At 67.9% G+C, this 114906-nt stretch carries 103 protein-coding genes and 4 tRNA genes (2 of these 107 running past the window's edge); 47 read left to right on the top strand and 60 right to left on the bottom strand.

All coding sequences use genetic code 11. From position 1 onward, the window contains the following. From obgE to MOM01_RS04380, 8 genes are all read right to left on the bottom strand, one after another. On the bottom strand, window positions 1-491 hold the beginning of the coding sequence (gene obgE, locus MOM01_RS04415; protein WP_241384191.1) for a GTPase ObgE. 967 nt of this gene lie to the left of the window's left edge; 491 of the gene's 1458 nt are visible here — the first part of the coding sequence; its start codon is at window positions 489-491; its stop codon lies beyond the left edge, outside the window. Window positions 492-635: 144 nt separating this feature from the next. Next, entirely contained in the window at window positions 636-899 is a 264-nt protein-coding gene (gene rpmA, locus MOM01_RS04410; RefSeq protein ID WP_016934951.1) for a 50S ribosomal protein L27, read from the bottom strand. Between the two features lie 36 nt (window positions 900-935). After that, complete coding sequence (rplU, locus tag MOM01_RS04405; protein ID WP_006551183.1) at window positions 936-1247, bottom strand: 50S ribosomal protein L21; 312 nt, start codon at window positions 1245-1247, stop codon at window positions 936-938. A 236-nt stretch (window positions 1248-1483) separates the two neighbouring features. Then, window positions 1484-4714 (bottom strand): translation initiation factor IF-2 N-terminal domain-containing protein, encoded by a 3231-nt coding sequence (locus tag MOM01_RS04400; RefSeq protein ID WP_241384190.1) that lies wholly within the window; start codon window positions 4712-4714, stop codon window positions 1484-1486. A 473-nt stretch (window positions 4715-5187) separates the two neighbouring features. After that, window positions 5188-5607, bottom strand: a complete 420-nt coding sequence (gene ndk / locus MOM01_RS04395; protein ID WP_006551181.1) for a nucleoside-diphosphate kinase — start codon at window positions 5605-5607, stop codon at window positions 5188-5190. 17 nt (window positions 5608-5624) lie between these two features. Beyond that, window positions 5625-6029: a DUF4233 domain-containing protein gene (locus MOM01_RS04390; RefSeq protein ID WP_241384189.1), complete on the bottom strand. Its 405-nt coding sequence runs from the start codon at window positions 6027-6029 to the stop codon at window positions 5625-5627. Continuing rightward, window positions 6026-7447, bottom strand: coding sequence for a bifunctional tetrahydrofolate synthase/dihydrofolate synthase (folC, locus tag MOM01_RS04385; RefSeq protein WP_241384188.1), 1422 nt, complete (start codon window positions 7445-7447; stop codon window positions 6026-6028). Before folC ends, MOM01_RS04390 begins: the two co-directional genes overlap by 4 nt. Next, window positions 7444-10107, bottom strand: coding sequence for a valine--tRNA ligase (locus MOM01_RS04380; protein ID WP_241384620.1), 2664 nt, complete (start codon window positions 10105-10107; stop codon window positions 7444-7446). The genes folC and MOM01_RS04380 overlap by 4 nt, the downstream gene beginning before the upstream one ends. A 135-nt stretch (window positions 10108-10242) precedes the next feature. Here MOM01_RS04380 and MOM01_RS04375 point away from each other — a divergent pair, with 135 nt between their 5' ends. Beyond that, window positions 10243-10593, top strand: a complete 351-nt coding sequence (locus MOM01_RS04375; protein ID WP_241384187.1) for a YtxH domain-containing protein — start codon at window positions 10243-10245, stop codon at window positions 10591-10593. 13 nt (window positions 10594-10606) lie between these two features. Here MOM01_RS04375 and MOM01_RS04370 read toward each other — a convergent pair whose 3' ends face one another. Further along, entirely contained in the window at window positions 10607-12598 is a 1992-nt protein-coding gene (locus tag MOM01_RS04370) for a S9 family peptidase (protein ID WP_241384186.1), read from the bottom strand. 124 nt (window positions 12599-12722) lie between these two features. Here MOM01_RS04370 and thiD point away from each other — a divergent pair, with 124 nt between their 5' ends. Continuing rightward, a complete protein-coding gene (gene thiD / locus MOM01_RS04365; RefSeq protein ID WP_241384185.1) occupies window positions 12723-13514 on the top strand; it encodes a bifunctional hydroxymethylpyrimidine kinase/phosphomethylpyrimidine kinase in 792 nt (263 codons plus the stop codon). Between the two features lie 39 nt (window positions 13515-13553). On the opposite strand, the gene MOM01_RS04360 is transcribed toward thiD, so the two are convergent. Further along, on the bottom strand, window positions 13554-14909 hold the full coding sequence (locus tag MOM01_RS04360; protein WP_241384184.1) for a bifunctional lysylphosphatidylglycerol flippase/synthetase MprF: 1356 nt from the start codon (window positions 14907-14909) through the stop codon (window positions 13554-13556). A gap of 327 nt (window positions 14910-15236) precedes the next feature. Between MOM01_RS04360 and MOM01_RS04355 the strand changes: the two genes are divergently transcribed. From MOM01_RS04355 to MOM01_RS04340, 4 genes are read left to right on the top strand one after another with little or no spacing between them, the layout of a single operon-like run. Continuing rightward, window positions 15237-15542, top strand: coding sequence for an SAV_915 family protein (locus MOM01_RS04355; RefSeq protein WP_241384183.1), 306 nt, complete (start codon window positions 15237-15239; stop codon window positions 15540-15542). After that, a complete protein-coding gene (locus tag MOM01_RS04350) occupies window positions 15539-15829 on the top strand; it encodes a hypothetical protein (protein WP_241384182.1) in 291 nt (96 codons plus the stop codon). Before MOM01_RS04355 ends, MOM01_RS04350 begins: the two co-directional genes overlap by 4 nt. A 4-nt stretch (window positions 15830-15833) precedes the next feature. Next, entirely contained in the window at window positions 15834-16583 is a 750-nt protein-coding gene (locus MOM01_RS04345) for a hypothetical protein (RefSeq protein ID WP_241384181.1), read from the top strand. After that, complete coding sequence (locus MOM01_RS04340; protein WP_241384180.1) at window positions 16573-17595, top strand: hypothetical protein; 1023 nt, start codon at window positions 16573-16575, stop codon at window positions 17593-17595. Before MOM01_RS04345 ends, MOM01_RS04340 begins: the two co-directional genes overlap by 11 nt. Before the next feature lie 37 nt (window positions 17596-17632). Here MOM01_RS04340 and MOM01_RS04335 read toward each other — a convergent pair whose 3' ends face one another. The 4 genes from MOM01_RS04335 to MOM01_RS04320 form a co-directional block, all read right to left on the bottom strand. Then, on the bottom strand, window positions 17633-18058 hold the full coding sequence (locus MOM01_RS04335) for a hypothetical protein (protein WP_241384179.1): 426 nt from the start codon (window positions 18056-18058) through the stop codon (window positions 17633-17635). 374 nt (window positions 18059-18432) lie between these two features. Beyond that, window positions 18433-19245, bottom strand: a complete 813-nt coding sequence (locus MOM01_RS04330) for a class I SAM-dependent methyltransferase (protein WP_241384178.1) — start codon at window positions 19243-19245, stop codon at window positions 18433-18435. 30 nt (window positions 19246-19275) lie between these two features. After that, window positions 19276-19881 (bottom strand): GNAT family N-acetyltransferase, encoded by a 606-nt coding sequence (locus tag MOM01_RS04325; RefSeq protein WP_241384177.1) that lies wholly within the window; start codon window positions 19879-19881, stop codon window positions 19276-19278. Between the two features lie 9 nt (window positions 19882-19890). Further along, window positions 19891-21108 (bottom strand): winged helix DNA-binding domain-containing protein, encoded by a 1218-nt coding sequence (locus tag MOM01_RS04320; protein WP_241384176.1) that lies wholly within the window; start codon window positions 21106-21108, stop codon window positions 19891-19893. Window positions 21109-21260: 152 nt separating this feature from the next. On the opposite strand from MOM01_RS04320, the gene MOM01_RS04315 reads away from it, so the two are divergent. Beyond that, the gene (locus tag MOM01_RS04315; RefSeq protein ID WP_241384175.1) at window positions 21261-22451 is read left to right on the top strand and encodes an NAD(P)/FAD-dependent oxidoreductase; all 1191 of its coding nucleotides are present in this window, start codon (window positions 21261-21263) and stop codon (window positions 22449-22451) included. A gap of 10 nt (window positions 22452-22461) precedes the next feature. Here MOM01_RS04315 and MOM01_RS04310 read toward each other — a convergent pair whose 3' ends face one another. From MOM01_RS04310 to MOM01_RS04285, 6 genes are all read right to left on the bottom strand, one after another. Beyond that, window positions 22462-23025, bottom strand: coding sequence for a dihydrofolate reductase family protein (locus tag MOM01_RS04310; protein WP_241384174.1), 564 nt, complete (start codon window positions 23023-23025; stop codon window positions 22462-22464). Between the two features lie 223 nt (window positions 23026-23248). Further along, complete coding sequence (locus tag MOM01_RS04305; protein ID WP_241384173.1) at window positions 23249-24274, bottom strand: heme-dependent oxidative N-demethylase family protein; 1026 nt, start codon at window positions 24272-24274, stop codon at window positions 23249-23251. Continuing rightward, window positions 24271-25266, bottom strand: a complete 996-nt coding sequence (locus tag MOM01_RS04300; protein WP_241384172.1) for a PDR/VanB family oxidoreductase — start codon at window positions 25264-25266, stop codon at window positions 24271-24273. The genes MOM01_RS04305 and MOM01_RS04300 overlap by 4 nt, the downstream gene beginning before the upstream one ends. Then, entirely contained in the window at window positions 25263-25778 is a 516-nt protein-coding gene (locus MOM01_RS04295) for a dimethylamine monooxygenase subunit DmmA family protein (RefSeq protein ID WP_241384171.1), read from the bottom strand. Before MOM01_RS04295 ends, MOM01_RS04300 begins: the two co-directional genes overlap by 4 nt. Window positions 25779-25786: 8 nt before the next feature. Continuing rightward, a complete protein-coding gene (locus tag MOM01_RS04290) occupies window positions 25787-25960 on the bottom strand; it encodes a hypothetical protein (RefSeq protein WP_241384170.1) in 174 nt (57 codons plus the stop codon). Between the two features lie 224 nt (window positions 25961-26184). Further along, window positions 26185-26802, bottom strand: a complete 618-nt coding sequence (locus tag MOM01_RS04285) for a TetR/AcrR family transcriptional regulator (protein WP_241384169.1) — start codon at window positions 26800-26802, stop codon at window positions 26185-26187. A 179-nt stretch (window positions 26803-26981) separates the two neighbouring features. Between MOM01_RS04285 and MOM01_RS04280 the strand changes: the two genes are divergently transcribed. The 13 genes from MOM01_RS04280 to MOM01_RS04220 all read left to right on the top strand — a co-directional run bounded on the left by MOM01_RS04280 (window position 26982) and on the right by MOM01_RS04220 (window position 42297). Continuing rightward, on the top strand, window positions 26982-29396 hold the full coding sequence (locus tag MOM01_RS04280) for an alpha/beta fold hydrolase (RefSeq protein ID WP_241384168.1): 2415 nt from the start codon (window positions 26982-26984) through the stop codon (window positions 29394-29396). 49 nt (window positions 29397-29445) lie between these two features. After that, window positions 29446-30207 (top strand): SDR family NAD(P)-dependent oxidoreductase, encoded by a 762-nt coding sequence (locus MOM01_RS04275; protein WP_241384167.1) that lies wholly within the window; start codon window positions 29446-29448, stop codon window positions 30205-30207. Beyond that, window positions 30200-31591 (top strand): amidase, encoded by a 1392-nt coding sequence (locus MOM01_RS04270; protein WP_241384166.1) that lies wholly within the window; start codon window positions 30200-30202, stop codon window positions 31589-31591. The genes MOM01_RS04275 and MOM01_RS04270 overlap by 8 nt, the downstream gene beginning before the upstream one ends. Further along, a complete protein-coding gene (locus MOM01_RS04265; RefSeq protein WP_241384165.1) occupies window positions 31588-32328 on the top strand; it encodes an enoyl-CoA hydratase/isomerase family protein in 741 nt (246 codons plus the stop codon). Before MOM01_RS04270 ends, MOM01_RS04265 begins: the two co-directional genes overlap by 4 nt. Before the next feature lie 31 nt (window positions 32329-32359). Beyond that, entirely contained in the window at window positions 32360-33538 is a 1179-nt protein-coding gene (locus MOM01_RS04260) for an acyl-CoA dehydrogenase family protein (protein WP_241384164.1), read from the top strand. Further along, the gene (locus tag MOM01_RS04255) at window positions 33535-34329 is read left to right on the top strand and encodes a MaoC/PaaZ C-terminal domain-containing protein (protein WP_241384163.1); all 795 of its coding nucleotides are present in this window, start codon (window positions 33535-33537) and stop codon (window positions 34327-34329) included. Before MOM01_RS04260 ends, MOM01_RS04255 begins: the two co-directional genes overlap by 4 nt. 74 nt (window positions 34330-34403) lie before the next feature. Next, a complete protein-coding gene (locus MOM01_RS04250; RefSeq protein WP_241384162.1) occupies window positions 34404-35762 on the top strand; it encodes an MFS transporter in 1359 nt (452 codons plus the stop codon). 31 nt (window positions 35763-35793) lie between these two features. Beyond that, window positions 35794-36942: an acyl-CoA dehydrogenase family protein gene (locus MOM01_RS04245; RefSeq protein ID WP_241384161.1), complete on the top strand. Its 1149-nt coding sequence runs from the start codon at window positions 35794-35796 to the stop codon at window positions 36940-36942. 193 nt (window positions 36943-37135) lie between these two features. After that, window positions 37136-38515 carry a type III glutamate--ammonia ligase gene (gene glnT, locus MOM01_RS04240; protein WP_241384160.1) on the top strand — a complete coding sequence of 460 codons (1380 nt, stop codon included), beginning with the start codon at window positions 37136-37138 and terminating at the stop codon, window positions 38513-38515. Between the two features lie 24 nt (window positions 38516-38539). Then, entirely contained in the window at window positions 38540-39427 is an 888-nt protein-coding gene (locus MOM01_RS04235; protein WP_241384159.1) for a glutamine amidotransferase, read from the top strand. A 35-nt stretch (window positions 39428-39462) separates the two neighbouring features. Further along, window positions 39463-40176, top strand: a complete 714-nt coding sequence (locus tag MOM01_RS04230) for a protein glxC (RefSeq protein WP_241384158.1) — start codon at window positions 39463-39465, stop codon at window positions 40174-40176. A gap of 43 nt (window positions 40177-40219) precedes the next feature. After that, the gene (locus MOM01_RS04225) at window positions 40220-41545 is read left to right on the top strand and encodes an FMN-binding glutamate synthase family protein (RefSeq protein ID WP_241384157.1); all 1326 of its coding nucleotides are present in this window, start codon (window positions 40220-40222) and stop codon (window positions 41543-41545) included. Between the two features lie 104 nt (window positions 41546-41649). Further along, window positions 41650-42297, top strand: a complete 648-nt coding sequence (locus MOM01_RS04220) for a helix-turn-helix domain-containing protein (RefSeq protein WP_241384156.1) — start codon at window positions 41650-41652, stop codon at window positions 42295-42297. Between the two features lie 65 nt (window positions 42298-42362). On the opposite strand, the gene MOM01_RS04215 is transcribed toward MOM01_RS04220, so the two are convergent. Beyond that, window positions 42363-43703, bottom strand: coding sequence for an ammonium transporter (locus MOM01_RS04215; RefSeq protein WP_241384155.1), 1341 nt, complete (start codon window positions 43701-43703; stop codon window positions 42363-42365). Between the two features lie 250 nt (window positions 43704-43953). Between MOM01_RS04215 and fdhD the strand changes: the two genes are divergently transcribed. Next, window positions 43954-44784 carry a formate dehydrogenase accessory sulfurtransferase FdhD gene (gene fdhD / locus MOM01_RS04210; RefSeq protein WP_241384154.1) on the top strand — a complete coding sequence of 277 codons (831 nt, stop codon included), beginning with the start codon at window positions 43954-43956 and terminating at the stop codon, window positions 44782-44784. 12 nt (window positions 44785-44796) lie between these two features. Here the strand turns inward: fdhD and MOM01_RS04205 are convergent, their stop codons facing one another. From MOM01_RS04205 to MOM01_RS04175, 7 genes are all read right to left on the bottom strand, one after another. Continuing rightward, window positions 44797-45975: an alpha/beta hydrolase family protein gene (locus MOM01_RS04205; RefSeq protein WP_241384153.1), complete on the bottom strand. Its 1179-nt coding sequence runs from the start codon at window positions 45973-45975 to the stop codon at window positions 44797-44799. An 18-nt stretch (window positions 45976-45993) separates the two neighbouring features. Beyond that, entirely contained in the window at window positions 45994-46782 is a 789-nt protein-coding gene (locus MOM01_RS04200) for an SDR family NAD(P)-dependent oxidoreductase (protein WP_241384152.1), read from the bottom strand. 43 nt (window positions 46783-46825) lie between these two features. After that, window positions 46826-47482 carry a PaaI family thioesterase gene (locus tag MOM01_RS04195; protein WP_241384151.1) on the bottom strand — a complete coding sequence of 219 codons (657 nt, stop codon included), beginning with the start codon at window positions 47480-47482 and terminating at the stop codon, window positions 46826-46828. Beyond that, window positions 47479-48348 carry a MaoC/PaaZ C-terminal domain-containing protein gene (locus MOM01_RS04190; protein ID WP_241384150.1) on the bottom strand — a complete coding sequence of 290 codons (870 nt, stop codon included), beginning with the start codon at window positions 48346-48348 and terminating at the stop codon, window positions 47479-47481. The genes MOM01_RS04195 and MOM01_RS04190 overlap by 4 nt, the downstream gene beginning before the upstream one ends. A gap of 6 nt (window positions 48349-48354) precedes the next feature. Continuing rightward, window positions 48355-50544, bottom strand: coding sequence for an acyl-CoA dehydrogenase (locus tag MOM01_RS04185; RefSeq protein ID WP_241384149.1), 2190 nt, complete (start codon window positions 50542-50544; stop codon window positions 48355-48357). 31 nt (window positions 50545-50575) lie between these two features. Next, window positions 50576-51739, bottom strand: a complete 1164-nt coding sequence (locus MOM01_RS04180; protein WP_241384148.1) for a steroid 3-ketoacyl-CoA thiolase — start codon at window positions 51737-51739, stop codon at window positions 50576-50578. 135 nt (window positions 51740-51874) lie between these two features. Beyond that, the gene (locus MOM01_RS04175; protein WP_241384147.1) at window positions 51875-52492 is read right to left on the bottom strand and encodes a TetR family transcriptional regulator; all 618 of its coding nucleotides are present in this window, start codon (window positions 52490-52492) and stop codon (window positions 51875-51877) included. Between the two features lie 204 nt (window positions 52493-52696). Between MOM01_RS04175 and MOM01_RS04170 the strand changes: the two genes are divergently transcribed. After that, on the top strand, window positions 52697-53617 hold the full coding sequence (locus MOM01_RS04170) for a 3-oxoacyl-ACP reductase (RefSeq protein ID WP_241384146.1): 921 nt from the start codon (window positions 52697-52699) through the stop codon (window positions 53615-53617). A 35-nt stretch (window positions 53618-53652) separates the two neighbouring features. Beyond that, on the top strand, window positions 53653-54396 hold the full coding sequence (locus MOM01_RS04165; RefSeq protein WP_241384145.1) for an SDR family NAD(P)-dependent oxidoreductase: 744 nt from the start codon (window positions 53653-53655) through the stop codon (window positions 54394-54396). Between the two features lie 85 nt (window positions 54397-54481). Here the strand turns inward: MOM01_RS04165 and MOM01_RS04160 are convergent, their stop codons facing one another. The 9 genes from MOM01_RS04160 to MOM01_RS04120 all read right to left on the bottom strand — a co-directional run bounded on the left by MOM01_RS04160 (window position 54482) and on the right by MOM01_RS04120 (window position 62717). After that, complete coding sequence (locus MOM01_RS04160) at window positions 54482-55582, bottom strand: DUF7064 domain-containing protein (RefSeq protein ID WP_241384144.1); 1101 nt, start codon at window positions 55580-55582, stop codon at window positions 54482-54484. 4 nt (window positions 55583-55586) lie between these two features. After that, entirely contained in the window at window positions 55587-55769 is a 183-nt protein-coding gene (locus MOM01_RS04155) for a hypothetical protein (RefSeq protein ID WP_241384143.1), read from the bottom strand. After that, window positions 55757-56386, bottom strand: coding sequence for a phosphotransferase family protein (locus MOM01_RS04150; protein ID WP_241384142.1), 630 nt, complete (start codon window positions 56384-56386; stop codon window positions 55757-55759). The genes MOM01_RS04155 and MOM01_RS04150 overlap by 13 nt, the downstream gene beginning before the upstream one ends. A 57-nt stretch (window positions 56387-56443) precedes the next feature. Next, the gene (locus tag MOM01_RS04145) at window positions 56444-58036 is read right to left on the bottom strand and encodes an acyl-CoA synthetase (RefSeq protein WP_241384141.1); all 1593 of its coding nucleotides are present in this window, start codon (window positions 58034-58036) and stop codon (window positions 56444-56446) included. A gap of 174 nt (window positions 58037-58210) precedes the next feature. After that, window positions 58211-59488, bottom strand: a complete 1278-nt coding sequence (gene clpX, locus MOM01_RS04140) for an ATP-dependent Clp protease ATP-binding subunit ClpX (protein WP_241384140.1) — start codon at window positions 59486-59488, stop codon at window positions 58211-58213. A gap of 231 nt (window positions 59489-59719) precedes the next feature. Then, window positions 59720-60382: an ATP-dependent Clp protease proteolytic subunit gene (locus MOM01_RS04135; RefSeq protein WP_241384139.1), complete on the bottom strand. Its 663-nt coding sequence runs from the start codon at window positions 60380-60382 to the stop codon at window positions 59720-59722. A gap of 45 nt (window positions 60383-60427) precedes the next feature. Then, a complete protein-coding gene (locus MOM01_RS04130; RefSeq protein ID WP_308196961.1) occupies window positions 60428-61054 on the bottom strand; it encodes an ATP-dependent Clp protease proteolytic subunit in 627 nt (208 codons plus the stop codon). 143 nt (window positions 61055-61197) lie between these two features. Beyond that, window positions 61198-62568: a trigger factor gene (tig, locus tag MOM01_RS04125; RefSeq protein ID WP_241384137.1), complete on the bottom strand. Its 1371-nt coding sequence runs from the start codon at window positions 62566-62568 to the stop codon at window positions 61198-61200. A gap of 72 nt (window positions 62569-62640) precedes the next feature. Beyond that, window positions 62641-62717 (bottom strand) — tRNA-Pro (locus MOM01_RS04120). Window positions 62718-62858: 141 nt separating this feature from the next. On the opposite strand from MOM01_RS04120, the gene MOM01_RS04115 reads away from it, so the two are divergent. The 6 genes from MOM01_RS04115 to MOM01_RS04090 all read left to right on the top strand — a co-directional run bounded on the left by MOM01_RS04115 (window position 62859) and on the right by MOM01_RS04090 (window position 68696). Then, a tRNA-Gly gene (locus MOM01_RS04115) sits at window positions 62859-62932 on the top strand. Window positions 62933-63568: 636 nt separating this feature from the next. After that, complete coding sequence (locus MOM01_RS04110) at window positions 63569-64810, top strand: carboxylate-amine ligase (RefSeq protein WP_241384136.1); 1242 nt, start codon at window positions 63569-63571, stop codon at window positions 64808-64810. Between the two features lie 88 nt (window positions 64811-64898). Continuing rightward, window positions 64899-66047, top strand: a complete 1149-nt coding sequence (locus tag MOM01_RS04105; protein WP_241384135.1) for a zinc-dependent alcohol dehydrogenase — start codon at window positions 64899-64901, stop codon at window positions 66045-66047. 12 nt (window positions 66048-66059) lie between these two features. Continuing rightward, window positions 66060-66635, top strand: coding sequence for a hypothetical protein (locus tag MOM01_RS04100; protein WP_241384134.1), 576 nt, complete (start codon window positions 66060-66062; stop codon window positions 66633-66635). A 122-nt stretch (window positions 66636-66757) separates the two neighbouring features. Further along, window positions 66758-67876 carry a wax ester/triacylglycerol synthase domain-containing protein gene (locus tag MOM01_RS04095; RefSeq protein WP_241384619.1) on the top strand — a complete coding sequence of 373 codons (1119 nt, stop codon included), beginning with the start codon at window positions 66758-66760 and terminating at the stop codon, window positions 67874-67876. Between the two features lie 55 nt (window positions 67877-67931). After that, on the top strand, window positions 67932-68696 hold the full coding sequence (locus MOM01_RS04090) for a DUF1542 domain-containing protein (RefSeq protein WP_241384133.1): 765 nt from the start codon (window positions 67932-67934) through the stop codon (window positions 68694-68696). 28 nt (window positions 68697-68724) lie between these two features. Here the strand turns inward: MOM01_RS04090 and MOM01_RS04085 are convergent, their stop codons facing one another. From MOM01_RS04085 to MOM01_RS04070, 4 genes are read right to left on the bottom strand one after another with little or no spacing between them, the layout of a single operon-like run. Further along, the gene (locus MOM01_RS04085) at window positions 68725-69522 is read right to left on the bottom strand and encodes an Fpg/Nei family DNA glycosylase (protein WP_241384132.1); all 798 of its coding nucleotides are present in this window, start codon (window positions 69520-69522) and stop codon (window positions 68725-68727) included. Between the two features lie 3 nt (window positions 69523-69525). After that, window positions 69526-70005: a ribose-5-phosphate isomerase gene (locus tag MOM01_RS04080; RefSeq protein WP_241384131.1), complete on the bottom strand. Its 480-nt coding sequence runs from the start codon at window positions 70003-70005 to the stop codon at window positions 69526-69528. Continuing rightward, on the bottom strand, window positions 69956-70627 hold the full coding sequence (locus MOM01_RS04075; RefSeq protein WP_241384130.1) for a GNAT family N-acetyltransferase: 672 nt from the start codon (window positions 70625-70627) through the stop codon (window positions 69956-69958). Before MOM01_RS04075 ends, MOM01_RS04080 begins: the two co-directional genes overlap by 50 nt. 35 nt (window positions 70628-70662) lie before the next feature. After that, window positions 70663-71295 carry a mycothiol-dependent nitroreductase Rv2466c family protein gene (locus tag MOM01_RS04070; RefSeq protein ID WP_374112254.1) on the bottom strand — a complete coding sequence of 211 codons (633 nt, stop codon included), beginning with the start codon at window positions 71293-71295 and terminating at the stop codon, window positions 70663-70665. A gap of 159 nt (window positions 71296-71454) precedes the next feature. Between MOM01_RS04070 and MOM01_RS04065 the strand changes: the two genes are divergently transcribed. Both MOM01_RS04065 and pepN read left to right on the top strand, forming a co-directional pair. Continuing rightward, window positions 71455-72696, top strand: a complete 1242-nt coding sequence (locus tag MOM01_RS04065) for an NAD(P)/FAD-dependent oxidoreductase (RefSeq protein ID WP_241384129.1) — start codon at window positions 71455-71457, stop codon at window positions 72694-72696. Between the two features lie 65 nt (window positions 72697-72761). After that, entirely contained in the window at window positions 72762-75344 is a 2583-nt protein-coding gene (gene pepN, locus MOM01_RS04060) for an aminopeptidase N (protein ID WP_241384128.1), read from the top strand. Window positions 75345-75426: 82 nt separating this feature from the next. On the opposite strand, the gene MOM01_RS04055 is transcribed toward pepN, so the two are convergent. The 3 genes from MOM01_RS04055 to MOM01_RS04045 form a co-directional block, all read right to left on the bottom strand. Next, window positions 75427-75900, bottom strand: a complete 474-nt coding sequence (locus MOM01_RS04055) for a DUF5130 family protein (protein ID WP_241384127.1) — start codon at window positions 75898-75900, stop codon at window positions 75427-75429. Next, the gene (gene ctaJ, locus MOM01_RS04050; RefSeq protein WP_241384126.1) at window positions 75887-76159 is read right to left on the bottom strand and encodes an aa3-type cytochrome oxidase subunit CtaJ; all 273 of its coding nucleotides are present in this window, start codon (window positions 76157-76159) and stop codon (window positions 75887-75889) included. The genes MOM01_RS04055 and ctaJ overlap by 14 nt, the downstream gene beginning before the upstream one ends. A 112-nt stretch (window positions 76160-76271) precedes the next feature. Then, the gene (locus MOM01_RS04045) at window positions 76272-76901 is read right to left on the bottom strand and encodes an HNH endonuclease (RefSeq protein ID WP_241384125.1); all 630 of its coding nucleotides are present in this window, start codon (window positions 76899-76901) and stop codon (window positions 76272-76274) included. A gap of 185 nt (window positions 76902-77086) precedes the next feature. On the opposite strand from MOM01_RS04045, the gene MOM01_RS04040 reads away from it, so the two are divergent. Next, the gene (locus MOM01_RS04040; protein ID WP_241384124.1) at window positions 77087-77479 is read left to right on the top strand and encodes a globin; all 393 of its coding nucleotides are present in this window, start codon (window positions 77087-77089) and stop codon (window positions 77477-77479) included. Between the two features lie 16 nt (window positions 77480-77495). Here the strand turns inward: MOM01_RS04040 and MOM01_RS04035 are convergent, their stop codons facing one another. After that, window positions 77496-77915 carry a cupin domain-containing protein gene (locus MOM01_RS04035; RefSeq protein WP_241384123.1) on the bottom strand — a complete coding sequence of 140 codons (420 nt, stop codon included), beginning with the start codon at window positions 77913-77915 and terminating at the stop codon, window positions 77496-77498. Between the two features lie 110 nt (window positions 77916-78025). On the opposite strand from MOM01_RS04035, the gene MOM01_RS04030 reads away from it, so the two are divergent. Next, a complete protein-coding gene (locus MOM01_RS04030) occupies window positions 78026-79639 on the top strand; it encodes a glycoside hydrolase family 13 protein (RefSeq protein WP_241384122.1) in 1614 nt (537 codons plus the stop codon). A gap of 3 nt (window positions 79640-79642) precedes the next feature. Here the strand turns inward: MOM01_RS04030 and MOM01_RS04025 are convergent, their stop codons facing one another. The 6 genes from MOM01_RS04025 to MOM01_RS04000 form a co-directional block, all read right to left on the bottom strand. Beyond that, complete coding sequence (locus MOM01_RS04025) at window positions 79643-80341, bottom strand: hypothetical protein (RefSeq protein ID WP_374112268.1); 699 nt, start codon at window positions 80339-80341, stop codon at window positions 79643-79645. A 34-nt stretch (window positions 80342-80375) separates the two neighbouring features. Next, window positions 80376-80810, bottom strand: coding sequence for an acyl-CoA thioesterase (locus tag MOM01_RS04020; RefSeq protein WP_241384121.1), 435 nt, complete (start codon window positions 80808-80810; stop codon window positions 80376-80378). A 3-nt stretch (window positions 80811-80813) separates the two neighbouring features. Beyond that, entirely contained in the window at window positions 80814-85619 is a 4806-nt protein-coding gene (locus tag MOM01_RS04015; protein WP_241384120.1) for an NAD-glutamate dehydrogenase, read from the bottom strand. A 101-nt stretch (window positions 85620-85720) separates the two neighbouring features. After that, complete coding sequence (locus MOM01_RS04010; RefSeq protein ID WP_241384119.1) at window positions 85721-86140, bottom strand: acyl-CoA thioesterase; 420 nt, start codon at window positions 86138-86140, stop codon at window positions 85721-85723. Beyond that, complete coding sequence (ettA, locus tag MOM01_RS04005; RefSeq protein ID WP_241384118.1) at window positions 86133-87806, bottom strand: energy-dependent translational throttle protein EttA; 1674 nt, start codon at window positions 87804-87806, stop codon at window positions 86133-86135. The genes MOM01_RS04010 and ettA overlap by 8 nt, the downstream gene beginning before the upstream one ends. A gap of 83 nt (window positions 87807-87889) precedes the next feature. Further along, window positions 87890-89023, bottom strand: a complete 1134-nt coding sequence (locus tag MOM01_RS04000; protein WP_241384117.1) for a lipase family protein — start codon at window positions 89021-89023, stop codon at window positions 87890-87892. 96 nt (window positions 89024-89119) lie between these two features. Between MOM01_RS04000 and MOM01_RS03995 the strand changes: the two genes are divergently transcribed. Then, window positions 89120-89980 carry a tryptophan-rich sensory protein gene (locus MOM01_RS03995; RefSeq protein WP_241384116.1) on the top strand — a complete coding sequence of 287 codons (861 nt, stop codon included), beginning with the start codon at window positions 89120-89122 and terminating at the stop codon, window positions 89978-89980. Between the two features lie 60 nt (window positions 89981-90040). On the opposite strand, the gene MOM01_RS03990 is transcribed toward MOM01_RS03995, so the two are convergent. Next, window positions 90041-92074 carry a cytochrome c oxidase assembly protein gene (locus MOM01_RS03990; RefSeq protein ID WP_241384115.1) on the bottom strand — a complete coding sequence of 678 codons (2034 nt, stop codon included), beginning with the start codon at window positions 92072-92074 and terminating at the stop codon, window positions 90041-90043. A 131-nt stretch (window positions 92075-92205) separates the two neighbouring features. On the opposite strand from MOM01_RS03990, the gene MOM01_RS03985 reads away from it, so the two are divergent. From MOM01_RS03985 to gdhA, 3 genes are all read left to right on the top strand, one after another. Then, window positions 92206-92862 (top strand): DedA family protein, encoded by a 657-nt coding sequence (locus tag MOM01_RS03985; RefSeq protein ID WP_241384114.1) that lies wholly within the window; start codon window positions 92206-92208, stop codon window positions 92860-92862. Window positions 92863-92924: 62 nt separating this feature from the next. Beyond that, window positions 92925-92998 (top strand) — tRNA-Arg (locus MOM01_RS03980). Between the two features lie 204 nt (window positions 92999-93202). After that, on the top strand, window positions 93203-94546 hold the full coding sequence (gdhA, locus tag MOM01_RS03975) for an NADP-specific glutamate dehydrogenase (RefSeq protein WP_241384113.1): 1344 nt from the start codon (window positions 93203-93205) through the stop codon (window positions 94544-94546). Window positions 94547-94637: 91 nt separating this feature from the next. Here the strand turns inward: gdhA and MOM01_RS03970 are convergent, their stop codons facing one another. The 3 genes from MOM01_RS03970 to MOM01_RS03960 all read right to left on the bottom strand — a co-directional run bounded on the left by MOM01_RS03970 (window position 94638) and on the right by MOM01_RS03960 (window position 97811). After that, window positions 94638-96380: a selenocysteine-specific translation elongation factor gene (locus tag MOM01_RS03970; protein WP_241384112.1), complete on the bottom strand. Its 1743-nt coding sequence runs from the start codon at window positions 96378-96380 to the stop codon at window positions 94638-94640. After that, on the bottom strand, window positions 96380-97684 hold the full coding sequence (gene selA, locus MOM01_RS03965) for an L-seryl-tRNA(Sec) selenium transferase (protein WP_241384111.1): 1305 nt from the start codon (window positions 97682-97684) through the stop codon (window positions 96380-96382). The genes MOM01_RS03970 and selA overlap by 1 nt, the downstream gene beginning before the upstream one ends. A gap of 32 nt (window positions 97685-97716) precedes the next feature. Further along, a tRNA-Sec gene (locus MOM01_RS03960) sits at window positions 97717-97811 on the bottom strand. Between the two features lie 57 nt (window positions 97812-97868). Here MOM01_RS03960 and selD point away from each other — a divergent pair. The 5 genes from selD to MOM01_RS03935 all read left to right on the top strand — a co-directional run bounded on the left by selD (window position 97869) and on the right by MOM01_RS03935 (window position 105612). Continuing rightward, window positions 97869-98891, top strand: a complete 1023-nt coding sequence (selD, locus tag MOM01_RS03955; protein ID WP_241384110.1) for a selenide, water dikinase SelD — start codon at window positions 97869-97871, stop codon at window positions 98889-98891. A 112-nt stretch (window positions 98892-99003) separates the two neighbouring features. Then, window positions 99004-102339, top strand: coding sequence for a formate dehydrogenase (gene fdh, locus MOM01_RS03950; protein WP_277609215.1), 3336 nt, complete (start codon window positions 99004-99006; stop codon window positions 102337-102339). Continuing rightward, window positions 102336-103250 carry a 4Fe-4S dicluster domain-containing protein gene (locus MOM01_RS03945; RefSeq protein WP_241384109.1) on the top strand — a complete coding sequence of 305 codons (915 nt, stop codon included), beginning with the start codon at window positions 102336-102338 and terminating at the stop codon, window positions 103248-103250. Before fdh ends, MOM01_RS03945 begins: the two co-directional genes overlap by 4 nt. Next, a complete protein-coding gene (gene nrfD / locus MOM01_RS03940) occupies window positions 103247-104275 on the top strand; it encodes an NrfD/PsrC family molybdoenzyme membrane anchor subunit (RefSeq protein WP_241384108.1) in 1029 nt (342 codons plus the stop codon). Before MOM01_RS03945 ends, nrfD begins: the two co-directional genes overlap by 4 nt. A 32-nt stretch (window positions 104276-104307) precedes the next feature. Further along, window positions 104308-105612 carry an L-lactate MFS transporter gene (locus tag MOM01_RS03935; RefSeq protein ID WP_241384107.1) on the top strand — a complete coding sequence of 435 codons (1305 nt, stop codon included), beginning with the start codon at window positions 104308-104310 and terminating at the stop codon, window positions 105610-105612. A 9-nt stretch (window positions 105613-105621) separates the two neighbouring features. On the opposite strand, the gene MOM01_RS03930 is transcribed toward MOM01_RS03935, so the two are convergent. Genes MOM01_RS03930 through MOM01_RS03920 form a run of 3 tightly spaced genes read right to left on the bottom strand, consistent with a single transcriptional unit; the run spans window position 105622 to window position 108273 of the window. Then, entirely contained in the window at window positions 105622-105867 is a 246-nt protein-coding gene (locus MOM01_RS03930; RefSeq protein ID WP_241384106.1) for a hypothetical protein, read from the bottom strand. Beyond that, entirely contained in the window at window positions 105845-107110 is a 1266-nt protein-coding gene (locus MOM01_RS03925) for a fatty acid desaturase family protein (protein ID WP_241384105.1), read from the bottom strand. The genes MOM01_RS03930 and MOM01_RS03925 overlap by 23 nt, the downstream gene beginning before the upstream one ends. A 44-nt stretch (window positions 107111-107154) precedes the next feature. Further along, window positions 107155-108273 (bottom strand): ferredoxin reductase, encoded by a 1119-nt coding sequence (locus tag MOM01_RS03920; RefSeq protein ID WP_241384104.1) that lies wholly within the window; start codon window positions 108271-108273, stop codon window positions 107155-107157. A gap of 154 nt (window positions 108274-108427) precedes the next feature. Between MOM01_RS03920 and MOM01_RS03915 the strand changes: the two genes are divergently transcribed. The 4 genes from MOM01_RS03915 to MOM01_RS03900 all read left to right on the top strand — a co-directional run bounded on the left by MOM01_RS03915 (window position 108428) and on the right by MOM01_RS03900 (window position 111859). Next, window positions 108428-109084: a TetR family transcriptional regulator gene (locus MOM01_RS03915; RefSeq protein ID WP_241384103.1), complete on the top strand. Its 657-nt coding sequence runs from the start codon at window positions 108428-108430 to the stop codon at window positions 109082-109084. Window positions 109085-109154: 70 nt separating this feature from the next. After that, on the top strand, window positions 109155-109988 hold the full coding sequence (locus MOM01_RS03910; RefSeq protein ID WP_241384102.1) for an alpha/beta fold hydrolase: 834 nt from the start codon (window positions 109155-109157) through the stop codon (window positions 109986-109988). A gap of 87 nt (window positions 109989-110075) precedes the next feature. Next, window positions 110076-110897 carry an acyl-CoA thioesterase gene (locus MOM01_RS03905; RefSeq protein ID WP_241384101.1) on the top strand — a complete coding sequence of 274 codons (822 nt, stop codon included), beginning with the start codon at window positions 110076-110078 and terminating at the stop codon, window positions 110895-110897. Window positions 110898-111028: 131 nt separating this feature from the next. Then, window positions 111029-111859: an SGNH/GDSL hydrolase family protein gene (locus tag MOM01_RS03900; RefSeq protein WP_374112267.1), complete on the top strand. Its 831-nt coding sequence runs from the start codon at window positions 111029-111031 to the stop codon at window positions 111857-111859. 6 nt (window positions 111860-111865) lie between these two features. Here the strand turns inward: MOM01_RS03900 and MOM01_RS03895 are convergent, their stop codons facing one another. Then, window positions 111866-113239 carry an MFS transporter gene (locus MOM01_RS03895; RefSeq protein WP_374112266.1) on the bottom strand — a complete coding sequence of 458 codons (1374 nt, stop codon included), beginning with the start codon at window positions 113237-113239 and terminating at the stop codon, window positions 111866-111868. 69 nt (window positions 113240-113308) lie between these two features. Here MOM01_RS03895 and cmrA point away from each other — a divergent pair, with 69 nt between their 5' ends. Continuing rightward, window positions 113309-114115: a mycolate reductase gene (gene cmrA, locus MOM01_RS03890; protein WP_241384098.1), complete on the top strand. Its 807-nt coding sequence runs from the start codon at window positions 113309-113311 to the stop codon at window positions 114113-114115. Between the two features lie 55 nt (window positions 114116-114170). Here cmrA and MOM01_RS03885 read toward each other — a convergent pair whose 3' ends face one another. Beyond that, window positions 114171-114906 carry the final stretch of a helicase HerA-like domain-containing protein gene (locus MOM01_RS03885; protein WP_241384097.1) on the bottom strand. The gene runs 797 nt beyond the window's last position, so the window shows 736 of its 1533 coding nt (coding positions 798-1533); its start codon lies off the right edge, out of view — the gene reads right to left on this strand; it ends in the stop codon at window positions 114171-114173.

The following is a 114906-nucleotide window of genomic DNA, read 5'->3' as shown; positions in this document are numbered from 1 at the left end:
AGACCGACGTCGGCGACGGACTTCAGCTCCAGGACGAGATCGAGTTCCTCACCCTCCTCGCCGAGCAACGCGAAACCGGGCGCCTTGCGGGCCTTCGAGGCCAGGGCCGCGTTACCGAGGCCGCCTCGGCCACCGTGTGCGGCGACGAAACGTGTTCCGGTGCCCACGAGGTCGGCGAGGATACGGCCGTCGCGGTCGAGGACGACGGTGCCGTCGGGAACCTTCAGCACGAGGTCGCTGCCGTTGGCACCGTTGCGGTGGCCACCTGCGCCCTGAGTGCCGTTGGATGCCTTCGCGTGCTGGTGGAAGTGGAAGTCGAGCAGGGTGTGGACATTGCGGTCGACTTCGAGGACGACGTCGCCCCCGTTGCCCCCGTTACCACCGTCGGGGCCGCCGAGCGGCTTGAACTTCTCACGGTGGACGGAGGCGCAGCCGTTACCGCCCTTGCCGGCGCTGACGTGCAGCACCACCCGGTCGATGAAGCGGGACATGGGTGGACCTTCTCTCCGTCCGAAAACAAAACTGGTGATCAACGCAACAAGGGCGGGTCAGGGTGTGTGCGACCCTGGCCCGCCCCTATTGGGAGTATGTCGCGGGAGATGCCCCCCGCGGCGACGTCCGTACCGGACGGCAGATCAGGCGTCTGCCGTAGCCGGAACGATGTTGACGGTCTTGCGACCGCGCTTGGTACCGAACTCGACGGCACCGGCAGCGAGGGCGAACAGCGTGTCGTCGCCGCCGCGTCCCACGTTCACGCCGGGGTGGAAGTGGGTGCCGCGCTGGCGCACGATGATCTCACCGGCGTTGACGGCCTGGCCACCGAAGCGCTTGACGCCGAGTCGCTGTGCGTTCGAATCGCGACCGTTACGGGAGCTGGACGCACCCTTCTTGTGTGCCATGACGAACCCTCCTGGGGTTGAAGCTCGAAGCTCGGTTTACTTGATGCCGGTGACCTTGACGACCGTCAGCTTCTGACGGTGGCCCTGGCGCTTGTGGTACCCGGTCTTGTTCTTGAACTTGTGGATGCGGATCTTCGGGCCCTTGGTGTGCTCGACGATCTCGCCGGTGACCGAGACCTTGGCCAGCTTGTCGGCGTCGGTGGTCAGTTCGGATCCGTCGACGACGAGGACCGGGGCAAGCGAGACAGCAGCGCCGGGCTCACCCTCGATCTTCTCGACCTTGACGAGGTCGCCTTCAGCGACCTTGTACTGCTTACCGCCGGTCTTGACGATCGCGTACGTTGCCATCGGACGGCTACCCCTTGCTTCTTCGAACGTGCTCGCGCCACAGTGCTGCGGACGCGACTGGTCTGGTGTGGTTGCTGACTCGGGTCCCGCCGGCATCCTGCTTCCGGACGCGGCTGGGCAGTATCGCCGAGTAGCGACTGAACAAGATTACGGGAAGTTGACCTGCAGGGTCAAACCGGGCGGGGTGGGCGTACCCCGCTGCCGGACCGGTCGAGGCCGGTCCGGCAGCGAGAAACTCACGCCTCGTCATCCACCGGAGGTCCTGCGGGACGCCCCGCGGCCCGCCGCGAGCGCGGGCGCCGCACGATCTCCACGGGCGTCTCGAGCGGTGCGCTCGGCCGGGACTCCTCATCGGCGGCCACGGTCGAGGCCGGAACGACGAACACCGTGCCGGCGGGCCCGCCGTCACCGGTGGGCGCTGCGGCGGCCCGAGCGACCCTGCGAGCCCGACGGCGACGCGGAGCAGGCTCCGCAGCCTCGGCGGCAGGCTCGACCGACTCCGCCCGGTGGGAGGACTCCGCGACGGCCGCTTCGGCTGCCGCGACCTCCGCTTCGATCTCGGCCGGTTCGTCGGCCTCGGTCGTCACGGTCGTGGTGTCCTCACCGCGGGCGGGATCCTTCGTCGCTGCAGCGACCTTCTCCGGTTCGACGGCGTGGAGAGGCTCGGCGACCTTGACCGGATCGGCCTCCGGTGCAGGTGCCGACTCCGCTTCCGCAGTGTCCTCCGTTGCCGGCATGTCCTCGGTCGCCGAACTGTGGGCGGCCATCGCGAGCGCCACAGGATGCGCAGCACGCTTGGCGGCCTCGTCGGGCGAGACCGTGGGCGCGGCCGTGGTGGTCTCGGCCGCAGGTTCCTGCGCGCTCTTGTCCCGTCCCCGCTTGCGCCGCGAGCTCCCACCCGAGGAACGGCCGGATTCGTCCGAGGACTTCGACTCGATCGGCTCGGAGTGCACGATCAGACCGCGGCCGTTGCAGTGCTCACAGGTGGTCGAGAACGCCTCGACCAGGCCCGTCCCGAGACGCTTGCGCGTCATCTGCACGAGACCGAGGGAGGTGACCTCCGACACCTGATGGCGGGTGCGGTCCCGGCCGAGGGCCTCGGTCAGGCGCCGCAGCACGAGGTCGCGGTTCGACTCGAGCACCATGTCGATGAAGTCGACGACGATCATGCCGCCGATGTCGCGCAGACGCATCTGCCGCACGATCTCCTCGGCCGCCTCGAGGTTGTTGCGGGTGACCGTCTCCTCGAGATTGCCACCGGAACCGGTGAACTTACCGGTGTTGACGTCGATGACGGTCATCGCCTCGGTGCGGTCGATGACGAGGGTGCCACCGGAGGGCAACCACACCTTGCGGTCGAGCGCCTTCGCGAGCTGTTCGTCGATGCGGTGCGCACCGAAGACGTCCACCGAGTTCTCCGATCGGTAACGCTCGACACGCGGGAGCAGGTCGGGCGCCACCGTGCGGATGTAGCCCTCGACGGTGTTCCACGCCGACTCACCCTCGATGACCAGCTTGGAGAAGTCCTCGTTGAACAGGTCGCGCACGACCTTCACGAGGAGATCCGGCTCCTCGTACAGGGTCTTCGGCTGTCCGGAAGCATCGGCCTGGAGCTTCTCGGACTGCTCGCGGATCGCCTCCCACTGCGTCTGCAACCGCGTGACGTCGCGCGCGAGTTCCTCCTCGCTCACTCCCTCGGCGGCGGTGCGGATGATCACACCCGCCTCGGGCGGGACGATCTCGCGGAGGATGTCCTTCAGGCGCTTGCGCTCGGTATCGGGCAGCTTGCGGCTGATGCCGGTGGACGAGCCACCCGGCACGTACACCAGGAAACGACCGGCGAGGCTGATCTGAGTGGTCAGGCGCGCGCCCTTGTGACCGACCGGGTCCTTGCTCACCTGCACGACCACCTGGTCGCCGGGCTTGAGGGCCTGTTCGATCTTGCGCGAGTTACCGCCGAGGCCTGCGGCCTCCCAGTTCACTTCACCGGCGTAGAGCACGCCGTTGCGTCCCCGTCCGATGTCGATGAACGCGGCCTCCATCGAGGGGAGCACGTTCTGGACACGGCCGAGATAGATGTTGCCGACCATCGACGCAGAACCGGAGGTCGTGACGAAATGCTCGACGAGGATTCCGTCCTCGAGCACCGCGACCTGCGTCATCCCTGCGTGGGCACCGCCGGTGCGCTCCCGCACGACCATCACCCGGTCGACCGCTTCGCGACGCGCGAGGAACTCCGACTCGGTGAGGATCGGCGGGCGGCGACGCCCGGCCTCCCGCCCGTCGCGGCGGCGCTGACGCTTCGCCTCGAGTCGCGTCGAACCGCTGATTCCCTGGACCTCGTCCTTGACGCGGGTCTTCGGGCGCGGTTCCCGCTCGTGGACGACGGTGGGCACGGAGTCGTCGTCGGTGGTCGCGCTGTCGGTCTCGGCCGAGCCGCGACGGCGACGGCGGCGCCGACGGCGGCGCGACGTCCCGCCGCTCTGATCGTCGTCCCCGTCGTGGTCGTCGCTGCCCTGCTCGTCGCCGGCCGCGGTGGACTCGGCCGTGACGTCCTCGTCCGTCTCGGCGACGGCCGTGGAGGAGGTATCCGCCTCGTCGGTGGCCGTATCGGAGTCCTCGCCGGTCGCGGTGGACTCGTCGTGCTGATCGCTGTCGGTGCCGTCCCCACGTCCCCGGCCACGGCCGCGGCGACCGCGCCGACGACGGCGCGGATGGTCGTCGTGCTCGTGGTCGTCGTCCGTCTGCGACGTCCGGTCCTCGGAGGCGGGCTCGTCACTCTCGGTGGTGGGCTCCGCGACCTCGGCGGGCTGCTCCTCGGCGACTGCCGGTTGCTCGGTGTCCTTGGCGCCACGACGGGAGCGCCGGCGGCGCGGACGGGTCTCGTCCTCGTCGGCCTGCGAGGGCACCTCGGGCTGCAGGAACAGCGGTGCGGCCACGACCGGCTCGGCCGGGGTGGACGGCTCGGGCATCTCGAACAGCGGGGTGTTCTGCTCGGGTGAGGTGAACAGGCCGGTCGGTCCGCCGACGGAAGGAAGCTCGACCGCCTGCGCGGCAGTTTCGCCGGTCGCCTTCTCGGCGGGTTCGTCCGCGGCCTTCTCGACCGGTTCGTCCACAGCATCTTCGGACGGCGGCTCGGGAGCCTCTTCGGTCGTCGACTCGGGAGCCGGTTCAGGGCTCGCTGCCTCGGGGATCGGCTCCGGGGCCGGTTCGGATGCCGGCTCGGGCGTGCCCGTGTCACTCAGTGCCGCGTGCAGGTCTTCCGCGACGTCGCGTGGGAGTGTCGAGTGCGCGCTGCGCACTTCGGTACCGCGCTCGGCCGCTTTCGCGATCACCTGCTTGCTGGTGAGCCCCAGCAACTTCGCGAGGGCATGCACCCGGATCTTGGCAGGCAGACCGAGTAGGTTCCGTCCCTCCGCATCCGGCGTTTCGATCGAGTTGTTCTCCGGCGGCTCTTGATCGGCCACGTAAGTCTCCTAAGACCCCCGGGCGCGTCCATCACCGATTACGGCGATGTGAGGCGGCCACGCGGGGGCGCAGCTTGTGTGCTCGCGCCGGGTGGGCACGAGTACCTCGGGTCTCGCATCACGCGGTCGTCCGGTGCCCGTTTTCACTGGACGGCCGAGCAATGCCTGGCTTGATCGCGGATCGAGCGCCGGAACATCCAGCGTGCCGCCGAGCGAGGTGTCTCCTTCGTCCTCGGCCACAGCGATGTCGGGCATCGATCCGTGATGTCGTTCGGCCGCCCCGCGCACGGTGTGTGCGGAGCAACCGCTGCCAGTATCCCACACAGGCGTGCGCGGATATGCCAACGGCGCCCCGGAGGGCGCCGTCGGAGGATGTCGGAAGCGGCGAATCGCGACGCCCGGGCGTTTTCCCGGGCGACACGCCGCGGGACCGAGAGGTCACCGCTCGTCGCTGTCGGTTGCTGTGCGAGTGCCTACTTCGCTGCGAGGGCGGGGAACCACAGGGCGATCTCGCGCTCGGCGGATTCCACCGAGTCCGAGCCGTGGACGAGATTCTCGCCCGGATCGAGGCCGAGATCGCCGCGGATCGAACCGGGGACCGCCTTCTCGACGGGATCGGTTCCACCCGCGAGCTGCCGGAAGGCAGCGATCGCACGGGGACCCTCGAGAACCGCGGCCACGAGCGGGCCGCCGGTGATGAACTCGATCAGCGAGGGGTAGAAGGGTTTGCCTTCGTGCTCCGCGTAGTGCGCTCCGGCGACCTCCTCGGTTGCCGTGCGGAGCTCGAGAGCCACGATGTCCAGCCCCTTGCGCTCGATACGCGAGAGGATCTCTCCGACATGACGGCGTGCGACGCCGTCGGGCTTGATCAGTACCAGGGTCCGCTCAGTCACGCGACAAGACTAGAGGTTCAGTCCCGCTGCCCGGGGAGCAGACCCCTCGATTCCCGATCCTTGATGTCCTTGCGCAGGTAGAGGATGTACGCCCACACCACGGCGAAGAGCACACCCACCGCACCGAAGGCGAGGTCGACGACGAAGCCCAGTACCGCCAGTACCTGCAGCGTCACGTTGAACCGGATCGCCCACGGGCGCTTCTGCAGGCCCGCTCCGGCGATCATCACGACCGCGAGGCCGACGACGTACGCGGTCGACCACGCGCTCAGTCCCCCGCCCACGGTGGCGATGACGGGCAGGACCAGCAGGACCACGATCGCCTCGAGCACCAGCGTGCCCGCCATGACACCGCGCAGACCCTTCCACGGGTCCGTCGTCGGCGGCCGGAACTGTTGCTGCTCCGGATTGTCGTTGCTCACGCGGGATCCTTTCCGAACAAACTACGGGCGGCGCCTGCCGTCACCACCGAGCCGGTGACCACGACACCGGCACCCGAGACTGCTTCGCCGGGCTCGCCGACCTCCTCGGCGATCGCGATGGCGGTCTCGATCGCATCGGGAAGTGTCGACGCGGTGACCACTCGCTCGTCACCGAAGCGGGCGACGGCGATGTTCGCGAGGTCGTCGACGTCCATCGCACGCGGAGATCCGTTGTGCGTGACGACGATCTCGTCGAAGACGGGTTCGAGTGCCTCGATCAGTCCCGCCGCATCCTTGTCGGCCATGACGCTCACGACCCCCACGAGCTTACGGAAGTCGAATTCCTGCGCGAGCGCGGCCGCGAGCGCCTTGGCTCCGTGCGGATTGTGGGCGGCGTCGAGGAAGACCGTGGGGGCACTGCGCACCCGTTCGAGACGCCCGGGACTCTGTACCGCACCGAACGCCTCACGCACGGCTTCGACGTCGAGTTGCTTGCCCGGCCCCGCCCCGAAGAACGCTTCGACGGCCGCGAGCGCCACCGACGCGTTGTGGGCCTGATGTTCACCGTGGAGCGGCAGGAAGATGTCGGTGTAGAGACCGCCGAGTCCCTGCAGGTCGATCTGCTGCCCACCGACGGCGACGGCGCGGCGGACCACCGCGAATTCGGAACCCTGCCGCGCGACCGCAGCGTCGGCCTCGACGGCCTGCCGGAGCAGCACCTCCATCGCCTCGGGTTCCTGCTGCGCGATGATCGCGACGGTGTCGCGTGGGACGAGTCCGTCGTCGGGTGCCTTCTTGATGATCCCGGCCTTCTCCCCCGCGATCTCCGTCAGCGTCTCACCCAGATAGCCGGTGTGATCGATGCCGATCGGCGTGATCACCGCCACCTGCCCGGTGACGACGTTCGTGGCGTCCCAGCGCCCGCCGAGACCGACCTCGACGACGGCCACGTCGACCGGAGCGTCGGCGAACGCCGCGAACGCCATCGCCGTGGTGACCTCGAACTTGCTCATCTTCGGGCCACCGGCCGTCTCGGACTGCTCGTCGATCATCCGGACGTACGGCTCGATGTCCCGATAGGTGTCGACATAGGTGCGAGGCGAGATCGGGGCGCCGTCGATGCTGATCCGTTCGGTGGCCAGCTGCAGATGCGGGCTCGTCGTGCGGCCGACCCGGTGGTGCATGCGGGTGAGCAGCGCATCGATCATCCGCGCGGTCGACGTCTTGCCGTTGGTGCCGGCGACGTGGATCGACGGGTAGCTGTTCTGCGGCGACCCGAGGATGTCCATGAGCGCAGCGATCCGCGCCAGGGACGGTTCGATCTTCGTCTCCGGCCACCGCGTGTCGAGTTCGGCCTCGACCAGCGTCAGTTCCGCGAGGTCGACCGGGGACGGTGACCCCGGGCTGTCCGTGCTCACTCCGCGCCCAGCTCCTTCAGCCGCGCGCCGATCCGCGCGATCTCTTCTTCGGCGATCTGCTTGCGCCCGCGGATCTTCTCGACCACCTGATCGGGCGCCTTCGCGAGGAAGGCCTCGTTCGACAGCTTGTCGGAGGTGCCGGCGAGCTCCTTCTCCGCAGCCGCGAGATCCTTGCGCAGGCGTGCGATCTCGGCACCGAGGTCGATGCTGCCGGAGGTGTCGAGTTCGACGGTGACCGTAGCGCGGCTCAGCCGGACCTCGATCGAGGCGGTGGCGGCGAAGGAGTCCTCCGGCTCGGTGAGCCGCGCGAGCGAACGCACAGCAGGCACCTGAGCGGTGAGATCGGCCTCGTCGATCCCGACCAGCCGCGCCGCGACCTTCTGCGACGGCTTGAGTCCCTGGTCGCTGCGGAAACGGCGGATCTCGGTGACGAGCTTCTGCAGATCCGCGATGCGTCGCGCCGCTGCCTCGTCGGCGGCCACTCCCGTCGGTTCGGGCCACGACGCGATCACCACGGATTCACCGCCGGTGAGCACCTTCCAGAGCGTCTCCGTCACGAACGGGATCACCGGGTGCAGCAGACGCAGCAGGGCGTCGAGGACCGTGCCGAGAACGATCTTGGTGCCGTCGGCGTGAACACTGCCGTCCGTGAGCTGGACCTTGGCGAGTTCGAGATACCAGTCGCAGACCTCGTCCCACGCGAAATGGTAGAGCGCCTCGCACGCCTTGGAGAACTCGTAGCGGTCGAAGGCGGCATCGACTTCTCCGCGGACCTGCTCGAGCCGGTCGAGGATCCACCGGTCGGCGTCGGTGAGCTGCTCGCGGGCGGGCAGCTCACCCACCACGGCACCGTTCATGAGGGCGAACTTGGTCGCGTTGAACAGCTTGTTCGCGAAGTTGCGCGAGGACTGCGCGTGGTCCTCGCCGACGGCGAGGTCGCTGCCCGGGTTCGCGCCGCGCGCCAACGTGAAGCGCAGGGCGTCCGCACCGAAGCGCTCGACCCAGTCGAGCGGGTCGATGCCGTTACCGCGCGACTTGGACATCTTCTTGCCGAACTGGTCTCGGACCAGGCCGTGCAGGAACAGATCCTTGAACGGAACCTGCGCCCCGTGCACGGCGTCGTCGCCGGAGACGTAGGTACCGAACATCATCATGCGGGCGACCCAGAAGAACAGGATGTCGTAGCCGGTGACGAGAACACTGGTGGGATAGAACTTGTCGAGTTCGGCGGTCTTGTCGGGCCAGCCCATCGTCGAGAACGGCCACAGGCCGGACGAGAACCAGGTGTCGAGCACGTCCGGGTCCTGCTCCCAGCCCTCGGGTGCCGTCTCGTCGGGGCCGAAGCACGCGACCTCACCGTCGGGGCCGTACCAGATCGGGATGCGGTGACCCCACCACAGCTGACGCGAGATGCACCAGTCGTGCATGTTGTCGACCCACTCGAACCAACGCGGCTCCTGGCTCGCGGGATGGATGACGGTGTGGCCGTTGCGGACTGCGTCGCCGGCCGCCTTCGCGAGCTTGTCGACCTTGACCCACCACTGCATCGACAGACGCGGCTCGATGGTCTCACCGGACCGCTCGGAGTGACCGACACTGTGCACATAGGGCCGCTTCTCGGCGACGACCCGGCCCTGCGCGGCGAGTTCCTCACGCACGGCGACACGCGCTTCGAAACGGTCCATGCCGTCGAACCGCGTGCCGGTGTCGGCGATACGACCGGACTTGTCCATGATCGTGGGCATCGGCAGGTCGTGCCGCAGCCCCATCTCGAAGTCGTTGGGGTCGTGCGCGGGGGTGATCTTCACTGCGCCGGTGCCGAATTCGGGATCGACGTAGTCGTCGGCGATGATCGGGATCTGCCGCCCGGTGATGGGATGCTCGAGGGTCGTACCGATGAGGTCCTTGTACCGCTCGTCCTCGGGATGAACCGCGACGGCGGTATCGCCGAGCATCGTCTCGACACGGGTGGTGGCGACGACGACGTGCGGCTCGTCGTCGTTCAGGGAGCCGTAGCGCAGCGAGACGAGCTCACCCTCGACCTCCTCGAACTTGACCTCGATGTCGGAGATGGCGGTCTGCAGTACCGGTGACCAGTTGACCAGGCGCTCGGCGCGGTAGATCAGTCCCTCGTCGTAGAGGCGCTTGAACATGGTCTGCACGGCGCGCGAGAGACCGTCGTCCATGGTGAACCGGTCGCGGGACCAGTCGACGCCGTCGCCGATGCGACGCATCTGCCCCTGGATCGTGCCCCCCGACTCGGCCTTCCACTGCCAGACCTTCTCCACGAACGCCTCACGGCCGAGGTCTTCCTTCGTGGTGCCGTCGGCGGCGAGCTGCTTCTCGAGGACGGTCTGAGTCGCGATACCCGCGTGATCCATACCGGGAAGCCACAGCACCTCGTAGCCCTGCATGCGCTTCCGCCGGGCCAGTGCATCCATGAGGGTGTGATCGAGCGCATGACCCATGTGCAGGCTGCCGGTGACGTTCGGCGGGGGCAGGACGATCGAGTACCCGGGCTTGTCACCGGCCGGGTCGGCCTCGAAATAGCCGGCGTCCACCCACTGCTGATAGAGCCCCGCTTCGACGGCACTGGGGTCCCAGCTCTTGGGGAGGGCGTCGGCGGGATTCTGCGAGTTCTCTGGCGCACTGGTCACCAGCCAATCCTAAGCGTCGAACACAAACCGCCAGGACAGGGGCCGGTGCATCCCCCCGGTGTGGCCCGGGCGCGGAGCGGGTACGGCAGAGACGGGCGCGCCGACCGCGGACGCCGATGACAGAACGGAGGAGCTGCCATGATGCGAGCACTGATCTTCGCTGCCGGTGCAGCCGCAGGATTCGTGGCCGGGACCAGAGCCGGTCGCGAGACGTACGACAAGATGCGAGGACGCTCGAACGAGCTGTGGCACAACCCGGCCGTGCAGGAGAAGGTCTCCGGAGCGGCGGCCGTCGTGAAGGAGAAGGCACCACAGGTCCAGGAGACGGTGGGTGCCCTCGCGGACAAGGCCGCCCACCGCGGTCAGAGCGGATCGGGTCAGCACGCGGCCGACAAGCCTGCCTCGCCGGTGGCCGAGACGAAGCCCGCGACCGACGAACCCACTCGCCCGCCCGCCGCGCCGGGTGAGACGCCGCGCAGCCCCGAGTAGAGAGTCGTGGCGGTCAGCCCAGCTCGTCCGGCAGGTCGAGCGGGCGGCCGAGCACGTGCTCGGACAGGAACGCGTCGACGGTGCGGTACCAGATCTTCGCGTGCTGCGGCCGGAGCACCCAGTGGTTCTCGGACGGAAAGTACAGGAACCGATGGGCCGTGGTGCCGTCGTCCTCTGCCGGGAGGCCCGATTCGTCGAGCAGCTCGTACCACAGGCGCAGCGCCTCCCCGATGGGCACGCGATAGTCCTTGTCGCCGTGGATGACGAGCATGGGCGTGACGATATGGGCGACGAACAGGTGCGGGGAGTTCTCCACCGCCATCTCCGGCGTCATCTCCCGCTGCCAGTACCAGGCGACATCCGTGGTCGGCACGAACTGGTCCAGTGCCCACAGACCTGCGTGGCTGACGATCGCGCGGAACCGGTCGGTGTGGCCTGCGATCCAGTTGGCCAGATACCCGCCGAACGATCCACCCATCGCGGCGGTGCGGTCCTCGTCGATGTCGTCCCGCGCGACGGCCACGTCGGTGATCGCCATCAGATCGGTGTAGGGCTCGCGGCCCCACCGGCCCCAGCCGCGCCGGATGAACTCGTCGCCGTAGCCCGTGGACAGCGCAGGGTCCGGCAGCAGCACCGCGTAACCGCGTGCCACGAGAAGCCACGGGTTCCATCGCCACGACCAGGTGTTCCAGCTGCTCAGCGGGCCCCCGTGCACCCACAGCACCAGGGGCGCCGGGTCGGCGGCGGAAGCGGTGTGCGGCAGCGCGAACCATGCTCGCACCGTCGTGCCGTCGTCGGTCTCGGTGTTCAGTTCCACCAGACGGCCCGGCAACTCCGGTAGCCGAGCAGGTGCGGGCAGAGGCGTGACGGCGCCGGCCTCGGGTCCTGCCAGCTCGATGCGTACCGGATGCGGGGGCGCCTCGTACGAGGCGCGCAGGGCGTAGAGCCGGTGGCCGTCGGGTGCGACGTGCACGTGGGTGTACGCGGCGTCGTCCGCGGTGAGCCGCTCGGGCCGCGGGTCCCCCAGCCGGTGCACGAACACCGGGGCGCGACCCTGGTCGTCGGCGGTGAGAACGAGCCCCGAACCGTCGGGCAGCCAGGCGAGCGACGTGGGACGCCTGTCCCACTCGGAGGCCTCGGCACTCGTGGTCCCCGATGCGATGTCGAGGACACGGACGGTCACCTTCGGCGGGTTCTCGGCGTCGCCGACAGATTCGTGCAGGTAGGCGAGCGTGGTTCCGTCGGGTGAGATCGCCGGCTGTGCCGCGTCACCGGTCACGTCGTCGACGAGCGGTGTACGCAGGCCGGTGCCGAGGTCGATCCGCACGAGACTCACGCGCCGCGACGCGCGCGGACCGGGGACCACCCAGGTCACGGCGGCGAACGAGCCGTCCGCGGCGATGTCGATCTTGGCGTCGCGCAGCGAGCCCCGAATGCCCGGAGTGAGATCGGTGAACCGGCCGTCCTCCGCCGGGACGAGCAGATGGGGCTGGTCGGGCCCGAGATCATGATCCCAGTAGCGCACGGGATAACCCGTGTGGAGAACTGCGGTGACCGCGCCCTCCTCGCGGACCTTACGGATCCGTTCGTCGTCCGAGTCGCTGTGGCCGAGAACGGACGCGGTGAGCAGGATCCGGTCCGCAGCGGACGCCGCATGTACGGACGCGAATCCCCCTCTGCGGGAGGCGAGCCGCTCGGCTTCCCCGCCCGCTGCAGGCAGGCGCCACAGCGACATCGGCGCATCGTTCTGACCCCGAGCGGCGGTGAACAGCAGGTCGCCGTCCGAGGTGAAGGTCGGATTCGACTCCCCTGCGCTGCCGTGCGTCAGGCGGCGTGCCGGCACGCCGCCGGTGGTATCCACCTCCCACAGGGCATCGGTGTACGAGGCGGCCTTCTCGTCGAGCGTCGACTGCACGATCACCAGCCGGCTTCCGTCGGGAGACATCGTGAGTGAGGTGACCCGCGGAAGCGCCAGGTAATCGTCGAGCTCGTCGAAAGCTGTCATTCCTCGGACGATAGCCGGGTGAGCGGCGGGCGGTCCGAAGGTCGCGGTAGGACCGACTGTAACCTGGTCGTCCGGCGGGTACATCCCGCGCAGCATCGTCTCCCAGCCCGAACGGAGCACTCACATGGTCGACCTCGCATACGTCATCGCCGGCTCGGAAGCGACCGGTGGCGCCGGTCTGCAGGTCGACCTCAAGACGTTCCAGCAGCTCGGTGTGTACGGCGTGGCCACCACCACGTGCATCGTCTCGTTCGACCCGAAGAACAACTGGGGGCACCGCTTCTTCCCCGTCCCCGCCGAGGTCATCGCGGAGCAGATCGAGGCGGCTACCGCCGCCCACGACCTCGACGTCGTGAAGATCGGAATGCTGGGCACACCTGCGACGATCGATGTCGTCGCCGAAGGCCTGAGCAAGCAGACTTGGCGGCACGTCGTGCTCGACCCGGTGCTGATCTGCAAGGGCCAGGAGGCAGGCGCGGCGCTCGACACCGACAACGCGCTGCGGGCGCAGATCCTCCCCCACGCCACCGTCGTCACCCCGAATCTGTTCGAGGCGCGCACCCTGTCCGGAATGGACGACATCACGTCGGTCGACGATCTGATCGAGGCCGCGCGTCGCATCCACGACCTCGGCCCCCGCTACGTCGTGGCGAAGGGCGGCGTCGAACTCGAGGGTTCCGACGCAGTGGATGTGCTGTTCGACGGGTCGGAGGTCACCTTGCTGACCGCACCGAAGGTCGGTAACGAGCGGGTCTCCGGCGCCGGCTGCACCCTCGCTGCTGCGATCACCGCGGAACTCGCGAAGGGCGCGTCGGTGGCCGATGCCGCCGCACGCGCGAAGGACTTCGTCACCTCCGGCATCAAGGGAAGGGTGTCGGCGAACACTCCGTTCGACACGGTCTGGCAGGGCGCCTGATCCGCCTGTCCCACGGCTCGTGTGCGATCGCGAGCCCGATCACGGCCGGGTGCTACGACCGGCGCCGTATTCACGATGGGGGACGAACTCGAAGGTGAGCATCGCCCATGCCGCAGGCACGAGGTACCGGAGCTTGAACAGGACGAAACGCCGGTCCGCTCCGGCATGGAACTTGTCGAGATAGCGGTACAGCGATTCGAGTGCGATGACCGAATTGCCGAGGCGGAGCGCCATGCGCACCGCGGACTGCCATCGGGCCGTGCCGTTCGGGCCGAGCAGGTCGGGGAACGGGGCGAATGCCAGCGAGACCGAGGTGCCTCCGGTCTCGCGGACGTGGTCGATGACGTCGACCGCCATCCGCTCGTCGGTGCCGTTCGGTGCCCGCGGGCTGCGCCACGGTACGTCGAGGCTCCATTCCTCGCCGTGACGGGCGGTGGCGTACCGCTGGAATCCGACCGGCTGCATGTCGCGGTCACGTGCGATGACCAGCATCATGCCCGGATACGTGCCGTCGAGGAGATGATCGAGGATCATCGAGAAGCCCCGTCGCTGATGCCCGGAGCGTGTGTGGGCCACGATGTCGAGCAATTGGTTCCGCACCTCGGATGACAGATCTCGCTCCGCGACGATCTCGGTGGTCACCCCCGCATTCCGGCTGCGGTGCACCGCCTGGCGCAGGTTCCGGAATCGCCGGCCGACGAGTGAGAAGTGCCCGACGTCCACCACGACGTCGCAACCGATGCACACCGATCTCATGGGTGTGCGACCCGGGCCCCCCGACCGCCACAACCGGGCGGTGTTCTCACTGGCTGCGAGGACCGCCACCCGCCATCCCCGATCGGACGCGAAGCGCGCGAAGTCCGACAGCAGGCCGCCGAATGCCGGTGGGTGGCCGACCGGGTCTCCCGACACCACCGCGATACCGGCGCGGGTGCGATACCCGATCGCAGCGGTGCGACCGGCATTGTAGAAATACGATTTGGACGAGTTCAGGGCGAACGGCGCCAAGGGGTCGCCGCGGCTCTCCTGGACGAGCGAGGCGATCCAGGCCGCCTCCTCGGGTTCCGGCCGACTCCCCACGGGAAGCACCAGCACGGGCCCCGACACGGCGATCGCGACGAATGCGACATGACTGTGCCCCCATGCATAGGCGAGACCTGCCACCAGGAGGCACAACAGGGCTGCTGCGGCATGGACACGGGTCACCGGCCGGCGCAACCACACGCCGCGGGCGACGAACGCTATCGCCACGGCGAGGGCGACGATGAGAACCGTGCTCCTGCCCGACCTGTACGCCGCGACCTCGAACACGATCATCGCCAGGAGATACAGGCGGAGTCCGGCGCGCCGCACGCCGGGTGCCGCCGAGGATGCGGCGGATTGCAGGGTCGTCATGGGCATCTCGATTCTCCGCGACATCGGGCACCCTCCGACCGTATGCCCGTCGAGCCCTCCGCTCCGTTGTTTCGGGTGAAGAGCGAGCACCCAAAGGAACGAAAAGGCTTATCCGGGCGCTCGATTTGTCCGTGGCTCCGGTCGTGACGGGGATCGTGGATTCGTCCGATCCCGGGCCGGATCCGGAATCGGAACGGGCTACCACCGAGAAGCGTCGTGCATGAGTGACGGCAACAGGACGAGGGCGGCGGTGACCTGATCTTGATAGGGTGTCGGCGTCGTCGACCGGGGGGTCGGCGGTTGCCGACACGATCAGGGGGGATCGTCGTGAACGACGCTGCGTCCATGTTGCCGCCGTATGTATATCTTCCGTGTGCAGAATCAGTTTCGGACCCGGTCGATGCGGTCCCCGATCTGCGGTTCCTGAGCGACGGCCGCATCGCACTCCTCGCGTACACGGCGCTCGATCGGTTGGTCTCGTGTTGTGGCGCTGCCCAGCCCTGGCTGGTCGTCCCCGCGCATCTGCTGTCCCGGTTCCGTGAGGTGTACTCGTGGGACGTGCTGGTCCTCGATATCGAGATCCCCGAGCACGAGCGGCGCGGGACCGGCATCGACAGGGCGGCGACACGATGACCATTCGTGTCGTGCCCGAGGAACTCGACCGGGCAGCCGCTCGATACGAGTCGACCGCGCTCACTACCGCCGCTGCGGCAGAACACTTTCCGTCGGCAGTGCACGCCGGTTCGGCCACTCCGGCACTCGTCGGGATGCTCGCGCAGGCCGCCACCGGGGTGGCCGGGCTCGTGCAGATGCTCGGCCTCACCGGGGGAATGCTCGCCGCGTGCGCCGACGCCTACCGCGAGGCCGACACCCGGACGGCGGCCGAAGTGGTGACCACGTGGTCCGAGAACGTCGAGTGACGCGATGTCGATCGATACCTTCGTCGCGGGTGATCCCGCAGCCATCCTTCGGGTCGGAGACCGACTCCGACGCACCGTCGCCGTAGCGCTCGAGGCAGCCGCGGACGACGCCGCCGCAGCACGCCGCAGCGCAGACGACGGGTGGGACGGTGAGGCGTCGGATCGTTATCTCCGCGAAGCCTCACGTCTCGTGGTTCGCATCGACACCGTGCACGGCGAGATACTCGAGGTCGCGGTCGTCTTCGATCGCATCTCGGCCGCACTCTCCTCCGTGCTGGACGACATGGCGGCCATCCGGCGACGCGCTTCGGCCGCGGGTCTCATGGTGGTCTGCGATGTGATCGGTGATCCGCCTCCCGGGTCCGATCCGAGCGTCATCCGTGCGTACGACGAGTGCGCTGCCGCAGCGGAGGATGTGCATGCGCGGTGGGCACGGGAGGTCGCGGCGGTGACCCATCGCTGGACGAGCAAGGCGTGGGCAGCGACGTTCACCATCACGACCGGGCTCGCTGCTTCGATCGTGGCGGGATCTCTTGCGGGAGCGGCGGTTCCGTTCATCGGACCCGTGGGCGGCGCACTGATAGGTACGACGGTCGGCATCATGACCTCCGGAGGCGTCGACCACCTCTACGAAAATTCTTCCACGACGGCTTGGTCCACAGTGAACGCAAGCATCGGCGAAGCAGAGGACGCGCTCCACGCACTGAAGGACCTCGGCGGAGCGGTCCTGGGGGGCCTTGTCGATGCCGAATGACGACGTGCCGGCAGACGCCGATCCCCCGGCCGGGCCCCGGAAATACGGAGGCCCCATCGTCTACTTCCAGATGCTGGGAACCCTCGTCCTGCCGGCCGTGGCGGCGGCCATGGTGGCCGCCGCCGCATTCGGGGGAGTTCCGGTCCGCGATCCGTTCTCGTTCGAGATCGCACACCCGTACCCACTCTCCGTCCCGCTCGGCGCGCTGTGTTTCGCAGTTCTCATAGCGATGCTGCCGGTTTTTCTTTTTCCGATGTACAGCCCCAGAACCGTTCCCGGCGATATCGCCTGCGGCAGGGACGACGGTGTTCCAGCGCTCGTGCTACGGCAGTCCCGCCTCATCTACAACCTGGCGGCGTATGTCGCGCTCCCCGTGATCACGGCGACGATCGTGTTCTTCCTGATGTACTCCGATTCGCTGTCCCCCGCCGAACACGCCGTCGCACTGTGGATCTTCATGCTCGTCCCGACGTGTGGATGGCAAACGGGCCTCGTCGTCCTGATGCTGCTGAGGCGCGTCGGGCCCGGTCGGATCGCTCTCCGCCACGACGGAATTCATATCCACGGCTACGGTGGAGACACCTGGATCCCGTGGGACAGCTTGTCTTCCGCCGACCACTCTGCCGACAACAGATCCCTCATCTTCTGGCTGCACGCCACCAACCGCGCCGTCGTCTCCTCCCGTGTCCCACGACCCTGGGTGAAGGTCGACCGAAATGCGGTGGACCACGTCCGCCAGGCACGACGCCACGTCGACGATCCGGCCGCGCCTGCCGGGGACCCGGGCTGGCTTTGCGTGTATGTGAACCGAGGGCCCTTCCGGATCGCGCCCGAGATCATCGACGCCGCGGTCGCGCGCTATGCCGACAACCCCCATGCGTGCAGAGAACTGCGCGATCCCGAGGCGATCGCCGCCACGGTCGCCGAACTGCGCGCCCGCGCCACCACGACATGGTGGCGATGTCCGACTCGCCCTGTTCGGGTGCCCTTCCTCGAGTCGGAACCGTTCTGACACCGACGCGCCCGACGTGCCGAGACCCCGGCCTGTCTCACCTTCGCCGGCCGGTCACGAGCCGGACCACCGCGACGAGCAGGGCGATGACCGTCCCGATCATGCCCACCACCAGCACCGCGCGGGCGATCGGATCCCACGGCACCGAACTGTCGTCGGGGAAGGTGAACGGGAAGACCTGCCATATCCGCACGAGCGCGTACAGCCCGATGCCGTTCACCACCAGGTCGCCCACAGCTTTCAGGCGTGGCGGGTCGACGGCGAGGTACACCGCATTCGTGACGAGGCCGGCGACGAGGGAGGCGTTCACCCAACCCAGAACGCGGGTGGTCTCACCGGTGAGGAAGGGAACTGCGTCCCAGCCCGGCCGCCTGTTCGCCAGGTACAGAAGCACCACCTCGACAACGATGCCGACGAGATAACCCGACTTGCGGCCGAGCGCGGATCGCTGCGCTGTCGCCATCGGCCCTCACCTCCCTTGGACGAGGAAGCTCTGCTGTTTCGGCGACGCGCGTGAGGCCCGGCGTGCGCAGCCTCTTCGCTATCGCCTCGGAAGCCCGACCGGTGAGCGACGGCCGAGCATCGAGCGGCGTTTCCATGCTAGGTGGGCGTGGTTCGGCTCTCCGCAGGATCCGACGAAACGCCCTCCTGCTCCGTGAATCCCCAGGAAACGCACCTGCGCACCGGGATTCGCGGAACGAGCTATGTGGACCCGGCGATCGCGCCACTGCCACCACGTCGAGGTGGGCGACGGCGCATGCTCACAATGCGCCTCGGGGAGAAATCCGGCGTACGACTCGGCGCTCGTCATACCCCGGCATCGTCCCATCCACGCTGTCACACCGCCGGGGCGGTCCCCCGCGCGTACCAGGCACGGGCATCGAGTGTGAACGACCCGGCCGGGAGGGCGTCCCTGCACGTTTCCCGGACCCGGTCCTTCTGCTCGTCGGACAAGGACAGCAGAGCCTGTCCGGATGGTCCGACACCGAAAGCGAAGGGTGTCCAGAAGTCGTCGAAGTCGGTATAGGGGGCTTCTGCCCTCACGGATCCGTCGACGACGTCCGTGAGTCCTGCGCGACGGAAGCGGTCCGCGATGTCGCCTTCCGATGTGCCCGCCAGGCGGGCTTCGCCCGCAGCAGTCGGTTCGACCCGTCTCACTGCCGTCCAGAACAATCGGAGCATCGTCATACCACCATGGGAGATGTCCCACATACACGCCGCCACGATTCCGCCCGGCCGGGTCACCCGCCTCATCTCGTGTACACCGCGTTCGGGATCGGTCATGAATCCGATCACGAGCGACGACAAGGTGATGTCGAATGTGCCGGTCGGCCACGGCAGTTCCTCCGCTACGCCTTCGCGGACGTCCGCTCCCGGGTTCCGCTCCCGGCATGCCAGCACGAATTGCGGTGCCGGATCGATCGCAGCGACGTTCGCGGGCCCTACCCGGGAGACGAGTTCCCGGGTGAGTCCACCGGGTCCACACCCCACATCACACACGCGTCGACCAGCGGTGACACCGACCGCATCGGTGAAGGCAACCGCCAACGAGGGTGTGTAGCGCCCCATGAAGCGGTCGTAATGATCGGCCGGCCCGGCGAACATCATGCATCCATTGGGCTCCTGCAGATTGCCCTGGTCAATACCCACGACCGACCGCACACGCCGGACCTCCGCGGCTCAACGAGGTCGGCGCCACATGCCCCAGAGCGTCGGCCCTCCCCCGGGGACGACGATCTCGTGGGTGACCTCGAACCCGAACCTCTCGTAGTAGGGGATGTTCTGCTCCTTGCTCGATTCGAGGTAGGCGGGGGCGTGCCCCGCGTCGGCACGGTCCAGCCCGGCTTCCATGAGCGCCGAGCCGAAGCCGGCGCCGCGTGCAGCAGGTGAGGTACCGATCGTCGACAGGTACCAGTGCGGCTCGGCCGGGTGGGCCGCGTCGAGAGTCTCGTCCACCTGCTGTCCTCGCCCGGAATTCCTGCCGAGTGCGAGCAGGAAGCCCGGCATGAGACGGAGCGAGGTCCACCGGTCGGTACGCCAGCGTCCCGGCGGCGCCCACATTGCCACACCCCCGATGCTCCCCTCGGACTCCACGATGTCGGTGGCACCCAGCGGAACCATGTGGTGGCGAGCGTCGGTCGCGAAGAAGCGGGTCATGCGCCGGATCCGCTGCTGTTCGTCCGGGAACATCCACATGAAGACAGGGTCGTCGAAGAACGCCTCGGCGAGTACCGGGGCGAAGACCCGGATATCTTCGGGCGTGGCGGTTCTCGATTCGACGGTCATGTGCGCAGCCTACGACGAGGGCCGGCCCGGACGGTCACCTTCGGTCGCGCCCGCGAGTTCCTTCGCGAGGGGTGTCGGGAATCTCGCCATGACCTTCACTCCCCCGAGCCACTCGTCGAGACGCGCCGTCTCCTGTTCGAGCACCGCACGGCCATCCGCTCCGATGTCTTCGAGCAGGTGCAGTTCGACGGATCCGGATCCGCTCTGCCACCACGTCCCGACGATCCGGCCGTCCCACCAGGCAGTGGGCCCGGCGTTGCCGTTCGCATCGAAGAGTTCACTCCTGTACGGGCCCAGATACCAGTCTCGCTCGGCCCATCCCATCACTGTGGGATCCAGAGCCGGCAACAGCGCTCCCCACGGTTCGACAGGAGTCTGCTCCTCGACGTCGTCGGACAGGAGGTATCCGGAGCGGCCGTCGAGATCCACCTCCACCACATCGAGTTCGGCAAGCGCCGCTCGCACCGCGGTGAGGGTGGACCCGAGCCACCACTTGATATCCGTCTCGGTCCCCGGACCGAAGGTCCGCAGCCACGATTCCACGAGTGCGCGGACACCGTCGGCTTCGTCGCACGGCTCGATGCCTGCGCCGAGCCACGATTCGGTCGACGTCCAGCTCGGCCGCGACACGCGCCACGATCCTTTGTTGGACGCTCGGACCACTCTGCCTTCGGCGGACAGCACCGTGAGCACGCGCGGGGCGAAAGGAACCTTGCCGCCCCACGACTTCCCGATCCCGTAGTCGATCGCGCCGTCGAGAAGAGGGATCTCGGAACGCAACTCGCTCGACGTCGCTTCGCGGCCGCCGGACAGGGCTTCGAGTACGTGGGCACTCACGTCGTCGAGCCACCGCCCTCCGTCGCGGTGGAGTCCGGCCTTCTCGACGTCCTTGATCACCTGCCGGCGTTGTGCCGCGGCGACTCGCGCACTCGCGCCCGCCTGCACGACCGACAGTGTCTCCCGCGGGACGACGAAGACCGTACGCCGCATCGCCATGTGCTTGACCAGGGACCGATCACGGTAGAGCGCGCGTTCGAGGTCGAGGGTCGTGAAGCCGTCGACCCGTGCCCACGCGGACAGGAAGACGCTGGCCGGATCGGTGCCGTGCAGGCACATCATGCTCGTGGTGGCGTCGACGGCACCGGATGCTCGACGGCCCGGATGCAACCGGTGCCTGACGGCCAGTCGTGCTCGTCGTTCGCTCGCGTCGACCCTTCGCGCACCCATGGACAGAGATGGTAGGTGCGCTGTCCGACACGAGGAATCCGAAATTTACGTCGTCGTCACACACCGGCATTCACTTTTGTTTCTCAACATGCAACATTGTTTATCGTCAATAGACATCGCGGCGATGCCGCGTCCGAGCTGTGAGGGAAGCCATGACAAAGAGTGCACGCGTGGTGATCGTCGGGGGCGGACTCGAAGGACTCGCGACGGCGTGGTCCCTCGCCGAACGCGGGGAAACCGACGTCCTCGTCCTCGAACGCGAAACCCTGTGCTCGGGAATGACCGGCAAGTCGAGCGGTATCGTCCGCTGCCACTACGGCGTCCCGTCACTCGCAGCCATGGCCTGGCACGGCGTCCAGGTGTTCGCCGAGGCCGAGGAGATCTTCGGTACCGACATCGGATTCCGGCAGACCGGCTACATCGTGGGGGTGGGTGAGAACAACACCGAACCACTCGCGGCCAATGTGGCGATGCACCGCGCCCTCGGCGTGCCGGTGGAGAACATCGACGCGAACGAGGTGCGCACGCTCTGGCCGGGGATCTCCCTCGACGACTTCGCCGCGTTCGCCTACGAACCACTCGGCGGTCACGGTGACGCCTACATGACCGGGATGGCGTACGGGACGAAGGCCCGTCGGCTCGGTGTGCGAGTGCAGCAGTCCACCGCCGTGGCGTCGCTCCTGCAGCGGGAGAACGGGGAGGTCTACGGGGTGCGCACCACGACCGGCGAGGACATCCACGCCGATACCGTGGTGCTCGCGACCGGAGTCTGGTCGCCGGCGCTCGGCGCGACCGCCGGCGTCGAGGTTCCGATCCGGGCGCAGCGTGAGCCGATCCTGCTCGTCGATCAGGGTGAACCCACGCCTGACGTGCCGACCTTCTCCGACCTGGTCAACCTGCACTATGTACGCCGCGAACCCAACGGCGATCTGCTCGTCGGCAACAGCGACCACTCCGCTCCGGAGTTCGCCGACCCGGACGACTACTCGAACCGCGCGACCGACGACTACATCGAGACCGCGATCGCCAAACTCGATCGGCTGCTCCCCGGCATGCCCGACCCGAGACTCTCGTCGACCTACGCCGGTTGTTACGACATCACGCCCGACTACAACCCGATCATCGGCCCGTCTCCCGCTCCCGGCCTGTTCCTGCTGGTGGGCTTCAGCGGACACGGCTACAAGATCTCTCCGGCGGTGGGCCGCCTCGCCGCCGACCTGCTGCTCGACGGCATCTCGAGTGATCCCACGGTCGACGGCGCCGACTTCCGGTACTCGCGGTTCGAGAAAGGCAAGCCACTCGCGAGCCTGAACCCGTATGTGGGGGCCGGCGAGATGCGGTAGACAGGTCCAGTCACCGCCTCGTCTCGTACCTGGTCTGGACGACCCCGCCGGGAAAGGTCTGCGTCTCCACCAGGTTCAGGTTCACCCAGTCGTCCAGCACGGTGAAGAACGGGGTGCCTCCACCCACCAGGACCGGGTGGGTGACGATCGTGTACTCGTCGATCAGTCCTGCCCGCATCGCTGCGCCGGCGAGCGACGCTCCGCCGACCCTCATCGGTTCGCCGTCCTCGGCCTTGAGCCGGGCGATCTCCGCGATCGCGTCGCCGGTGAACAAGCGGGTGTTCCAGTCGACCTTCTCGATCGTCGAGGAGAACACCACCTTCGGCGTATCTCTCCAGTTCCGCGCGAACTCGATCTCCGCCGGGGTGGCGTCGGGCTGCTGGTCGCCGGTCGGCCAGTGGGAACTCATGACCTCCCACAATGTGCGCCCGTACAGGAACAGGCCGATCGCCCGCTCCTGGTCGAGCCACCACCGGAACAGCTCGTCGCTCGGCGCACTCCATCCGCGGTCGTCGCCGGGCGCAGCGACGTAGCCGTCCAGTGTCAGATTCATGCCGTAGATCAGTTTCCGCATCGCGTCGCACCCCTTCGTCCGGCGGTCTCGGAAGTTCAGACCGGTTCGGCACACGAAAATGATCGGACGCGGCCCGGTTCGACGATGCCGGCGAATCGGCGTCCACCCCGGATACCGGCGATCTCGGCCGAGGGTGACTGCAGGTGCGGTCATCCACCCGTCGCGTCGCCTCGCAGTGAGGGCAGCAGACCGTCACGCACTCCACGGACGTATCCGGAGACATTCACGCTCGCACACCCCCGTAGCTGCGCAGCCAGCGCAGGGCCGGCTCCCGGGTGCGGGTGATGCCCTTGTACTCCGCCATGTCGTCCGGCAGTTCGTCGAGCACACGGTAGAGCCGTTCGGACCACTCCGGCACCCGGGCGATGTCCTCCACGGGCAGCAGATGGGTGCGGATGAGGAACATGATCGCGCCGGAGACCTCGAGACGCACGAGGTGCTGGACCTCGACACGCAGGTTCAATCGTCGCCCGACATCCTCGAGTGGACCCTCGGCGAGCAGGCGACGGTCCCTGCCCCACTGCGGATAGGTCTCGGTGGACTGGTCGAGCCTGCGGTCGACACTGAGCGACCAGTTCGTACGCCGGTAGCGCTGACCGGGCTGCAATCCCATGAGGAATTGCTGTGCGCGGGGGATCACCCCTTCGGTGTGGACGCGCGGGACCGGTCCGTGGATCTGCAGAAAACTCATGCCGACGTCGAAGCGCAGCGACCAGTCGGCCGCGAAGGTCACCAGTCCGGCGTCCCCCCAGAGCGCACCGTCGCGCTGATCGAGCAGAACGACGTCTTCCTGGACGTGCCGGCCGATGAATCGCAGAGGTGCTTCCGGAAGGGTGGACCTCTCACCGAAGACGAAGGCCTGCTCGACGTCGAGTGCCCGGTTGGTGAAACGCCGAATCGCGCCGTCGCGCTCGAGAGAGAAGGTGCGGGGATCCGCCTCGACGAGCATCCGCATCAGGGTGACCATCGCGTCCCATTGCGCGACCTCCATGTGCGGCAGAGCCTGGAACCGCGTGGGGTCCTCGGCGAGCACCCGCTCTCGTTCGGCCAGGTCGCCGCGATAGTGGGCGTCGACATCGACGGGATGCGCGCCCCACCGGCCGGCGGCCGTCTCCACCGTGCTGCCGGCGGGTTCGACGTTGGTGCTGTACCGATAGCTGTCGCGGGGGAACGGAAACGGGAAACGGACGATCCGATCGGGAAGATCGGCGTTGTCGTCGCGGACAGCGAACGCTGTTGCCGTACTCACAGATCCAGCTCCAATCGTTGTCCGCTCGCGCGGGAGACACAGGGCATGAGGCAGTCTCCTGCCTCCTTCTCCGCCGCGGTCAGGTACAGATCGCGATGATCGATCCCACCGCTCACCACAGGAAGCCGGCACTCGCCGCACACTCCCTGCCGGCACAGATTGGGTACCGCTGTCCCGTGGGTCTCGAGCGCTTCGAGCAGGCTGACACCGGAGTCGACCTCCACCTCGCTTCCGCTGCGCCGCAGGTGTGCGGTGAACGGGGTGCCGGGATCGAGGTCGCCGACGCCGAAATGCTCGTAGTGGACGCGCGCGCCGGGCCAGCCCGCACGGTGTGCACGTGTCGTGAGCTCGTCGATGAGCCCCGCCGGTCCGCACACGTACAGGTGCGTGCCGATGGGCTGGTCGAGCAGCACCGGACCGATGTGCTCCCGGAAGCTGTTCGAATCGGTACAGGTGTGCAGCCGCGTCCCGCACAGTCGGCGCAGTTCCTCCAGGTGCGGGCCGTCGCCGGCGCGGAAGGTGTAGTGCACCTCGAACGATCGCCCCCACTGCACGGCGGCGCGCACGTGCGAGAGGACGGGTGTGACACCTATTCCGCCTGCGACGAGGACGTGGTGACGGGCGGCGAGGACCGGAGCAAAGGCACTGCGGGGCGTACTCACCTGCACCGGATCCCCCACCTGCAGCCGATGGATCCACCGCGAACCGCCCCGCCCCTTCTCGTCGAGCCGCACCGAGATCCCGTAGTGATCCGGTTCGAATCCGGGACCGGTGAGAGAGTAGGAGTTCCGGCGTGGCCGTCCGTCCGGACCGGTCCCACAGGTGACGACGATGTGACTGCCCGGTGTGAACGACGGCAGGACGCGGCCGTCGGGTGCGGTCAATCGCACGTGCCGCACGGTCGGTGACACTTCGGTGGTCTCGCCGACCGACAGCACCAGGCCGGTCGCGACGGGTGTGTTCCCCGCCTGGTTCTCGGAGAGCAGGGTCATGGACGTTCCTCCGCGTCGGACATGAATCCGAGATAGGCACCGTGCAGGCGCGAGACGTGGTGGTAGACGACGAGTTCCGTGCGGCAGTTCGGACAGGTGGTGCACCGTCCGACCTCGACGGTGGCGAGATGGGCCGTATGGCAGTGCGCGCAGTACACCGTGCGGTCGGTGGAATCGACCGGCACCGGAAGGATTTCCGCGTCGAGCAACCCTCCCGCCACTGCTGCGGCCGTGGCGGAGAGAACCGCCGCTTCGGATCCGACGAGAACGAGACGCCACCCGACGCGGGCACCGCCGAGTCGACTGCCGAGTACGCGTGCGGCGGTCTCACCCCACTCGGCGGGCAGACACATCCAGTCCGTCCGGCAACCGTCGAAGGACGACAACAACTCTCGTGCCCGAGTCGCAGCGTCCGCACCGAAGGACAGGATCGTGACGGTCCGCGCCCCGGTGGCGATGTGCCGCTCTTCGTCCCACCGCGGCACACTGGTGGTGCCCGGACAGACACTCATGGCGTCGCCTACGGCGCGACGGACAGGAGGCCGGCGTAGTACGCGAGCGCCCCGCCGGGTCTCGGACGGACGTCGCCGATATATCCCTTCGCGTCGGGGAATTCGCCTGCCGGCATCTGCGGAAGTGCCGTCCGGAAACCGGAACTCACGCGAAAAGCCGGCGCAGTGGTGGTGTCGGGCATGAGGACTCCCTCGAGCAGTGCGGAACACCCCGATGAGGCGAGAACGTCGATCGCTGACGTGAAACAGACAGTAATGAGGCGAAACGCGGGGATGGTTGCCGCTCGGTTAACGCGTGTAACCGATTCCGCTCGGACCCGACGACCTCCGGGCCGCGGACACGAAGGCCCGCGGCCGAGCACGGCAAGCGATCACGCGAACGACGTCGCGCGCGGGAGATCTCGCGTCAGTGATCGTCACCGAAGAAGGCGCGGTGCCAGATGCGGGTGACGATGTTCGCGCCCTCTTCGATGGGCATGGGCGCTCGCTGCATCTCCTCCTGCGCGTACCAGACGTACGCCGATTGCTCGACCATGCAGGCGAGGGCCTCGACCGTGCCTCTCACATCGACGCCGTCGACCACTTCCACCGCGCACTTGAGCTTCAGGACCGTCGTGAAGCGATCGATGTGCCGGTTGCGCATCTGCCACCAGAAGTCGCGGAACCGCGGGTCCACATTCGCCGCTTCGACCAGCGTGCGCATGATGTCGCGGTTGTCGTAGTAGTGCGTCAGATAGCCGGTATTCGCTTCGAGAAGTGCCTGGTACGGGTCATCCTCGATGCGGTGTTCGGTCGCACCGCTGGCGCGGAACAAATCGTCGTGAGTGTCGGCGATCAACGCGGCGAACAAGTCTTCCTTGTCGCTGAAATATCTGTACAACCCCCCGAGTGACATTCCCGCTTCCGTCGCCACACCGCTCATGGTGGCGCCGACATATCCGTCGCGGGCAAAGACCGAGCGCGCGGCCTCCAGCAGTTTGGTGCGGGTGCGACGCCCCTTGGTGGTGTTCGGCTGGTGCGGCATGTCCCTCCTTTCGTTGCGGGCATCGTAACCGCTCTACACAGTCGTCATCATTGTTTACAAAAAAGCGACGTCACTCTCTTGACGTGAGCCACGTTACCCCACAGAATCGTTCCAACACCGCCGCGACCGCCTCTCGGACCGCGCCTTCTGCATCCGGCTTCCACCGAAACGGAGTCTTCGTGAATTCCCGTGCAACCACCCTCGCCCCCGCCCTACCCGGCGAGCGCCCGACCGCCGCCGGCGCCCGGACTCCCCTCGATCTGTTTCTCGGGCACCTCGCGCACGACCCGCACGCCGTGGCGGTCTGCGACGATCGGGGTCATTCCCTCACTCGCGCAGACCTGTGGGAACTCGCAGGTGACATCGAACGAGAATTCGTTGCCCACGGATTGAACGCCGGTGACCTGGTCATCCTCTGCATGCCCAACTGGACCGAATGGATGGCCTCCTATCTCGGAGCAGTACGAGGTGACCTGATACCGGCGACCTTGCCGGTCACCACCGACCCGAAGTCCATCGCCTACACCGCACAACTCGTCGGAGCGAAGGCCGTCGTCCTGCCCGGATCCCACCGTGGCCGCGATTTCGCCGCCGAATCCGCAGTTCTGGCAGAAGAACTCGGACGCGAAATCCACGTGCTGCTCGTCGACGGCACCGACGGCACCCGCACCTGGCGCACCTTCGCCGGTCCACCGGTCGCTGTTCCCCCCTATCCGGAGGGCCTCGCCCACGTGCTCTTCTCGTCGAGCACCACCGGCAAGTCGAAGGCGATCGCCCACTCGGAGTCGAGCCTGAGTGCCTACAACCGGATGGTCATCGACCGCTACGAGGTCTCCGGGGAGCACCCGATCTTCATGCCCTCACCTCTCGGGCACAGCACCGGCTTCTGGCACGGCGCGCGGATGTCGCTGATGACCGGTGCCGCGCTCGTCCTGCAGGACGCCTGGGACCCGCGACGCGCTCTCGAACTGGTCGAGCGGTACGGCTGTGAGATCACCGTGGCAGCTACGCCGTTCCTCAAGGATGTCGTGGACACCGCATGGGACTCGGCCGCTCCCAAGCTCGCCGGGATGCGCATCTTCCTGTGCGGTGGTGCACCCGTCGCACCGAGCCTCATCGAACAGGCCCAGGAGCAGATGCCCGGCACCCGGATCGCCGCGATCTGGGCGATGAGCGAGGGCGGGGCCACCTCGAGCCTGCCGGACGATTCCGTCGAACTCGTCGCTCGCACCTGCGGGAAGGTGATGCCCGGCGTCACCCTCGAGACGATCGACGACCGTGGCGTGATCGCTCCCCGCGGCACCGACGGCGAGATCGTCATGCGGACGCCGTCGCTCTTCCTCGGATACATCGGTCAGGACGAGCTGTACCGCAACTCCTTCACCGCCGACGGCTGGTTCCGCACCGGTGACACCGGAATCGTCGACGACAACGGCTATCTGCGTCTGACGGGCCGCCTGAAAGACCTCATCATCCGCGGCGGAGTCAACATCTCCCCCGTCGAGATCGAGAACGCGCTCTCCGGTCACCCACAGATCTCCCGAGTGGCCGTCGTGGGCAGTCCCGACGAGCGCCTCGGCGAGCGGATCTGCGCCGTAGTCCAGTCTCTCGGCGACGCTCCGTCCTTCGACGAACTGATCGGCTGGCTGTCCGAGCGCAACGTCCCCCGCCGGCTGTGGCCGGAGTCGATCCGCATCGTGTCGGCGATGCCCGAGACCCCCGCCGGAAAGATCCGCAAGAACGTGCTCAGAGAACTCGTTTCGTCAGGAGACAGCATGACCGCGAACATCGACAGCGTCACGACGCAGACCGTCACGCTACGAGACATCGACGTGACCTACACACGTGCCGGCCAGGGCCCCGCGGTCGTCCTGATCCACGGACTGGCCGAGGACCACCGCAGCTGGCGCGCCGTGCAGGCAGCCGACCTCGGGGTCACCACCTATGCCTACGACCTCCGTGGGCACGGCCGCACCACCGTCGGCTCCCCCGCCGGGACTCTCACCCAACTGCGCGACGACCTGATCGCCTTCCTCGAGGAGATCACCGGTCCCGCGATCTGCGTCGGCTTCTCCCTCGGTGGCACCGTGGTGCTGTCGGCAGCAGCAGAACGTCCCGACCTCGTCACCGAGGTCGTCGCTCTCGGCACATCGAGCGTCGTGGGCCGCGGCGCAGCAGGCTTCTACGCCGGACGCATCGACTTGTTCCGCGGTACCGACCGTGCAGAACAACAGGCGGCACTGCGCGCCGACACCGCCGCGGCCCTGCACAATCCCGCTTCCGACCTCGATGCCGTCACCGCATTCCGGCTCGACGCCGTCGGGGAAGCACACGGTTACATCAACGCCTCCACCGCGATGGCGGCTCTGGTCGAGTCGCCGCTCACTCCCGAACTGTCGAGGATCGGCACCGAGGTTCCGGTCACGATCGTCGGCGCGGACAACGACACCTTCTGCCCCAGGAAGGCGGCGGACATCATCCTCGGTGCGATCGAACACGCGACCTACCACGAGATCACCGGTGCCGGTCACTTGATGCTCGTCGACCAGCCCGAACAGTCGATCGACCTCCTCCACCGCATCCTCGGTTCCTGACGAACCCGACACGACATCTCCCGATCATCAACACCTTCCGAAAGGCCCCATGATGCAGGAACGCCCCACCGCCCTCGTCACCGCCGCCGCGGGCGCAGGGATCGGCGCCGCGATCGCCACCCGCCTCGCCGCAGACGGTTTCGATGTCGTCATCACCGACGTCCACGAGCGCCGCAGCAAGGAACTCGCCGAGAAGCTGGCCGCCGAACACGGCCGCTCGTTCGACCACTACGTCCTCGACGTCACCGACGAGTCCCGGGTCGACACCGTCGTATCCGAGATCGCCTCGTCGAAAGGCCGACTCGACGTTCTCGTCAACAACGCCGGCTGGAGCAAGATCGAACCCGTCGCCGAGATGTCCTCGGACACGTGGAAGCGCTGTCTCGACGTCGATCTGAACGGCACCTTCTACACCATGCGGTACGCGCTTCCGGTGATGCAGCAGAACAACTCCGGCGCGATCGTCAACATCAGCTCGATCGCCGCCTACGAGACCAGCACCGAGCACGGTGCCGCCTACTCCGCCGCGAAGGCCGGCGTCCTCGCTCTGACACGCGTCGCCGCCGCGGAGAACGGCAAGCACGGCATCCGGGTCAACGCCATCACCCCGGGCCTGATCTACAACGACTTCCTTCGCAAGATCTACCCGGACGAATTCTTCTCCGGCTACGCGGAGAACCGGTCCCTCGTCGGGCGCGTCGGACGCCCCGAGGACGTCGCCGGTCTCGTCTCGTTCCTCGCCGGACCCGACGCCGGTTACGTCACCGGTGAGGTCTACGGCATCAGCGGCGGGGTGCACCCGCATGGCTGACAACCCGTTGCACCTGCCCATCAGGGAGCTGACCGACGCCTACGCGCGCGGCGATCTGGACCCTGTCGATGTGACCGAGCAGACCCTCGACCGGATCGAACGGATCGATACCGAGGTTCGCGCCTACGTCACGATCACCGCCGATCTCGCTCGCCGGCAGGCCGCAGACGCGGCCGAACGCTACCGCCGCGGAGAGCGCGCACCACTGCTCGGAGTTCCGGTCTCCGTCAAGGACGCCTTCCACCTTGCCGATACCGAGACCGGACTCGGGTCGCTGACCCAGCGGGGACGCGTCGCCCGTTCGGACTCCGGGGCCGTGGCCCGTCTGCGGGCCGCGGGGTCCGTGATGCCGGGTAAGACCCACGTTCCCGAGTTCTGCCAGTCGGCCACCAGCGAGAACCTGCTCGGACCCGAAACCGGCAACCCGTGGGACGTCTCCCGCACGCCGGGCGGCTCGAGCGGTGGTGCCGCGGCGTCGGTCGGTGCCGGTCTCGCCACGATCGCGCTCGGCTCCGACGGCGGCGGATCCATCCGGATTCCCGCCGCTTTCAGCGGGCTCGTCGGGTACAAACCCACCACGGGACTGTGCGCGGACGAACGCGGATTCCGCGCGATGACGGACTTCGTCACGGCCGGACCACTCGCCTGGACGGTCGACGATGCCCGCATCATGGTGGAGGTTCTCGCCGAGGTGGAGCTGGCGCGCGCCTCGGCACCGAACCGGCGGATCGCGTACTGCCCCCGCCCCGACGGTCGTCCCGTCGATCCCGCTGTCGTCCACGCACTGGAATCGGTTGCCTCCACACTGTCGGATCTCGGTCACGAGGTGATCGAGACCGACGTGCCGATCCAGGGCTGGAACGAGATCTTCGGACCGCTCGTACTCGACGACGAACTCCGCGAACGCGCCCATCTGCTCGAACGCCCGGAACTGCTCACTTCCTACGAACACGCCAGCCTGCGGGCGGCATTGCGGCTGACCAGCGCGGACGTGGCCGTCGCACGTGAGGCTCTCGGCGACTTCCGGAGGCGCATCGACGGCTTCCTCCACCGCTTCGATGCGATTCTCACTCCGACGGTGGCCACGGTGGCCTTCCCCCACGACCAGCGCCCGAAGATCATCGACGGCGAGAAGGCGGATTGGCTCTGGGGAGCGTTCCCGTTCACGTCACCGTTCAACGTGGCTGCCACGCCGGCGATCTCGATTCCGGCGGGCGTTCACGACGGGCTGCCGATCGGTGCACAATTGGTCGCCGCCCGGGGACGCGACGCCGACCTGCTGAACCTCGCCGAATCCCTCGAATCGGCCCTCGCATTCGATTACACACCGGTGCGAGAACGCTGGGCCGACGCGACGGTCCCGGAACCGGAGCCCGTCCCGTGACCGCCGGGCTCGATCTCCGGCGGCACGGGAGCGTCCTCGAGATCATCCTCGACCGCGCGGAGCGACGGAACGCGTTGTCGCGCGCACTGCTCGTCGAACTCCGGCAGGTCTTCACCGATCTCCCGGAGGACGTCCGCGCCGTGATGCTGACGAGTTCCGGCCGGGTGTTCTGCGCCGGTGCGGACTTCGCAGACCTGACCGGCACATCCGCCGACCTCGACTACGACCGGGATCTCGAGGGCGCATGCTCGGCGATCCGCACCAGCGCGGTCCCGGTGATCGCGGTCGTGGACGGCCCGTGCGTCGGCGCGGGCGTCGAACTCGCCACCTCCTGCGACGTCCGGATCACCGGGCCGAAGGCCTGGTTCCGGGTCCCTGCGGTCGAGCTCGGCCTGCTCTACAACCCGCAATCGATCCGCCGGCTCCATTCCGTGCTCCCCCGCACGACGATCACCCGGCTGCTGGTCCTCGCCGAACGGTTCGACGCGGCGGACGCCCTGGGCAGCGGACTGGTCACGCACACGGCCGACGGTGATTCCCGCGAACACGGACTCGCACTCGCCGAGCGACTCGCCGGCCTTCCCCGGGACGCACTCGCCGCCACCCGGTCCCTGCTCCATCGGCTCGACGACGGTCACTACGACGACGTCGAATGGCAAGGAGCGCGAATCCGTTCGATGGACAGTCCCGATCGTCACGCCGCCGTGAGCGCCGCCGCAGCGCGGCACGGCGCCTGAAGTCTCCCGACCCTACTTCCGAAGGAAGCCCATGACCAACACCACGCTCACCCCCGACCCGCACGACTTCCTCGCGCTCGAGCAACTGCTGAGCGAGGAGGAGCGCATGGTCGCCCACACGGTTCGCCGGCTGGTGAACGACAAGATCAAGCCGAATGTCGGCGAGTGGTTCGAGAACCACGAGTTCCCGAAGGAGATGGCTCTCGAATTCGGCAAACTCGGCATGCTCGGCATGCATCTCGACGGCTACGGTTGTGCCGGCATGAGCGCGGTCGCATACGGCTCGGCCTGCCTCGAGCTCGAGGCCGGTGACAGCGGAGCCCGCAGCTTCGTCTCCGTGCAGGGCTCGCTGGCGATGTTCCCGATCTGGAAGTTCGGATCCGAGGAGCAGAAGCAGGAGTGGCTGCCGCGTATGGCGGCCGGCGACGCCATCGGCTGCTTCGGCCTGACGGAGCCCGATTCGGGCAGCGACCCGTCGAGCATGCGCACCACCGCCCGCCGCGACGGTGACGACTGGATTCTCAACGGCACCAAGATGTGGATCACCAACGGCAGCATCGCCGATGTGGCCGTCATCTGGGCGCAGACCGACGAGGGCATCCGCGGTTTCGTCGTCGACACCAAGACCGAGGGTTACCGGGCCCGCAAGATCGAGAAGAAGCTGTCGCTGCGCGCCTCGATCACCGCCGAGATCGTCCTCGACAACGTCCGCCTGCCCGCCGAGGCGGTGCTGCCCGGCGTCGTCGGAATGAAGGGCCCCCTGTCGTGCCTCAACGAGGCCCGCTTCGGAATCCTGTTCGGGGCGGTCGGCGCGGCGCGCGATTGCTACGAGGCCGCGCTCGACTACACCCTGCAGCGCACCCAGTTCGGCAAGCCCCTGGCCGGTTTCCAGCTCACCCAGGGCAAGCTCGCCGACATGCTGATCCGCGTCAACCGCGCCCACCTGCTGGCCATCCACCTCGGCAAGCTCAAGGATGCCGGCAGCCTCGCACCGGCCCAGATCAGCTTCGGCAAGAAGGACAACGTCGCCCAGGCCCTGCACGTGGCTCGCGAAGCTCGCGGAATGCTCGGTGCCAGCGGAATTACGTTGGAGTACCCCGTGATCCGCCACATGAACAATCTCGAGTCCGTCTACACGTACGAAGGCACGAACGAGGTCCACACTCTGGTCCTCGGGCAGGCCGTCACGAAGATCGGAGCATTCCGGTGAACGCCGTCGCTGCGCTGAAAGGCCACGATCTCGGTACCCGCGTCGTGTCCTACGACGAATCCGACGCCATCCTCTACGCGTTGTGCGTCGGTGCCCGTCCCGACCAGCTGTCGCTGGTCTACGAGCGGGATCTGCATGTACTGCCCACCTTCGGGCTCGGACTCGGACTGTGGGCCGTGGAGGACGCCGGTTCGCTCGGCGCCTACGACCGTTTGAAGTCGCTGCATGCCGCACAGCAGCTGACGGTCCGTACTCCACTGCCTCCTGCCGGCAAGCTCGAGATGCATGCGCGCATCGCCGACGTGTGGGACAAGGGGTCGGCCGCAACGATCGACGTCGCGGTCGAGTGCGAGCAGTTCACCGCGACGTATGCGATCCACCTGCCGGGATCGGGAGGCTGGGGCGGCGAACGTGCGCCGTCGTCACCCCGGGTCGATCTCGCAGACGCGCAGTTCCGTGAGGACGTCCATGTCGCGGCGAATCTTCCCTCCCTGTACCGACTCACCGGCGATCTGCACCCCGTCCACATCGATCCGGAGGTCTCGTCGGGCTACGGTTTCGAACGTCCCATCCTCCACGGACTGTGCACGCTGGGTATCGCGGCGCGTACCGTCGCCGGCGCCGTGGGAGCCGAGCCGTGGGAACTGAGGGAACTCCGCGCACGCTTCGCAGCCCCCGTTCTCCCCGACACCACTCTCTCCGTCCGTGCGCAGGCTTCAGGCACCGACGTCGATTTCGACACGCGCATCGACACCCTGGGTGTGCTCTCCGGCGGCCACGCGAGTTTCTGAGCGCCACTCCGCCGCCCGGCTCTACCGAAGGAATCACCCCGCCCCACACGCAGTTCCCGCCGAAAGGGACTCAGATGACCGCACACGCCGCTTCCAGTTTCGGAACCAAGCAACAGAAAAGGGCGTTTCTCGCCAGCCTTGTAGGTACCACAGTCGAGTGGTTCGACTTCTTCATCTACGCCACAGCCGCGACGCTCGTCTTCTCGACGATCTTCTTCCCCGAATTGGGGTCGAACGTCGGCGTCCTCGCTTCCTTTGCGACCCTCGGTGTCGCCTTCCTCGCACGCCCGGTGGGCGCGTTCGTCTTCGGTCATCTCGGAGACCGCCTGGGGCGGCGCACAACCCTGATCACCACTCTCACGGTGATGGGTGCCGCCACGGGGCTCATCGGTCTTCTGCCGACCTGGGAGCAGATCGGCATCTGGGCGCCGATCATGCTCACCGCGCTGCGCTTCCTCCAGGGCGTCGCCGTCGGCGGTGAGTGGGGCGGTGCAGTTCTCATGAGTGTCGAGAACGCCCCGAAGACCCGCGAGCGCTTCTACGGCTCCGCGCCGCAGATCGCGAGCCCGCTCGCATTGGTGCTCGCCACCGTCGTGATGTATTTCGTCGCCCGGATGCCCGAGGACCAACTGATGTCCTGGGGATGGCGAATCCCGTTCCTCGCCGGTTTCGTCCTCGTCCTCATCGGCCTCGTGATCCGGCTCGGCGTCGAGGAATCGAGCGAGTTCTCCGAGATCAAGCAGACCGGCACCGTCACGAAGAATCCCATCGCGACCGTCCTGAGCACGATGCCGAGCCGAGTCCTCGCCGGTATCGGCCTGCAGGCCAGCGTGATCGTGTTGTTCTACCTGATCACCACATACATGCTCACGATGGCGACGAACATCCACGGATTCACCAAGAGCGACACCCTCATGATCCTGCTCGTCGCGGCGACGGTCGATCTGTTCGCGATGGTCGGGGTGGGCATCCTGTGCGACCGGCTCTCCGCCTGGACGGTCTTCGTCGGCGGCGTGGTGTTCACCGGCGCCTTCGCGTTCCCGCTGTTCGCGTTGTTCGACACCGGGAACATGGGGTTGATGATCATCGCCTTCTCGGCAGCACTCGTACTCGGCCATGCCACCACCTACGCGGTGGTCTCGAGTATGACCGCCGATCTCTTCCCCACCGAGGTTCGCTACAGCGGCGTCGCTCTGTGCAGCGCCTTCTCGGGTGTCGCTTGGGCTGCTCCCACCCCGCTCGTCGCAGCGGCGCTCGTCCCGACCGACGGGTCGAAGCACTGGTGGCCCCTCGCCGCGATTCTCGTCGTGACCGCCGTCGTCTCGTTCGTTGCCGCGGCCTCCATGCGGCACCATTTCACGTCCGACGCGGTGACCGAGGACCGCGACGACCAGTCGCACGACGGCCGGGTCCGTGTGGGCGACCCCGCCTGAGCAGCACCATTCGAACGATCAGGAGACTTTCATGACTGTGATGCTCAGCGAGGAACAACGCGAGTTCGCGGCAGCCGTCCGCGAGTTCTGCCGTCGCGAGGTGGGTACGCGCGAACAACGCGACAAGCTCACCGACTGCGGCAGGGAAGGACACAGCCTCGAACTCAACCGGAGGATCGCCGAACTCGGCTGGGCCGCCATCAATGTCCCCGAGGAGTACGGTGGCGCCGGCGGAAATCACGTCGACCTGTGTGTGCTCCTCGAAGAGCTCGCCCGGGGCATGGCCCCGGTCCCGTGGCACGGGACCACCCTCATCACGGCGGGCGTCTACACCAGATTCGCGAACGAGGATCTCAAGACCGCGGTGCTGTCCCGGGTCACGGAGGGCGCGGCGCTGTCGATCGCGATGTCCGAGCCGGAAGCCGGTTCCGACGTTGCGGCGCTGAGCTGCCGCGCCGAGCGCACCGCGGACGGCTGGGTGATCAACGGTCAGAAGACATGGATCACCAACGCTCATCAAGCGGACAGCATTCTCCTGGTCGCGCGCACCGAGCGCGGCGAGAAAAAGCACCACGGGCTGACCATGTTCCACGTGCCGGCCGACACGCCGGGACTGGCGATCAACGGCATCGACACCATGAACGGTACCGAGGTCAACGATCTCTACTTCGCCGACTGCGTGCTGCCTGCCGACTCGGTGGTCGGCGACATCGGCCGGGGCTGGGCACAACTCATGCCCGGTCTCGCCACCGAACGATTGATCCTCGCGGCGCAGATGCTCGGCGTCGCCGAGCGTGCCTTCGACGACGCCTTGACGTTCGTCACCGAGCGCACCCAGTTCGGTCGTCGGGTCGGTTCGTACCAGGCGATCAAGCACCGGATCGCCGATCTCGCGACGGAGATCGAATGCGCGCGTCTGCTCGTCTACGACGTCGCTCACCGCGCCGACGCCGGTGACGACCCGCAGGGCCTGGCGCGGGCGTCCTCGATGGCCAAGCTCAAGGCCACGGAGGTCGCCAAAGCCATGTCCCTGGAGGGCATGCAGATGATGGGCGGCTACGGCTACTCCACCGAGTTCGACATGGTGCAGCACGTTCGCGCCGCCCTGGGCGCCACGATCTACGGCGGCACCAACGAGATCCAGCGCGACATCATCGGGAACTCTTTCGGGCTTCGCTGACGAGCTCGACTTCACCTCGACGACGGGGCGGCCTTCGGGTCGCCCCGTCGTCGTGTCGGCGCTTCCGCTCGCTCGCCACAAGCGTCACCACAATCTCACTGTCGCGTAACACGCCTGTCATGACCTCTGTGTTTCCTTGTATTCGACATTGAACACTATAGTGAAACTACGCCGTCGAAACCGAGGAGTCCCCATGACGCTGGAAGCCACCGACATGTCCGTGTTGCGTCTCCAGTCGACGAGCGGGCGGTCGCCCGCGACCTCCGAATCCCCCGACCTCGCCGAGCTCGCCCGATCCACCGACACCCGATTCATCCTCACGGTCTTCACGACCCTCTCCGGAAAGCCCTGCGCCAAGCTCGTTCCCGTCGAGTCCGTCGACGAACTGCAGACCGAAGGCGTCGGTTTCGCCGGTTACGCCGCCGGCACCATCGGGCAGGTGCCGAAGGACCCCGATCTCGTCGCCGTCCCCGATGCGAGCTCGTTCACCCCCATCCCGTTCGTGCGGGAAGGACTCGCGCTCGTCCACTGCGATCCGCACGTGGAAGGCGAGCCCTGGCCGTTCGCGCCCCGCGTGATCCTCAAGAGTGCCCTCGCCGAGGCCGCACGCACGGGCCTGACGATCAAGGTCGGTACGGAGATCGAGTACTTCCTCGTCCAGCGCGACGAGCACGGGGCGCTCCACACCGCCGACCGTCTCGACACCTCGCTCCGGCCCTGCTACGACGCCCGCGATGTGACCCGCATGTACGACCACCTGACCTCGATCTCGGCGGCGATGAACCGCCTCGGATGGGGCAACTACGCGAACGACCACGAGGACGGCAACGGCCAGTTCGAACAGAACTTCCGGTACGCCGACGCGCTGACCACCGCCGACCGCGTGGTGACATTGCGTTATCTGCTGTCGGTCCTCGCGGAACAGCGCGGCATGACGGCCACCTTCATGCCCAAGCCCTTCGCCGATCGCACCGGTTCCGGGATGCACATGCACCTGTCGCTCTGGCGCGGGGAGACACCGGCATTCCCGGACGCCGCGGACCCCCGAGGGCTCGGCCTCTCCGAGACCGCGTACGCGTTCATCGCAGGCATCCTCGAGCATGCGAGCGCGCTGCAGGGTGTCATCGCGCCGACCGTCAACTCCTACAAGCGCACCGGCGCAACCACCACCTCGTCCGGGGCGACCTGGTCGCCCCGCCACGCCACCTACGGCGGCAACGACCGGACCCACTACCTGCGTGTCCCGGACTCCAACCGCGTCGAACTGCGCGGCGGCGACGGTTCCGCGAATCCTTATCTCGCCACGGCGGCGACCGTCGCCGCCGGACTCGACGGCATCGAACGTCGACTCGATCCGGGCGCCCCCGGAGTCGGCGGATCGTCCGACATCCTGCCGATGACCCTGCTGCACGCGATGGACGCACTCGAGGCCGACCCGGTCGTCGTCGGCGCCCTCGATGCGGCCGGTCCGGGTGTCGCCGACTATTTCGCCTCCCTCAAGCGGGAGGAGTTCTTCCAGTGGCACAACACCGTGACCCCCTGGGAGATCGACAGCTACCTGACCGCTTTCTGAACCCATCGAACAGGAGAGACGACCATGTGCGGAATCGTCGGACTTCACGTGCGGGACACCGCGCTCGAACCTCGGCTGGGCGCCCTGCTCACCGGCATGCTCGGGCAGATGGTGGACCGCGGTCCCGACTCGGCGGGTGTCGCCGTCTACGGCAGCCCGGCCTTCTCCCCTGCCGGCGAATCGACCGTCTCGCTGCTCGATGCCCCCGCGGAACTCGCCGGAACTCTGAGCGACGCCCTGGGGATCGCCGTGAGCACGATCGACCTCGCACCGACCACCGTGGTGCACGCGCCGGTCCCCGCATCTCTGCTCGCCGACACCGTGCGCACGGTCGCACCGGCAGCGACCGTCATCGGCTTCGGCGACGACGTGACCGTACTCAAGGGCACCGGCGATCCGCGTGATCTCGCAGAACACTTCGGGCTGCCGGCGACATCGGGGTGGCAGGGGGTCGGCCACACTCGCATGGCCACCGAATCGGCGGTCACCGCAGCGGGATCCCATCCTTTCGCGGTCGGGCCCGACCAGTGCCTCGTCCACAACGGCTCCTTCTCGAATCACCTGTCGATCAAGCGCGAACTCGAGGCCGAAGGAGTGCGATTCGACAGTGAGAACGACACGGAGGTCGGTGCCCGATTCGTCGCGAAGCATCTCTCCGAGGGCGCCGACCTCGAGAAGTCGCTACGCCTGCTCCGGGAGCGATTCGACGGCTTCTACACGCTGCTCGTCTCGACCTCCGATTCGTTCGCCGTGGTCCGAGACCCCATCGCCTGCAAGCCCGCGATCGTCGCGGAGTGCGACGCGTACGTGGCGATGGCATCCGAATTCCGCGCGCTCGCGGGACTTCCGGGGATCGCGGACGCCCACATCTTCGAACCCGAGCCGGAACGGGTCTACGTATGGCACCGCTGACCGCATCCGACTGCATCCCGAACCCGGAGACCACCATGACCACCGACGCACTCTCCCCCGCCACTGCGCCTGCAACCACCTCGTTCGACCTCGACGTGACCACCGCCCGCGAACTCAACGCGGCGTTGCAGGCGATGGAAGCACCGGCTCGCGCGCACGTCACCAATCCCCAGGGCGCTCACGCCCTCGCGTGCGGCCTCGACCGATCGATCGACGTCCACATCGAAGGTCACGTCGGCTACTACGCGGCGGGGATGAACCAGCACGCACGGGTCGTCGTGGAGGGCAACGCCGGCGTGGGTGTGGCCGAGAACATGATGTCGGGCACGGTCCGCGTCACCGGCGATGCCTCGCAATCCGCGGGCGCGACCGCCCACGGCGGGCTGCTGGTGATCGAAGGCAACGCCGCGGCGCGCTGCGGCATCTCGATGAAGGGCGTCGACATCGTCGTCGGTGGCGATGTCGGACACATGAGCGCCTTCATGGGCCAGGCGGGGCGGCTCGTCGTCCTCGGCGATGCCGGTGAGGCACTCGGTGATTCGCTGTACGAGGCACGGATCTACGTGCGGGGCACCGTCGCCTCGCTGGGCGCGGACTGCGTGAAGAAGGAGATGCGTTCCGAACACCTGGCCGAGCTGCAGGAGTTGCTCGACGCGGCCGGCTTCGACGCGGATCCCACCGAATTCACCCGGTACGGCTCGGCCCGGCAGCTCTACCACTTCCACGTCGACAACGCCACAGCGTACTGACCGCTCGCCCTTGTCCGCCCGCTCGACACCCGAGGAGACTTCCATGACCTTCCGCCCCGGACTGCGTGAATCCGCCACCTTCGACCGCAACGTCATCCACGAGATCCAGCGTGCCGCCTCGACCGGCATCTACGACATCCGTGGTTGGGGAGCCAAGCGCACGGTGCCCCACTTCGACGACCTGCTGTTCCTCGGCGCGTCGATGTCGCGGTATCCGTTGGAGGGTTACCGCGAGAAGTGCGAGACGGACGTGGTGCTCGGTGACCGTCACGCGAAGTATCCACTACACCTGGATATTCCGGTGACCATCGCAGGGATGAGTTTCGGTGCGCTGTCGGGAGGTGCGAAGGAGGCACTCGGGCGCGGTGCGAGCGAGGTCGGTACGTCCACCACCACCGGCGACGGAGGGATGACCCCCGAGGAGCGCGGACAGTCCGAGCACCTGGTCTACCAGTACCTGCCGTCCCGCTACGGGATGAATCCCGACGACCTGCGCAAGGCGGATGCGATCGAGGTGGTCCTGGGTCAGGGCGCCAAGCCGGGTGGTGGCGGAATGCTGCTGGGTCAGAAGATCACCGAACGTGTCGCGGGAATGCGCACCTTGCCGGTGGGTATCGATCAGCGCAGCGCGTGCCGCCATCCCGACTGGACCGGGCCCGACGATCTGGCGATCAAGATCATCGAGTTGCGGGAGATCACCGGCTGGGAGAAGCCGATCTACGTCAAGGTCGGCGCGACCCGCACCTACTACGACGTCAAGCTCGCGGTGAAGGCCGGCGCCGACGTGGTGGTCGTCGACGGGATGCAGGGCGGGACGGCCGCGACCCAGGACGTCTTCATCGAACACGTCGGTATCCCGACGCTCGCCGCACTCCCCCAGGCCGTGCAGGCGCTGCAGGAACTCGGGGTGCACCGCACCCCGGGCGGCGTGCAGCTGATCGTCTCGGGCGGTGTCCGTTCGGGAGCCGATGTCGCCAAGGCCATGGCGCTCGGCGCCGACGCCGTCGCCATCGGGACGGCTGCGCTGATCGCACTCGGCGACAACGATCCCCGCTACCAGGCGGATTACGAAGCACTCGGTTCGGCCGCCGGCTTCTACGACGACTTCCAGGACGGCAGGGATCCCGCCGGCATCACCACCCAGGATCCCGAGCTGCAGGCCCGCTTCGATCCGGTCGAGGGCGGACGTCGCCTCGCGAACTATCTGCGAGTGCTGACGATGGAAGCGCAGACCATCGCGCGGGCGTGCGGCAAGTCGCACCTGCGCAATCTCGAACCGCAGGATCTCGTCGCCGTCACCCTGGAGGCCGCGGCGATGGCACGGGTGCCGCTCGCCGGCACGGACTGGATCCCCGGCCGGCCGGCCTGATCCACCCCACAGATCATCTGCGCGCCCTCCGCGGGTCCCGGTTCCGGAACCTGCGGAGGGCTCGCCCGCGTCCACTGTCAGTGGACACACGCTACGCTGACGACATGACCAGTCCCGAGCGCGGCGTCCTGTACGACGATTCCGGACGCGAAGTCCCGCGCGGCACTCCTACCGGCGTCGACCTCGAGCGCGCGATAGCGCACCAGGTCCGCTCGTTACGACTGGCCAGCGGTCTGTCCGTCGGCGACATGGCCGCGAAAGTCGGGATTTCCAAAGCCATGTTGTCGAAGATCGAGAACGCCCAGACCTCGTGCAGCCTGTCGACCCTCGCCCGTCTCGCGGCCGGCCTCGACGTCCCCGTCACGTCCCTGTTCCGCGGCGCGGACACCCACCGCGAAGCGGTGTTCACGAAGAACGGCCACGGCGCCGAGATCGTGGGCCGCGGTACCCGGGTCGGTCACCACTACGAACTGCTCGGCGCTCTGCGCGGACAGCACAAACGACTCGAACCGGTCCTGGTGACCCTCACCGACGCGAGCGACGTCTTTCCACTCTTCCAGCACCCCGGCACCGAACTCCTGTACATGCTCGAAGGCGAGATGCTGTACGGGCACGGTGATTCCGAATACCGGCTGCAGCCGGGCGACGCCCTGCTCCTCGACGGGGAAGGATTGCACGGACCCAACGAGCTCGTGACTCTGCCCATCCGGTTCCTGGCCGTCACCGCATATCCGGACAACCATCAGCCGTGAACGCGTGGAGCCCTCACCTCGGTGCGCGGTGAGGGCTCCTGGCGCCTTGCCTGCGGACGATTCCGTCAGGGCTTGGTGGGCACGATGACGTCGCGATCTGCAGCAAAGACCTCCGGGCGCATCGGCGACGGCCCGGCCGGTGAGAACGAGTCCATCACGTATGCCGTCTCGCCGTGGACGGGGACGTCGATCCCCTGGATCTCGGTTTCGGCGTCCACCCGGATGCCCATGATCTTGTCGAGAACCTTGGCGATGAGGAAGGTCACGGCGAAGGAGTATGCGAAGACCGCTGCCATCGCCACGACCTGACGCCCGAGGAAATCGATCCCCCCGCCGAAGAACAGGCCGTCGACCCCGGCGGGTGCGGCTGCCGTCGCCACGAAGGCGATCAACGTGGTGCCCACGACGCCGCCCATGAGGTGGATCGCGACGACGTCGAGGGAATCGTCGTAACCCATGCGGAACTTCCAGCCCACGGCGAAGCAGCCGACCGCGCCTGCGACGGCGCCGATCAGCAGTGCGCCGAGCGGGGAGACGAGGCTGGCTGCGGGGGTGATGCCCACGAGGGCGGCGATGACGCCGGAGATCGCGCCGAGCGTCGTGGCGTGCTTCTCCCGGATGCGTTCGACGATCAGCCATCCGAGCAGGCCGGCCATCGCTGCGACGAGCGTGTTCAGCACGACCACACCTGCCGTGTGGTTGGCTCCGCCCGCCGAACCACCGTTGAATCCGAACCAGCCGAAGAGCAGGATTCCCCCGCCGAGAACGACCAGGGGCAGACTGTGCGGACGCGCCACGTGCGGGAAGCCGCGACGACGCCCGAGCGCGAGAGCGAGCGCGAGGGCCGCGACACCCGAGTTCATGTGCACGGCGGTGCCACCCGCGAAGTCGTGCGCAGCAAGAGTATTGGCGATCCATCCGCCCTTCGTGCCCGCTTCCTCGTCGTCGAAGGCGAAGACCCAGTGCGCGACGGGGAAGTAGACGAGGACGACCCAGATTCCCGAGAACACCATCCATGCCGAGAACTTCATGCGGTCGGCGACGCCCCCGGCGATGATCGCCACCGTGATTCCGGCGAAGAGGAGGTGGAAGGCCGCTGTCAGTGCAGCGGGCATGCCCCCGGACGGATCCTCCTCGAGGAGCGAGTTCAGCCCGATGTCGCTGAACGGATCACCGATGAGGCCGAGCCCTCCGACGCTGTCGCCGAGCACCGCGGCGGGACCGAAGAGCACCCACAGCACTGCGGTGACCGCGAAGCCGCCGAAGACCATCATGATCATGTTGAGCGCGCTCTTGACGCCGAGCATGCCGCTGTAGAACAGCGCCAGGCCCGGGATCATCAGCACGACTGCCGTGAACGCCGCCAAAATCCAGGCGGTATCGGCGGCCGCGAGTGCCTGTTCCATATCTGTCCACCCTGTTCGATCCTGGGGTACGCAACCCCTACGCCGTTCGGTGACCCGCATTCATCACCGTTCCCTGAGAGTGGACCTGCTCTGTAATGTCCCTGCGAGGCGGGGATGAACTTCGTGTAACGGGGCCGGATCCCGGGCGACGCGGGCGGCGCGCGGCACCGGACGGCAGTATGGAGGGACGATGCGATGCAGTCCTTCGAAGGAACGGCACGCGCAGTTGCACCTGTACGGGAGGTAGACGATGGGACGCGTCACGACACGTCGACCGGTCCTGCGCATCACGGCGGACACGGCGACGCGGCGACCCGACACCCTCGCCGTCGAGGAACCACTCGAGATCAGGGTCGGGGGTGAGGCGCTGACGATCACGATGCGCACCCCCGGGCACGATGTCGATCTCGTCCACGGTTTCCTGCTCGCGGAAGGCATGATCGGGAGCCGGGAGGACATCGAGTCCGTACGGTACTGCGACGGCGTCGACGAGAACGGCGCGAACACCTACAACGTGCTCGATGTCGCCCTCGCCCGCGGTGTCACGATCCCCGAGGGGACGGGACGACGCGCGTTCGCCACCACCTCCGCGTGTGGGGTGTGCGGAAAGACCTCGCTCGACGAGGTGCGCACCCGCACTCGATATCCGCTCCGGAATTCCGCGGGTGCGACGATCGGCACCCACACCCTCGCCGCCCTGCCCGAGACCCTCCGCCGGCACCAGCAGGTGTTCGACTCGACCGGAGGCCTGCACGCCGCGGCACTGTTCACGCTCGACGGCGCGCTGCTGGCCCTGCGGGAAGACGTCGGCAGACACAATGCCGTCGACAAGGTCCTCGGGTGGGCCTTGACCGACAACCGGGTTCCGCTGTCGCACAGCCTGCTCATGGTGAGCGGGCGCGCATCGTTCGAGCTCGTACAGAAGGCCGTCATGGCCGGCGTTCCCATACTCGCCGCGGTGTCGGCGCCGTCGTCGCTCGCCGTCGACCTCGCCGCGGAGTCGGACCTGACCCTGGTCGGCTTCCTCCGCGGCGACACGATGAACGTCTACACGGCCCCCGAACGCATCAAGACGGGATGAGCGGCTGCGAGGTCAGCCGCACGTCCCCTCCTGCGGGGCGCCCGCGCGTACTCCGTCGACGAACGCCCGCACGTCGTCGAAGGACTCCTCGAGCACCGCGCGGTGATCGGCTCCCTCGTACACCCGGTAGGTCAGGTCGGCGCCGTTGCCGCACAGCGCAGCCGTCACCTCGTCGGTGATCGCACGCGAGACCAGCACATCCTCGGTTCCCTGCACGACGAGCGTGGGCACCGACAGCGCGAGGGCTTCGAGTTCCTGACCGGCGTAGTACTCACGAAGCGCATCGAGGTCGGCATCCGGTGCGAACACCCGGTCCACCGGGACCGACGCCGCCGCTTCACGGATGTCGTCCATGCATCCGGTACGCGCGGCGTCGAGCAGGGGGCGCGATTCCTCCGTGAGCATCGCGTCGGCGTCGAGGGCCGGATCCGCAGCCTGCGCCCCGAGCAGCAGGACGGGCAGGAAGCTCAGCGCCGGACCGATCGCAGGACCGGCGGTCGCGTAGAACTCGGCCGTCTCACTGGTCCGGCTTCCCGGAGCGAGAGCGATCGCCCCCTGCAGGTCGAGTTCCGGGGCGCGTTCCTCCCCGCGTGCCGCCGCGTACAGTGCGGCGTGCCCACCCTGGCTGTGCCCCATCGAGACCCAACGGTTCCCGATGGCAGGATCGAGTTCCCTGGCGGCACGCACGATGTCGACGACGCTGTCGGCCGCGCTCTCTCCGTTCATGTACGGGTGGCCGCCCGGAGTGCCGAGGCCTTCGTAGTCGGTCTGGACCACTGCGTAACCGTCCGCGACCCAGCGGTCCAGCATGGCGGTCGTCCTCCCGACATAGGAGTGGGCCGGCCCGCCGGGTGAGTCGGCCGAGGGCGCACAGGCATCCCCCACCCCCGTGGTGCCGTGCGCCCAGCTGATCACGGGCCAGCCGTCCTCGGGTGCGTCTCCGTCCGGGATCGCGACGGTGCCGGAGACGAGGACGGGGCGCCGGTCCGCCCCCTCCGACAGATAGGTGATCAGATGCGTCCGTGATGCGCTGGGAAGCGCCGCCGTGCCGGTGAGGGGGCGGTCGGTGACCAGCGACCCGGGGCCACCGGCCGTCTCCTCGGCGCCGCCGGTGGCAGAGCAGGATGTGATGCCGAGCATCGAGACCGCGGCGACCGCTGCTGCCACGCGCCGGGAAGTGCGAGAGATCATGGATCCTCCGTAGGGATCTCAGTCGACATCCGGCGCCCATTGCACGCCGTTGATGTGGCTACCGCCGTCGACGAACAGCGTGTTGCCGGTGAGATAACGCGAGTCGTCGCTCGCGAGGAAGGCCGCGACGGTACCGATGTCCTCGAGCGGGTCACCGATACGGCCCATCGGGTTCGCCGCGGCCTGCGTCGCCGCCATCTGCGGGTCGGCTTCCGCGACCCGCTGATAGGCCGCGCTCTGCGCACCGGGGCAGATCACGTTGCAGCACACCTGTGCCGGCGCCCATTCCCGGGCCGCGGTACGCGTCATGCTGCGCAACGCTTCTTTCGCGGCGTTGTACGCCACCGAGTACATGTGGGCATTGACACCGTTGAGGCTGCACATGTTGATCACACGGCCGGTCCCGTGCCGGGCGAGCTCCGGATAGGCACGCTGCATCGCCTGGAAGGCCGCCATCACGGCCATGTCGAAACCCGCCTGCATGCTCTCTTCGGACGTCGCCTCCATCCGCGCGAATCCCAGTGAGCGCCAGGCATTGTTGACCAGGATGTCGAGACGGCCGAACTCGGCTGCGGCCGAATCCACCATCGCGTGCACCTGTTCACGATCGGTGACGTCGGTCGGCACGAAATGCGCCCGCACACCCCACCGGTCGGTGAGCCATCGCGCGGTGTCCACACCCGCCGCCTCGTCCACTTCGGCGACCACGACGCTCGCGCCCTCACGGGCGAGCGCGCCTGCGACTCCCCGGCCGATTCCCATCCCGGCTCCGGTGACGATTGCCACCCGTCCGTCCAGCTTCCCCATGCCAGTGTCCTCTCCCGAATCCGACGAGTGCGCGGTGCGATCGTCAACGAGGACGGGGAACCGTCTTGTCGATGAAGAGCGCCTCGACCGACACGCACACCGTGCCGTCCGCGGTCCTGATCTCTCCGACCGTGTCGATCTTCCGGCCGTTCTGCTCGACCAGGCGGCCCGAGATCGTCAACGGTTCGAACAGCGGGGTCGGACGGTGATAACGGACGTTGAGCTGGGCGGTGGCTCCGCTGCGCCCGGCCCACGCGTTCGCCACGCCCAGGGTGTGGTCGAGCAGAAGCGCGGAGACACCACCGTGTACGTGCCCGGGAGGACCCTGATAGGGGAAGGTCAGTTCCACGACGCCTTCCACCGATCCGTCCTCACGTCCGGCGAGCACCAGCGGTGGCGCGAGCGCGTTCTCCGGGCCTGTGACGGGGTCGTGCCGCGTGACGCCTTCCCCGTGCCACATGTCGATCAAGCGTTCCTCCACCTCGGGAGCGTGCTCTTCGAGATGTTCGGCGATGCTGTCGAGTTCTTCCGCGACCCGCTCGAGATTCGCGTTGGCGCGATCCGTGCGCAACAGCGCGTCCACCACACGTCGTGCGGCGGCGGTCGCGCGGTCGACGGCGGTGTCCTGCGGTGCCGAGGTCAGTACCGTGCCGTCGGGCGCGGTGCCGACCGTGGGGTGGACGTTCGGATCGACCTTCATCGGACCTCCATCGTGGCGTGGGTGAGCACCGGCTGCCCGTCACGTTCGGGGCAGGTGGCGAGCAGCGTGAGCGTGTCGCGGTCGCGCCACACGGCGGTCTCGATCGTCTCGCCCGGATACAGCGAGCCGGCGAATCGCACCGAGAACGACCGGACGCGTGTGGGATCTCCGTCCAGCAGACCGTCGACGACGGCCTTGCACACGACACCGTACGACGCGAGGCCGTGCAGAATCGGACGATCGAAACCGGCCGCCCGAGCGAACTCGGGATCGGCGTGGAGCGGGTTCATGTCGGCGCTGAGCCGGTACACCAGCGCCTGCTGCGTGCTCGTGGGCGAGACGAGGATCGCGTCGGCCTCCCGCTCGGGGACCCCGTGCGGCGCCTCGGGGCCGGGCCGACCGCCGAAACCACCCTCGCCACGCGCCCAGATCTGCATCGCGTTGGTCCACAACCGGTTTCCCTCGGAGTCCGTCGCGGACTGCTCGAGCACGATCACCGCCGCCTTGCCCTTGTCCCACACGTCGGCGATGCGCGAGGAGATCGTCGCGGTGCCCGATACCGGGATCGGGGCGTGCACCCTGACGGACTGACCGCCGTGGAGGATCCGGCGCAGGTCGATGTCGATGCCCGGCAGGTTCAGTCCGGCCGGCGTCACCGCCCCGGCCGAGATCCCCTGCCCCGCGACCATCGAGAAGGTCGGCAGGACCTGCAGGTCCTTCTCGTAGACCCACCGCAGTTCAGCAGGATTCAGCGAGTCGGCACCCGCGCCCAGGCCGAGGTGGTACAGCATCACGTCACGTTCGGTCCACACGGCCTCACGCAGAGTGGGGGCGGCGGACAGCGCGATATGCGGATCGATGGGCACGGGCGCTCACTTTCCGGGTTCGGGATCGCGGGGCAGACCGAGGATCCGCTCTCCGATGATGTTCAGCTGGACATTGGTCGTTCCACCGGCGATCGACATGCACTGCACGTTGAGGAACATGTGCGTCGCCGAGCTGCGATCCCCGTTGTCGACCAACGACGCCGGGCCGGCCCACTCCATCGCGAGCTCCCAGACCTGCTGGATGTGCTCGACTCCGAGCAGTTTGGAGACGGAGGACTCGGCGCCCGGTTGGGCACCGGACAGTGAGCGGAGAGCGGTACGCAGGCCCATGAGGCCACCGGACGCGGCATCACCGAGCACCTTGCCGAGCACGGTGAGCTGTTCGTCGTCCGGACCGCCGGGGGTGGTGCGTGCAATCGCCATCAGGGCTTCGCATCCCGCCCCGAAGGTCGAGTCGTGCGAGAGCGAGACGCGCTCGTTGGCGAGGGTGGTACGGGCGAGTTTCCATCCGTCGCCGGGCTGACCGACGAGGCATTCGTCGGGCACGAACACGTCGTCGAGGAACACCTCGTTGAACAGGGCTTCACCGGTGATCTCACGCAGGGGCCGGATGTCGAGGCCTGGGGTGTTCCTGATATCGATCAGGAAGTAGGACAGTCCTTTGTGCTTGGGTGCCTCCGTGTCGGTGCGGGCGAGGCAGATACCCCAGTCCGCGACACGCGCCATGGACGTCCACACCTTCTGGCCGTCGAGCTTCCATCCGCCCTCCACCTTGACCGCCTTGGTCGACAGTCCGGCGAGGTCGGAACCGGCCCCCGGTTCGGAGAAGAGCTGGCACCACACGATCTCACCACGCAGTGACTGCGGGACGAACCGCTCGATCTGCTCGGCGCTGCCGTGCGCGATGAGGGTCGGTACCACCCAGTTGCCGATGATCATGTCGTGCGGTTCCAGCTCCGCAGCCCGCAGTTCCTCGGCGATGACGAGCTGGGTGACGGCGTCGGCGGCCTTGCCCCACGGTTCGGGCAGGTGCGGGGTGGTGTATCCCTTCTCCGCCAGGTACACCTTCCGCTTCTCCGGCTCGAGGGCCAGTGCCGGTTCGAGCTCGGCGCGGACCTCCTCCCGGATCCGTTCCGCCTCGGCCGGCAGCTCGACGCTCAGTACCCGGCGGGCACCGTCGAGGGTGAGGCGGGCGACCCGGCGGCGCCAGGACGCCGTGGAACCCAGCAGGATTCGGAGGGATTGCGCGCGACGCATGTACAGATGGGCGTCGTGCTCCCAGGTGTACCCGATGCCCCCGAGAACCTGGATGCAGTTCTTGGTGACCTGGACGGCCGCATCCGGTGCGATCGATGCTGCGACGGACACGGCGAGTGATGCCTCGTCGACCGGGACATCCTCCCCCAGTGCTCGCGCCGCGTCCCATGCCACGACCCGGCTCTGTTCGGTGAGGCACAGCATCCGGGCGACGGTGTGCTTGACACCCTGGAACTGCCCGATGACGCGACCGAACTGCTTGCGCACCCGCGCGTAGTCCGCGGCGGTCGTGGTGGCCCAGTCCGCGAGACCGGCCGCCTCCGCCGCGAACAGGGTCGCCGCGATATCGACGACCCGGCGCGCATCGAGCGTCAGCACGTCGTCGGCGGCCGGTTCCAGTGCGCTCACGGTAATCTCGGCGTTGCGCCGGACCACGTCGTAGCTCGGCAGATTCGTGACCTCGAGATCGTCGCGGGTGAGGACGACGAAGACCCGCTCGCCGTCGTCGTCGGCCGCGAGCAGGAACAGGTCGGCCACCTGACCGCCGAGGACGGCACCCGAGGTGCCCGAGAGGCGGACCGCGCCGCTCTCGCGAACGATCCGCAGTCCCCCCGGTTCGAGGGACACCGCCCCGAGGAGCGAACCGTCCGCGAGCCCGTCGAGTCCGGTGCGACGACCCGCCTCGTTCAGGACGGCCGAGACGATCACGGTCGGGAGAAACGGTCCGGGCACCATCGCGCGCCCGAGTTCCTCTGCGACGATCGCGGTTTCGAGCAGGCCGAAGCCCGCACCGCCGACGTCCTCGGGCAGGTGCAGTCCCAGCATGCCGAGCTCGGCCAGCGAACCCCAGTAGCGGGGACGGGATTCCGCCTCCGCCTCCACGGCGGCGCGGATCACTTCGGGCGTCGCGTGGCGCGCCGCCCAGCCGCGCACGGAATCGCGGAGCTCGCGGTCCTCGTCACTCAATCCCAGAGTCATGAACGGGTCCTTTGCTGGAAGTATGCCGACGTCAGATGCGCTCGATGATGGTGGCGGTGGCCATCGCGCCACCCGCGCACATGGTGACCAGAGCCGTCGAACGGTTCGAGCGCTCGAGTTCGTGCAGGGCACTGGTGATCAGCCGCGATCCGGTGGAACCGACCGGGTGGCCGAGCGCGATGGCCCCACCGTTGACGTTGACCTTGCTCATGTCGGCTCCGTGGACCTGGGCCCAGGACAGCACGACGGATGCGAAGGCCTCGTTGATCTCGACGATGTCGATGTCCGACAACGACATTCCGGTACGGTCGAGCACCGCGCGGGTCGCGTCGATCGGGCCGTCGAGGTGGTAGTACGGGTCGGAGCCGATCAGGGTGGACGCAAGGATCCGGGCCCGGGGCCGCAGACCTTCCTTACGCGCCGCGTCCTCGCTCATCAGCAACACCGCGGCCGCACCGTCGCTGACCTGCGAGGAGTTGCCGGCGGTGTGGATTCCGTCCTCGAGCACCGGTCGAAGACCGGCGAGGCCCTCCGCGGTGGTCTCCCGCAGACCCCCGTCGCGGGTGACGGTGGCCGTCTCACCGGTCGGCTCGCCTTCCTTGGTCACCACGGGCGCCTGGACAGGCACGATCTCGCGATCGAAGCGGCCCTCGGCCCATGCGGCCGCGGCGCGCTTCTGCGACTCGAGCCCGAAGGCGTCGACGTCATCGCGCTTGATTCCGCGCTTGGCGGCGATGCGCTCGGCGGAGGTGAACTGGTCCCCCATATCGATCGTCCAGTCGTCCGGGTAGGGATTGCCGGTACCCGGCGCGTTGGCCTGACCGAGGAAGACGCGGCTCATGACCTCGACACCACAGCCGATGCCGGCGTCGATCTGGCCGGAGGCGATCAAACCGGCCACCATGTGGACGGCCTGCTGCGACGAGCTGCACGCACAGTCGATGGTGGTCGCCGCGGTCGTGTACGGAAGACCCGCGTGGAGCCAGGCCTGCCGCGTCACGTTGTTGGACTGCTCCCCGGCCTGGGTGACGGCGCCCCCGACGAGCTGGCCGACGCGGTCGGCGGGCAGCCCGGTGCGGTCGAGAACGGCCTTCTGAGCGGCGCCCAGCAACACCGCGGGGTGTACCCCGGCCAGCTGGCCGCGGCGGCGGCCGATCGGTGTCCGTGCAGCCTCCACGATGACGACGTTGCTCATGCCCACTCCCAGCTCTCCGGCGATATTGAAATTTATTCTATTGAGACCCGCGGCGGTTTCCCGTGCCGTCCCACCGAGCGGGACCGGCCTTGCGGACGGCGCACCGGCGGGTGCGTCACACAGGAGGTTTCCGGATCAGCGCGAACCGGCGGACAGATCGACGAGCAGCAGGTCGCAGGCGACACGCAGATCGGATTCGATCTCCGGGATCGACGTCCGGCTGTTGAGTGCGGATTGGACGAGACCGAACCACAGCGCCACCACCAATCGCACCACCGTCGCGTCACGAACCGTCGGTTCCGTGACCCCCGCTGCGGCGAGGAGCAACCGGTCGAAGTGCTGATCGATCTTCGCCACGTCGGGAATGGTCGCGGCGTTCGAGGACGCGGCGGACTGGATCATCGCGTTCGCCAGCAACGGCGTGCGCACGAGAGCGCGGGTGGCCTGCAGCAAGGCCTCGTAGACGGCATCGGCGGGCGAGGCGGCCTGCTGCGAGCGCTTCGAGAGATGGAGGCCCATTCGATCGATCTGGTCGACCATCACCGCGACGAACAGGTGGGTCTTGGACGGGAAATAGCGGTAGAGAGTGCCGATGGCGACGCCGGCAAGTTTGGCGACCTCGTGCATCTGGACCCGCTCGAGCTCCTTCTCCGAACCGAGTTGCGCTGCCGCGCCGACGATCCTCTCGTAGCGCGCGTGCTGCTCCGCCGAACTCGGCTCCGCCGCGTCCCGCGCCTCCGCAAGTCTCGGCATGTTCTCGTCCTCCCCTTCGTGGCCGTTCGGCACCTCGGCCGCCGTCGGCGACGAACGTTCCAGGCGGTGCGTGCAGTAGCCCGTCCGATCCCGCCCAGCGGGATCTCTCCGCCGACCGGATCGCACAGCGGCCCAGACTAGAATGAATACTAATTCCGCCGCGGTGCGGTGACGAACCGTGGGCAACCGAACAGGAGACCTTCCATGGGTGAATCCCTGAGTCTGACCGGGCGTGCTGCCGTCGTGACCGGTGCGGGTGCCGGTCTGGGCCGCGCCGAGGCCCTCTCGCTCGCGGAGGCCGGCGCGGCAGTCGTCGTCAACGACATGGGCGAGGCGGCACATCGGGTCGCGGAGGAGATCGTCGCGGCCGGAGGGCAGGCGATCGCCGTCACCGGAGACGTATCCGACTGGTCTCTCGGAGGCCGCCTCGTCGAGGCGTCCCTCGAGGCATTCGGTTCCTTCGACATCCTCGTCAACAACGCGGGCATCATCCGCGACAAGATGATCTTCAACCTGACCGAATCCGACTGGGACGACGTGATCCGCGTTCACCTCAAGGGGCACGCGGCCACCTCGCACGCCGCAGCGGTGCACTGGCGCCAGGCGAGCAAGGCCGCCGGAGGCCCGGTCTACGGCCGCATCGTCAACACGTCGTCGGAGGCCTTCCTCTTCGGTTCCGCCGGACAGCCGAACTATTCGGCCGCGAAGGCCGGGATCACCGCGCTGACACTGTCCACGGCGCAGGGCCTGGCCCGCTACGGCGTCACCGCCAATGCGATCTGCCCCCGGGCCCGCACCGCGATGACCGCGGAGGCGTTCGGCGAGGCCGACGCGACGACCGGGCTCGACCCGCTCGCTCCCGAACGCGTCGGCACGCTGGTCAGCTATCTCGCCTCCCCCGCCTCGGCAGAGATCACCGGGCAGGTGTTCGTGGTGTACGGCAAGATGGTCGCGCTCATGGCCGCACCGAAGGTCGAGAACCGCTTCGATGCCGCAGGCTCCGCGTTCACGGTGGAGGAGCTCGACCAGCAGCTCTCGCCGTACTTCACCGGCCGGGGCCCGTACGAGACGTACGCTGCATACAGCATCGCAGAACTCGAAAAGGTCGCCCTGGCCGTCGATTGATCGCACGACACCGCGATCCACGAAGGGAGCCCGATATGAGACTCGCAGGGAAGGTGGCCATCGTCACCGGCGGCGCCGGAGGCATCGGCCGCGGCATCGTCAGAGCATTCGTGGAGGAAGGTGCCCAGGTCCTGTTCGTCGATATCGACCCGGCTGCGGGTGAGGCGCTCGAGGCCGAGCTCGGCGGAGCAGGAAAGTTCCTCCGGGTGGACATCTCCGACGAATCGAGCGCCGAGACGATCGTCGCGGCCGCGGTCGAACAGTTCGGAAAGCTCGACATCCTCGTCAACAACGCGCATGCGTCCAGACAGGCACCGCTGCTGGAGACCACCCAGGAGATGCTCGACCTGTCGTTCGGGACAGGTTTCTATCCGACCTTCCGCTTGATGAAGGCGGCACACGCCCAGCTCGCCGAGAACCAGGGGTCGGTGATCAACTTCGCATCCGGGGCCGGGATCGACGGTAGTCCGACGCAGGCCTCGTACGCCGCGGCGAAGGAAGCGATCCGCGCGATCAGCCGGGTGGCCGCGAACGAGTGGGCTCCGGAGAACATCAACGTCAACATCATCTCCCCCCTGGCGTTGACCGAGGGCGTCCAGGCGTACATCGAGGCGAATCCCGGAATCGAGGAGGCGCTGCTGGCGAAGACCCCGATGCACCGCTTCGGCGACCCGCAGGCCGATATCGGTCGTGTGGCGGTGTTTCTCGCCAGCAAGGACGCCTCCTACATCACCGGCCAGACCCTGATGGTCGACGGTGGGACGGTCAAATTGCGCTGACCGCGGCCCGTCGACCCGGATCGCGTGTACGCCTCCGGCCCCGGACATCGTCGTCCGGGGCCGGAGGCGTTCTCGTCACCTGCACCTACGGTGCCATGTCCGTCCAGCCGACGAAGCCGGAAGGATCGTGACGCCCCATGGCCGCGTGCTCGAACATCCCCCATCCGACCCGGCCGTCGACGGTCGCCTTCGCGATGTGATCGATCGTCGGGTACGGCAACCGGCCGCGGAACTCGTCGCTGGTGGTGTCCACCACCGACGAGGACGACCAATTCTCCCCACGCCATTCCCCGTGGGTCCATTCGGGATCGCCACCGTATCCGACGCCGTGGCTCAGGGACATGAAACCGAGGTTCTCGATATCCACGACGAGCGGTTCTCCCGTCGGCGTGGTGAGATGGATGCGCGCGGTTTCGGGGTGCCGAGTTCCGCTGCGGTAGTTCACCTCCAGACGAGGCCAGCCGAGCTGTTCGACACGGCCGTCGGCGAACACGCGCGTCGCGTGGTTCAGGGTGCGGTATCCGTCGGACGTTTCCTGGACGATCACGGCAAGGGCGAAATCGTCGAATCTCAGTGGCACATACGTCCAGTAGTGCCCACCCCGGTTCTCGTAGGTCCAGCGTCCTTGCGGCTCCGGCTCCCCCACCGGCCTGATGCCCCACGAACGGTCGCGCGTTCCCATCCAGACGTCCGGGTCGACGGTGAAGTCCTCGCCCTGGACGGTCAGGTTGCCCGACCAGCTACCCACCTGCGCGAAGCGTGACGCGTCGAGGATCGGCCGTGGACCCGACATCAGCACGTGCGCCTCCTCGAGCACGGCCGGGAACGATCCCTCCCAGGTGAGATCGCAGGACAGCTCGTCGTGTTCACAGATCACGCGGATCTTCTGCAGGGGTTCGACGACCTCGAGACGGTATCCCCCGACGGCGCTCTCCGTGGACCGCTCGCCGAGCGCATCGGAGAAACGCACCGCCACTTGGCGATCACCGTTCCGTACCGTGACGAAGGCATCGACGACGCTCAGGTTCGGGTAGATCCCGAAACCGGTGATGAGAAAGATCCCGCCTGTGCGATCGTGTGCGTTGAAATAGTTGCGGTCGTAGAAATTGCGGTCCGTGGACGCCACCCGGCCCATCGAGAGCGGCGACTTATGTACCGGATATTCGTCGAGCAGAGCGGGTTTCATCGGGTTACTTCTCCCAGTCGTAGGATTCGTCGAGCACACGTTCGAGCATGTCGCGATGGAGTACGTAGGCGTCCGGATCGTCGTGGGCGTCTACCTCACCGAAGTGGATACGCCGACGTTCGACCTGCGACATGACGATGCCGTGCCGCAGCGCGGCATACACGAGATAGAAGTTCAGGTCACGCACCTCGACGCCTGTGATCCTCTCGTATTCCGCCACCACCTCCGAGCACCGGAGGAATTCGGGCAGGCCGGGAAACGAGAACTGTTCGGCGATCTCCTGGAACATGCGGTGGAACAGATGAACCAGCCGAGATCGACCTCTCGCGGCGCGAGCGCGGCCGACTCCCAGTCGAGCACCGCGACCGGCGTCGTGCCGTCGTACATGATGTTCCCGATCCGGGCGTCGCCCCAGCACAGCACATCGGGGGACGGTTCGGTGGGCCAGTGGGCTTCGAGCCATTCGAACGCCTTCTCCAGCAGAGGGATACGAAGACCGTCGTCGCGGCGCGTCCATTCGTAGTAGGCGCGTTCGTTCTCGAAATGACCGCGCAGCCCCGACAGCACGCTCCCGGCGAGCGACAGGATCCGCGAGGCCGGGTTCTCGATCGCATGGATCTCGGCCAGAACCCGGACGCTGGCCCTGCCCAGCGCCGCGCGCTCGTCGTCGTTCGTCTCGTAGAGCCATCCACCGAAGACGTAGGGCGGATTGTCTACCGGCACCGCGCCTTCTGCGCGTTCCATGACGAGGAAGGGCCGGCCGAGCGGGCCGGAGGCGGGCTCCACCCATCGGACTGCAGGCACCGGTACAGCACTGTGTTCACCGATCGGGACCACGCGCAGTGCGGACGCCGGCTCGCACTAACGGGCGGACTCGAGTGTCGCCTTCGCCCATCGGTAGTCGGCCTTGCCCGCAGGGGAACGCACGATGCGGTCCACGCCGACCACCATCCGCGGAACCTTGTACCGGGCGATGAGACCGGCGACGTGATCGGCGAGTTCGTCGACGCCGGGAAGTTCGTGCCCCTCGCGCGGCTGGACCACCGCACCGACGCGCTGGCCGTATCGCTCGTCCTCGACGCCGGCTACGAGCACATCCATCACGGCGGGATGACTCTTCATCGCCATCTCCACCTCCTCGGGGAAGACCTTCTCCCCTCCGGTGTTGATGCAGACCGATCCGCGACCCAGCAGGACTATCGTGCCGTCCTCCTCGACGCGCGCCATGTCCCCGAGAACCGACATGCGCACACCGTCGACGACCGGGAACGTGGCCGCGGTCTTCTCCGGGTCGCCCCAATAGCCGAGCGGTACGTGGCCGGCGCGGGCGATGTAGCCGATCTCGCCCGAGCCCGGTTCGATCGGACGCAAACGCTCGTCGACGACTCGCACGGTGGGCTTCGGAGCGATACGCATCGAGCCGTCCTCACCGATCGCCAGATCACCGTCCACACCCGACTCCGACGAACCGAAACCGTCGCGCACCATCACATTCGGGAGCAGGGCGGACAACTGCTCGCGTACGGTGCGGGAGAACAACGCCCCACCGGAACCCACCACGAACAGGGAGCTCAGGTCGTAGTCGCTGCCGTGCTCGGCGATCGCGTCGGCCAGCGGACGCGCCATCGCGTCGCCGACGACGGTCATCGTCATCACCCGCTCGCGCTCGATGACGGCCAGCACCTCGAGCGGATCGAATCCGCGCACCAGCACCTGCGCCGTCCCGAGACAGAAGGCACTGAACATGCTGTACATGGCAGCACCGTGGATGAGCGGCGCGGTGAGCATCCACGTCATCTCCGGGATGTGCGGGACGGCCGTCGCCACCGCGGCGGCGTCGGCATGGGGCTCGCCGTACGGATTGCCGCCCGACAATGCCGCGTGGAAGAAGTCTCCGTGCCGCCACATCACCCCCTTCGGAAGGCCTGTCGTGCCCCCGGTGTAGATGATGAACAGGTCGTCGTCGCTGCGGGCAGGAAAGTCACGTTCGGTGGATTCGCCGGACGTCGCCTTGTGGAAGTCGACGACGCTCACCTCTCCCCATTCCGCCTCGGCGGCCGGACCGACGGTGACGACGTGTCGCACCGTCGGCGTCCGTGGCAACACCGCGGTGGTGGCGCCGGCGAACTCTCCGTCGGCGATCACGGCGACGAGTTCCGCATTGGCGAACAGGTAGGCAAGTTCCGCATCGACGTACCGGAAGTTGATGTTGATCGGAACCGCACGGATCTTCAGGCACGCGAGCAGCGACTCGACGTACTCCGTGCTGTTGCGCATGTACAGCCCGACGTGATCCCCCGCCCGCACACCCGCAGCGGCCAGATGATGGGCGAGACGATTCGAACCGGCATCGAGTTCGCGGTAGGTGAGCCGCTCGTCCCCGCACACGATCGCCGTACGCTCGGGCACGGCGTCGACGATCGCTTCGAACAGGTCTGCGAGGTTCAGCGACATCGAGATTCCTTCCGACACAGTGGCATGAGGTGCGGCCAAGGTGCCATCTATCACATCACGTGACCTGCACCACTCCCGCTGAGTGAGATCGGAATGGATCACACCCGGTGCCGGAACGACGGACGCCCCGGTGCGTCTCGCACCGGGGCGTCCGGATGTATCTCCGCCTTCGGGTCAGGCGCTCTTGTCGCGACGCTCCCGATCGGGCTTGCGCGGCACGATGGTCGGGAGAACGTTGTCGTTCACGGTCTCGGCCGTCACGACGACCTTGGCGACATCGTCGCGGCTCGGGATGTCGTACATCACCGGCAGCAGCACTTCCTCCATGATCGCCCGCAACCCACGAGCGCCGGTGCCACGGAGAATCGCCTGGTCGGCAACGGCTTCCAGACCGTCCTGCGTGAACTCGAGCTCGACACCGTCCATGTCGAACAACCGCACGTACTGCTTGACGAGCGCGTTCTTCGGCTCGGACAGGATCTGCACCAGCGAATCCTTGTCGAGGTTGGTCACCGACGCGAGAATCGGCAGGCGACCGATGAATTCGGGGATCAGACCGAACTTGATCAGGTCCTCGGGCATGACGTCGGCGAAATGGTCGGTGGTGTCGATCTCGGCCTTCGAACGCACCTCCGCGCCGAATCCGATGCCGCGCTTACCGACCCGGTCGGACACGATCTTCTCGAGTCCCGCGAACGCACCGGCGACGATGAACAGCACGTTCGTCGTGTCGATCTGGATGAACTCCTGGTGGGGGTGCTTGCGACCGCCCTGCGGAGGAACCGAGGCCTGGGTGCCTTCGAGGATCTTCAGCAGCGCCTGCTGCACGCCTTCACCCGAGACGTCGCGGGTGATCGACGGGTTCTCGCTCTTGCGGGCGATCTTGTCGACCTCGTCGATGTAGATGATGCCCGTCTCGGCACGCTTGACGTCGTAGTCGGCGGCCTGGATGAGCTTGAGGAGAATGTTCTCGACGTCCTCACCGACGTAACCCGCTTCGGTCAGCGCAGTGGCGTCGGCGATCGCGAAGGGCACGTTGAGCATCTTCGCGAGCGTCTGCGCGAGGTAGGTCTTCCCGCAGCCGGTGGGCCCGAGCAACAGGATGTTGGACTTGGCGAGCTCGACCGTTTCACCACGCGAGTCGCGGGCCTTGTCGCCGGCCTGGATTCGCTTGTAGTGGTTGTAGACCGCTACCGCCAGCGTGCGCTTGGCGGCGTCCTGGCCGATCACGTAGTTGTCGAGGAAGTCCCGGATCTCGGCGGGCTTGGGCAGTTCGTCGAGCTTGACCTCGCTGGTCTCGGCGAGTTCCTCTTCGATGATCTCGTTGCAGAGATCGATGCACTCGTCGCAGATGTAGACACCGGGGCCCGCAATGAGCTTCTTGACCTGCTTCTGACTCTTTCCGCAGAAGGAGCACTTGAGCAGATCTCCGCCGTCACCGATACGTGCCATCAGTCAGGTCCCTACTTCCTCGTGTGCGTGCAACCGATCCCGCGACCACCGCACGAGGCGGTCCCGGGGAGCGGGCCCTTTGATCGACCGTACCCGGATCCCGGCGCACAGGTCGACTGGTTCAGCGCGTTTCGGGTCATATTTGTACAGCACGGCATGTGCCGGCGATCACAGTCCCGAAGGCGGCGGTCCCGGGGAGCAGTGCGCCCTCCCGGGACCGCCGGTGCCGACCTATTTCTGCGCCGAGAGCTTCCGGTACTCGAGAACCCGGTCGATCAAGCCGTACTCGACGGCCTGTTCCGCCGTGAGGATCTTGTCGCGATCGGTGTCCTTGCGGATCTGCTCCGGATCCTTGCCGGTGTGCTTCGCGAGCGTCGTCTCCATGAGGCTCCGCATACGCTCGATCTCCGCCGCCTGGATCTCGAGGTCGGAGACCTGCCCCTGAATGCCGCCGGTAGCGGGCTGATGGATCAGCACACGCGCGTTCGGCAGCGCGAGACGCTTTCCGGGGGTGCCGGCAGCCAGCAGCACGGCCGCAGCGGACGCCGCCTGGCCGAGGCACACCGTCGTGATGTCGGCGCGCACGTACTGCATGGTGTCGTAGATCGCCATGAGAGAGGTGAACGAACCGCCCGGCGAGTTGATGTACATCGTGATGTCGCGGTCGGGATCGAGCGATTCGAGCACGAGCAGCTGTGCCATCACGTCGTTGGCGGACGCGTCGTCCACCTGGACGCCGAGGAAGATGATGCGCTCCTCGAACAGCTTGTTGTAGGGATTGGATTCCTTCACGCCGTAGCTCGAGTGCTCGATGAACGACGGAAGGATGTAGCGGCTCGCGGGCGAGGCGGGGGCGGCGCCGCCGAGCTGGCGCGGATCGAACATGTTGGTCATCGCTTCTCCAAGAATTCGGTGGTGTAGGGGCGGATCGGCCGGGACCTAGTTGCCGGTGCCGCCGGCCTGCTGCGCCCGGGACACGACGTGGTCGACGAAGCCGTATTCGAGCGCCTGCTGCGCCGTGAACCAACGGTCGCGGTCGGAGTCCTTGGTGATCTGCTCCACCGTCTGGCCCGTGTGCTCGGCGATGAGCTCGGCCATCTCACGCTTGGTGTGCGCGAACTGCTCCGCCATGATCGCGATGTCGCTCGCCGTACCACCGATGCCCGCGGACGGCTGGTGCATCATGATCCGCGCGTGCGGGAGGGCGTAGCGCTTGCCCCGAGTGCCGGCCGACAGCAGGAACTGGCCCATCGACGCGGCCAGACCCATCGCGAAGGTCGCGACATCGCATTCGACGAACTGCATCGTGTCGTAGATCGCCATGCCGGCGGTGACCGAACCGCCCGGCGAGTTGATGTACAGCGAGATGTCGCGGGTGGGGTCCTCGGCCGACAGCAGAAGGATCTGCGCGCACAGCTTGTTCGCGATGTCGTCGTCGACCTGGGTGCCCAGGAAGATGATGCGCTCACGGAGCAGGCGTTCGTACACCGAGTCGCTGAGGTTCAGCCCAGCGGTGGCCGAGGTCATCGTCGGTCCGATGGATGTCGCCGGATTCTGAGGAGTCACGGGTACCTGCCTTCTCGTCGATCGTGGATTGCTGACACTGACACTAACCAAAGGGGGCGGCACCGGATGCCCGGTGCCGCCCCTCTTCGCTCAAAGCGGAAATTCGAATGTGCTCACCTTCGAAGATCCGCAGGGTCTTCCGACTACTCGGAGGACGCGTCCTCGGAGTTCTCCTCCGCGGCGTCGTCGTCCTTCTTGGTGCCGAACAGCTCGCTGGTGTCGACCGTCGCGCCGGTGGTGTCGGTGACGGTCGCCCGGTCGACCACGGCGCCCAGGGCCTTACCGCGACGCACGTCGGCGAAGACGGCGCCGAGCTGGTTGGCCTGGCTGATCTGCTGGATGAACTGCTCCGGCGGGATGCCGTAGCGCTGCGCCTGGAAGAAGATGCGCTCGCTCAGCTCCTGCTGCTCGACCGTGGTGCCCTCCGCCTCGGCGATCGCGTCGAGGAGAAGCTGGGTCTTGACCGACCGCTCGGCGGACTCGCGCGCCTCCTTGTCGAACTCCTCACGGCTCGAACCCTGCGCCTCGAGAAGCTCGTTCAGCTTGCTCTCGTCGTGATCGAGTTCGTGGACGGCGTCGTGCAGAGCACTGTCGACCTCGGCCTGGACGGCCGCCTCGGGAACCGGGATCTCGACGGTCTCGAGAAGCGCCTCGAGCACCTTGTCGCGGATCTGTCCGGCCTGCTCGACCTGCTTGACGCGCTCGACCCGCTCACGAAGGTCTGCTTCGAGCTCACCGATCGTGTCGAACTCGCTCGCGAGCTGAGCGAACTCGTCGTCGGCCTCGGGGAGCTCACGCTGCTTGACGGTGTTGACCTTGACGGTGACGACGGCTTCCTTGCCGGCGTACTCACCGGCGAGCAGCGTGGAGGTGAACTCCTTGGACTCGCCGGCGGACAGGCCGATGATCGCCTCGTCCAGGCCGTCGATGAGCTGGCCGGAGCCGACCTCGTGCGACAGCCCCTCGGTGGCGGCTTCGGGAACCTCGTTGCCGTCGACCGTCGCGGACAGGTCGATGGAGACGAAGTCGCCGTCCTGGACCGGCCGCTCGACACCCGTCAGGGTGCCGAAGCGCTGACGCAGCGACAGCATCTGCTCGGCGATGTCCTCGTCGGTGATCTCGACCGGATCGACGGTCACCGAGATCTCGGAGAAGTCCGGGAGGGTGATCTCGGGGCGGACGTCGACCTCGGCGGTGAAGGCCAGTTCGACGTTGTCCTCGAGTTTGGTGACATCGATCTCGGGCTGGCTGATGACCTTGACATCGTTCGCGGTCACAGCCTCGGTGTAGCGGCTCTGGATGGCTTCGTTGATCACCTGATCCAGAACGGCGCCGCGGCCGATGCGAGCCTCGAGGATCTTGCGGGGAGCCTTACCGGGACGGAAACCCGGGATGCGGACCTGGCCGGCCAGGGCCTGGAAAGCGCGGTCGAAATCAGGCTGGAGCTCCTCGAAGGGCACCTCAACATTGATACGGACTCGCGTCGGGCTCAGCTGCTCGACGGTGCTCTTCACGGACGTGCTCCTTCTGTCGTGCTCTCTTGTCGGTCGTTCGTTCACTACTGAGCGCGCTGACGCCGTTCGATCTGGTCGGGATGACAGGATTCGAACCTGCGACCCTCCGCTCCCAAAGCGGATGCGCTACCAAGCTGCGCCACATCCCGGTCGTGAAGGCACCCGCAGACAACCTCGGGGACCCACCGCAGAATCCTACGGCCCCCCGATTATGAAATCCAAAGCGAGGTCCGGTACAGTCTCCCTCGCAAGCCGCGACACCGGTTGATCACCGGCGCCGCAGCCCCAACGGGGATGTAGCTCAATGGTAGAGCCCCAGTCTTCCAAACTGGCTACGCGGGTTCGATTCCCGTCATCCCCTCCACCGCGATGCGGGGCCCCACCGGGGTCGGCATCGCAACGTACACCCGCCGAGCGTGCATTGCACCGGCGGGTGTTCGTCGTTTCGGGGCCGCTACGAGCGGCATCGATTCCCGGAGCGCCTGGACACACCGCCCCGGCCGGTGACATCATGCGGACACGGTTGAGAAGCAGCCACCACGAGTCGTTCGGTGCGACCTCGGCTGCCGTCCACCCCGATCCACGCTCCTCCGGTTCCCTGCCGGTCGGCGTGTCACGCGCCGGATTCGACGACCATGTGGGCTCCCACTGCGGTGTACCGTCGCGTCCCGACCGATGCGACCCCCGACCGGTGGGTCGTCCGGCGTGACACCGCAGGGGGGTGTCGAAGCGTCGGCATCGTCCCACCTCGGGCCGGCCGGAACCTGATACCGGCTCCGGCCGGCCCTCTTCACCCGGCACCTGTGGTCGATCGACGACGACCTCGCCCGCTCGTCCGGGGCATCTTCGATCGCGAAGGGCGATAATCTGTTCCGTGCGGCCCGGACGCGATCCGCCAGGATCGTCGTCCGCGTCGCACAGGACAGGTCGGTCGAGAAGGCGCTGCGTCACCCGACGGCGCCCGCCCGTACCGAAGCGCCTCACGAGCAGGGAGGCGACGATGACTCGGCGCCCGATACCGGCTTCGTTCGTACCCGCGCCGGTCACGAACTCCCGGACCGCGAACATCACGTCCGAGGATTCCGGCCCGACCGTGGGAGTCGAGGAGGAGTTCTTCCTCGTCGCCCCCACTGCGGATCGACTCACCGAGAGCAACGACCTGGTCGTGACGTCGGCACGGCAGCTCGGAGCCCGCATCGACTACGAACTCAAGCGCATCCAGATCGAAGTCGATACACCGGTCTGCCGTACGGCGACGGACCTCCGGGCCCATATCCTCGCGGGCCGGGCCGCCGCCGCGGCCGTGGCCCTGCAACACCGGATGGGTGTACTCGCATCCGGGGCATCCCCGACGGTCCAGCGGCTCGCGGCCGTCACCGACCTGGCCCGCTACCGCACGATGGCCGACCGGTACGGACGACTGGTCGCCGAGCAGGAGGTCTGCGGCTGTCACGTCCACGTCGGCGTGGCAGATCCTGAGATCGCGATCCAGGTGTGCAACCACGTCCGGCTGTGGTTGCCGATCCTGCTGGCGTCGACGGCCAACTCACCCCTCCACCGCGGCCACGACACCGGATACGCGAGCTGGCGGTCGATCATCGCCGGCCGGTGGCCGTGCTCCGGCCCTCCGCCGCGATTCACGTCGGCGGCGCACTACGACACCGTCGTCGCGATGATGATCGACAGCGGCAACATCCTCGATGTGGGCATGGTCTATTGGGACGTGCGCCCCTCCGCCCACCTGCCGACAGTGGAGGTGCGGGTGAGCGATGTGCCCGCCTCCGCCGACGAGACGATCCTCCTGGCGACCATCGTCCGGGCACTCGTCGCGACCTGCGAACGGCAGGTCCGGGCCGGTGTGCCCGCTCCCCCGGTCACCGACGAGGTACTTCGCGCCGCCTATCTGTGCGCGGCGCGGGAAGGAGCGACCGGCCGCGCGATCGACGTGTTCACGGGGCGGACCACGACCGCACGGCACGCCTTCCGCGGCCTGCTCCGGTACATACGGCCGCAACTCGAGGACACGGGCGACTATCGGCGCACGCTGAAGATGTCGGCGAAGGTCTTCGACCGCGGCACCGGAGCGGTACTGCAGCGGCGCGCCTTCGAACGGCGCCACGACACCGCCGACGTCGTCGACGCGCTGACGCGGCAATTCGTCGCGGAACCGTGGACCCACACGCTCTCCGGCGGCACGCGTCAGGCGCCGGACGCCCATCCGTCCCGGTCCACGAACGCGTGACGGTCCCGGCCGGTCCCCTGAGGCCGTCGTTTGCCTGCTTCCGCTCCGGGTATCCGCGACCACACGAGCCCACGACGAGGGAGCATGCATGCGCGCGATGGTCTATCGCGGCCCGTATCGGGTGCGCGTCGAAGAGAAGGACATTCCCCGGATCGAACATCCCAACGATGCGATCGTGCGGGTCGAACTGGCCGCGATCTGTGGGTCCGATCTGCATCTCTACCACGGAATGATGCCCGACACGCGGGTCGGCACGACGTTCGGCCACGAGTTCGTCGGCGTCGTCCACGAGGTGGGGCCTTCGGTGCAGAACCTGAAGCCCGGCGACCGCGTGATGGTCCCCTTCAACGTCTACTGCGGCTCCTGTTTCTTCTGCGCACGTGGCCTGTACTCGAATTGCCACAACGTCAATCCGAATGCGACCGCGGTCGGCGGCATCTACGGGTACTCGCACACCTGCGGCGGGTACGACGGGGGTCAGGCGGAGTTCGTGAGGGTGCCGTTCGCCGATGTCGGCCCCACGCTCATCCCCGACTGGATGGATCGCGAGGACGCCCTCATGCTCACCGACGCCCTCGCGACCGGATACTTCGGCGCGCAGTTGGGCGACATCGTCGAGGGCGACACCGTGGTGGTCTTCGGCGCCGGTCCGGTGGGCCTGTACGCCGCCAAGTCCGCCTGGTTCATGGGCGCCGGCCGGGTCATCGTGATCGATCACCTCGAGTACCGCCTGGAGAAGGCGCGGAGCTTTGCGCACGCGGAGACCTACAACTTCGCGGAGTACGACGACATCGTCGTGCTGTTGAAGAAGATCACCGATCATCTCGGGGCGGACGTCGCCATCGATGCCGTCGGCGCGGAGGCGGACGGCAACTTCCTGCAGCACGTCACGTCCGCGAAACTGAAGATGCAGGGCGGTTCGCCGGTGGCCTTGAACTGGGCCATCGACGGTGTCCGCAAGGGCGGAACCGTCTCGGTGATGGGCGCTTACGGACCGATCTTCAGTGCGGTGAAGTTCGGGGACGCGTTGAACAAGGGACTGACCCTGCGGATGAACCAGTGCCCCGTCAAGCGCCAGTGGCCCCGATTGTTCGAGCACGTCCGCAACGGCTATCTGAAACCCCACGACATCGTCACCCATCGTGTGCCGCTCGAACACGTTCCGGAGGCGTACCACATGTTCTCGTCGAAGCTCGACGGATGCATCAAGCCGATCATCGTCGCCGACGGGAGCTGAGGAGGAATCGCCATGGTCTACACCGCCGAGAAGCCCGAACCCCGTGAGACCCCCGACCGGTTGCGGGCTCGCATCCCCGGATGGGGGGTCGATCTGGACCCCCGGGACCGCCCGTCCGTACCGAAGGAACGGTTCGCCCCGGAACTGACCGGCGCGCACTGGGACTTCCCCGAACGCCAGCCCGGATACGAGACCCGGGAGCGCTCGATCGAGCACGCCTTCGTCACGCCGGTCTTCGGCACCGCCGCGCCGCTGAAGGGGCTGTCCGGTGTGGTTCGGCGGTACGCATACCGGCGGTACAGCGAAGCGCGTGCCGCGCACTGGCTGCTGCTGATCGGCGCCGACCGCATCGATGTCGTGGAGAGTCGCGTGCGTGGGCTGTTGCAGGGCCGGCCCGACAATCCGGTGACCGAGAGCGGGCTCCGGGCCGAGATCAGCGGGCACGGAGGGGTGTCACGACGCCGGAGCACGCGGGCCGATCTCGGCCACCAATGGCTCGATCCACTGGTCTCGGGAGCCCCGTGGATCGCCGCAGCAGGACTCGGGGCGGCGGCAGTGGGCCGCTGGAAGGGTCGGTCGCATAGATGAGAGCCTGCACCTGGGACGGCCCCGGATCCGGTCACTACGTGTCACCTTTGCGACTCGAAACTGCAAAACGGGGGCAAAGCGCCGGTGTGCGGCATTCACGATGTGAGAGCGTCCCTCTTGTGATGGACGCCCCGGACGACCGTGCCCGAGCTCGGCCGGCGTACGGTTCCTCCGTCGTCGCGGCCGTCCTTCTCGATGCCACTCCCGACTGGGACCGGGTCGAGGCGGTGCTCGCACCCGGCAACCACGAGTCGCCCGGTTTCCGGCACCGGGTGGTGGAACTGCCCTTCGGGCTCGATCCACCCCGACGAGCCGTGGACCCCGATTCCGCTCCGCCCTGGCATCTCGAACGGGTGGCGCTGGATGCTCCGGCCGGTTTCGACGAGGTACTCGCCTATGCTCGTTCGGCACCTGAGCCGTCCGAGTTCGACCATCCGCGGTGGGAACTGACCCTGCTGGACGGCCTGGACGGCGGACAGTCGGCACTCGTCATCCGTCTCGGTCACCCGGGCTCGGCCCTGAGCGCCGGCCGATCCGATTCGATGCTGTCGTGGGCACGGTCGGTCTCCGAGCACGGCGCCGACTCGTTCCGCACCGCGGCACACATGTTCACCTCGCTCGGCACGAACTTGATGAAGGCTCTGTCGGGCCGCACCGGTGACGGTGCCGACGAGCAGGCCCGCCGGATCCCGCGCCTGCATGTCCTCGACGCGGACCTGCCCGCCCTGCGGCGTGCCTGTGAGCGCGCCGGCTGCGGCGTCCCCAGCGGGTTCACCGCCGCGATGATCCTCGCCTGCGCCGAATACCGACGTCGTCACGGCCGCACGCACGACGAACTCCGCGTGGTGGTACCGGGGCCGGACGGCGGGGTGGTTCCCGTGGCACTCGACGACGCGACGGCACCCGGCGCGCTCGATGTCGTCGAGCTCATGCGGCGCATCGACACGTCGTTCCCATCGTCCCCCACGGGGGCGCCGCCGGAGGCCGACGTTCCCTTCGGTCCGCAGGATGTGGTGGTGTCCTCGTTTCCGGGCTCCCACATGCCGTTGTATGTGGGCGGGGCGAAGATCGAGCGGTACTACGGCTTCGGTACGGCCTCCGGCGCCATGCTCACGGCCTCCGCGATGTCCTATCGCGACACCTGCTGCATGGGACTGACCGTGGATCCGGCCGCTGTCGCCGACCGCGAGTCGTTCGACTCGTGCCTGCAGGAGGCGATATTCGCGGTCCTCGGGGAATGACCTTCGCATCGGTACGCTGGAATACAGGACCCGCCCCCGACCGAAAGGATCGGCCGTGGAACTTCTGCTCGTCATCGCTGCTGTCGGCGCGGTGGTGTACTTCGTCTCCCGCTCCCGGAAGAGCACCACCCGCCATCGAACCGACACCCTCGACGACGCCAAGGCCGAGGCGAGACAAGCCATCGAGCGTCTGGGCGGCCAGATCTACAACCTCAGCGGCACCGACGACGCCTCGCGGCAGGCTCTCGCGGATGCATCCGAGCGATTCACCGCCGCCGGTTCCCAGATCGAGCAGGCGAACACGCCGGTACAGGCCCGGCTCGCCAAGCAGACCGCGCTCGAAGGTCTCTACTACATCCGCGCCGCGCGCACGGCGATGGGAATGGACCCCGGACCCGAGATCCCCACGCTCGACGGCCAGCAGTCGGCGGGGCAGGTGACCGAGAAGCGCAGCGTCGACTTCGAAGGCCGCACCATCGCCGCGTCCCCCTCGCCGTCCTCCGCGACGCCGAACTACTATCCCGGTGGCCGCGTCGCAGGTCGGCCCGTCCCCGCGGGCTGGTACTCGGAACCCTGGTGGAAGCCCGCGCTGGTCGCGGGTGCATGGGGTGTGGGCTCGATGCTGCTCTTCTCCTCGCTGTTCGCCGGGATGGCCGGTGTCCCCTACGACGCCCAGGCGTTCGAGAACGGGGCCGGCGACGGAACGGACTCCGGCGAACGACACGAGAACGACGAGTACGGCGGGGACGAGGCCGACAGCGGCGACAGCTTCGGAGCCGACGAATCCGGCGGCTTCGATTTCGGGGGATTCGACTTCTGAACCCGGGCGCGCGCCCGGGGGCTCCGGCTCAGGACGGCTGGCACACGGGGCACCAGAACAGGTTCCGCGCCTGCATGACCGAGTGCAGCACGGGTGTACCACACACGCGGCAGGGCTCACCGGCGCGCCGGTAGACATACGTCCTCGGCCTGTTCTTCGCGTAGGCGGGCGCTCCGTGATCGTGTTCGGGCCGCACGACATGCATGCGCCCGCGTTCGACCCCCACATTCATCAGTTCGACGAGATCCGCCCAGATCGCATCGAATTCGGTGCGGGACACCTTGTTTCCCGGTCGTTCGGGGTGAATTCCGTGCCGGAACAGCACTTCCGCCCGGTACACATTGCCCACCCCGGCGAGCACGGCCTGATTCATGAGCAGGGATCCGATCGCCGTGCGCGACTTGCAGATCCGGCGCCAGGCCTGCTCCGGATCGGTGTCGGAACGGAGCGGGTCGGGGCCGAGTCGCGACGCGATCGCGTCGACCTCTCCCCCGGTGAGCACCTCGCAGGCCGTCGGACCACGCAGGTCGCTGCCGTGACGCAGTCCGATCATCCGCATCCGGACCTGCCCCACCGGTTCGCCGAGCGGCAGTTCCCGATCGGTGAACTCGCCGTAGATGCCGAGATGCACGTGGACGACGAGACCGCCCTCGTAGTGGTGGAACAGATGCTTCCCCCATGCGTCCGCGTGGGTGAGAACGCGCCCGTCCACGGCAGCGGCGCCGTCCTCGAACCGCCCCTGAGGGCTGGACACCCGCACCGGCGCACCCGAGTACCGCTCGTGATGCAACCGGGCGAGCCGGTGCAGGATGTGTCCTTCGGGCACGGATCAGGCAGGCGCGCCGGGCACTGCCGGTGCTTCGCCGGTCTTCTCGTATTCGGCGAGGATGTCGATACGACGCTGGTGACGCTCTTCGTTCGACCACGCGGTCACCAGGAAGGCGTCGACGATCGCGAGGGTCTCCTCGAGGCTGTGCATCCGCCCACCGATACCGATGAGCTGCGCATTGTTGTGCTCGCGCGCGAGCTTCGCGGTCTCCACGCTCCACGCGAGCGCACAGCGGGCACCCGGAACCTTGTTGGCGGCGATCTGCTCGCCGTTACCGCTGCCGCCGAGCACGATGCCCAGGCTGCCCTCGTCGGCGACCGTGCGCCGTGCGGCCTCGATGCAGAACGCCGGATAGTCGTCGAGGGCGTCGTACTCGAACGCACCGCAGTCGACCGGCTCGTGGCCGTTCTTCTTCAGGTGCTCGATGATCTCATTCTTCCGTTCGAAGCCCGCGTGATCGGCTCCCAGGTAAACGCGCATGCCCAGAGTCTAACGAGGCACCCCGGCCCGGCTGCACGCGCCGCATCGCCCAGACCTTCGGACCGTCGTCCGGCAGCGCGACGACGCCGGTGACCACGAATCCGAGACTTTCGTAGAAGCCGACGTTCGTTTCCGACGAGGTCTCCAGGCAGGCCGCGAACCCCTGCCGTTCGGCCTCGCGGAGCCCCGGACCGAGAACCGCTCTGCCCAGCCCGCGTCCCTGCGATGCCGGGTCGACCCCGACCGTGGCCAGGAACCACACGGGCTCCGAGGGACGCAAACCCTCGGTGGCCCGGTCGGCGAGTTCGGCCGCGAGCGCACGATCACCGCGCAACTCCGCCACCCGGCCGGCGACCGAGCCGAACGCCGCGTCGAGCCCGGTGGAGGACGGCGTCGTCCACACGGCCACCCCATCGACGTCGTCGGAGACCCAGACCGTGCCGCACCGCATCCCGATCTCGGTGAGGAACAGTCCTTGCAGGGCACGGACCCGCTCCTCGTGATCCCGGCCGTCGACGGTGTACCGGGTGAACGGATAGTCGGCGAACGCTCTTCCGAGGGTCGCCGTCGCCTTTCCGACATCCCGAACCGTCGCCGGCCGGATCACATGATCATCACGCACGGCAGGACAGCCTACCGAGTGCGCGCTCCCCCGGCTCAGCCGAAATCGGGGTCCTCGTCGCGGCTGCGCTTCAGTTCGAAGAAGTGCGGATAGGACGCGAGCGCGACGACCCCGTCCCACACCTTTCCGGCCTCCTCGCCCCGCGGGATCTTCGAGAGCACGGGCCCGAAGAAGGCGACGCCGTTGACGTGGATGGTGGGGGTTCCGACGTCCTGCCCCACCTTGTCCATTCCCGCGTGATGGCTGGCGCGCAAGGCCTCGTCGTAGCCGGTCTCGTTCGCCGCGTCGGCCAATTCCGGATCCAGGACGAGTTCGGCGAGCGACTGGGCGATCACGTCGGCGAAGTCCCGATTCCCTTCGTTGTGGATCCGCGTACCCATCGCCGTGTACAGCGGGGACAGGATGTCGTCGCCGTACTTCTCGGCCGCGGCGATCGCCACGCGCACCGGTCCCCACGCCGTCTTCATCATCTCGGTGTACTCCTCGGGCAGATCGCGACCCTCGTTGAGTACGGCCAGGCTCATCACGTGGAAACGCGCCTCGATGTCGCGCACCTTCGTCACCTCGAGAATCCAGCGTGAGGTGATCCAGCACCACGGGCACAGCGGGTCGAACCAGAAGTCGGCGGTGTCCTTGCCGGACGAGGACGCGGCAGTCAGGTCGCTCAAGAAGATCTCCTCACAAGAGTTCGTACGGGAACCGTGCACCTACGGTGCTGTAGAACACGTATCCGGCACCGATTCTTCCCGAAGCCGGCCGCAAGGATGTGGCGTACCCGTAGCGTCGTAGCCGAGTACGTCCGGCACACATCGCTCGGGAGGCTCGGGATGTCGGGTGAGGACACCTTCCTGATCGTCGGTGCCGGACTGGCAGGCGCCCGGCTCGCGGAAGAACTGCGAGCCCGGGATTTCCCGGGACGCATCGTGTTGTTCGGCACTGAAGAGCACCTTCCCTACGAGCGCCCGCCCCTGTCGAAGGAGTACTTCGCCGGCAAGAAGCAGCTCCGGGAGTTCACGGTGCATCCGGGCGACTGGTACCGGGACCACCGCGTGGAGCTGCGACTCGGTACGACGGTCACGGGAATCGACGCCGCCGCGCACACCGTGACGATGCCCGACGGTTCCACCGAGCACTACGACAAGCTCGCTCTCGCCACCGGTTCGACGCCCCGGACCGTCCCGATTCCCGGCGCCGACGCCGACGGCGTCCATGTCCTGCGCACGGTCGAGGATTCCGACGCGGTGCTCGCTGCGATCCAGGGAGAGACCGATCATGCGGGCTGGCTGGCCGTCATCGGCGCGGGCTGGATCGGCATGGAGATCGCCGCGAACGCCCGCGGCCGCGGTGCCGGGGTGGTGGTCGCCGAATCGGCGGAACAGCCCCTGCTCGGCTCCCTCGGCGCGGAGATGGGAGCGGTGTTCGCCGACTTGCATCGCGCACACGGTGTCGATCTCCGGACGAACACCTCGGTGCGCGAGATCGTCGCGTACGACGGCCGTGCGAGCGGCATCCGCTTCGGGGACGGCACGGTGGTGCCGGCCGACGCGGTACTCGTCGCGGTCGGTGCCCGGCCGAACGTCGACCTCGCTCGTGATGCCGGACTCGCGGTCGAGGACGGCGTACTCGTCGATGCGTCTCTCGCGACGAGTGATCCCGACATCGTCGCGGTCGGTGACATCGCCGCCGCCGAGCATCCGGTCCTCGGCACCCGCGTCCGGGTCGAGCACTGGGCCAACGCCCTGAATCAACCGGCGGTCGCGGCGGCGACCATGCTCGGGCACGAAGCCGTGTACGACCGGCTCCCCTATTTCTTCACCGACCAGTACGACCTCGGTATGGAATACGTCGGGCTCGCACCTCACGACGCACGCGTGGTCACCCGCGGCGACGTGCACGGCCTGCAGTTCCTCGCGTTCTGGCTCGACGACGAACGGCGGGTCCGCGCCGGGATGAATGTCGGCATCTGGGACGCCGGCGACGACATCCGCTCGCTGATCACCTCCGGCAGGCCCGTCGACCTCGATGCGCTGACGGACACCGCCGTGCCGTTGTCCGACGTCACTCCGTGAGAAGCCCGGCGATCATGATGGGATGGACGCCGACCGACATTCCGTCGTGAGAAGGAGTTCTTTCCGTGGCACCACCGAATCTGACCCGCGAGCAGGCCGCCGAACGGGCCGCGGTCCTGTCCGTCGACAACTACAACATCGAACTGGACCTGACCGACGGCGCCGGTGCGCCGGGCACGACGACGTTCCGGTCGGTGACCACCGTCCGGTTCGATGCGACCGAAGGCGCTTCGACCTTCATCGACCTCATCGCGCAGACGGTGCACTCGGCGACTCTCAACGGTGAAGCCGTGGACGTCTCGGGGTACAGCGAGGAGACCGGAATCGCCCTGACCGGACTCGCCGCCCACAACGAACTCGTCGTCGACGCCGAGTGCCTGTACACCAATACCGGTGAGGGACTGCACCGGTTCGTCGATCCCACCGACGACGCGGTCTACCTGTACTCGCAGTTCGAGACCGCCGACGCGAAGCGGATGTTCGCGTGCTTCGACCAGCCCGACCTCAAGGCCACCTTCGACCTGCGGGTCACCGCACCGCACGAGTGGGCGGTGATCTCCAACGCGGAGACCGTGCAGACAGCGGCCGCGCAGCCGGGCACCCACATCTTCCGCACCACCCCCCGGATGAGCACCTATCTCGTCGCGCTGATCGCCGGACCGTACTCGGTGTGGTCCGACGAGTACACCGACGAGCACGGCACCATCCCGCTCCGGATCTTCTGCCGCGCATCGCTCGCCGAGTTCATGGACGCCGACCGGCTGTTCACCGAGACGAAGCAGGGCTTCGGTTTCTACCACGCCAACTTCGGCATTCCCTACGCCTTCGGTAAGTACGACCAGCTGTTCGTACCCGAATTCAATGCCGGTGCGATGGAGAACGCCGGAGCGGTGACCTTCCTCGAGGACTACGTCTTCCGGTCCAAGGTCACCCGCTATTCGTACGAGCGGCGCGCCGAGACGGTGCTGCACGAGATGGCGCACATGTGGTTCGGCGACCTCGTCACGATGCGGTGGTGGGACGACCTGTGGCTCAACGAGTCGTTCGCGACGTTCGCGTCGGTGCTGTGCCAGGCCTCGGCCACCGAGTACACCAACGCGTGGACGACCTTCGCCAACGTCGAGAAGTCGTGGGCCTACCGGCAGGACCAGCTGCCGTCGACCCACCCGATCGCGGCGGACATCCCGGATCTCGCGGCAGTGGAGGTCAACTTCGACGGGATCACCTACGCGAAGGGCGCTTCGGTGCTCAAGCAGCTCGTCGCGTACGTCGGTCAGGAACCTTTCCTCGCGGGTCTGCGCGAGTACTTCCGCGATCACGCCTACGGCAATGCGACCTTCGACGATCTTCTCGCGGCGCTCGAGAAGGCGTCGGGACGCGACTTGTCGGATTGGGGTGCCCAGTGGCTCAAGACGACCGGCCTGAACATCCTGCGACCGGACTTCGACGTGGACGAGCAGGGACGTTTCACCCGGTTCGCGGTACTGCAGGAAGGTGCCGCGCCCGGCGCCGGCGAGTTCCGCGTTCATCGCCTCGCGATCGGTGTGTACGACGACGACGGTTCCGGCAAGCTCGTGCGCACGCACCGCGTCGAGATCGACGTCGACGCCACCGAGCGCACGGAGGTTCCCGAGCTGGTGGGTGTGCCGCGCGGTGCGTTCGTTCTCGTCAACGACGACGACCTCACCTACTGTTCGGTGCGCCTGGACGAGGATTCCCTCGCGACGGTCACCGCGCGGGTCGGAGACATCGCCGAATCCCTGCCCCGCACTCTCGTGTGGTCGGCAGCGTGGGAGATGACGCGTCAGGCCGAGATGAAGGCGCGCGACTTCGTGGCGCTCGTGCAGCGCGGGATCGCGGCCGAGACCGAGGTCGGGGTCGTCCAGCGGCTGCTCATGCAGGCACACACCGCCCTGGAGGCCTACGCCGATCCGTCCTGGGCCGAAGAACACGGCCGCCCGGATTTCGCCAACCGGCTGCTCGAGCTCGCCCGCGAGTCCGAACCCGGCTCCGACCATCAGCTCGCGTTCGTCAACGCGCTGACCACCGCCCACCTGTCACCCTGGCACACCGAGGTCCTCGAGGAATTGCTCGGCGCCGATCCCGGCACCGTCGGCCTGCCAGGACTGGTGGTCGACACCGATCTGCGCTGGCGGATCGTCCAGGCCCTCGCCGCCGCAGGGGAAGTCGACGCGGACGGTGTGCAGTCGCCGTTCATCGATGCCGAAGCCGAGCGCGATCCGACCGCGGCGGGTGCCCGTCAGGCGGCGGCGGCGCGTGCCGCGCGGCCACAGGAGGCCGTCAAGGAACAGGTGTGGCAGTCGGTCGTCCACGACGACAGCGTCCCGAACATCACCGCCCGCTCGGTGATCGGCGGTTTCGCTCCCGCCGGTCAGAGCAGCCTGCTCGAGCCGTATGTCGCGCGTTATTTCGCGGAGGTGCCCGGAGTGTGGGAGCGCCGGTCGAGCGAGGTCGCGCAGACTGTGGTGATCGGCCTGTATCCGTCGTGGTCCATCAGTGAGCAGTCGGTGGCCGCCGCGGACGAGTTCCTCGCCGGTGATCATCCGCCGGCGCTGCGCCGGCTGGTCGTCGAAGGCCGCGCCGGTGTCGTGCGGTCGTTGAAGGCGCGGGCGTTCGACGCGTCCTGAGGCGCGGACCCCGTAGAACGACCGTGGCCCGCCGCCACTCCGTCAGGGAGTGGCGGCGGGCCACGAGGTCACGTGCTGCGACTCAGGGAGCGACCATGGCGTTGGCCATGACGCGCACCGCGCTGGTGATGCCGTCGAGCAGGTTTCCCTGGCCGAACGACGAGACCGCTGCGGTCACGCCGAGCTGGAGCACCCGGTCGGTGGCGCGGTCTGCGGCGAGGCGACCCGAGCGGATCTCGATGCTGCGCTGGTTCGGGTACACGGCCACGAGCACCGAGTTCTCGGCCTCCGGCGTGGTCGGCAGCAGGGCGTCGGTCGTCGCTGCCGGGTCGGCGGCGTCGCCGATGTACACGGTGAACCGCACACGGGTGGCGCGCAGAGCGTCGGTGAGCGTGTCGTCGAGAGTGATCAGGTCCTGATCCTTGAACGGCGCGCCGGTGAAGGGCGCACCGAGGCCGCGGACCGCGGAGATGCGGCCGCTGGCGGTGAGAGCCGCCCCGTGCGGCAGATTCTCCGGTGCGACGACCGGGCGCTGGATCACGTCACCACTTGCCACTTGCGGTACCTCCGATCAGCTCCGCCGAGGTCAGTGCGGCATGACCGTGACCATGATGCGGGTATTTCCAGGGATGGGTCGATTCGTCCGTCGCCGTCCACAGCAGCGGCTCGTGCTCCCACTTCCGGTCGAGCGTGTACGGGTCGTCCGAGGGGGTCGAGCCCGGGTACTTGCTCAGGACGAAGGACAGCCCACCGAAGACCAAGACGATCAGCAGCGGGATGCCGACGAAGATCAGGGTTGTCTCGAGAATGCTCACAGCCAAACGTTATCCCAGCTGACCGGGAAAGGTCGCATACGCCCCGAAAACGAAGGGTGGGTGACCGGAGTGTCGCCTCGATGGAGACCCGCCGGGCGTGTAAGCCCTCGTGTCAGGCAGCGCCCTCACCGAGATAGGGCAGCCAGGTGGGGTGCAGTTCGGGCAGGGTCGCGAGCAGACGCCAGTGGCGGCCCTTGGGTGGACTCGGCACCACACGCAGGCTCCATCCGAGTTCGGCGAGCAACTTGTCGGCCTTGCGGTGATTGCACGGGGCGCAGGATGCGACGCAGTTCTCCCAGGTGTGCTCACCACCGCGGCTGCGTGGGACGACGTGGTCGATGGTCTCGGCCTTGCCCCCGCAGTAGGCGCACCGATTGCGGTCGCGATGCATGAGCGCGGCCCGGGTCAGCGGGACCCGTGCGTGGTACGGCACGCGCACGTAATTCCGCAGCCGGATCACGGAGGGCAGTTGCAGGGACCACTCGGCCGAGCGCACCAGGGGTGCGAGCGGATCGTCGTGGACGGTGTCGGCCTTGCCACCGGCCATGAGGACGACGGCTCTGCGGGCGGGCAATGCCGTGAGCGGCTCGTAGGTGGCGTTGAGCAGCAGCACTCGGCGTTTCAACCATTCGGGTACCGCCGTGGCGCTGTCGTGCACCACGCGCAGTGTGGTAGCCCCCGGCACCCCTGCAGGGGCGTCCGCGGGCGGGAGTTGTCGATGCGAGCTGCTGCCGTGCTTCATACGACCTCCGAAAAGACTGGGAACAGTGGACCACGGATGTTCCGCAGACGCACCCCGAATCAGCGGACCGATCGAGGCCGAACCGGTGAACATCGGGTGGCGCGCCGGGCGGGACGGCTCGCCGGGCGTTCCACACCCGGATGCGGGCACAATGGAGGATCGAGAGGGACGGTGAACGAAGACAGATGAGTGACGAGCAGACCTTCTACGACGCAGTGGGTGGCGCCGAGACGTTCCGCAAACTCACCGCGCGGTTCTACGAAGAGGTCGCGCGGGACGAGATCGTGCGGCCTCTGTATCCGGAAGAGGATCTCGGTCCGGCCGAGCGGCGCATGCGGATGTTCCTGGAGCAGTACTGGGGTGGTCCACGCACCTACTCCGAGGAGCGGGGGCATCCTCGCCTGCGCATGCGTCATCACCCCTACCGGATCGGCCCGATCGAACGCGATGCCTGGTTGCGCTGCATGCACACCGCCATCGCCTCGATCGACGAGACGACACTCGACGCCGAGCACCGTCGTCAACTCGTCGACTACATGAACATGGCCGCCGATTCGATGATGAACTCGCCGATCTGAAGGGCGACTTCGCGGGTCAGCGGCGCAACAGCGACCGCACGCGGCCTTCGACCCGCTGGACGAAGCGCGTCGTGGGCGTGAGATTGCGCCGCAGGATCGCGTGCTTGCGCACGTATTCGGGCACCTCCCACAGCGAGGTGGTCCCGGCGCGGAAGAGTGCGGCGTCGCCGGCGCGGAGGGTCCGGGGTTCGGTGTCGGCGGAGGAGACGATCACGGAACCCTCCACGATGTGGACGATCTCGTCGACACCGAAATGCCAGTCGAACCGGCCGGCGGTGCAATCCCACACGTGAGTGGTGGTGGTGCGATCGGCGCTCGTCGACCACTGTCCGCTGCGGGCCACAGGATCGCCCTCGCGGATCCACGCCGGGTCGATCGGGTCCTCACGCAACTCCACGTCGTCCAGCGTGACGGCGACGATCGATGTCCTGTTCATGCCGTTCGTCCTATCATGCGGGTCGGCAGTAGGGGAACGGCACCGCCTACGGCCACTGCCTGCGCGTGCGCGCGTCGTTCACCTCGCCGGTCGTCCGGAGGTCTGACACGATGACTCCCGTGTCCCGCGCCGCCGCAGTGTCCTCCGGCCGTCCCGAACCGACGACGCCGTGGTGGCGCGATGCGGTCTTCTACCAGGTGTATCCACGATCGTTCGCGGATTCGGACGGCGACGGTATCGGCGATCTCGCCGGGGTGCGCAGCCGACTCGGTTATCTCGAACTGCTCGGTGTGGACGCGATCTGGCTCAACCCGGTGATGCGCTCACCGATGGCCGATCACGGATACGACGTATCCGACCCCCGCGACATCGATCCGATGTTCGGCGACATCTCCGACCTCGACGATCTCGTCGCCGACGCGCACGCCCGCGGCCTCCGCGTCGTGATGGATCTCGTACCGAACCACGTCAGTACCGAGCACGCCTGGTTCCGGGAGGCGCTGCGTTCGGGCCCCGGAAGCCGCGCCCGGCGACGATTCCACTTCCGGGACGGACGCGGTCCGGACGGCAGCGAACCGCCGAACAACTGGCCGAGCCTGTTCGGCGGTCCCGCCTGGACACGGATCACCGAGCCCGACGGCACCCCCGGTCAGTGGTATCTCCACGTCTTCGCGCCGCAGCAGGCGGATCTGAACTGGGACGACGCGGAGGTCGTCACCGATCTCGAGAAGACCCTGAGATTCTGGCTCGACAAGGGGGTGGACGGTTTCCGCATCGATGTGGCCCACGGCATGGCGAAGCCGTCGGATCTGCCCGATCACGACGGGTGGGAGGCCAACGAACTGCTCGGCCACTCCCCCGACGACCCGCGGTTCAACAACCCCGAGGTCCACGACATCCACCGCCGGATACGCCAGGTCCTCGACGATTACCCCGAGGCGGTGGCGATCGGTGAGATCTGGGTGGACGACCACGAACGATTCGCCGAATATCTGCGGCCGGACGAACTCCACCTCGCCTTCGACTTCCATCTGACGCTGGCGGGATGGGATGCCGACGCCGTACGCCTCTCCGTGGAGAAGGGACTCGCGGCCGTGGCCGCGGTGCAGGCCTCGCCGACCTGGACCCTGTCGAACCACGACGTGGACCGCGAGGTGACCCGCTACGGCGGCGGTGCCGTCGGATCGGCGCGAGCGCGTGCGATGATCCTCGTCGCGCTCGCCCTGCCGGGAGCGGTGTTCGTCTACAACGGCGCCGAACTGGGACTGCCGAACGTCGATCTGCCCGACGAGGTGCTGCAGGATCCCGTCTGGGAGCGATCCGGACGCACCGAACGCGGTCGCGACGGGTGCCGCGTGCCACTGCCCTGGGAAGGTGGAGAACCGCCGTTCGGGTTCACCTCGGCGCCCTCGGCCTGGCTTCCGCAACCGCCGGAATGGCGGGCCCTGACCGTCGAGAAGCAACTCGAGGACACCGGCTCGACACTCTCGCTCTATCGTCGTGCGATCGAACTGCGGCACGAACGTGCGGAATTCGCCGGAGACGAGATCGGCTGGTACGGAAGCCCTCCCGGCTGTCTCGCATTCCGCCGGCCCGGAGGGCTGACGTGTGTGCTCAACGCCGGGAAGGTGCCGGTCGAGTTACCCGACGGCGCCGTCCTGCTCGCGAGCGCATCCCTGACCGGACGGACGTTGCCGCCCGACGCGGCGGCATGGCTGGTCTGACGGCTACCGGACGACACTCAGACCGAGTTCACCGGCCCGGCGGAGGTAGACGGAGCCGTACCGGGCGTCGATGCGCGTCCACGTGGGGGTCGCACGGACCCGCACCACCTCGGCCGGATCGATCCCGGCCGAGTCGACGCTCTCGCGACCGGCGCCCGGCACGAAACCCATCGCGCCGAGTGCGAACACCATGCGCATCGGCACACCCACCGCGGTGCCGGCCCCGCTGACCTCGAGGACCTCCTGGGCCAGCAGCGAGGCCGGCGGGCCCTGCGCACCGTGCTCACGGGTGAGCGCCACTCCGCGCTGCGCCAGTTCGACGAGGACCCGCGCCGGCACATCGTCGACGTGGACGTATCCCTCGTCCGGCGGCAGTGCGCCCCGCCACGCCGAATCCATCGCCCAGCCCGGATCGAGCTCGGTCCGGGGCGCCGCCCCGGCGAGGAGCGCGGCGCGCAGCGACTCGGCGGCCACACAGGTGTCCGCCGGAGTCACGGTGCCGCGGACGACGCGGCCGGCGAGCACCTCGAAGCCGGTACGCGTCCACACCCCGAGCAGTCCGTCCCCGCGGCGGCGCAACCGCACGACGGCCGCCTCGTCGAGACGCGCGGCGCGGGCGAGGAAGGCGGCCAGATCGGCACTGTCGTCGACGCCCGCGAGTCGCAGCAGCCTCTCGCCGTGTGCGGTGGTGCCGTCGGTCACGTCGCCACTGTCGTCAGACACGTTGCCACTGTCGTCAGACACGTTGCCACTGCCGCAGGAACTCACGTTCGCTCTCGGTGAGCCGGCGCAAGCGCTGCGTCTCGATGTCGAACGCGGCGATCTGGGTGGAGGCGACCACCGCCGGCGCCGAGTCGGTGGGGGCCCCGCTGGGCCGCACCTCGTAGCCGATGGTGAAGTCGACGGCGCGGACCTTCTCGGTCCACATCAACACGTCGAGCGGGCCGTCGTCGTGGCGCAACTGGCCTCGATAACGCACGTGGAGATCGGCGATGACGGCTCCCTCGCGCAGATCCCGGGTGGGGCGACCGTCCGCGAACAACCAGGGGATACGTGCTTCCTCGAGCAGAGTGACCATCCGCGCGTGGTTGATGTGCTGGAAGACGTCCATGTCGGACCACCGCACCATCACCTCGGTGTGGAAGCCGAACTGCTCGCCCGCACCGCTCACTCGTTACCTCCGATCGGGCGCGCCTGTGCGCACCATGCTCCTGATCTGGCGTGCCGCCACCGAGAGGGTGGCGAGGTCCAGACTTCCAGATGCGAAGATCTCTTCGAGCGCCGCCCTGGCCCGTTGCAGCCGCGACCCGTTGGACAACTCCCAGTCCTCGATCATCTCGTCGGTCGACTCGCCCGGTTCCGCGCCCGCGAGCACGTCGAGGACGAGCGAACGCAGCGAGCCGTACAGATCGTCGCGAAGAGCCAGCCGCGCCAGCGAATGCCAGCGGTCGCCCCGCTCGAGACCGGAGACGGCGGTGAGCAGGCGGTCGACACCGAGATGAGCGTCCAGGGCGTAGTACAGATCGGCGACCTGCTCCGCGTCGCGCTGCTCGATGTCGGCGATGTCGATGACGTCGAGCAACGGGAACTGGTCGAGAAGCCGGAAGACGGTGCCCGTCAACTCGTCCGGGGCTCCACGTTCGAGGAGCGGACGGGTGCGGCGTTCGAAGTCCTCGACGTGGTGGCCCCGCATCCACCCCGCGACCTGCGGGGCGAGACAGGTGAAGGCCTCACGGTAGCGGCTGATCTCGGCACCGACGGCGAGCGGTTGCGGCCGGGATCCGAGCAGGCGGCGCGATGCCCGGTCGAGCACCCGCCGGGATTCGAGCAGCAGGTCGTCCTCGATGTCGATGGGCAGCCGGGCACGGCGGATGTCGTCCCACAGGTCGTGCAGTCCGAAGATCGTGGTGACGGCGGCGTACGCCCGTATCGCGTCGGTCGCCGTGGCACCGGCCTCCTCCGCGAGCCGGTAGACATAGCTGGGGCCACCGTTGTCGACGGTGTTGTTGGACAGCAGTGTCGCAACGATCTGTCTCCGCAGCGGATGCGTCATGATGCCGGACCGGAATCGCGTGCGCAGGGCCGGCGGGAAGTAGGCGGGCAGGATCGCGGCGAAGGTCTCGCTGTCGGGTAGGTCCGTGGCGAGGAGGTCGTCGACGAGCGCGAGTTTGACGTGCGCGAGCAATTGCGCCAGTTCGGGCGAGCTGAGCCCCTCCCCTGCCGCTGCTCGACGGTCCAACTCGGCGTCGTCGGGCAGTGCCTCGAGTTCGCGGTCGAGTCCCCGGTCGAGTTCGAGAGCTGTGAGCAGGCGGCGGTGGACTTCGAGCAGTGACGGTGCGGCTGCCCGTTCGAGCCCGAGAACGGCGTTCTGGGCGATGTTGTCGGCGAGCACGAGTTCGGCGACGTCGTCGGTCATGGACGCGAGCAGCGGATTGCGGTCCTCCGCGGCGAGTTCCCCCGCGGTGACCACGGCGTCGAGCAGGATCTTGATGTTCACCTCGTGGTCGGAACTGTCGACTCCGGCGGAGTTGTCGATCGCATCGGTGTTGATCTTCCCGCCGGCGCGGGCGAACTCGATGCGGCCGCGTTGTGTCACGCCGAGATTGCCGCCTTCGCCGACGACCCGGGCACGCAGTTCCCTCGCGTCGACGCGCACACCGTCGTTGCTCTTGTCGCCCACCTCGGCGTGGGTTTCGGTCGATGCCTTGACGTAGGTACCGACCCCTCCGTTCCACAGCAGGTCGACGGGGGCACACAGGATCGCCCGGATCAGTTCGGGGGGCGGGAGTTCGGTGACGTCCTCGGGCAGGCCGAGTGCCGACCGCACCTTCGGGGCGAGAGGAACCGATTTGCTCGTGCGTTCCCACACTCCTCCGCCCTCGGAGATCGCCTCGGCCGGATAGTCCGCCCAGGAGGACCGCGGCAGTTCGAACAGCCGGCGACGTTCGTCGTAGGAACGCTCCGGGTCGGGATCGGGATCGAGGAAGATGTGCCGGTGATCGAATGCGGCGACGAGCGTGATGTGCCTGCTGAGCAGCATGCCGTTGCCGAAGACGTCGCCGCTCATGTCGCCGATGCCGACGACGGTGAAATCGTCTGCCTGGGTGTCGATTCCGAGTTCCCGGAAATGACGTCGGACGCTCTCCCACGCACCCCGCGCGGTGATGCCCATCTCCTTGTGGTCGTATCCCGCGGATCCTCCGGACGCGAACGCGTCGCCGAGCCAGTAACCGTATTCCGCAGCAACGGAATTCGCGAGATCCGAGAACGCCGCGGTGCCTTTGTCCGCGGCGACCACCAGATAGGGGTCGTCGCCGTCGTGGCGCACGACCCGCTCCGGGGCCAGCGCCTCGTTCCGGGCAGCGTCGAGATTGTCGGTGATGTCGAGCAAGCCGGCGATGAACCGCCGGTAACAGCGTTCCCCCCTCTCCCGCACGGCCCGCCGGTCCGCGTCGGCGTCGCCGGTCGGACGCGGGGCGTGCTTGACGACGAATCCGCCTTTCGCTCCGACCGGAACGATCACCGCGTTCTTGACCGCCTGCGCCTTGACCAGACCCAGTACCTCGGTGCGGAAGTCCTCCCTGCGATCCGACCAGCGCAGACCACCCCGCGCGACCCGGCCGAACCTCATGTGCACGCCCTCGACGTCCGGTGCGTACACGAACACCTCGAAAGCCGGTCGCGGTTCGGGGAGTTCGGCGATCCTCCTCGGATCGAACTTGAACGACACCACCCGTCCGGCCGGATCCTCGTCACCCCCTTCTCCTGTCACGTAGAAGTTGGTGCGCAGTGTGGCCCGGATCAACGAGAACAGGCCGCGCAGGATCCGGTCGGTGGCCAGCGCCGTGACCCCTTCGATCGTGGTGGTGAGTTCGTCGACGAGTTCGCGCTCACGTTCGGGGGAAGCGCCGTCCGGATCGAAACGCGCCTCGAACAATTCGACGAGCAGGGCGGCGGTCCGCGGGGCGGCGAGCAGCACACTCTCGACGTTGAACTGGCTGTAGGGAAATTCGGTCTGCCGGAGATATTTCGTGTAGGCCCGCAGCAGGACGATCTGACGCCAGGTCAGGCCCGCCCGCAGCACGAGCTGGTTGAACCGGTCGGTTTCCACCGCGCCGCGCCAGGCCACGGTGAAGGTGTCGGTGAGACGCCGGGCCAGGCCCGGATCGGATCGGAGGATTCCGGGATCGATGTCCTCGGGCAGACACAGCCCGAAATCGTAGACCCAGCATTCCGTTCCGTCCGACCTCGGCATCCGGTACGGGCGTTCGTCGACGACCTCGACTCCGAGACTCTGCAGGACGGGGAGGATGCGGCCCAGCGTCACCGTTTCGTCCGCCGCATAGAGGGTGAACCGCAGGGACAACGGCTCGTCGTCGGGCTCGGGGCGGTACAGGTGGGTGTCGAGATCACCGGAGTCGAGCGCATCGAGCCGCAGCAGATCCGACAGGGCACGATCGGCGTCGAAATCCTCCTTGTACCCCTCGGGTACCACCTCGGCGTATCTCTGGGCGAGCAACGGATCGACACCCGAGGCGCTCGCGGCCGCAGCGAGACGATCGGCCCAGTTACGTGTCGCCTCGGCGAGCAGCGCCTGGATGCGCAGGCGGTTGTCCTCCGAGTTGTCGACCTCACGACGGGCGCGTCCCGGGAAACGGATCGTCACGTGGAGCAGCGCGAGGTCGCGTTCGGAGACCCGCGCGGTGTAGTCGAGCACTCCTCCCCCGAACTCGCGCAGGAGGATCTCCTGGATCGCGATCCGCACCTTCGTCGTGTAGCGATCGCGGGGCAGGTAGACCAGACACGAGAGATACCGCCCGTAGGTGTCCACGCGGACGAACAGCCGGACCTGCCGGCGGATGTCCACCACCGCGGTGACGGTCTCGTAGAGCGTGTCGGTATCCATCGAGAACAGCTCCGCACGCGGGACCGTCTGCATGATCTCGAGCATCGCCTGCCCGCTGTAGGACGACAGGTCGACCCGCGCCCGCGCGACCACCTCCCGCACCCGCCGGGACACCACGGGGATGTCGAGGATGTTCTCGTGCAAGGCGGTCACGGTCAGCACGCCGAGGAAGCGATCCTCGCCGACGACGGCGCCCTGCCCGTCGAGGCGGGCGATGCCGACGAAGTACGGATAGACGGAGCGGTGCACGGTGGCGGGCAGGGCGCCCTGGGTCAGTACGAGGAGCGGACGGCGGCCGGAGTCGACGTCGTCCGGCAGGTCGAGCGGATCACCGGCCGCCGTATCGCTGCGCAGGACCCCCCTGCCGCTGCCGGAAAGCGGTGTGGCGTGGACGTGTCCGCCGGCATCGCCGGTGAAGTCGTACCGGCGGTAGCCGAGGAGGGTGAAGTGCCCGTCGCTCAGCCAGCGCAGCAGATCCGCGGTCTCGGTGAGCTCACCGGTGGTGTAGCGCGCGGGAGGGTCCGCGGCGAGGGCCTCGAGGGCGTCCGCGAGCTCGTGCTGCATCCGGAGCATCTCGTCCGTGTCCGAGACCACCTGCCGGACATCGGACAGGACACGGCGCAAACCCTGCTCGATCTCCTCGATCGTCTCGTCGTCGACCGGTCCCCGGAGCTGGATGTGCATCCACGATTCGAAGGATCCACCGGAGGTGCTCGCACCCTCGCCGGCCAGGGACTCGAGTTCACCCTCGCCGGTGCGACGCGCCGAGAGGACGGGATGGACGACGGCACCGACCGAGACACCGAGGCGGGAGAGCAGCGCCAGTACGGATTCGACCAGCAGCGGCATGTCGTCGGTGACGATCCGGACGGCGACGTCGAGCGGGCCGACGCGGTCGACAGCGACGACTGCGGTCTCCGGGACACGACGACGGCCGAGGCGCACGTGTTCGAGCGCGGCTGTGGCAGGGTCGGTCGTGGACTCCCCGGATCGTTCGTAGATACGCTCGAGGACGACCTCGGGAGATTCGTCACTGTCGGATGAATACTCTTGCGTCGCAGCCGGATCGGCCATCGACACCCCTCCTGGTCTGGCTCCGGATGCACCGCGCGCCGCGGACGGACTCGTGGTCGAGCCTATCCGCGGCGCGCAGCCGAGGGGACGGAACCGGAGGGTCAGCCGGGCGTCAGGGCACGGAAACCGTCGAGCACGGCACGCTCGTCGTCGCCCAGCCGCCGGGCGGTGTCGGTCGCAGGATCGAAGCCGACGAGCACGGCGTCCCCGAAGGCGCACACCGCTCCGCCCTTGTCGGCGATCGTGTGCCGGATCGTGAAGGACGTCGTGCCCACGTGCAGTACCGAGACCTCGATGGCGAGGGGAGCCGACGAATCCTTGATCGGGCGCAGGAACTCGACGTCCATCTTCCGGACCGCGACGGCGGAGCGGGCGGGCAGGTGGCCGCGGAAGAACTTGATCCGCGCCTCCTGCATGTACTCGACGATCTTCGCGTTGTTGACGTGTCCGAGCCGGTCGGAATCACCCCAACGCACCTCCACCGAGCAGGTGAAGACCCGCTTGCCGTCGGCCTCAGTCACGCGTGAGTTTCCGGTGGGTGACGCGGTGCGGACGTGCCGCATCGACTCCGAGACGCTCGACCTTGTTCGCCTCGTATGCCTCGAAGTTGCCCTCGAACCAGAACCACTTGCCTTCCTCGATGTTGCCCTCCCACGCCAGGATGTGGGTACAGGTGCGGTCGAGGAACCAGCGGTCGTGCGAGATCACGACGGCGCAGCCCGGGAACTGCTGCAGCGCGTTCTCGAGCGACGAGAGGGTCTCGACGTCGAGGTCGTTGGTCGGCTCGTCGAGCAGGATCAGGTTGCCGCCCTCCTTGAGGGTCAGCGCGAGGTTGAGGCGGTTGCGCTCACCACCGGAGAGCACACCGGCCGGCTTCTGCTGATCGGGCCCCTTGAAGCCGAACGCGCTCACATAGGCGCGCGAGGGCATCTCGTTCTGCCCGACCTCGATGAAATCGAGACCGTCGGAGACCACCTCGAAGACCGTCTTGCTCGGATCGATGTTCGCTCGGTTCTGGTCGACGTAGCTCAGCTTGACCGTCTCGCCGACCTTGACGGTGCCGCTGTCGGGCTGCTCGAGACCGACGATCGTCTTGAACAGCGTGGTCTTGCCGACGCCGTTGGGTCCGATGACACCGACGATGCCGTTGCGCGGCAGGGTGAACGACAGGTCCTTGATCAGGACGCGGCCGTCGAAGCCCTTGTCGAGGTGCTCCACCTCGACGACGACGTTGCCCAGTCGCGGCGGCGTCGGGATCTGGATCTCCTCGAAGTCGAGCTTGCGGTGCTTCTCGGCCTCCGCAGCCATCTCCTCGTAGCGGGCCAGACGCGCCTTGTTCTTCGTCTGCCGGGCCTTGGCGCCCGAGCGGACCCACTCGAGTTCCTCGCGCAGCCGCTTCTGCAGCTTCTGGTCCTTCTTGCCCTGCACCTCGAGGCGCTCGGCCTTCTTCTCCAGATAGGTGGAGTAGTTGCCCTCGTAGGGATGCAGCTTGCCGCGGTCGACCTCACAGATCCACTGCGCGACGTGGTCGAGGAAGTACCGGTCGTGGGTGACGGCCAGGACAGCACCCGGATAGGAGGCGAGGAACTGCTCGAGCCACAGCACCGACTCGGCGTCGAGGTGGTTGGTCGGCTCGTCGAGGAGCAGGAGGTCGGGCTTGCTCAGCAGCAGCTTGCACAGTGCGACGCGGCGGCGCTCACCACCGGAGAGGTGGGTGACGGGCTCGTCCGGCGGAGGGCACCGCAGGGCGTCCATGGCCTGCTCGAGCTGCGAATCGAGATCCCACGCGTTGGCGTGGTCGAGCTCCTCCTGGAGCTTGCCCATCTCCTCCATCAGCTCGTCGGAGTAGTCGGTGGCCATCAGCTCGGCGATCTCGTTGAAACGATCGAGCTTGACCTTGATCTCGCCGAGGCCCTCCTCGACGTTCTCCTTGACCGTCTTCTCCTCGTTGAGGGGCGGCTCCTGCTGGAGGATGCCGACGGTGGCCTCCGGATCGAGGAAGGCCTCGCCGTTGCTGGGCTGGTCCAGGCCCGCCATGATCTTGAGAATCGACGACTTGCCCGCGCCGTTGGGTCCGACGACGCCGATCTTGGCGCCGTGGTAGAAGCTCATGGTGACGTCATCGAGGATGACCTTGTCACCGTGCGCCTTGCGCACCTTCTTCATCGTGTAAATGAACTCCGCCATGAAGACCAGCGTATCCGGCTCGGGGCGATTACCCACATCGTGCGCGACCGCCCCGGACCCGCGCTGCCCGGGTGCTCCCGGCGTCAGGGCCGAAGCAGGTCCGCGACGAAGCCCGTGGTGTCCGGCAGCGACGCGAACATCGTCTCGGAATGCCCGGTCGGATAGGTCCGGAACTGCGCGTGCGCGCCTCCTGCCCACAACTCCGCGACCAGCGCGAATGCGAGCGGCGCCGGCACCGTGGTGTCGCCCAGCCCCTGAGCGAGGAAGAGCGGCCGGTCGTAGCCGCGGGTCGGTACGGCGAGATAGTCGGTGAACGCCGCGCGGAACCGGTCGTCGCTCAGCGGGCGGGCGAGGATCTCCCCGATGCCGATCCCGCCGAAGCGATCGATGAGCTCGTCGTAGCACAGCTGCTCCGCTCCGTCGACGACCTCCCGTCCGAGATCGGTGAGGTAGGCGTCCACGTCGAGATCGGGATCGGCGTCGCGCAGACCCGCGAAGATGTAGGCGGCGAAGGCGGTGAGTCCTTCGAGGCCGAGATCCGGGAAACCCGGGGAACCGAGCGGGAACACCCGTTCGAGGTTGGACGGCGCGCCCGTCGTGAGAGCACCGCGGAAATCGAGTTCCGGTGCCCGTGTGGTGGCCGCGTGCGCGGTGTGCAGCGCCGCGTGCCCGCCCTGCGACTGGCCGATCACCACCCAGCGGTCGGACAGTGCCGGCTCGACGGCACGTCCCGCCCGCACGATGTCGATGACGCTGTTCGCAGCGGACTGCCCGTCCAGATAGCGGTGCACGCCCTCCGAGCCGAGACCCGGATAGTCGGCCGCCGCCACGGCGTAGCCCTGCGCGAGCCAATGATCGAGATAGGCGGTGTCGCGCGGTGTGCGCGGCAACCGGGAGGGCGCACACGAGTCGGCGAGACCGACGGTGCCGTGCGCCCACGTGACGACCGGCCATCCCCCTTCCGGTGCCGTGCCCCGCGGGAGGAACAATGCGCCGGTCGCTCTCGCCGGGATACCCGCACGCCACTGTGTCGCGTAGTCGAGCACCCGCGCCGAGGACGCGCCCGGCAGGGACAGTTCCGTATCGAGCGGGGTGACGTCGAAGACGGTTCCGGGAGCGGGGCGCGCGTTCACCGGAGGAGGGGACGCGAGTGCCGTCAGCGCGGCCAGAGCGCAGGTGAGCAGCAGGGTGGGGACGACACGCGCGGTACGGGCCATCCCGAGGACGATACGGGTCGTTCGGCCGCCGCGTCCGCATTCGTCCGTTTTGCCCGATCGAGGTTGAGTGATCCGCGCCGCGGGCACCCTCCCCCTATGACATCCCCCTCACACGGATCCGCGACCGCGCCCGCTTCGTCCTCCGCCCCGCGCACCGGCCGCGACATCGCACGCGTCGCGGCTGTGGCGGTGAGTGCTCCCGTCGCCGTCGTGGTGTCGTTCTTCGGTTCGGGTGCCGCCGGTGGGACGCCGGTCGCCGAAGCTGCGGGTGGCGCACTGTCGGCGGACGCCACAGCGGTCGCTCCCGGCGGTCCCGCCTTCTCGATCTGGACCCTGATCTACGCCGGTCTTCTCGCACTGGCGGTGTGGCAGGCGCTGCCCGCCCACCACACCGATGCACGGCAGCGCGCCGCAGGCTGGTGGATCTCCGCCTCGATGCTGCTCAACGCGGCGTGGATCACGGCGATCCAGTTCGATCAGGTCTGGCTCAGCGTCGTGGTGATCGTCGCATTGCTCGCCGTACTCGTCCGCATCTTCTTGATCTTCACTCGCAACCTCCCGACGAGCAGGCTCGAAGCTGTCGTCGTCGACGGCACGATGTTCGTCTACCTCGGCTGGGTGTCGGTGGCGACGGTCGCCAACACTTCGGCGGCGCTGCGCTACGAGGAGATCGACCCCTTCGGATGGGGAGCCGACGTGTGGGCGATCGTCGTCCTGGCGGTCGTCGCCGCGGTGTCGGTCCTGCTCGCGATCGTCGGGCGCGGTCGACTGGCCGTCACCGGCGCGCTCGTCTGGGGCCTGATCTGGATCGCGGTCGCGCGCACGAGTGACGACGGGCTGGTGTCCACGCCCGCGGCGGTGTCTGCGGTGACGGCGGCAGTGGTCGCGGTCGTGGCCACGGTGGCGGCACGCATCAGCGCCGAACGCTCCACGACGCGCACTGCGGCCACCGTCTGACCCGTCCTGCTCCGGTCACCGTTGCCTACGAGGATGGCCGTTGCCGGTGACCCGCGGCGATCAGCGGCCCTCGCCGTCCCGCCGGGCCAGCTCCGCGAACATGGCGTTGTGCGCCGCGAGGTCTGCGTCGTCGTCGCGGTCGGCCGCGCGGTCGACGCGTCGCGCGGTGCGCTTGTCGGTCCGCGACCACTGCACGAGCAGAGCGATCATCACGAGTACGAGCGGGATCTCACCGGCCGACCACGCGATGCTGCCGCCGACCTTCTGATCGGCGAACAGGTCGTAGTTCCACGGCAGGGCGAGGCCGCGATAGTAGCTCTCGGCCATCACGGTGCCCATGCTCATCAGCGTCACGCCGAAGAACGCGTGGAACGGGAGGGACCCGAAGACCATTGCCAGTTTCGTCACGGGCTGCAGGTCGCGCGGGGACGGGTCGACGCCGATGACCACCCAGTAGAAGAGATATCCGCTCAGCAGGAAGTGCAGGTTCATCAGGACGTGGGCGCTGTGGCTGTCGATGAACGTGGTGAAGATGCCGCCGAGGTACAGGGCGTAGAAGCCACCCACGAACATGACCGACGCCACGATCGGATGGGTGAAGAACCGCGACGGCGGGCTGTGCAGGAATTCGAGGATCCATTCGCGCGGGCCGGGAGGGGCGTTGCGGCCCGCAGGCCGGAAGGCCCGCAACGCGAGTGTCATCGCCCCACCGAGGGCCAAGAGCACGGGCGCGAGCATCGACAGCGCCATGTGCGCACCCATGTGGACGCTGAACATCGCCGGCGAGTACATGCCGACCCCGGAGCTGGTCGCCACCAGCAGCACGAAACATCCCGAGAACCAGGCGATCGACCTGCCGACGGGCCACGAGTCACCGCGCTTGCGCAGGGTCCACAATCCGATGGCATAGGCGACGGCGAGGACGAGTGCGGCAGTTCCGAAAATGAGGTCGAAGCGCCACTGCCCGAAGAACAGGCTCACGAAGGAGGGCGGCACGTCGAGCTGGTAGCCGAGGGTGACCTCCTGGACCGTCGGCGCGGAGGCCGGCGGAGGGGGCGGGGTACGTCCGAGTCCCACGGCCAGACCGATCGTGGCCGCGAGAACGAAGGCCTCCACAGCGGTGAAACGCACCAGCGCCGAACGGCTGGTCGGGTCGGCTTCCAGGGCGGGCAGTGCCCGGCGGCGCTGGGCCCAGCCGAACACTCCGAGCACGATCAGCGCGACGATCTTGGCGAGCAGCACGCGACCGTAGGTGGTCGTGGTGAGATCCCCGAACGACATCCGGACCGCGGCGTTGATTACGCCGGTGACCGCCATGACGGCGAACGCCAGGCCCGCGACGAAGGAGAACCGCCGGGCTGCGAGGTCGGTGTACTCCCCTCCCCGCAGCGAGTGGACGAGCAGGGCGAACAGTCCACCCGCCCAGACGGATGCGGCGACGAGATGCAGCACGAGGCTGTTGGTGGCCATGTCGTGGGAGCCACCCGAGGACGAATGCCCGGTCAGCGCGACCGGCATGAGCGCCACGAGGGAGAGCAACAACAGATAGGGCGTCCACGACCAGCGCACCGAGAGGCGGATCAGCAGGGCGGTGATCAAGGCGAGCACCGTCGTCCACGCCCAGGCCACCGCCGTCTCCACCTGCCCCAGTGCCTGGAAGAGATTCTCGGGCCGGATCGCTTCGCTCAGTGGACTGCCCGAGGTCTCGGAGAGCGTCAGCGGCACCATGAGCGCAGCGGTGACCGCCCAGACCGTCGCCGCGACACCGGCCATCCGGACGGCGCGGTAACCGCCCACGTCGAGCACCCCGTTGCGTTGCGGGGGTACCAGGAACGCCGCGAAGAACAACGACCCGATCGTGATGACGGTGGCGATCTCGGAGATCGCGCGCACGGCGGGCACTCCGTAGGTGGTGAGCGGACCGGGATCCGGGATGCCCAGCAGCACCAGAGCCTGCGCGGCGGACAGGGCGACCACCGACGCCGCGACGATCGCTGCCAGGAGACCGAGGAGGATCATCAGTGCCGGCGGGTTTCCCCTCGTCGGGGTGGGCGCCGGAGGCCGCGCGGTGGAGGCGAGCTCGGATGTTGCCATGACTACCAGGGTAGGACCTGCCCGAGGGCACCTACGACGCGCCGTCGGAGTTGTCGCCGGACGTACTCCTCCGTATCCGCCTACCGTGGAAGCAACCGCCCCGAATCCCGACAGGAGCACCGCTCGCGCCCATGAACGTGATCAACGAATTCATCATCGGGCAGGCCGCGGCCCTCTGGGTCTACCCCTTGCTCTTCGCCGTGTGCGTCATGGACGGCTTCTTCCCGCCCGTCCCCAGCGAGACCATCCTGGTCACCCTGGCGTCGCTGTCGGGTTCGACCGGCCGGCCCTATCTGTGGATCATCATCGTGCTCGCTGCACTCGGCGCGATCATCGGCGACAACATCGCCTACACGATCGGACGGAAGGTCGGCACGGAGCGGTTCCGGTGGATGCGTCGCCCGAAGGCGCGGGCCGCCTTCGCGTGGGCGCGGCGCGGGCTCGACAAGCGTGGCGCCGCGGTGATCCTCACGGCCCGCTACATCCCCATCGGCCGCATCGCGGTCAACATGACGGCCGGCGCGACCCGCTATCCGCGGCAGAAGTTCGTCCCGCTCACGATCCTGGGCGGTACCACCTGGGCGTTGTACTCGGCGCTGGTGGGACGCCTCGTCGGCGGCTGGTTCGAATCCCAGCCGCTGTTCGGTGCCGCCGTGTCGATCTGCGTCGCGGTGGTCCTCGGCATCGGGATCGACCACGTCCTCCAGAGGTTCAAGTCCGGGGAGGTGGACGTTCCCCGGGCCGAGTCGGATGTCGACGACGGGCGGGGCACCTCGCTCGAGCGGTGACCCCGCCCGCCGGAAGGGTGTGTGCAGACCTTCCGGACGGCACCCGCTAAGATTCTGGCCGCGCCTCCGTAGCTCAGCTGGATAGAGCAAGAGCCTTCTAATCTCTAGGTCGCAGGTTCGAGTCCTGCCGGGGGCACACCCATCACCGGTGTCCGTGTGCGGATTCCGAAGTCGGACATTCTAGGTCCGAGCAGGCACTTCCCCCGGTTCCGACCCGCGTGCGAGCCGTGTGTTCCTTATCCCACCTCCCCACCGGGTTAACACATGCTAAGGACCACGTCCTATAGTTTTCGTCGTAAAACCCGTGTTACAGAATCCTCACAGAGTCAGGTAGGTGGGCGTGTCGACATCGGACCGCATCGAAGAGATCTACGAGCAGGTCAAGGCCCGCAACGCAGGTGAGCCCGAATTCCACCAGGCTGCGGCCGAAGTGTTCGAGTCTCTCCATGTCGTGCTCGAGCGACACCCCGGTTACTTCGAATCCGGGCTCATCGAGCGGCTGTGCGAGCCCGAACGTCAGATCATCTTCCGTGTTCCGTGGACAGACGACAACGGAAACGTCCACGTCAACCGCGGTTTCCGGGTTCAGTACAGCAGCGTGCTCGGCCCCTACAAGGGCGGTCTGCGTTTCCACCCGAGTGTGAACCTCGGCATCGTCAAGTTCCTGGGATTCGAGCAGATCTTCAAGAACGCGCTCACCGGCCTGCCCATCGGCGGCGGCAAGGGCGGCTCGGACTTCGACCCCAAGGGTCGCTCCGAGCAGGAGATCATGCGCTTCTGCCAGTCGTTCATGACCGAGCTGCATCGCCACATCGGGGAGTACACCGACGTCCCGGCCGGTGATATCGGCGTCGGCGGCCGCGAGATCGGTTACCTGTTCGGCCAGTACAAACGACTCACCAACTCCTACGAGTCCGGCGTGCTCACCGGCAAGGGCATCACCTGGGGCGGGTCGCAGGTCCGCAAGGAGGCCACCGGTTACGGCGCGGCCTACTTCGTCAACGAGATGGCCAAGACCGCGGGTACCACCCTCGACGGCCGCACCGCGGTCGTCTCGGGCTCCGGCAACGTCGCCATCTACGCCATCGAGAAGCTCCACCAGCTCGGTGGCACCGTGGTCGCCTGCTCCGACTCCTCGGGCTACATCGTCGACCGCAAGGGTCTCGACGTCGAGCTGCTCAAGGAGATCAAGGAGGTCCGCCGCGGACGCATCTCCGAGTACGTCGACGAGCGCGGCGACGCCGAGTTCTATCCCGGCGGCAACATCTGGAACGTGCCGTGCGACATCGCGCTGCCGTGTGCGACGCAGAACGAACTCGACGAGGAATCGGCGAAGACGCTCGTGAACAACGGCGTGAAGGTCGTCGCCGAGGGTGCCAACATGCCGACGACTCCGGGCGGCATCGGCGTCTTCCGTGACGCCGGGGTGGCCTTCGCGCCCGGCAAGGCCGCCAACGCCGGTGGTGTGGCGACCTCCGCACTGGAGATGCAGCAGAACGCCTCGCGCGACTCGTGGCACTTCGACTACACCGACGCGCGTCTCGCCGGCATCATGGCCGACATCCACAGCCGCTGCGTCGAGACCGCCGCCGAGTACGGCAAGCCGGGCGACTACGTCCACGGCGCCAACATCGCCGGCTTCGTGAAGGTCGCCGACGCGATGTTCGCACTCGGCGTCATCTGACGACCGGCATTTCACGCGAGGGGCGGCTACCGGCGAGTCCGGGAGCCGCCCCTCGCCTTTCCGGAACGAATCCGCTTGCCGCCGCCAGTGCCTACCGCACGACCTCGCGACGGTCGTCGGCGAGCCGTCGTGTGCGTCCGGCCCTGTCCAGCCGGTCGAGCAGCGGAAGCACCACCCTCCGGGTCGTCGCCAGCCGCTCGCGCGCCGCGCTGGTCGTGAAGGGCTGATCCAACTCCCGCAACCGGGCGACGGCGGCGTCGGCGGCGTCGGGAAGCAGGACGATTCCCGGCCCCACCCGCCACAGCCGGCCGCTGCGCTCGGCTGCTGCGAGTGCCCGGTCGTCGAGACCGAGCTCACGGAGGCGGTCGGCGGTCGGGGCGAGGAACGGGGACGCCTGCAGGTCGCGGTGCACCTGCTCGACGGCCTTCCGGATCCTGCCCGGTAGTGCGTCGGCGCCGGGAGCGACCACCCGGCCTCCGACCACGTCGAGGGGTGGGCGCACCAAGGCCCGCACCAGCTCCGGGGTGGGAAGTCGCAACTGCGCCGCGAGCACGGTCAGGGGGGCGGCCGGATCGAGTGGATGCGCGCGGGCGTGCTCTGCGACAAGGGTGGGCAACCGGTCGGCGACCGCTTTCGCGAAGGCAGGCGCGACGAACCACGGCCCGACGACCAAGTGGTCGCCCTCTTCCCGAGGAATACCCAGCTGCCGCATGCGCTCCCGATGCAGGAGCCCGCGGCGGCGGAGTTCGTCGGCCAGGCGCGGAGTGCCCTCGGCACCCGCGAGCTGAAGCGCCCGCCGTGCTGCGGCACCGCGACGCCGGAGGCGTGGTGGGTCCGGATCGAGAACGTCGGCGCGCCAGATCGTCCGGCGCCCCGGATCGCGCAGCAGGGCGCGATCCCCTATCCGGAGAGGCAGCGGCCGGTCGAGGGTGAGCCTGGCGAGGTCGTCTCCGAGCGGACGACACCGGACGCCGACATCCGCGGCCCCGACATGCAGCACGGGCGCGACCGGGGGCCGGCCCTCCCCCGTGAGACGGACGTCCACCACGGAGGTGTGGTGCCACGCGTCGGGCGTCACGAGCACACTCCCCCGGCTCAGGTCGTCGATCCGGCCGGTGAGGTTGAGGGCGACCCTGGCCACGCCGCTCACCGCCGGGCGGTCACGCCCGAGCGCCTGGACGCCGCGCACCCGCAGCGGCGTGTCGCCGAGGGCGAGGGTGTCGCCGACACGGACCGTCCCGGCCGGAAGTGTCCCGGTGACCACCGTTCCGGCTCCGCGCACGGTGAACCGGCGATCCACCCACAGCCGGACGTCGGCGTCGGGCTCCGGATCCGGCAGCGCGGCGACCATCGTCGTCAGAGCGGCGCGGAGGGCGTCGAGGCCCATCCCGGTCCGGCCGCTGACCGGGACGACGGGCGCCCCTGCCAGACCGGTACGGGCGATCTCCGCAGCGGCCCGCGCGGAAGCAGGTCCCGGATCGGCAAGATCTGCGCGGGTCACGGCCACGACCGCGTGTCGCACGCCCAGCGCATCGAGGGCAGCCAGGTGCTCGGCCGCCTGGGGCATCCACGGGTCGTCGGCGGCGACGACGAACATGGCGGCCGGGACCGGCCCCACCCCGGCCAGCATCGTAGTCAGGAAACGCTCGTGCCCGGGGACGTCGACGAAGGCGACCTCGCCGACCTCCGGCCAGGAGGTCCAGCAGTACCCGAGTTCGATGGTCAGTCCTCGCCGCCGTTCCTCGGCGAGCCGGTCCGGATCGGCACCGGTGAGCGCTTCGACCAGCGTCGACTTGCCGTGGTCGACGTGCCCGGCGGTCGCGACGACGTGCATCAGCGTTCTTCGCGGCAGGCGACGCGCTTCACAGCGTCGATCAGGCCGTCGTCTTCGCCGGGGGCCACCGCGAGCAGGTCGAGCAGCAGCCTGCCGCGCTCGACCCGGCCGACGACCGGGTGCTCGCCGAGACGCAAGGGACCGGCGAGGCGCTCGGGCAGCGCGACCGCGACGCTGGGCAGGACCACGTCCGGGGCCCCACCGCCACCCACCACCCCCTCGGAGTCGACCACTTCGGGCTCCAGGCCGGGCGGGAGTGCCGCGCAGATCATCCGGGCCCGGCGACGGAGCTCGTCCGGTCGGCGGTCGAGCGCGGCCGGAACCGGAGGGGTCGGCCCGGTCAGGGTCGCCTCGAGCGCTGCGAGCGTGAGTTTGTCCACGCGCAGTGCGCGGGCGAACGGGTCTCGGCGCAGCCGCTCCACCAGCCCCGCCTCGCCGAGCACCAGGCCGGCCTGCGGACCGCCGAGCAGTTTGTCTCCCGAGGCGGTCACGAGGTCGGCTCCGGCACGCAACACGGTGGTGGCGTCGGGCTCGTTCGGCAGACGCGGATGAGGGGCCAGCAGCCCCGATCCGATGTCGACCACCACGGGAACGCCCAGACCGGTCAGTTCCCCCACCGACACCGACGACGTGAATCCGCTGACGGTGAAGTTGGAGGGATGGACCTTGAGCACGAAGGCGGTGTCGGAGTCGAGAGCCCCGGCGTAGTCGCTCAGGCGCACCCGGTTGGTCGTGCCGACCTCCCGCAACCGAGCACCCACCGATTCCAGCAGCTCCGGGATCCGGAAACCGTCGCCGATCTCGACCAGCTCGCCCCGGGCGATCACGATCGACCGGCCACCACGCGCGAGCACCCGGGTGACCAGAGCGAGAGCAGCCGCACCGTTGTTGACCACGTGGACCGCACCGGCGTCGGGTACCTGCGCGGCGAGCGCTTCGAGAGCGCCGCGCCCGCGACGGCCACGACGGCCCGTCGCCAGGTCGAGTTCGACGTCGGTCGCGCCCGCCGCCGTGCTCACGGCATCGACTGCGGCGCGGGACAGCGGAGCGCGCCCGAGGTTGGTGTGCACCACCACGCCGGTCGCGTTGATCACGCGGCGCAGAGTGGTCGCTCCCACCGGCAAGGATGCGACTGCGATGTCGGCGACGGCGGCCGGCTCGATCCCGCCGTCGCGGCACTGCTGCTGGGCCGCGACCACCGCCTGTTTGACCAGCCGGGGGCCGATCCGCTCCACGGCCTCGCGCAGGCGCGGATCGGCCAGGACCTGGTCGGTACGGGGAATCTCCCGCCTCGGATCCGGCACGCGTCTCCTCATCCCACAGACCACGGAAAACTTGGCGGAGGCGGACGGGAATCGAACCCGCCTGACCCAGCTACTGGGCCACAACGGTTTTGAAGACCGTGACCGTCACCAGACGAGAACCACCTCCGCGCTCACCTTAACCCGAAGCCCGGTCGGCGCTGCGCCACGGCCGTATGTTGAGTACATGACCGCACATCTCGACCTCCCCGAAGGCGCATACCGGCTCACTCAGTACGCCGCCGGCGGTGGCTGCGCCTGCAAGGTTCCGCCCGGCGAACTCGAACGGGTGCTCGGCGGTCTGCAGAGCGGCCGCGCCTCGGGCGACCTGCTGGTCGGTGTGGAGAACGGTGACGACGGCGCCGCGGTCCGGATCGACCCGGCTCCCGACGGAAGCGGCCGCGCGGTGATCGTGACCGCCGACTTCTTCACGCCGGTCGTCGACGACCCCTACGACTGGGGGCGGATCGCCGCCACCAATGCCATGTCCGACGTGTACGCGATGGGCGGCACACCGGTCGTCGCGGTGAACCTGCTGGGCTGGCCGCGCGAGATCATTCCCTTCGAACTGGCGGCCGAGGTCATGCGGGGCGGTGCCGATGCGTGCGCCGAGGCCGGCGCTCATCTCGCCGGCGGTCACAGCATCGACGACCGCGAGCCGAAGTACGGGCTGGCGGTCACCGGGCTGGGTGACCCGGATCGCTTGCTGCGCAACGACGCTGCGGAGCCCGGCCTGCCGCTCACCCTCACCAAGCCACTCGGTCTCGGCATCCTCAACAACCGCCACAAGGCCACCGGAGAGCGGTTCGAGGAAGCGGTCGCGGTGATGTCCACCCTCAACCGCGATGCCGCGCAGCTCGCCGGTGCCGCCGGGGTGCGTGCCGCCACCGACGTGACGGGATTCGGCCTGCTCGGCCACCTGATGAAGATGATGCGGGCCAGCGGCACGACGGCCGTGATCGACGCCGCGAGCGTCCCCTACGTCGACGGGGCGAGGCAGTCGCTGGCCGAGGGATTCGTGCCGGGCGGTAGTCGCCGCAATCTCGACTGGGTGCGCGACCAGGTGGATTCCGCCCTGGACGAGGACGAACTGCTTCTGCTCGCCGACGCGCAGACGTCCGGGGGCCTGCTGGTCGTGGGGGAGCTTCCCGGACACCCGGTCATCGGCGAGGTGGTCCCGGCCGGCACGCACGCGGTGCGGGTGCGCTGACGGCATGCCGGCGAGGCCGACATCCCGGGCGACCTGCACCGAATACGAATTCCCGGCACGAAGCGCACCGAGCCGGTAACTTCGTGATCGGCAACGCACGAAGGGAGGTCCGATGGTGGAGAAGAAGTCACCGCTCCCCTGGCCCGTCCTGCGCCAGCTCACCGGCCGAGACCTGCTCGGACGCGGCAAGGCGGCCCGCTCCCGGCGTACCGACGAGATCGAACCGCGCACCTCGACCGCGGATCGGGTCGCGCGCAGCGTGTGCCCCTACTGCGCGGTCGGATGCGCCCAGAAGATCTTCGTCAAGGACGAGCAGATCGTCCAGATCGAAGGCGATCCCGACAGTCCGGTCAACCGCGGGCGGCTGTGCCCCAAGGGTTCGGCGAGCAAGAATCTCGTCACCAGCGAACTGCGCAAGACCCGGGTCCGGTATCGCCGTCCCTACGGCACCGAATGGGAAGACCTCGACCTCGGAACGGCCATGGAGATGGTCGCCGACCGGGTGTTGCAGACCCGGCGCGACACCTGGCAGGAATTCGACGACAAGGGCCGCCGTGTCCGGCGCACGATGGGCATCGCCAGCCTCGGCGGAGCGACACTGGACAACGAGGAGAACTACCTCATCAAGAAGCTGTTCACGGCGATGGGGGCGGTCCAGATCGAGAACCAGGCCCGCATATGACACTCCGCCACCGTCCCCGGTCTGGGGACCAGCTTCGGGCGCGGCGGTGCCACCGGCTACACAGCCGACCTGGCCAACGCTGACTGCATCATCATCCAGGGTTCCAACATGGCCGAAGCCCACCCGGTGGGCTTCCAGTGGGTCGTGGAGGCCCAGAAGCGTGGTGCCCGCGTCATTCACGTCGATCCGCGTTTCACCCGCACCAGCGCAGTGGCGGACAAGCACGTGCCCATCCGTGTCGGCAGCGACATCGCCTTCCTCGGCGGCATCGTCAACTACGTACTGAGCAACGAGCTGGACTTCCGCGAGTACGTGGTCAACTACACGAACGCACCGATGCTCGTCAGCGACAAGTTCACGGATGCCGACGAGCTCGACGGTCTCTTCTCCGGTTTCGATCCCGAGACACGGACCTACGACCCGACGAGCTGGCAGTACGACGTCGAGGACGAGCCGGGCGACCTGCACGAGTCCCAGGCCGACGACTCCGGGGACCATGCGAAACACCGGGACACCGCTGCGGGCATGCAGCACGAGGCACACGGGATGCAGACCGCGGGCCACCCGAGGCGCGACGACAGCCTGCAGCACCCCCGCTGCGTCTACCAGATCCTCAAGAGGCACTTTGCTCGCTACACCCCCGAGATGGTCGAGCAGGCATGCGGCGTCTCACAGGAGGATTTCCTCGAGGTCTGCCGGGCGTGGACGGAGAACTCCGGACGGGAGCGGACGACCGCGCTCGTCTACAGCGTGGGCTGGACTCAGCACAGCGTGGGCGTGCAGTACATCCGCACCGGCGCGATCCTGCAGTTGCTGCTCGGCAACATGGGCCGCCCCGGCGGGGGCATCATGGCGCTGCGCGGCCACGCCAGCATCCAGGGGTCGACCGACATCCCGACCCTGTACAACCTCCTCCCCGGCTACCTGCCGATGCCCAATCCCGATGATCACGGGTCGCTCTCGGACTGGATCGACGCCGTCCGCAAGCCGGGCAGCAAGGGTTTCTGGTCGAAGGCCGATGCGTACGCGGTGAACCTGCTCAAGGCGTATTGGGGCGACGCGGCCACCGCGGACAACGACTTCTGCTTCGACTACATGCCCAAGATCACCGGCGACCACGGCACCTATCGGACGGTGCTCGACATGATCGACGGAAAGGTCAAGGGATACTTCCTCCTCGGCCAGAATCCGGCCGTCGGGTCCGCCCACGGCCGCGCCCAGCGTCTCGGGATGGCGAATCTCGACTGGCTCGTGGTGCGCGATCTGTTCGAGATCGAGAGTGCGAGCTTCTGGAAGGACTCTCCAGAGATCGAGACCGGGGAGATCGTGACCGAGGAGTGTGGCACCGAGGTGTTCCTGTTCCCGGCAGCCTCCTATGCGGAAAAGGAAGGCACCTTCACACAGACCCAGCGAATGCTGCAGTGGCGTGAGAAGGCCGTCGAGCCCCCGGAGGACTGCCGCTCGGATCTGTGGTTCTTCTACCACCTCGGGCGCATGCTGCAGGAGCGGCTGGCCGGGTCGACCGACGAGCGCGACCGTCCCCTGCTCGACCTGGCATGGGACTATCCGGTACACGGCGAATACGACGAGCCCAGCGCCGAAGCGGTGCTGATGGAGATCAACGGCTACGACATCGCGACCCGCAGGCCGCTGTCGTCGTTCACCGAGATGAAGGCCGACGGCTCCACACTGGGCGGCTGCTGGATCTACACCGGCGTGTACGCAGACGGCGTCAACCAGGCGAACCGGCGCAAGTCGCGGCACGAGCAGTCGCCCGTGGCTCCGGAGTGGGGCTGGGCGTGGCCGATGAACCGCCGCATCCTCTACAACCGGGCCTCCGCCGACCCCGAGGGCCGGCCGTGGAGCGAACGCAAGGCCTACGTGTGGTGGGATGCCGGCGCCCAGCAGTGGACCGGCCAGGACGTGCCGGACTTCGAGAAGACCAAGCCGCCGAGCTACCGCTCGTCCGAAGGTTCCGAGGGGGTCGACGCGATCGAGGGGATCGACCCGTTCATCATGCAGGGTGACGGCAAGGGCGCCCTCTACGTGCCCCAAGGGCTCATCGACGGGCCGATGCCGACCCATTACGAACCCGTCGAGTCCCCGTTCCGCAATCCGCTCTACGGGCAGCAGGCCAACCCGACCCGCTTGGAATACCGCCGCGACGACAACCCGATGAATCCGGCGCCGCCGGAAGAACACGTCGACATCTTCCCCTTCGTGTTCACCACCAGCCGGCTCACCGAGCACCACACCGCGGGTGGGATGAGCCGTTATCTCGAGCATCTCGCCGAACTGCAACCGGAGATGTTCGTGGAGGTCTCCCCCGCTCTGGCGGCCGAGCGCGGACTCGAGCACATGGGTTGGTGCCATGTGATCACCGCACGGTCGGCGATCGAGGGCCGGGTGATGGTGACGGAACGGTTGCGGCCGCTGAGGGTCGAGGGCCGGACGGTCCACCAGGTGTGGATGCCCTATCACTGGGGCAGCGGCGGCATGGTGACCGGCGACTCGACCAACGACCTGTTCGGCATCACGCTCGATCCCAACGTGCTCATCCAGGAGAGCAAGGTCGGCACGTGTGATGTTCGAGCGGGGCGCCGGCCGACCGGAGCGGCACTTCGGGAGTACGTCCAGGGATATGCGCGCCGGGCCGGGGTAACCGGTGACGTGTACCCACCCATCGTCACGGCCGCGAGCGAGCCCCGCGACCCCGGTGAGACCGTCTCGGATGGGGAACACATCCCGGAGGAGGACGACGAGTGATCGGCCGCAACAGTTTCTTCGGACCGCTCGACCCGACCACCGACGCCGGCTACGAGGATTCGCCGGCGCGGAAGGGTTTCTTCACCGACACCAGTGTGTGCATCGGCTGCAAGGCGTGCGAGGTCGCCTGCAAGGAATGGAACGACGTCCCCGAGAACGCGTTCGAGATGCTCGGCACCTCCTACGACAACAGCCACTCGCTCAACGCCAACCAGTGGCGGCACGTCGCCTTCATCGAACGGCCGGCCGAGAAGCCGGCACCGGTGTCGCTGGGCCTGCCCACCGTCGGTGCGGCACCGAGCGAGCTGCCGGCGGAGGAGAAGCCCGACTTCCGGTGGCTGATGTCCTCGGACGTGTGCAAACACTGCACGCACGCAGCCTGTCTCGACGTCTGCCCGACCGGTTCCCTGTTCCGCAGCGAGTTCGGCACCGTGGTGGTGCAGGACGAGATCTGCAACGGCTGCGGCTATTGCGTCGCCGCCTGTCCGTACGGTGTCATCGACCGCCGGAAGGGACCGGACGGAGATCCCAAGGTCGGCATCGCCCAGAAGTGCACCCTCTGTTACGACCGGCTCACCGACGGTCAGACACCTGCGTGTGCGCAGGCGTGTCCCACCGAGTCGATCCAGTACGGCGACGTCGAGGAGCTTCGCCGCCGGGCCGACGAGCGACTGGCACGGCTGCAGGAACAGGGTGTCGCCGAAGCCCGGCTCTACGGACACGACCCCGAGGACGGTGTCGGGGGAACCGGCGCTTTCTTCCTGTTGCTCGACGAACCCGAGGTCTACGGCCTGCCTCCGGATCCGGTGGTGACCACCAAGGACCTACCGGAGATGTGGAACCGGGCTGCCGTCGCGGCGGTCGCGATGCTGGCGGGCGCAGCCGTGTCGTTCCTGAGGAGGCACCGATGACCGGGGTCCAGCACGGCGGCAGCCCGGGCAGCCCCCACCGGTCGGGTCCCCGCCGCGGTGGCGGTGGTGGCGATCGGCTGATGGTGCCGGAGGCCGATTTCGAGTCCTATTACGGGCGTTCCGTCGTGAAGCCGGCACCGTGGGAACACGACATCGCCGTCTATCTGTTCACCGGAGGGGTGGCGGCAGGATCCTCGCTGCTCGCCGCGGGCGCGGATCTCACGGGCCGCCCCGCGCTGCGACGGGTCGCGCGGTTCGGGTCGCTGGCGTCCCTGCTCGTCAGCGTCGGCGCCCTCGTCCGCGATCTGGGTAAGCCGTCCCGCTTCCTCAACATGCTGAGGGTGGCGAAGCCGACCTCGCCGATGTCCGTGGGCACCTGGATCCTGTCCCTGCACGGTCCGTTCGCGGGTGCCGCCGCGGCGGCGGAACTGGCTTCGATGCTGCCCCGCCGATGGAAGCGCGGGCCTGTCCGGCTCCTTCTCGCCGTCGGCCGGCCCGCGGGGATGGTGGGGGCTCTGACCGCACCGCCAGTGGCCGCCTACACCGGAGTACTGCTCTCCGACACCGCAACTCCCGCCTGGCACTCCGCCTACAAGGAGCTTCCCTTCGTCTTCTGCGGATCGGCGGCCGCCGCGTCCGGCGGTCTCGGGCTTCTGGGTGCGCCGGTCGCCGAGGCCGGGCCCGCGCGAGCCTTCGCCGTCGGCGGCGCACTGGTCGAACTGGTCACGGAGCGACGGATGGAACAGTCGATGGGACTTGCTGCGGAGGCTCTCCACGAGGGCAGGGCAGGGCGGCTGATGAAGGCCAGCACCGCACTGACCGCGGCAGGGGCTCTCGGCGCACTCGCCGGTCGCCGTAGCCGCGCGCTCTCGATGATCTCCGGTGCCGCGCTCATGGCAGGCTCACTGTGCACCCGTCTCGGGGTGTTCGAGGCGGGCATCGCCTCGGCGAAGGACCCGAAGTACACCGTCGTTCCCCAGCGCGAACGGGTCGATCGCGGGGAACCGGTGCGCTATCGGGGTTGACGCCGCCAGTCGGCAGAGCGAAGGAGAACGGCATGGACTCCGACCAGGGCACGCACGAGCGACGCAGCACCGCTGCACCGGACGGACAACCGCCGGGGACCTTCCGGTGGTTGCTGGTCGCCGGTGCGCTGCTGTTGCAGTTCTCGATCGGCGCGGTCTATGCCTGGTCGGTCTTCGGCGGGGCTCTCGAGAGCGCCGACTCCTGGCAGCTCGGCAAGGTTCAGGCCTCGCTCCCCTTCACCGTCACGATCGGCATGATCTTCCTCGGCACCTACGCCGGAGGCCGGCTCCAGGATCTGAAGGGCCCTCGTCTCGTCGCGCTCGTCGGCGGTGTCATCTACGCCCTGGGAATTCTGCTCGCCTCCTTCACCGACGGCTCCGACGACTACTGGCTGCTCATCCTCGGATACGGCGTCATCAGCGGCTTCGGGCTCGGCTTCGCGTACATCGTCCCGATCGCCATGTTGCAGAAGTGGTTCCCCGACAAGACCGGACTCATCACCGGGCTCGCGGTGGGCGGCTTCGGGTTCGGCGCGGTGCTCACCTCCCCGGTCGCCCAGTGGCTCATCAACCGGAATCCCGAGGATCCCACGAGCGCGTTCCTTCCCCTGGGCCTCGCCTATCTCGTGATGTCCCTGCTCGGCGCGGCGATCTTCCGCAACCCTCCCGAGGGCTACACCGTGCCGGGCTTCGAGCCCGTCACCGCCGGCGGCGGAGCGACCGGAGGTAAGGAGTACACCCAGGGCGAGGCATTGCGTACGCCGCAGTGGTACCTGCTCACCGCGATCCTCACCCTGAGTGTGGCCGCCGGCATCGCCTTGATCTCCCAGGCCAAGCCGAGCGCGACCGACATCGCGGGCTTCAGCGTCACCGGCGCGGCGTCGCTGGTGGGTGTGCTGGCGATCTTCAACGGAGCCGGACGGATCGTGTGGGCGGCGATCTCCGACTATCTCGGCCGGATGAAGACCTTCGCCGCCATCCTCGTGCTCCAGGGCGTGTGCCTGATCGTGCTGCCCCACGCCGACAGCATCGTGCTGTTCTCGATCCTGGCCGCGATCGTCTACCTGTGTTACGGCGGCACCTTCGGCACCATGCCCGCCACCGCAGGCGACTTCTTCGGTGTCCGCAATGCCGGTGCCATCTACGGACTGATGCTCATCGGCTGGAGCCTCGGTGGCATCATCGGCCCGATCGTCGCCTCGGCACTGATCGGCCAGGAGAAGGCCTACACCCTCGCCTACACCACCATCGGCGTCATCGCCCTGGTCTCGGTGTTGCTGACCCTCGTCACCAAGGTGCCCGCAGCACGCGAAACCTCCACGACGATCCGTCCGTGAGCCGCTCGGTCAGTCCTCGGGAGGGGCCGGCCGACGCGGCTCCGGCGTCGCCGGCCCTTCCTCGCGTTCCTCGTCGTCGCGCGCGGCGCGGGCGGCCTCGCGCATCTCGATCGCATCGCTGATCAACTCACCGATCTCGCGCGTGACGTCCCGGACGGCACCGGCGATGATTCCGGCGATGGCACCGACGCGGGTGGCCGCGGATTCGGTGACCTCCTGGATCGTGTCCTTGTTACGCTCGAACCTTCCGACCATGCTCGGCCCCCTCTGTCGTGTCGTCGGCGAGGGTACCCCCATCCTCGAACGGATAGTCGGCGGAACGATGCCGTTCGATCACCACTGGCGACTCCGGCTCGGAAGGCGACCAGCTCGGCGGGAGCGCGAGCACGAAGATCTTCCTCCACACCGATGCCACCTGCTCGGTGAAACCCCCGGTGTTGTACGGCAGGCCGTATCTGTCGCACAACTCGCGCACGCGCGGCGCCAGTTCGGGATAGCGGTGCGCCGGGAGATCCGGGAAGAGGTGGTGTTCGATCTGGTGCGAGAGGTTGCCCGACATGATGTGGAACAGGGGCGTCCCGGAGATGTTCGCGCTGCCCAGCATCTGCCGGACGTACCACTCACCACGCGTCTCGTCGGCGGTCTCCTCCTCGGTGAAGGACTGCACACCGGACGGGAAGTGCCCGCAGAAGATGATCGAGTACGCCCACACGTTGCGCACCAGATTGGCGGTCGCGTTGCCGAGCAGTGTGGGCACGAACAGCGGACCGCTCAACAGCGGGAAGGCGATGTAGTCCTTGAGTACCTGCCGCCCCGCCTTCCGCCACCAGCCCTTGGCGACCGGGATCACCTCGCGCCACGAACGCTTACCGGCGACGATCCGGTCGACCTCCGCATCGTGCATCATGACGCCCCATTCGAACAGCAGCATGAGGGCGGTCGCGTAGACCGGATTGCCGAGATAGTAGGGATGCCACTTCTGCGCCGGGTCCATGCGCAGGATGCCGTATCCGATGTCGCGGTCCTGGCCGAGGATGTTGGTGTACGTGTGGTGCATGTAGTTGTGAGAGTGCCGCCACTGATCCGACGGACATACCGTGTCCCATTCGAACACCCGGGAGTTCAGGGAGGGTTCACGCATCCAGTCGTACTGGCCGTGCATCACGTTGTGCCCGATCTCCATGTTGTCGAGGATCTTCGACACGCTCAGCGCCGCGACGCCGGCCACCCAGGCGGGCGGGAAGAATCCGAGGAACAACAGGCCGCGACCCGCTACCTCGAATCCTCTCTGCGCCTTGATGACCCGGTAGAGATACTCCCTGTCGTCGTCACCGAGCGAGGCCAGAGTCTCCTCACGCAGCGCGTCGAGTTCGAGCCCGATCTTCTCGACGCTCTCCCGGTCGAGAACGAGCGGTTCAGGATCGGCCGCGGCAGGGCGTCCCGACAGGAACGGCAGGAACGGAATGGACGGAAGAGAAGGTAGGGACAATCCGAACATGATGTCCTCCAAAGGGTTCGGGGAGTGCCGGTGGCTCGGTCCACTCAGAGTTCGACGGCGACGTCGCCGACGGGGGCATTCACACAGATCTGGATGCGTCGGCCGGGCTCCGAATCGACATCCCCGGTGCGCACGTCACGCGTGCAGCCCGACAACCGGATGGCCGTGCAGCTGTGGCAGATACCCATCCGGCAACCGTGCTCGGGGCTGAGTCCGGCGGACTCCGCCTGTTCGAGCAGTGTCGAACCGGTGTTCCCGGCGACGATCCCGGATGCCGCGAAGGACACCTCTCCCCCGGCCTCACCCGGGGAGACGGCGGGTGTCCGCAGGGCGAACTCCTCGCTGTTCACCATCGTCCCGGAACCGTGGGAGGTGTAGACCTCGCGGATCTGTTCGAGCAGTTCCGGCGGTCCGCACACATAGGCCGGCGTGTCGGCATACCAGGGTGCGACGGCGGTGAGATGAGCCCGATCGAACCGCCCGTGCAGCAGCCCCTCGCCGGAACGGGTGTGCACGTGCACGATCTCGACGTTCGGCCGGGCCGCGAGGGCGTCGAGTTCGTCGCGCCGGGGGACGTGCTCGGGCGTGCGGGTGTAGTAGAGCAGGACCGCGGCCCCGTCGTATCCCTCCGCGACGAGACCGCTGAGCATCGACAGCACGGGGGTCAGGCCGGATCCCGCGGCGACGAACAGCAGTCGCCGGGGACGCGGATGCGGAAGTACGAACTCGCCTGCAGGAGTTCCGAGTTCGACGACGCCTCCGACTTCCGCGTGGTCGTGGAGATGCCGCGAGACGGTGCCCTCGGGGTGCAGACCGATGGTGAACCTGAGGTCGGGGCGCTCCTCGGTGCCGGCGTCGAGGACGGTCGGCGAGTAGCAGCGCGTGTACCGCACACCGTCCACGCGGACCGAGACCGTCACGTGCTGACCGGGGAGAGGCCGGCACGGCCGTGCGGGCCGCACCGTGATCGTGACCGAGCCGACGGCATTTCGGTCGACATCCGTAATCCGGGCATAATTCGCGGAGGTGACGAGGAGCGGATCCGCGAGTTCGAGATAGCGGTCCGGGTGGTGCGGATAGGAGAGCACTCCCAGGGCAGCTACCAGTGCTTTCCGCAGCGAACGCGGTCGAGTGGTGGAGCTCGGGAGGTCATGCACGATCATGTCTGTCCGCCTTTCGGTAGACCTCTGCGTGCTCAGTGAACGAGTGTGCACTGAAATCAGTGTGACAGCCGGATGCACCTATCTGTCAACCCGGATGTGACGGCGGTTACAGATGCATCCACGACGACGGCCGGGTGGTGCCTAGACTCGGGGCGTGTCCACAGCCTCCGCCCCTACCCCGGCAACGCGCGCCGAACGCAAGGAACGCACCCGGCAGGCACTTCTCGATGCCGCACTCGACCTGTCCGCGGACCGGGGGCTCGGCGCCGTGAGCCTGCGGGAGGTGGCCCGTCACGCGGGGATCGTGCCCACGGCGTTCTATCGGCACTTCTCCTCCATGGACGAACTCGGTGTCACCCTCGCGGCCGACACGATGCGCGTGCTGCGTCGCCTCCTACGGGAGGCGCGGCGCACACCCGGCCCTGCGGGCGCACGCCAGTCTCTGGACGTCCTGGTCCAGCAGGTGCGGGCACACAAGGCGGCCTTCCGCTTCCTGGCACGCGAACGCCACGGCGGGCTACCCCAGGTCGCATCCGCGATCTCCGTCGAACTGCGTCTGCTGACGAGCGAACTGGCAGCCGACCTGGGCCGCGCGCCCGGACTCGAGAACTGGGAATTCGACGACCTCGAGATGGCGGCGGACCTCCTGGTGACCGCGATGCTCGATTTCGTCCTCGATCTGCTCGCGGTCGACCGTGCCGGCAGCGAGCAGGAAGCGGACGTGGTCACCCGCGGAGAGAAGCAGATGCGCCTGATCCTGCTCGGAACAGCGGCATGGAAACCCGGGCGCACGACCCGGAAGCCGCGGTGAACTCCCTGCCGCGACCGGCGCGCACGGGAAATCGTGTCGGAGGCACGCGCCTTTCCGTAACGTGGTTCCCATGGCAGAGACCGGGCCCGCCGGGTACGACGAGCTGACCTTCGACGTTCGCGTGGCAGGCCCACCGGACGGAACCCCCGTCGTGCTCCTGCACGGCTTTCCCCAGACCTCGCGCAGCTGGACGTCGGTGGCGCGGCTGCTCGTCGAGCACGGTTTCCGTGTCGTCGCACCCGACCAGCGCGGATACTCTCCCGGCGCCCGGCCGGTGGGAGTGGACCACTACGGCATGCCGGCCCTCGCCGGGGACGTACTCGGCCTGCTCGACGAGTTCGGGATCGACCGGGTGCACCTCGTCGGACACGACTGGGGAGCGGCGGTGGCGTGGTATCTCGCAGCCCACCATCCCGACCGCATCTCGACCCTCACTGCGCTGTCGATTCCCCATCTCGCCGCCTACGGGTGGGCGCTGCGGGAGGACGACGACCAGCGCGAACGCGCGTCGTACATCCGTGTGTTCCGCGAGGAGGGCAAGGCGGAGAACCTCCTTCTCGCCGACGACGCGAGACGTTTGCGAGCCATGTTCGCGCCCAGCGTGGGCCGCGATGCCGTCGATCATTACGTGGCGACGCTGGCGGCTCCCGGTGCGCTCACCGCCACCCTGAACTGGTACCGAGCGATGACCCGCGATCTGGATGCGACTCCTGTCGTCCGGGTGCCCACCACCTACATCTGGAGCACCGGCGACACGGCGATCGCACGGGCCGGCGCCGAGCGGTGCGGCGAATTCGTGGATGCCGATTACGAATTCGTGGTTCTCCCGGACGTCTCGCACTGGATCCCGGAGGAGGCGCCCCGCGAGGTTGCGGATGCCGTACGACGGCGCGGAACCGCGTGACGACAATCCGAGCATGTCGCGCAAGAATGTAGCCGCGACCTCCGGTCGCCCAGTGCGAACGACCCCGTTGCTTCGAGGAGCCCTGCCATGACCGACACCTCGGTGACCACACATGCCTTCGACGCCGCCGTCGACCTGTTCCCGGTCCGTGAGGACCACACCGAGGGGCACACCCACCCGGCCTACGCGAACATGGTCGGACCGTTCGGTGGCGTCACCGCCGCAACCGTGCTGCGGGCGATCGAACGGCATCCCGAGGTGCTCGGCAGCCCGATCTCCTTGACGGTCAACTTCGCCGGTCCGATCGCCGACGGGCCGTTCGACATCACGGTGCGGCCGGTGCGCACGAACCGCTCCACCCAGCACTGGTCGGTCGAACTCGCCCAGGCCGGGGAGGTCACCACCACCGCGACAGCGGTCTTCGGCCTGCGCCGTCCCACCTGGTCGTCGACAGAGGTGAGCGCACCTGCTGTGCCCGTCGCCGACTCGATCGAACCGACGCCGCTTCCCGACTACATCGCATGGGCGCGCAACTACCGGATGCGGTTCACCGACGGTGCGGTCCCCGCCGAGGGAAGTGCCGAGAACTCCGACTCCACCTCCACCCTGTGGGTGGACGACGTCCCTGCCCGGCCTCTCGATTTCGCCTCGTTGACCGCGATGTGCGACATCTTCTATCCGCGTGCGTTCCTGCGTCTGGGCAAGGCCGTGCCCGCCGGGACGGTTTCCCTGACGATCTACTACCACGCCGGTGCCGGAACCGTGGCCGCTCAGGGCACCGAGCCTCTCCTCGCCACCGCGCGCGCCCACCGCTTCGGAGAGGGCTTCTTCGATCAGAGCGCGCATCTGTGGGGACGCGACGGCGCGCTGCTCGCCACCTCCCATCAGGTGGTGTACTTCAAGGCGTGATGCCGCGGCGCCGGCCGGCGCCGATGTAGCCTCGAATTCACGCACCCCGGGAGAAGTCGAGGTCCTCCGTGCACATTCCGGCACTGTTCAGCAGATCGGGCCTCGGCGCATGCGCCGCAGTGGTGTTCGTCATGGCGGGAACCGCCGGGTGTGCCGCCGACACCCCGGAGGCGACCCCACTGGAGGGTTACGACTCGTACGTCGCGCTGGGCGACTCCTTCACCGCCGGACCCGGCATCCCTCCACAGACCCAGGGCGACCCGTGCGGGCGGTCGGGAAGCAACTATCCGACGCTCGTCGCCGCCGAACTCGCGATCACCGATTTCGTCGACGTCTCGTGCAGCGCCGCGGACTCGACCGCTTTCACGCTCCCGCAGACCACCTTCGGGGGCGCGACGGTGCCTCCCCAGTACGACGCGCTCCGAACCGACACCGAGCTCGTGACCGTGGGCATCGGTGGCAACGACATCGGTCTCGTCCAACTGGCACTCGGGTGCGTCAATCTGGCGGCACCACCGCAGGGCGCGTCGTGTGCGGTCACGAACACCGCCGGCGGCACCGACCGATTCGACGAGGCGATCGACACCTTCGCTCCCACCTACGACACAGTGGTGGACGAGATCCGGCGTCGCTCCCCGGATGCCCGCATCGTCCTCGTCGGGTACCCCACCGGGATCCGCGACGGTGGTTGTTTCCCGCAGCAACGCATCTGGCCGGACGATGCGACCTATCTACAGGCGAAGATCGACCGGCTGAACACGGTCATGCGTGAGCAGGCCGAGGCCGCCGGTGTGGATTACGTCGACCTTCGTGACTCGACCCGGGGGCATGACGCGTGTGCCGATCCCGACAATCGGTGGATGGAGGGTCTGCAGGTCACCGCCGGCGCGATCCCGCTGCATCCCAACGCTGCCGGCCACCACAACGCCGCGGATCGGGTGCTCGCCGAACTCGGCGACTGAGCACGGTCAGGATCTCGGGGACATCTCCGGAGAGCGCACAGCGAGCAGCGCTGCCAGACCGGCGGCGAGCACGACCAGCAACCCCACGATCCCGGCCCGGTCGGTACCGAACCACCATGCGAAGAAACCGAACAGGGTCGGTGCGAGGAACGACACCGCGCGGCCGGTCGTCGCGTAGAGACCGAACATCTGTCCTTCCCGGCCGGGAGGGGTGATACGCGCGAGGAAGGTACGCGCCGACGACTGTGCCGGACCGACGAACAGGCACAGCACGAGACCGAATATCCAGAACATCCCCGGTCCCGAGACCACGAGAAGCACGATGCCGGTCGCGATCATCGAGACGAGTGAACCCACGATCACGGCCTTGGGCCCGATCCTGTCGTCCACCCGCCCGGCCAGAAGTGCTCCGAGCGCGGAGACGACGTTCGCGGCGACACCGAAGAGCAGAACATCTCCCGTCCCGATCCCGTAGACGGTGACCGCGAGGACCGCACCGAAGGTGAACACACCCGCGAGACCGTCCCGGAACAGCGCGGATGCGCCGAGAAACCAGATGGTGCGACGATCCGTCCGCCACAACTCGCGAAGATCGCCCCACAGCACCCGGTAGGACTCCACGAAACCGGCATGGCGGGTGACGTCCGCCTTCGTGACGGGCTTCTCCGGTACGGAGAGCAGCACGGGCACGGCGAAGACCGCGAACCACACTGCCGCGAGCAGGGCCACGAGCCGGATGTTGGTGCCCTCCGCGGTCGGCACGTCGAGCAGCCCCCGCCTGTCACCGTCGCCGGCGATGAACCCGGCGTAGCACGACAACAGCAGCACGATGCCGCCGAAATAGCCCATCGACCAGCCGAAGCCCGACACCCGGCCGATGTTCTCCTGCGTCGACACCTGCCGCAGCATCGAGTTGTACGGAACCTGCGCCAGTTCCGACATCACGGACGCAACACCGAGCAGCACGAGGCCCAGCCACAGATAGTGGTAGTCGTCGCGAACGAAATACATCGCCGCCATCGCGGTGACGGTGACTGCCGTGAGCAGACCGAGCGACCACTTCCGCCGTCCGGCCGCGTCGAAGCGCTGCCCGAACACCGGCGCGGTGACCGCGATGACGAACCCGGCGATGCCGAGCGACCAGCCGAGCCAGGTGCTCGCCGAGATACCCCCGGGCAGGTCCTTGCCCACGGAATCGGTGAGATAAACGGAGAACACGAACGTCAGGATCACCGCGTTGAACGCCGCCGAGCCCCAGTCCCACAGCCCCCAGGCGAGGACCTGACGACGCGTCGCGGCCTGGCCGTGGCCTGCTTCACCCGCCGTGCGCGTGTACTCGGTCATGTTCCGGAGCCTAGGCTTCCGGCGAGTTCGCGGCACCACCCGAGTCCACAATGCTGCCCGGCTGTGTAGGAGAGCCCGAAAGCCCTGCCGCTACGCTGACCCACTGTGACTCTGCCGAATCCCCATCCCGATGCCCGTGCCGTCGTCACCGGAGCGTCCTCCGGCATCGGTGAGGCCCTCGCCACCGAGCTCGCCGCCCGCGGCCACTCGCTGATCCTCGTCGCCCGTCGCGGCGAGGTGATGGAAGCCCTCGCCGAAACCCTGCGCGCGAAGCACGGCGTGACCGTCGAGGTGCGCGCGTGCGATCTGTCCGATCGCGACGCGCGGAGACCCCTCGTCGACGAACTCGGCCGCCGCCGCATCAGCATCCTGTGCAACAACGCCGGGATCGCCACCTTCGGTGCCGTCGCGGAGCTCGACCCCGGGTACGAGCGCGCGCAGGTCGAACTCAATGCCGTCGCCGTCCACGACCTCACGCTCGCGGTGCTTCCCGGAATGGTGGAACGGAATTCGGGCGCGATCCTCATGGTGGGTTCGGCAGCGGGCAACATGCCGATTCCCAACAATGCCACCTACGCTGCGACGAAGGCGTTCGTCAACACCTTCTCCGAGTCGCTGCGCGGCGAACTCAAGGGCACCGGTGTGCACGTCACGCTGCTCGCACCCGGCCCGGTGCGTACCGAGGAGCCCGATCCCGCGGAGGCGTCGATCGTCGACAAGCTCGTGCCCGACTTCCTGTGGATCTCGAGCGAACACACAGCGAAGGTATCGCTCGATGCGCTCGCGGCGAACCGGATGCGGATCGTTCCCGGTGTGATCAGCAAGGCGATGTCTGCGGCGGGGCAGTTCGCTCCGCGTTCGATCTCCGCACCGATCGCCGGCGCGTTCTACAAGAAGCTCGGCGGCAACTGAACGTCACCGCCGTCGGCGACGGGCCGTTCTCACCGCCGTCGGCGACGGCCCGTTCTCACCGCCGTCGGCGACGGCCCGCGCCGAACAGGCTCCGGTCGATCTCTCGTCCGGCCGTGGACGCCGACGATCGCAGGAAGCTGCGATGCACCGCACTGCCGAGGACCCGTTCCACGACGGACGGCTCGCCCGTGGTCGCGGTGTCCGGTGAGAGCTCGGAGGCGGGTTCGACGTCCGTCGCCCCCACGACCGACGCGGTGAGCTTCTCGTAAGCCGATTCCCGGTCGATGACGCGACCGTATTTGCCGTAGAGCGAGTTCGCCTGCGCCGATGCGCGCATCGCGCTCTCCCCCACCGTCCCTATCAGGGAGCGTGGTGCGCGCAGGCGGGTCCAGGCGACGGGTGTGGGCGCACCTACCTCCGACAGGACCGTGACGATGGCTTCGCCGGTGTCGAGCCCGGCCAGCGCTTCCGTCAGGTCGTAGGCGTCCGTCTCCGGGAAGGTACGCACGACCTCCGCGAGCGCGTGCCGGTCCTCGGGCGTGTCGGTGCGCAGGGCATGCTGCACCCGCGCGCCGAGTCGCGCCAGCACGCTCCCGGGGATGCCGGTGGGTAGCGGCGTGCAGAAGACCAGCCCGACGCCCCTGGAACGGATGACATCGATGGTCTGTTCGACCTGTTGCAGGAAGGCCTCCGACGCGTCGGTGAAGAGCAGGTGGGCGTCGTCGAGGACGAGGACGAGCCGGGGCTTGTCGACGTCGCCGACCTCCGGCAGGACCTGGAAGAGATCCGCG

The organism is Rhodococcus sp. CH91, from assembly GCF_022554085.1.
Taxonomy (GTDB): domain Bacteria; phylum Actinomycetota; class Actinomycetes; order Mycobacteriales; family Mycobacteriaceae; genus Rhodococcus.
This window is presented reverse-complemented; position numbering and strand designations above follow the sequence as displayed.

What these genes read in the sequence shown, in the direction of transcription:
- rpmA (WP_016934951.1), bottom strand. Translation starts at nt 899, where the DNA reads ATGGCACACAAGAAGGGTGCGTCCAGCTCCCGTAACGGTCGCGATTCG.
- rplU (WP_006551183.1), bottom strand. Translation starts at nt 1,247, where the DNA reads ATGGCAACGTACGCGATCGTCAAGACCGGCGGTAAGCAGTACAAGGTC.
- MOM01_RS04375 (WP_241384187.1), top strand. Translation starts at nt 10,243, where the DNA reads ATGATGCGAGCACTGATCTTCGCTGCCGGTGCAGCCGCAGGATTCGTG.
- MOM01_RS04370 (WP_241384186.1), bottom strand. Translation starts at nt 12,598, where the DNA reads ATGACAGCTTTCGACGAGCTCGACGATTACCTGGCGCTTCCGCGGGTC.
- thiD (WP_241384185.1), top strand. Translation starts at nt 12,723, where the DNA reads ATGGTCGACCTCGCATACGTCATCGCCGGCTCGGAAGCGACCGGTGGC.
- MOM01_RS04360 (WP_241384184.1), bottom strand. Translation starts at nt 14,909, where the DNA reads ATGACGACCCTGCAATCCGCCGCATCCTCGGCGGCACCCGGCGTGCGG.
- MOM01_RS04350 (WP_241384182.1), top strand. Translation starts at nt 15,539, where the DNA reads ATGACCATTCGTGTCGTGCCCGAGGAACTCGACCGGGCAGCCGCTCGA.
- MOM01_RS04345 (WP_241384181.1), top strand. Translation starts at nt 15,834, where the DNA reads ATGTCGATCGATACCTTCGTCGCGGGTGATCCCGCAGCCATCCTTCGG.
- MOM01_RS04340 (WP_241384180.1), top strand. Translation starts at nt 16,573, where the DNA reads ATGCCGAATGACGACGTGCCGGCAGACGCCGATCCCCCGGCCGGGCCC.
- MOM01_RS04335 (WP_241384179.1), bottom strand. Translation starts at nt 18,058, where the DNA reads ATGGCGACAGCGCAGCGATCCGCGCTCGGCCGCAAGTCGGGTTATCTC.
- MOM01_RS04325 (WP_241384177.1), bottom strand. Translation starts at nt 19,881, where the DNA reads ATGACCGTCGAATCGAGAACCGCCACGCCCGAAGATATCCGGGTCTTC.
- MOM01_RS04320 (WP_241384176.1), bottom strand. Translation starts at nt 21,108, where the DNA reads ATGGGTGCGCGAAGGGTCGACGCGAGCGAACGACGAGCACGACTGGCC.
- MOM01_RS04315 (WP_241384175.1), top strand. Translation starts at nt 21,261, where the DNA reads ATGACAAAGAGTGCACGCGTGGTGATCGTCGGGGGCGGACTCGAAGGA.
- MOM01_RS04310 (WP_241384174.1), bottom strand. Translation starts at nt 23,025, where the DNA reads ATGCGGAAACTGATCTACGGCATGAATCTGACACTGGACGGCTACGTC.
- MOM01_RS04300 (WP_241384172.1), bottom strand. Translation starts at nt 25,266, where the DNA reads ATGACCCTGCTCTCCGAGAACCAGGCGGGGAACACACCCGTCGCGACC.
- MOM01_RS04295 (WP_241384171.1), bottom strand. Translation starts at nt 25,778, where the DNA reads ATGAGTGTCTGTCCGGGCACCACCAGTGTGCCGCGGTGGGACGAAGAG.
- MOM01_RS04290 (WP_241384170.1), bottom strand. Translation starts at nt 25,960, where the DNA reads ATGCCCGACACCACCACTGCGCCGGCTTTTCGCGTGAGTTCCGGTTTC.
- MOM01_RS04285 (WP_241384169.1), bottom strand. Translation starts at nt 26,802, where the DNA reads ATGCCGCACCAGCCGAACACCACCAAGGGGCGTCGCACCCGCACCAAA.
- MOM01_RS04275 (WP_241384167.1), top strand. Translation starts at nt 29,446, where the DNA reads ATGATGCAGGAACGCCCCACCGCCCTCGTCACCGCCGCCGCGGGCGCA.
- MOM01_RS04270 (WP_241384166.1), top strand. Translation starts at nt 30,200, where the DNA reads ATGGCTGACAACCCGTTGCACCTGCCCATCAGGGAGCTGACCGACGCC.
- MOM01_RS04260 (WP_241384164.1), top strand. Translation starts at nt 32,360, where the DNA reads ATGACCAACACCACGCTCACCCCCGACCCGCACGACTTCCTCGCGCTC.
- MOM01_RS04250 (WP_241384162.1), top strand. Translation starts at nt 34,404, where the DNA reads ATGACCGCACACGCCGCTTCCAGTTTCGGAACCAAGCAACAGAAAAGG.
- MOM01_RS04245 (WP_241384161.1), top strand. Translation starts at nt 35,794, where the DNA reads ATGACTGTGATGCTCAGCGAGGAACAACGCGAGTTCGCGGCAGCCGTC.
- glnT (WP_241384160.1), top strand. Translation starts at nt 37,136, where the DNA reads ATGACGCTGGAAGCCACCGACATGTCCGTGTTGCGTCTCCAGTCGACG.
- MOM01_RS04235 (WP_241384159.1), top strand. Translation starts at nt 38,540, where the DNA reads ATGTGCGGAATCGTCGGACTTCACGTGCGGGACACCGCGCTCGAACCT.
- MOM01_RS04230 (WP_241384158.1), top strand. Translation starts at nt 39,463, where the DNA reads ATGACCACCGACGCACTCTCCCCCGCCACTGCGCCTGCAACCACCTCG.
- MOM01_RS04225 (WP_241384157.1), top strand. Translation starts at nt 40,220, where the DNA reads ATGACCTTCCGCCCCGGACTGCGTGAATCCGCCACCTTCGACCGCAAC.
- MOM01_RS04220 (WP_241384156.1), top strand. Translation starts at nt 41,650, where the DNA reads ATGACCAGTCCCGAGCGCGGCGTCCTGTACGACGATTCCGGACGCGAA.
- MOM01_RS04215 (WP_241384155.1), bottom strand. Translation starts at nt 43,703, where the DNA reads ATGGAACAGGCACTCGCGGCCGCCGATACCGCCTGGATTTTGGCGGCG.
- fdhD (WP_241384154.1), top strand. Translation starts at nt 43,954, where the DNA reads ATGGGACGCGTCACGACACGTCGACCGGTCCTGCGCATCACGGCGGAC.
- MOM01_RS04205 (WP_241384153.1), bottom strand. Translation starts at nt 45,975, where the DNA reads ATGATCTCTCGCACTTCCCGGCGCGTGGCAGCAGCGGTCGCCGCGGTC.
- MOM01_RS04200 (WP_241384152.1), bottom strand. Translation starts at nt 46,782, where the DNA reads ATGGGGAAGCTGGACGGACGGGTGGCAATCGTCACCGGAGCCGGGATG.
- MOM01_RS04195 (WP_241384151.1), bottom strand. Translation starts at nt 47,482, where the DNA reads ATGAAGGTCGATCCGAACGTCCACCCCACGGTCGGCACCGCGCCCGAC.
- MOM01_RS04185 (WP_241384149.1), bottom strand. Translation starts at nt 50,544, where the DNA reads ATGACTCTGGGATTGAGTGACGAGGACCGCGAGCTCCGCGATTCCGTG.
- MOM01_RS04180 (WP_241384148.1), bottom strand. Translation starts at nt 51,739, where the DNA reads ATGAGCAACGTCGTCATCGTGGAGGCTGCACGGACACCGATCGGCCGC.
- MOM01_RS04175 (WP_241384147.1), bottom strand. Translation starts at nt 52,492, where the DNA reads ATGCCGAGACTTGCGGAGGCGCGGGACGCGGCGGAGCCGAGTTCGGCG.
- MOM01_RS04170 (WP_241384146.1), top strand. Translation starts at nt 52,697, where the DNA reads ATGGGTGAATCCCTGAGTCTGACCGGGCGTGCTGCCGTCGTGACCGGT.
- MOM01_RS04165 (WP_241384145.1), top strand. Translation starts at nt 53,653, where the DNA reads ATGAGACTCGCAGGGAAGGTGGCCATCGTCACCGGCGGCGCCGGAGGC.
- MOM01_RS04160 (WP_241384144.1), bottom strand. Translation starts at nt 55,582, where the DNA reads ATGAAACCCGCTCTGCTCGACGAATATCCGGTACATAAGTCGCCGCTC.
- MOM01_RS04145 (WP_241384141.1), bottom strand. Translation starts at nt 58,036, where the DNA reads ATGTCGCTGAACCTCGCAGACCTGTTCGAAGCGATCGTCGACGCCGTG.
- clpX (WP_241384140.1), bottom strand. Translation starts at nt 59,488, where the DNA reads ATGGCACGTATCGGTGACGGCGGAGATCTGCTCAAGTGCTCCTTCTGC.
- MOM01_RS04135 (WP_241384139.1), bottom strand. Translation starts at nt 60,382, where the DNA reads ATGACCAACATGTTCGATCCGCGCCAGCTCGGCGGCGCCGCCCCCGCC.
- MOM01_RS04110 (WP_241384136.1), top strand. Translation starts at nt 63,569, where the DNA reads ATGACTCGGCGCCCGATACCGGCTTCGTTCGTACCCGCGCCGGTCACG.
- MOM01_RS04105 (WP_241384135.1), top strand. Translation starts at nt 64,899, where the DNA reads ATGCGCGCGATGGTCTATCGCGGCCCGTATCGGGTGCGCGTCGAAGAG.
- MOM01_RS04100 (WP_241384134.1), top strand. Translation starts at nt 66,060, where the DNA reads ATGGTCTACACCGCCGAGAAGCCCGAACCCCGTGAGACCCCCGACCGG.
- MOM01_RS04095 (WP_241384619.1), top strand. Translation starts at nt 66,758, where the DNA reads ATGGACGCCCCGGACGACCGTGCCCGAGCTCGGCCGGCGTACGGTTCC.
- MOM01_RS04080 (WP_241384131.1), bottom strand. Translation starts at nt 70,005, where the DNA reads ATGCGCGTTTACCTGGGAGCCGATCACGCGGGCTTCGAACGGAAGAAT.
- MOM01_RS04065 (WP_241384129.1), top strand. Translation starts at nt 71,455, where the DNA reads ATGTCGGGTGAGGACACCTTCCTGATCGTCGGTGCCGGACTGGCAGGC.
- MOM01_RS04045 (WP_241384125.1), bottom strand. Translation starts at nt 76,901, where the DNA reads ATGAAGCACGGCAGCAGCTCGCATCGACAACTCCCGCCCGCGGACGCC.
- MOM01_RS04040 (WP_241384124.1), top strand. Translation starts at nt 77,087, where the DNA reads ATGAGTGACGAGCAGACCTTCTACGACGCAGTGGGTGGCGCCGAGACG.
- MOM01_RS04035 (WP_241384123.1), bottom strand. Translation starts at nt 77,915, where the DNA reads ATGAACAGGACATCGATCGTCGCCGTCACGCTGGACGACGTGGAGTTG.
- MOM01_RS04030 (WP_241384122.1), top strand. Translation starts at nt 78,026, where the DNA reads ATGACTCCCGTGTCCCGCGCCGCCGCAGTGTCCTCCGGCCGTCCCGAA.
- MOM01_RS04015 (WP_241384120.1), bottom strand. Translation starts at nt 85,619, where the DNA reads ATGGCCGATCCGGCTGCGACGCAAGAGTATTCATCCGACAGTGACGAA.
- ettA (WP_241384118.1), bottom strand. Translation starts at nt 87,806, where the DNA reads ATGGCGGAGTTCATTTACACGATGAAGAAGGTGCGCAAGGCGCACGGT.
- MOM01_RS04000 (WP_241384117.1), bottom strand. Translation starts at nt 89,023, where the DNA reads ATGGCCCGTACCGCGCGTGTCGTCCCCACCCTGCTGCTCACCTGCGCT.
- MOM01_RS03995 (WP_241384116.1), top strand. Translation starts at nt 89,120, where the DNA reads ATGACATCCCCCTCACACGGATCCGCGACCGCGCCCGCTTCGTCCTCC.
- MOM01_RS03990 (WP_241384115.1), bottom strand. Translation starts at nt 92,074, where the DNA reads ATGGCAACATCCGAGCTCGCCTCCACCGCGCGGCCTCCGGCGCCCACC.
- MOM01_RS03985 (WP_241384114.1), top strand. Translation starts at nt 92,206, where the DNA reads ATGAACGTGATCAACGAATTCATCATCGGGCAGGCCGCGGCCCTCTGG.
- MOM01_RS03970 (WP_241384112.1), bottom strand. Translation starts at nt 96,380, where the DNA reads ATGCACGTCGTCGCGACCGCCGGGCACGTCGACCACGGCAAGTCGACG.
- selD (WP_241384110.1), top strand. Translation starts at nt 97,869, where the DNA reads ATGACCGCACATCTCGACCTCCCCGAAGGCGCATACCGGCTCACTCAG.
- nrfD (WP_241384108.1), top strand. Translation starts at nt 103,247, where the DNA reads ATGACCGGGGTCCAGCACGGCGGCAGCCCGGGCAGCCCCCACCGGTCG.
- MOM01_RS03935 (WP_241384107.1), top strand. Translation starts at nt 104,308, where the DNA reads ATGGACTCCGACCAGGGCACGCACGAGCGACGCAGCACCGCTGCACCG.
- MOM01_RS03930 (WP_241384106.1), bottom strand. Translation starts at nt 105,867, where the DNA reads ATGGTCGGAAGGTTCGAGCGTAACAAGGACACGATCCAGGAGGTCACC.
- MOM01_RS03925 (WP_241384105.1), bottom strand. Translation starts at nt 107,110, where the DNA reads ATGTTCGGATTGTCCCTACCTTCTCTTCCGTCCATTCCGTTCCTGCCG.
- MOM01_RS03920 (WP_241384104.1), bottom strand. Translation starts at nt 108,273, where the DNA reads ATGATCGTGCATGACCTCCCGAGCTCCACCACTCGACCGCGTTCGCTG.
- MOM01_RS03910 (WP_241384102.1), top strand. Translation starts at nt 109,155, where the DNA reads ATGGCAGAGACCGGGCCCGCCGGGTACGACGAGCTGACCTTCGACGTT.
- MOM01_RS03905 (WP_241384101.1), top strand. Translation starts at nt 110,076, where the DNA reads ATGACCGACACCTCGGTGACCACACATGCCTTCGACGCCGCCGTCGAC.
- MOM01_RS03900 (WP_374112267.1), top strand. Translation starts at nt 111,029, where the DNA reads ATGGCGGGAACCGCCGGGTGTGCCGCCGACACCCCGGAGGCGACCCCA.